92 protein-coding genes and 1 pseudogene are annotated in these 115343 nt (G+C 56.2%); 49 read left to right on the top strand and 44 right to left on the bottom strand.

All coding sequences use genetic code 11. The annotated features are described in order from the left end of the window. Positions 1 to 103: 103 nt before the first annotated feature. From Pla52o_RS21555 to Pla52o_RS21540, 4 genes are all read left to right on the top strand, one after another. On the top strand, positions 104 to 1300 hold the full coding sequence (locus Pla52o_RS21555; RefSeq protein ID WP_146596705.1) for a carboxypeptidase regulatory-like domain-containing protein: 1197 nt from the start codon (positions 104 to 106) through the stop codon (positions 1298 to 1300). Between the two features lie 670 nt (positions 1301 to 1970). After that, a complete protein-coding gene (locus tag Pla52o_RS21550; RefSeq protein WP_146596704.1) occupies positions 1971 to 3230 on the top strand; it encodes a beta-ketoacyl-[acyl-carrier-protein] synthase family protein in 1260 nt (419 codons plus the stop codon). Between the two features lie 57 nt (positions 3231 to 3287). Beyond that, positions 3288 to 3548, top strand: coding sequence for an acyl carrier protein (locus Pla52o_RS21545; RefSeq protein ID WP_008695476.1), 261 nt, complete (start codon positions 3288 to 3290; stop codon positions 3546 to 3548). Between the two features lie 83 nt (positions 3549 to 3631). Then, entirely contained in the window at positions 3632 to 5026 is a 1395-nt protein-coding gene (locus Pla52o_RS21540; RefSeq protein ID WP_146596703.1) for a phytoene desaturase family protein, read from the top strand. Positions 5027 to 5495: 469 nt separating this feature from the next. Here Pla52o_RS21540 and Pla52o_RS21535 read toward each other — a convergent pair whose 3' ends face one another. Together Pla52o_RS21535 and Pla52o_RS21530 are read right to left on the bottom strand one after the other, a co-directional pair. Next, positions 5496 to 7217, bottom strand: coding sequence for an integron integrase (locus Pla52o_RS21535; protein ID WP_231612541.1), 1722 nt, complete (start codon positions 7215 to 7217; stop codon positions 5496 to 5498). Positions 7218 to 7442: 225 nt separating this feature from the next. Beyond that, positions 7443 to 7703, bottom strand: coding sequence for a hypothetical protein (locus Pla52o_RS21530; RefSeq protein ID WP_146596702.1), 261 nt, complete (start codon positions 7701 to 7703; stop codon positions 7443 to 7445). Positions 7704 to 7956: 253 nt separating this feature from the next. Between Pla52o_RS21530 and Pla52o_RS21525 the strand changes: the two genes are divergently transcribed. The 19 genes from Pla52o_RS21525 to menC all read left to right on the top strand — a co-directional run bounded on the left by Pla52o_RS21525 (position 7957) and on the right by menC (position 27848). Beyond that, the gene (locus tag Pla52o_RS21525) at positions 7957 to 8160 is read left to right on the top strand and encodes a hypothetical protein (RefSeq protein ID WP_146596701.1); all 204 of its coding nucleotides are present in this window, start codon (positions 7957 to 7959) and stop codon (positions 8158 to 8160) included. A gap of 85 nt (positions 8161 to 8245) precedes the next feature. Next, entirely contained in the window at positions 8246 to 8692 is a 447-nt protein-coding gene (locus Pla52o_RS21520; protein WP_146596700.1) for an ankyrin repeat domain-containing protein, read from the top strand. A 128-nt stretch (positions 8693 to 8820) separates the two neighbouring features. Further along, positions 8821 to 9693 (top strand): WD40 repeat domain-containing protein, encoded by an 873-nt coding sequence (locus Pla52o_RS21515; protein WP_146596699.1) that lies wholly within the window; start codon positions 8821 to 8823, stop codon positions 9691 to 9693. A 105-nt stretch (positions 9694 to 9798) separates the two neighbouring features. Then, entirely contained in the window at positions 9799 to 10254 is a 456-nt protein-coding gene (locus Pla52o_RS27105; protein ID WP_197169188.1) for a DUF7336 domain-containing protein, read from the top strand. Positions 10255 to 10326: 72 nt separating this feature from the next. Further along, positions 10327 to 10689, top strand: coding sequence for a DUF7674 family protein (locus Pla52o_RS28020; protein WP_449289963.1), 363 nt, complete (start codon positions 10327 to 10329; stop codon positions 10687 to 10689). 163 nt (positions 10690 to 10852) lie between these two features. Then, the gene (locus Pla52o_RS21505; protein WP_146596698.1) at positions 10853 to 11263 is read left to right on the top strand and encodes a hypothetical protein; all 411 of its coding nucleotides are present in this window, start codon (positions 10853 to 10855) and stop codon (positions 11261 to 11263) included. Between the two features lie 140 nt (positions 11264 to 11403). Beyond that, complete coding sequence (locus Pla52o_RS21500; RefSeq protein ID WP_146596697.1) at positions 11404 to 11808, top strand: hypothetical protein; 405 nt, start codon at positions 11404 to 11406, stop codon at positions 11806 to 11808. A 117-nt stretch (positions 11809 to 11925) separates the two neighbouring features. Next, positions 11926 to 12777, top strand: coding sequence for a DUF1559 family PulG-like putative transporter (locus Pla52o_RS21495; RefSeq protein WP_197169417.1), 852 nt, complete (start codon positions 11926 to 11928; stop codon positions 12775 to 12777). Between the two features lie 816 nt (positions 12778 to 13593). Next, complete coding sequence (locus tag Pla52o_RS21485; RefSeq protein ID WP_146596694.1) at positions 13594 to 14100, top strand: hypothetical protein; 507 nt, start codon at positions 13594 to 13596, stop codon at positions 14098 to 14100. Positions 14101 to 14141: 41 nt separating this feature from the next. Further along, positions 14142 to 15242, top strand: a complete 1101-nt coding sequence (locus tag Pla52o_RS21480; RefSeq protein WP_146596693.1) for a hypothetical protein — start codon at positions 14142 to 14144, stop codon at positions 15240 to 15242. A 510-nt stretch (positions 15243 to 15752) separates the two neighbouring features. Next, positions 15753 to 17168 carry a group II intron reverse transcriptase/maturase gene (gene ltrA, locus Pla52o_RS21475; protein ID WP_146596692.1) on the top strand — a complete coding sequence of 472 codons (1416 nt, stop codon included), beginning with the start codon at positions 15753 to 15755 and terminating at the stop codon, positions 17166 to 17168. A gap of 374 nt (positions 17169 to 17542) precedes the next feature. Further along, on the top strand, positions 17543 to 18214 hold the full coding sequence (locus Pla52o_RS21470) for a hypothetical protein (RefSeq protein WP_146596691.1): 672 nt from the start codon (positions 17543 to 17545) through the stop codon (positions 18212 to 18214). 521 nt (positions 18215 to 18735) lie between these two features. After that, positions 18736 to 19044, top strand: a complete 309-nt coding sequence (locus tag Pla52o_RS27790; RefSeq protein WP_146596690.1) for a MotA/TolQ/ExbB proton channel family protein — start codon at positions 18736 to 18738, stop codon at positions 19042 to 19044. Positions 19045 to 19270: 226 nt separating this feature from the next. Further along, complete coding sequence (locus tag Pla52o_RS27100; protein WP_197169416.1) at positions 19271 to 19408, top strand: hypothetical protein; 138 nt, start codon at positions 19271 to 19273, stop codon at positions 19406 to 19408. 272 nt (positions 19409 to 19680) lie between these two features. Continuing rightward, entirely contained in the window at positions 19681 to 20211 is a 531-nt protein-coding gene (locus Pla52o_RS21455) for a tetratricopeptide repeat protein (protein WP_146596688.1), read from the top strand. Positions 20212 to 20345: 134 nt separating this feature from the next. Then, the gene (locus Pla52o_RS21450; protein WP_146596687.1) at positions 20346 to 20747 is read left to right on the top strand and encodes a hypothetical protein; all 402 of its coding nucleotides are present in this window, start codon (positions 20346 to 20348) and stop codon (positions 20745 to 20747) included. A gap of 3428 nt (positions 20748 to 24175) precedes the next feature. Next, a complete protein-coding gene (locus tag Pla52o_RS21445; RefSeq protein ID WP_231612540.1) occupies positions 24176 to 24358 on the top strand; it encodes a hypothetical protein in 183 nt (60 codons plus the stop codon). 488 nt (positions 24359 to 24846) lie between these two features. After that, positions 24847 to 26079, top strand: a complete 1233-nt coding sequence (locus Pla52o_RS21440; protein ID WP_146596685.1) for a glucuronyl esterase domain-containing protein — start codon at positions 24847 to 24849, stop codon at positions 26077 to 26079. A 641-nt stretch (positions 26080 to 26720) separates the two neighbouring features. Further along, entirely contained in the window at positions 26721 to 27848 is a 1128-nt protein-coding gene (gene menC, locus Pla52o_RS21435) for an o-succinylbenzoate synthase (RefSeq protein WP_146596684.1), read from the top strand. Positions 27849 to 27908: 60 nt separating this feature from the next. Here menC and Pla52o_RS21430 read toward each other — a convergent pair whose 3' ends face one another. Both Pla52o_RS21430 and Pla52o_RS21425 read right to left on the bottom strand, forming a co-directional pair. Then, positions 27909 to 29117, bottom strand: coding sequence for a DUF819 family protein (locus tag Pla52o_RS21430; RefSeq protein WP_197169415.1), 1209 nt, complete (start codon positions 29115 to 29117; stop codon positions 27909 to 27911). A gap of 20 nt (positions 29118 to 29137) precedes the next feature. Continuing rightward, entirely contained in the window at positions 29138 to 30310 is a 1173-nt protein-coding gene (locus Pla52o_RS21425; protein WP_146596682.1) for a M20/M25/M40 family metallo-hydrolase, read from the bottom strand. A gap of 308 nt (positions 30311 to 30618) precedes the next feature. On the opposite strand from Pla52o_RS21425, the gene Pla52o_RS21420 reads away from it, so the two are divergent. Beyond that, on the top strand, positions 30619 to 32097 hold the full coding sequence (locus Pla52o_RS21420) for a hypothetical protein (RefSeq protein ID WP_146596681.1): 1479 nt from the start codon (positions 30619 to 30621) through the stop codon (positions 32095 to 32097). A 230-nt stretch (positions 32098 to 32327) separates the two neighbouring features. Here the strand turns inward: Pla52o_RS21420 and Pla52o_RS21415 are convergent, their stop codons facing one another. From Pla52o_RS21415 to Pla52o_RS21405, 3 genes are all read right to left on the bottom strand, one after another. Beyond that, positions 32328 to 32633: a hypothetical protein gene (locus tag Pla52o_RS21415; RefSeq protein WP_146596680.1), complete on the bottom strand. Its 306-nt coding sequence runs from the start codon at positions 32631 to 32633 to the stop codon at positions 32328 to 32330. A 98-nt stretch (positions 32634 to 32731) separates the two neighbouring features. Further along, on the bottom strand, positions 32732 to 33610 hold the full coding sequence (locus Pla52o_RS21410) for a DUF1559 domain-containing protein (RefSeq protein ID WP_146596679.1): 879 nt from the start codon (positions 33608 to 33610) through the stop codon (positions 32732 to 32734). 187 nt (positions 33611 to 33797) lie between these two features. After that, entirely contained in the window at positions 33798 to 35063 is a 1266-nt protein-coding gene (locus tag Pla52o_RS21405; protein WP_146596678.1) for a hypothetical protein, read from the bottom strand. Positions 35064 to 35880: 817 nt separating this feature from the next. Here Pla52o_RS21405 and Pla52o_RS21400 point away from each other — a divergent pair. Continuing rightward, a complete protein-coding gene (locus Pla52o_RS21400; protein ID WP_197169414.1) occupies positions 35881 to 37110 on the top strand; it encodes a serine hydrolase domain-containing protein in 1230 nt (409 codons plus the stop codon). Positions 37111 to 37391: 281 nt separating this feature from the next. Here the strand turns inward: Pla52o_RS21400 and Pla52o_RS21395 are convergent, their stop codons facing one another. The 8 genes from Pla52o_RS21395 to Pla52o_RS21360 form a co-directional block, all read right to left on the bottom strand. Further along, a complete protein-coding gene (locus tag Pla52o_RS21395) occupies positions 37392 to 40112 on the bottom strand; it encodes a DUF11 domain-containing protein (protein ID WP_146596676.1) in 2721 nt (906 codons plus the stop codon). A 272-nt stretch (positions 40113 to 40384) separates the two neighbouring features. Further along, complete coding sequence (locus tag Pla52o_RS21390) at positions 40385 to 42442, bottom strand: hypothetical protein (protein WP_146596675.1); 2058 nt, start codon at positions 42440 to 42442, stop codon at positions 40385 to 40387. 303 nt (positions 42443 to 42745) lie between these two features. Then, entirely contained in the window at positions 42746 to 43090 is a 345-nt protein-coding gene (locus Pla52o_RS21385) for a rhodanese-like domain-containing protein (protein ID WP_146596674.1), read from the bottom strand. 59 nt (positions 43091 to 43149) lie between these two features. Then, positions 43150 to 44010, bottom strand: coding sequence for an ATP phosphoribosyltransferase (hisG, locus tag Pla52o_RS21380; protein ID WP_146596673.1), 861 nt, complete (start codon positions 44008 to 44010; stop codon positions 43150 to 43152). A gap of 35 nt (positions 44011 to 44045) precedes the next feature. Further along, entirely contained in the window at positions 44046 to 44402 is a 357-nt protein-coding gene (locus tag Pla52o_RS21375) for a phosphoribosyl-ATP diphosphatase (RefSeq protein WP_146596672.1), read from the bottom strand. Positions 44403 to 44593: 191 nt separating this feature from the next. After that, positions 44594 to 48142 carry a DUF7133 domain-containing protein gene (locus Pla52o_RS21370; protein WP_146596671.1) on the bottom strand — a complete coding sequence of 1183 codons (3549 nt, stop codon included), beginning with the start codon at positions 48140 to 48142 and terminating at the stop codon, positions 44594 to 44596. Between the two features lie 38 nt (positions 48143 to 48180). Then, complete coding sequence (locus Pla52o_RS21365) at positions 48181 to 50181, bottom strand: sialate O-acetylesterase (protein ID WP_146596670.1); 2001 nt, start codon at positions 50179 to 50181, stop codon at positions 48181 to 48183. A gap of 223 nt (positions 50182 to 50404) precedes the next feature. Continuing rightward, a complete protein-coding gene (locus Pla52o_RS21360; protein WP_146596669.1) occupies positions 50405 to 51703 on the bottom strand; it encodes a Gfo/Idh/MocA family protein in 1299 nt (432 codons plus the stop codon). A 222-nt stretch (positions 51704 to 51925) separates the two neighbouring features. Here Pla52o_RS21360 and Pla52o_RS21355 point away from each other — a divergent pair, with 222 nt between their 5' ends. Beyond that, a complete protein-coding gene (locus Pla52o_RS21355) occupies positions 51926 to 53161 on the top strand; it encodes a cofactor-independent phosphoglycerate mutase (RefSeq protein ID WP_146596668.1) in 1236 nt (411 codons plus the stop codon). A gap of 53 nt (positions 53162 to 53214) precedes the next feature. After that, on the top strand, positions 53215 to 55014 hold the full coding sequence (locus Pla52o_RS21350; RefSeq protein ID WP_146596667.1) for an aspartate kinase: 1800 nt from the start codon (positions 53215 to 53217) through the stop codon (positions 55012 to 55014). Positions 55015 to 55259: 245 nt separating this feature from the next. Here Pla52o_RS21350 and Pla52o_RS21345 read toward each other — a convergent pair whose 3' ends face one another. Continuing rightward, positions 55260 to 56171, bottom strand: a complete 912-nt coding sequence (locus Pla52o_RS21345) for a hypothetical protein (protein ID WP_197169413.1) — start codon at positions 56169 to 56171, stop codon at positions 55260 to 55262. Positions 56172 to 56750: 579 nt separating this feature from the next. Here Pla52o_RS21345 and Pla52o_RS27520 point away from each other — a divergent pair. From Pla52o_RS27520 to Pla52o_RS21330, 3 genes are all read left to right on the top strand, one after another. Then, positions 56751 to 57650, top strand: coding sequence for a hypothetical protein (locus tag Pla52o_RS27520; RefSeq protein ID WP_231612539.1), 900 nt, complete (start codon positions 56751 to 56753; stop codon positions 57648 to 57650). Between the two features lie 1718 nt (positions 57651 to 59368). Then, positions 59369 to 60427, top strand: a complete 1059-nt coding sequence (locus tag Pla52o_RS21335) for a DUF1559 family PulG-like putative transporter (protein WP_197169412.1) — start codon at positions 59369 to 59371, stop codon at positions 60425 to 60427. A 467-nt stretch (positions 60428 to 60894) separates the two neighbouring features. Continuing rightward, positions 60895 to 61317 carry a hypothetical protein gene (locus tag Pla52o_RS21330; protein WP_146596665.1) on the top strand — a complete coding sequence of 141 codons (423 nt, stop codon included), beginning with the start codon at positions 60895 to 60897 and terminating at the stop codon, positions 61315 to 61317. A 4-nt stretch (positions 61318 to 61321) separates the two neighbouring features. Here Pla52o_RS21330 and Pla52o_RS21325 read toward each other — a convergent pair whose 3' ends face one another. After that, positions 61322 to 61915: a DNA-3-methyladenine glycosylase I gene (locus Pla52o_RS21325; protein WP_231612538.1), complete on the bottom strand. Its 594-nt coding sequence runs from the start codon at positions 61913 to 61915 to the stop codon at positions 61322 to 61324. A gap of 79 nt (positions 61916 to 61994) precedes the next feature. After that, positions 61995 to 62828 (bottom strand): class I SAM-dependent methyltransferase, encoded by an 834-nt coding sequence (locus tag Pla52o_RS21320; protein ID WP_390620912.1) that lies wholly within the window; start codon positions 62826 to 62828, stop codon positions 61995 to 61997. A gap of 282 nt (positions 62829 to 63110) precedes the next feature. Between Pla52o_RS21320 and Pla52o_RS21315 the strand changes: the two genes are divergently transcribed. Then, positions 63111 to 64388, top strand: a complete 1278-nt coding sequence (locus tag Pla52o_RS21315) for an anti-sigma factor family protein (RefSeq protein WP_146596664.1) — start codon at positions 63111 to 63113, stop codon at positions 64386 to 64388. A 274-nt stretch (positions 64389 to 64662) separates the two neighbouring features. On the opposite strand, the gene Pla52o_RS21310 is transcribed toward Pla52o_RS21315, so the two are convergent. Then, complete coding sequence (locus tag Pla52o_RS21310) at positions 64663 to 65148, bottom strand: response regulator (protein WP_146596663.1); 486 nt, start codon at positions 65146 to 65148, stop codon at positions 64663 to 64665. A 176-nt stretch (positions 65149 to 65324) separates the two neighbouring features. Between Pla52o_RS21310 and lysS the strand changes: the two genes are divergently transcribed. Then, positions 65325 to 66920, top strand: a complete 1596-nt coding sequence (gene lysS / locus Pla52o_RS21305) for a lysine--tRNA ligase (RefSeq protein WP_146596662.1) — start codon at positions 65325 to 65327, stop codon at positions 66918 to 66920. A 168-nt stretch (positions 66921 to 67088) separates the two neighbouring features. Here lysS and Pla52o_RS21300 read toward each other — a convergent pair whose 3' ends face one another. The 3 genes from Pla52o_RS21300 to mch are packed head-to-tail and all read right to left on the bottom strand — an operon-like array spanning position 67089 to position 70740. Then, a complete protein-coding gene (locus Pla52o_RS21300; RefSeq protein ID WP_146596661.1) occupies positions 67089 to 68798 on the bottom strand; it encodes a fatty acid CoA ligase family protein in 1710 nt (569 codons plus the stop codon). Then, positions 68783 to 69796 carry an ATP-grasp domain-containing protein gene (locus tag Pla52o_RS21295; protein ID WP_146596660.1) on the bottom strand — a complete coding sequence of 338 codons (1014 nt, stop codon included), beginning with the start codon at positions 69794 to 69796 and terminating at the stop codon, positions 68783 to 68785. Before Pla52o_RS21295 ends, Pla52o_RS21300 begins: the two co-directional genes overlap by 16 nt. Then, positions 69793 to 70740 carry a methenyltetrahydromethanopterin cyclohydrolase gene (gene mch, locus Pla52o_RS21290; RefSeq protein ID WP_146596659.1) on the bottom strand — a complete coding sequence of 316 codons (948 nt, stop codon included), beginning with the start codon at positions 70738 to 70740 and terminating at the stop codon, positions 69793 to 69795. Before mch ends, Pla52o_RS21295 begins: the two co-directional genes overlap by 4 nt. A 184-nt stretch (positions 70741 to 70924) precedes the next feature. Between mch and def the strand changes: the two genes are divergently transcribed. After that, a complete protein-coding gene (def, locus tag Pla52o_RS21285) occupies positions 70925 to 71509 on the top strand; it encodes a peptide deformylase (RefSeq protein WP_146596658.1) in 585 nt (194 codons plus the stop codon). Further along, positions 71502 to 72461 (top strand): methionyl-tRNA formyltransferase, encoded by a 960-nt coding sequence (gene fmt / locus Pla52o_RS21280; RefSeq protein ID WP_146596657.1) that lies wholly within the window; start codon positions 71502 to 71504, stop codon positions 72459 to 72461. Before def ends, fmt begins: the two co-directional genes overlap by 8 nt. Before the next feature lie 260 nt (positions 72462 to 72721). On the opposite strand, the pseudogene Pla52o_RS21275 reads toward fmt, so the two are convergent. The 4 genes and pseudogenes from Pla52o_RS21275 to Pla52o_RS21260 form a co-directional block, all read right to left on the bottom strand. Beyond that, positions 72722 to 73651: pseudogene (locus Pla52o_RS21275) on the bottom strand (ISAzo13 family transposase); the annotation flags it as partial. Then, positions 73609 to 73929 carry a hypothetical protein gene (locus Pla52o_RS21270; protein ID WP_231612537.1) on the bottom strand — a complete coding sequence of 107 codons (321 nt, stop codon included), beginning with the start codon at positions 73927 to 73929 and terminating at the stop codon, positions 73609 to 73611. The pseudogene Pla52o_RS21275 and the gene Pla52o_RS21270, both read right to left, overlap by 43 nt. Positions 73930 to 74034: 105 nt before the next feature. Further along, positions 74035 to 74865 carry a glycerophosphodiester phosphodiesterase gene (locus Pla52o_RS21265; RefSeq protein WP_146596655.1) on the bottom strand — a complete coding sequence of 277 codons (831 nt, stop codon included), beginning with the start codon at positions 74863 to 74865 and terminating at the stop codon, positions 74035 to 74037. A 373-nt stretch (positions 74866 to 75238) separates the two neighbouring features. Further along, positions 75239 to 75442 (bottom strand): hypothetical protein, encoded by a 204-nt coding sequence (locus Pla52o_RS21260; protein WP_146596654.1) that lies wholly within the window; start codon positions 75440 to 75442, stop codon positions 75239 to 75241. Between the two features lie 240 nt (positions 75443 to 75682). Between Pla52o_RS21260 and Pla52o_RS21255 the strand changes: the two genes are divergently transcribed. Both Pla52o_RS21255 and coaD read left to right on the top strand, forming a co-directional pair. After that, entirely contained in the window at positions 75683 to 76861 is a 1179-nt protein-coding gene (locus Pla52o_RS21255) for an aminotransferase class V-fold PLP-dependent enzyme (protein ID WP_231612536.1), read from the top strand. 49 nt (positions 76862 to 76910) lie between these two features. Further along, entirely contained in the window at positions 76911 to 77408 is a 498-nt protein-coding gene (gene coaD, locus Pla52o_RS21250) for a pantetheine-phosphate adenylyltransferase (RefSeq protein ID WP_146596653.1), read from the top strand. A gap of 208 nt (positions 77409 to 77616) precedes the next feature. On the opposite strand, the gene Pla52o_RS21245 is transcribed toward coaD, so the two are convergent. The 3 genes from Pla52o_RS21245 to Pla52o_RS21235 all read right to left on the bottom strand — a co-directional run bounded on the left by Pla52o_RS21245 (position 77617) and on the right by Pla52o_RS21235 (position 78886). Beyond that, positions 77617 to 78129, bottom strand: coding sequence for a DUF4430 domain-containing protein (locus Pla52o_RS21245; protein ID WP_197169411.1), 513 nt, complete (start codon positions 78127 to 78129; stop codon positions 77617 to 77619). An 80-nt stretch (positions 78130 to 78209) separates the two neighbouring features. Continuing rightward, entirely contained in the window at positions 78210 to 78428 is a 219-nt protein-coding gene (locus Pla52o_RS21240; protein WP_146596651.1) for a hypothetical protein, read from the bottom strand. Between the two features lie 53 nt (positions 78429 to 78481). After that, the gene (locus Pla52o_RS21235) at positions 78482 to 78886 is read right to left on the bottom strand and encodes an HU family DNA-binding protein (RefSeq protein ID WP_146596650.1); all 405 of its coding nucleotides are present in this window, start codon (positions 78884 to 78886) and stop codon (positions 78482 to 78484) included. A gap of 441 nt (positions 78887 to 79327) precedes the next feature. Between Pla52o_RS21235 and Pla52o_RS21230 the strand changes: the two genes are divergently transcribed. The 5 genes from Pla52o_RS21230 (at position 79328) to Pla52o_RS21210 (ending at position 84406) form a co-directional block, all read left to right on the top strand. Then, complete coding sequence (locus Pla52o_RS21230) at positions 79328 to 80677, top strand: TlpA disulfide reductase family protein (protein WP_146596649.1); 1350 nt, start codon at positions 79328 to 79330, stop codon at positions 80675 to 80677. Between the two features lie 347 nt (positions 80678 to 81024). Continuing rightward, positions 81025 to 81630 (top strand): hypothetical protein, encoded by a 606-nt coding sequence (locus Pla52o_RS27095; RefSeq protein ID WP_197169432.1) that lies wholly within the window; start codon positions 81025 to 81027, stop codon positions 81628 to 81630. 31 nt (positions 81631 to 81661) lie between these two features. After that, the gene (locus Pla52o_RS21220; protein ID WP_146596648.1) at positions 81662 to 82195 is read left to right on the top strand and encodes a hypothetical protein; all 534 of its coding nucleotides are present in this window, start codon (positions 81662 to 81664) and stop codon (positions 82193 to 82195) included. Between the two features lie 103 nt (positions 82196 to 82298). Then, positions 82299 to 83495 (top strand): nucleoside monophosphate kinase, encoded by a 1197-nt coding sequence (locus tag Pla52o_RS21215; RefSeq protein ID WP_146596647.1) that lies wholly within the window; start codon positions 82299 to 82301, stop codon positions 83493 to 83495. Between the two features lie 47 nt (positions 83496 to 83542). After that, a complete protein-coding gene (locus Pla52o_RS21210) occupies positions 83543 to 84406 on the top strand; it encodes a polyphosphate kinase 2 family protein (RefSeq protein ID WP_146596646.1) in 864 nt (287 codons plus the stop codon). A gap of 734 nt (positions 84407 to 85140) precedes the next feature. On the opposite strand, the gene Pla52o_RS21205 is transcribed toward Pla52o_RS21210, so the two are convergent. The 10 genes from Pla52o_RS21205 to Pla52o_RS21160 all read right to left on the bottom strand — a co-directional run bounded on the left by Pla52o_RS21205 (position 85141) and on the right by Pla52o_RS21160 (position 98169). Next, positions 85141 to 86640 carry a hypothetical protein gene (locus Pla52o_RS21205; RefSeq protein WP_146596645.1) on the bottom strand — a complete coding sequence of 500 codons (1500 nt, stop codon included), beginning with the start codon at positions 86638 to 86640 and terminating at the stop codon, positions 85141 to 85143. Between the two features lie 87 nt (positions 86641 to 86727). Continuing rightward, a complete protein-coding gene (locus Pla52o_RS21200) occupies positions 86728 to 87321 on the bottom strand; it encodes a hypothetical protein (RefSeq protein WP_146596644.1) in 594 nt (197 codons plus the stop codon). A 269-nt stretch (positions 87322 to 87590) separates the two neighbouring features. Further along, complete coding sequence (locus tag Pla52o_RS21195) at positions 87591 to 88337, bottom strand: DUF4339 domain-containing protein (RefSeq protein ID WP_146596643.1); 747 nt, start codon at positions 88335 to 88337, stop codon at positions 87591 to 87593. 251 nt (positions 88338 to 88588) lie between these two features. After that, complete coding sequence (locus Pla52o_RS21190) at positions 88589 to 90673, bottom strand: hypothetical protein (protein ID WP_146596642.1); 2085 nt, start codon at positions 90671 to 90673, stop codon at positions 88589 to 88591. Position 90674: 1 nt separating this feature from the next. After that, positions 90675 to 91310, bottom strand: a complete 636-nt coding sequence (locus Pla52o_RS21185) for an RNA polymerase sigma factor (protein WP_231612535.1) — start codon at positions 91308 to 91310, stop codon at positions 90675 to 90677. A gap of 8 nt (positions 91311 to 91318) precedes the next feature. Then, positions 91319 to 92590: a DUF1501 domain-containing protein gene (locus Pla52o_RS21180; protein WP_231612534.1), complete on the bottom strand. Its 1272-nt coding sequence runs from the start codon at positions 92588 to 92590 to the stop codon at positions 91319 to 91321. Between the two features lie 164 nt (positions 92591 to 92754). After that, positions 92755 to 94365 carry a DUF1549 domain-containing protein gene (locus Pla52o_RS21175; protein ID WP_146596815.1) on the bottom strand — a complete coding sequence of 537 codons (1611 nt, stop codon included), beginning with the start codon at positions 94363 to 94365 and terminating at the stop codon, positions 92755 to 92757. A gap of 921 nt (positions 94366 to 95286) precedes the next feature. Then, a complete protein-coding gene (locus Pla52o_RS21170) occupies positions 95287 to 95874 on the bottom strand; it encodes a histidine phosphatase family protein (RefSeq protein WP_146596641.1) in 588 nt (195 codons plus the stop codon). After that, positions 95871 to 96578, bottom strand: a complete 708-nt coding sequence (rpe, locus tag Pla52o_RS21165; RefSeq protein WP_146596640.1) for a ribulose-phosphate 3-epimerase — start codon at positions 96576 to 96578, stop codon at positions 95871 to 95873. The genes Pla52o_RS21170 and rpe overlap by 4 nt, the downstream gene beginning before the upstream one ends. 583 nt (positions 96579 to 97161) lie before the next feature. After that, positions 97162 to 98169 carry an NAD-dependent epimerase/dehydratase family protein gene (locus Pla52o_RS21160; protein WP_146596639.1) on the bottom strand — a complete coding sequence of 336 codons (1008 nt, stop codon included), beginning with the start codon at positions 98167 to 98169 and terminating at the stop codon, positions 97162 to 97164. Positions 98170 to 98739: 570 nt separating this feature from the next. Between Pla52o_RS21160 and Pla52o_RS21155 the strand changes: the two genes are divergently transcribed. Further along, the gene (locus Pla52o_RS21155) at positions 98740 to 100212 is read left to right on the top strand and encodes a sulfatase family protein (protein WP_146596638.1); all 1473 of its coding nucleotides are present in this window, start codon (positions 98740 to 98742) and stop codon (positions 100210 to 100212) included. Between the two features lie 198 nt (positions 100213 to 100410). After that, positions 100411 to 102624, top strand: a complete 2214-nt coding sequence (recQ, locus tag Pla52o_RS21150) for a DNA helicase RecQ (RefSeq protein ID WP_146596637.1) — start codon at positions 100411 to 100413, stop codon at positions 102622 to 102624. 26 nt (positions 102625 to 102650) lie between these two features. Here the strand turns inward: recQ and Pla52o_RS21145 are convergent, their stop codons facing one another. The 3 genes from Pla52o_RS21145 to bioA all read right to left on the bottom strand — a co-directional run bounded on the left by Pla52o_RS21145 (position 102651) and on the right by bioA (position 105597). Beyond that, entirely contained in the window at positions 102651 to 103223 is a 573-nt protein-coding gene (locus Pla52o_RS21145) for a hypothetical protein (RefSeq protein WP_231612533.1), read from the bottom strand. Between the two features lie 288 nt (positions 103224 to 103511). Then, on the bottom strand, positions 103512 to 104102 hold the full coding sequence (locus Pla52o_RS21140) for a sigma-70 family RNA polymerase sigma factor (RefSeq protein WP_231612532.1): 591 nt from the start codon (positions 104100 to 104102) through the stop codon (positions 103512 to 103514). 64 nt (positions 104103 to 104166) lie between these two features. Next, positions 104167 to 105597: an adenosylmethionine--8-amino-7-oxononanoate transaminase gene (gene bioA / locus Pla52o_RS21135; RefSeq protein WP_146596635.1), complete on the bottom strand. Its 1431-nt coding sequence runs from the start codon at positions 105595 to 105597 to the stop codon at positions 104167 to 104169. Positions 105598 to 105740: 143 nt separating this feature from the next. Between bioA and ruvB the strand changes: the two genes are divergently transcribed. From ruvB to Pla52o_RS21120, 3 genes are all read left to right on the top strand, one after another. Then, positions 105741 to 106712, top strand: coding sequence for a Holliday junction branch migration DNA helicase RuvB (gene ruvB, locus Pla52o_RS21130; RefSeq protein WP_231612555.1), 972 nt, complete (start codon positions 105741 to 105743; stop codon positions 106710 to 106712). 176 nt (positions 106713 to 106888) lie between these two features. Next, positions 106889 to 107965 (top strand): tRNA preQ1(34) S-adenosylmethionine ribosyltransferase-isomerase QueA, encoded by a 1077-nt coding sequence (queA, locus tag Pla52o_RS21125; protein ID WP_146596633.1) that lies wholly within the window; start codon positions 106889 to 106891, stop codon positions 107963 to 107965. Positions 107966 to 108067: 102 nt separating this feature from the next. Continuing rightward, entirely contained in the window at positions 108068 to 108673 is a 606-nt protein-coding gene (locus Pla52o_RS21120; RefSeq protein WP_146596632.1) for a phosphoesterase, read from the top strand. A 228-nt stretch (positions 108674 to 108901) separates the two neighbouring features. On the opposite strand, the gene Pla52o_RS21115 is transcribed toward Pla52o_RS21120, so the two are convergent. Beyond that, complete coding sequence (locus Pla52o_RS21115) at positions 108902 to 109483, bottom strand: hypothetical protein (RefSeq protein WP_146596631.1); 582 nt, start codon at positions 109481 to 109483, stop codon at positions 108902 to 108904. A gap of 478 nt (positions 109484 to 109961) precedes the next feature. Between Pla52o_RS21115 and Pla52o_RS21110 the strand changes: the two genes are divergently transcribed. After that, the gene (locus Pla52o_RS21110; protein WP_146596630.1) at positions 109962 to 111974 is read left to right on the top strand and encodes a c-type cytochrome; all 2013 of its coding nucleotides are present in this window, start codon (positions 109962 to 109964) and stop codon (positions 111972 to 111974) included. Between the two features lie 119 nt (positions 111975 to 112093). On the opposite strand, the gene Pla52o_RS21105 is transcribed toward Pla52o_RS21110, so the two are convergent. Continuing rightward, entirely contained in the window at positions 112094 to 112585 is a 492-nt protein-coding gene (locus tag Pla52o_RS21105) for a DUF309 domain-containing protein (RefSeq protein WP_146596813.1), read from the bottom strand. 1137 nt (positions 112586 to 113722) lie between these two features. On the opposite strand from Pla52o_RS21105, the gene Pla52o_RS21100 reads away from it, so the two are divergent. Both Pla52o_RS21100 and Pla52o_RS21095 read left to right on the top strand, forming a co-directional pair. Beyond that, positions 113723 to 114652 (top strand): DUF1559 domain-containing protein, encoded by a 930-nt coding sequence (locus Pla52o_RS21100; RefSeq protein ID WP_146596629.1) that lies wholly within the window; start codon positions 113723 to 113725, stop codon positions 114650 to 114652. Positions 114653 to 114699: 47 nt separating this feature from the next. After that, a complete protein-coding gene (locus tag Pla52o_RS21095) occupies positions 114700 to 115152 on the top strand; it encodes a hypothetical protein (RefSeq protein ID WP_146596628.1) in 453 nt (150 codons plus the stop codon). Positions 115153 to 115343: the final 191 nt, after the last annotated feature.

Raw genomic sequence — 115343 nt, 5'->3', positions numbered from 1 at the left:
CTGGCGACTTATCTCGTTCCGGGGTGAGGATGCAGAAATATTCCGAGATGCGGGCAATTTCCTAACTCGCATCCAACACGGGGAGCCATCACGAGTGATTAAAATGAAAACTCAAATCTTATACGCATTTGCGGCAATCGCGACTTCCATCGGTGTCCACGCGGCCAACGCCCAATCAGCCCAAGCCCAATCAGCCCAAGCTCAATCAGCCCAAGCTCAATCGGGACTCCGCTTGCCGGTCGAAAATACCGTGGCGATGCAACGCGGCGGTCAGGTGCTTTTGCAACTCGACGTGCCCGCCGGCGAAAGCCGTCAACCGCTGTCCTATGCGACGGTCACGTTGGTGGACCGCAACGGCAGTGCACGTAAATTCCAAGCCGACCCGCAAGGCATCGTTCGCCTTACCGGGCTGTCCGCTCAACCTTACGCCGTGGTCGCGTCCAACGGGAACGTCTATGGTTCAACGTTGTTGTTTGTTCAACCGGAGGCCGACACCGCTGCACATGCTAGCCCCGCTCGGATGTCGCTCGCCCAAGTGAACCCCCAGAAGCTAATGCCTTGGATCGATCGCTTTACCAAGCAATTTTCCAATAAGCATGCCAGCCAACTCGGCGAGGTCTCCTCCCAGGTGGACGGCGACCTGGCGATAAAGGGAAGTCGAATTCAGCTTCAGGAAGGAGGGCTATTGAGCGGGCAACTTGTCTCGGTTTTGAAGCAAGATGGCCAGGACGTTTCGCACGCAGGAACGGAAGTGGTCTTGATGCAGAAAGGGATCGCAGTTGGCAGAGCTTATGCCGATGAGAAGGGCGAGTTCCAATTCAAAGGAGTTCGCAGCGGGCCGCACGGAATCGTTGCGGCGGGGCCCACCGGCTATGCCACGATCGCCTTCGAAGCCGTCAGCCCCGCTGGAGTTGCGGGCAAACGAGAGGCGGGCCATCACTTCGTTTCGGTGATGAACCGCGACACGTCCAATACCTTGCCCGTTGTGATGGTCCCTCCCGCGATGATTCCTGGAGTGGTCGATCCTTTCGGAGCAAGTGTGATGGCCGAACCCGTTCCTTCGGCTAACGGCAGCGAGCTGGCCGGATTTGGGCACCATGGTGGTGGCGGATTCGCTGGCGGCGGAAGTAGCGTCGGTGGTGGCGGTTCAGGATTCGGCGGCGGTGCTGGCGGTTCGGCAGGCGGCGGTGGTCTTGGCGGCATCGGTCTGCTTGGTGGAATCGGTGCGGCGATCGCAATCCCTCTCGCGACAGGTAACGACGAGAAACCAGGCTCGGTCGCATCGCCCTCAGGTTTCTAAAATTAGATTTGCTGTCAACCACACCGCTCTTGTGACTTTGACAACATGATTCGTTGACATCGAAAACCGACGTCACCCTGAAAAGGGGGCGTCGGTTTTTTCGTGCCCGGTTTGAGCCGCTTTAGGGGGCATTGCGGGGGACGTGCAATCAATGATGGACGCATCTTCCCGTAGTGTTTCCGTAGTGGATCTTGCTAAAGAGGTCCCACAGCTATCGGCATCACCACCCGCCGCGTCCGTCATGAAGTTACGTTAGCTCGTTATTCGCTGCAAATGATCACCCGAGGCGTAAGCGAGGGATCGGGTCTAGAGTGGTTTTCCCTCGTGTACGCGTCAGGTTTTGGAAATTTGGAAATTTGGAAATAACGCCACTGAAAAACGCTTTAGCGAGGGGGCTCCCACCGCACTCCGGTAGCAAACCGAACCCCTGCTTGGGTGTCATTCCGCCGGTCCTTTGCAATCTCGACAGCGGCTTTCCTCGAGAATCCGTGCTCCGTCGGCGATTCCGAGCCCCAAGCGAAATTGAGGGCGTTGCCAATTTTTATCGGAATTGTTAGCCTGCGACACTTGCTGAACCAACCAAATCAGCCGTTGCGTTGCCTGTTTTCGTACGGTTTTAAAAGCGGTTCCGCTTCCCCCATTTCAGTCACCCCCTTCGGCAGCTGCCTACGTGATTGCCCCGAATCGTGCATCTCAGCTTCCTGACGACCAGCGCATCGTCATTACCGGTATCGGCCTAACCGCTCCCAATGGGAACGATTGGACGACGTTCCGCCAATCGCTGTTGGAAAAGCGTAGCGGCGTTCAGCCCTACGAAATCCGCTATTTCGGCGAGACCCTGGCCGGGATTTGCGATTTCGATACCAAACGTTACCAGTCGAAAAAAGATGTCCGCCGCGGTACACGCGCCGGCAGCGTGGGCGTGTACGTCGCCAACGAAGCGATCGCCCATAGCGGTTTGGACTGGGAAAACGTCGACAAATCACGCGTCGGCATCTACGTCGGTGTGACCGAACACGGCAATGTCGAAACCGAAAACGAAATCTTTATCATCAAAGGTTTCGACTACGACACCAGTTGCTGGTCGCATCACCACAATCCGCGCACGGTCGCCAACAACCCCGCTGGCGAAATCTCGCTGAATCTTGGCGTGACGGGCCCCCATTACACGATCGGAGCCGCCTGTGCCGCCGGCAATGCGGGGCTGATCCAAGGCGCTCAGATGCTGCGGCTCAACGAGTGCGACATTGCGATTGCCGGTGGGACGAGCGAGAGCATTCACACGTTTGGCATCTTCGCCAGCTTTAATAGTCAAAACGCACTGGCCACGCACGAAGATCCCACCAAGGCGTCCCGCCCCTTTGACGTTGACCGCAACGGAATCGTCGTTGCCGAAGGCGGATGTTTGTACACGCTCGAGCGGCTCAGTGACGCCAAGGCTCGTGGAGCTGAGATTTACGGCGAGTTGGTTGGATACGCGATCAATACCGACGCGACCGACTTCGTTTTGCCCAACCCCGAGCGACAAGCTCAATGCGTCGAAATGGCGCTGAAGCGAGCCGGACTCGATGCCGAGCAGATCGACATCGTCAGCACGCATGCGACCGGCACGAGCAGCGGCGATGCCCAGGAATGCAAAGCGCTTCGCAGCGTTTTTGGGAACTGCAACACGGTTCGTTTTAACAATACGAAAAGCTATATTGGGCACGCGATGGGAGCCGCCGGTGCGCTCGAACTTGCCGGCAACTTATCCTCCTTCCGTGATCAAGTGGTTCACCCGACAATCAATGTCGATAAACTGGACCCGGATTGTGATCTTAAGGGACTCGTGATCAACGAGCCTCAAGAGGTCGCCCAGGTCGACTACGTGCTGAACAATTCCTTCGGCATGCTGGGGATCAACTCGGTCGTGATCATCGGTCGAGTTTAGTTCGCCCTCCCCGTTTCCAAAAATCTCTGTTTCCCGTTCCTCCAATCCAAAAAACAAATGACCCCTGCTGAAATCCGTGACGAGATCCTAGATATTCTCGAAGACATCTCGCCCGATGATGATCTCGAAAATCTTGATGATGCAAAGCCATTCCGCGAGCAGTTGGAATTGGACAGCATGGATTTCTTGGACATTGTGATGGAACTTCGCAAACGTCATCGCGTTCAAATTCCTGAGGAAGATTACGGGAACCTCGCCAGCATGAGCTCGACGGTTTCCTACCTCGAGCCCAAGATGAAAGACATCGTCAAGTCTTAGCTCGCTAAGACGCAAAGTCGCTCGCGGTCGTTTTGAATCGCATCCCCACGCCCACGTTATTCGCCAGCAGTTAAGTTCACCCTTTGTACGATACGATTATCATCGGCGCGGGAATGAGTGGGCTTGCCGCCGGCATTCGCCTGGCCCATTTCGACCAACGCGTCTGCATTCTCGAGCGGCACTACACCATCGGTGGACTCAACTCGTTCTACCGCATGGGCGGTCGTGATTACGATGTCGGGCTGCATGCGATGACGAATTTCGCACGCAAAGGCGACAAAAAAGGGCCGCTGGCAAAGTTGATTCGTCAACTGCGTTTTCGCTGGGATGATTTCAAGCTGGCCGAGCAAAACGGTTCGTCGATCCGCTTTCCCGGCATGTCGCTCGATTTCGATAACGATATCACTCAGCTCGAAAACGAGATCGCTGAAAAATTCCCAGGCCAAATCGATGGCTTTCGCTCGCTCTGTGGCTCGTTGTTGGATTACAGCGACATGGACGGCGGCGACCCGCTATTCATGCGGTCCGCACGCGAGGTGATGGCAACGCATTTGTCCGATCCGTTGTTGATCGACATGTTGCTTTGTCCCTTGATGTGGTACGGCAACGCCCGCGAAAACGACATGGACTTTGGCCAGTTCTGTATCATGTTCCGCGCCTGTTACTTGGAAGGCTTTGGGCGTCCCTTCAAAGGCGTGCGTCTGATCCTGAAGAACTTGGTCCGCAAGTTTCGCGGACTCGGGGGCGAGCTGAAACTACGCAGCGGTGTCTCGAAGATTCACGTCGATAACGGTCACGCCGTCGGTGTCGTGCTCGACGATGGCACGGTCATCGAAGGCAAGCGGATCTTGTCGTCCGCAGGCAATATCGAAACGTTGCGGATGTGCGACGACATCAGCGAAGTTGATGTCGCTCGCGCTGGCAAGTTGTCGTTCATCGAGTCGATTTCGGTGCTCGATAAACTGCCCAAAGACATCGGGTTTGATCGCACGATTGTGTTCTACAACGATAGCGAGCGGTTTCATTGGGAGCGTCCCGAAGATCGTTTGTGTGATGTGCGTACCGGTGTGATTTGTTCGCCGAACAATTACGTCTACGACGCCGAGGAAGGTGAGTTGCCCGAAGGGGTGATTCGGATCACGACGCTGGCCAACCATGATCATTGGTGTGCGCTGCCGGAGGCGAAGTACCGCGCCGAGAAAGTGATCCAGTACGATGCGGCGATTGAATCGGCGGTTCGTTTCATGCCCGATTTTCGCCGTCACGTCGTCGACACCGACGTCTTCACGCCCAAGACGATTCGCCGCTTCACATGGCACGACAACGGTGCCGTTTATGGCGCGCCGGACAAGCAGCTTGATGGCACAACTCATTTACCCAACGTCTTTTTGTGCGGCACCGATCAAGGTTTCGTCGGCATCGTCGGCGCGATCGTCAGCGGCATCAGCATGGCCAACCGCCACTGCTTGCAAGTCTAACCAGGTAGGCAGGAGTCTTTCGGTAGATTAGCCGTTTTGGCGTTAGCCACGGTTCAAGCGGTTCAACTGGTTCAACCGGGGCTAACGCCCAAGCGGCTAATGGGATTTCACCCAATCATTCCTGCCTCCCTGCTTAGCGTCTCTCAAAAAATGGGTGTGAGCGGTAGGGACGGTCCCACTGGCTAATCACAAGCGAGCCTGGTGACGCCGGATTTTCCCCAACCGCTCTTCAATCGGGGCCACCACAAAGCGACTGCGACTGACATCCCAAACCCCATCGGTGTGAGTGCCGCTCAAGCCGATCCGCTGGTCCCGGAATACTTCGCATCCTCCGATGCGTTTTCCCCTTCCCGCTGAACGGGCCAACTTGGATGACTTGCCGATTTTTGGTAGCGATCGCTGTGCTCGAACAGTTCCGTCTTCTCTTGAAAACATCGCTCACGGATCGGGTACCGCTGCAACGGAACCCTCAGCTCGCCGCGCGGCGCCACCACCTCAACCGTTTTCGGAGTGACCCTGTCGCTGTCGGTGGCGCTGGATAAGGTGGCGCTGCATAAGGTGGCGCTGGGTCGCCTACGCCTCTGGCCACCTTCGGGTCTGGGGCTGCTTGACGCTTCTGCCGCGAGCGATCTTGGGGCGACGAGAGTGCACGCATCAATGCCGCCACCTGGTGATCAACCTCGGCGTGCTCGGAAATCACACCATGCTCCTGATTCGCTCGTTCCGATACCAATCGTTCAACTGCCACGCCTTCGCCACGGGCGTCTTCCTGCACCGAGCCTCGTGTGTTTGCAGCGACCGCTTCATGGTTCGCTGAAATCGTTTGACGATTCGAGCTCATCCGGTCCAGTGGGCTAACCAGCTTCACATCCACGCGGTTGAGCGAGTGCAAGTAGATGCGAGTCGTCTTGATATCGGCGTGGCCCAACAACTCCTGGATGGTGCAGATGTCGGTCCCCTCACGCAACAGATGTGTGGCAAAGCTATGGCGAAACACATGCGAACTGACGTGCTTGTGGATCTCCGCCTGTTGAACGGCCGCACGCAAGTTTGCCGGGAACGTATCTTTGTGCAAATGATGTCGTCGCAGTACACGTGATCGTGGGTCGCGTGACAAACGGTGAGACGCAAATAAAAACTGCCACTTCAATTCGCGTGCGGCACCCGGATACTTACGCTCCAGTGCCTTCGGTAAACATACCGACGCTTGCCCCTGTTCTAAATCGTGTTCATGCAGCACCCGACGAGACTCCATCCAATTCCGAATGTCCGGCACGACGCTGGCCGGCATCGGCACGATCCGACTCTTCCCTCCCTTGGAATCGTGCACTTCGATCACCATCCGGTCAAAATCAAAATCCTTCATCCGCAGCCGCATCGCCTCACTGATCCGCATCCCACAACCATAGAGTAGCTTTGCGATCAATAAATGAACGCCACGCAAGTGCGCAAAAATCTGCTCAATCTCATCAACGCTCAACACGGTAGGAATTTGCTTCCCCTTGTTCGAGCGAATCGCATTGACTTCGCCCAGTTCGCGTTTCAATACATGCTGAAAGAGGTACAAGAGAGCGTAAAACGCTCGGTTCTGAGTCGAAGCGGCCACATTCCCATCCACTGCCAAATCCGTCAAATGAGCCTGCACGTCGGCAGCGCCAATCGTGGAAAAATTCGCTTGACACTTCAGCCCTCGATCACGCATGAATGCCCGGACGTTCGACACGTACGCTCTTTCCGTCTCGAGACCATCCTGACGCGACCGTATGGCACGCCGCATATTCTGAATCACGTCCGGCTCGCTCGGATCGATATGGCCGATGACGTCCTCGATCTCCTCGCCCGCTTCTTCACCCGATCCCCTCGATCTCGCTGCGTTGACCTTCTCTGCCCGAGCGAGTTCTTCAAGCTTCACTCGAATGAATGTCAGATCATCAAACGGTGATGACTGGACATAGCGACGATAGCAGATCAGGGATTGGATGATTTTGAGGCGTTTCCAAGCTGGCGTCTTGCGCCGCAGGTGGTCGCGGAGGAAGGCAATCACCTCGTCCGGCGTGAATTCCCAGGTCGCCTGGGGCTTGCGACCATGGAACCGGGCGAGATTCTCGAACCAAATCTTCGCCCACTTGTCACGCGTCTGGTGCCACTCGCTTCTGGACCACGTCGTTCCAGACTGACTCATCCCTGCCATGGAATCGTCCTTTGCAATCATCCGACTCGGCAACGAGAAACTCGCCGCGTCGATCGTAGGGATCAGATTCCGTCCCAGTAGCCCGTGGTCTCCCAGCGAAGACCACCGCCCTCTCCCGCAGCCATTATCAATGCAAGCAGATCGGCGTTTTCAGGAGTTCTAAGCGTCCTTCCCGCCGTTGCACATCGCCGCAGCACACTCTTGAAAATTCTTGGCACGCCAGCATTACAGGTCAATGCCTCCGCTGGAGCTTTCGTCAGAAAAAGGGGGTTGTGATTTTGCTTGACGCAAGCATTGAGAGTCCTCATACTCGGCGGACGCCCAACCGGCGATAACACTCCCTCGCACCGGTGATAACGTTCCACGTGTCACCGAGGGAGCCGAAGGTCCAACCGGCGATAACAACCCCAGGATCAGCTTATCACCCCCGCAACCGGCGATAATTACCTCGTTCTGTTGACAGTAGATGCGTAAAATAATTCTCATCTTTGGATGCATCTTCGCTGCCATCTGTTTCGATTTCGTGATGGTGGTCGTGTCACCGTTGCTGCCTACGCAAGCTCGAGGTTTCATTGGCGAATGGGGCATGACGGCTTCGTGGACTATAATTCCTGCAGCGTTTGTGCTTACTCCTCCAAAGCAGAACGCAACGCGAAACTGGCCGCTACGTCTCTTTCTCGCTACCGTGATCTCATGGTACGCGACGCTTGTTTTCCGATTGCGATTAAATTTGCCTGCTATGCGTGAACTTGCGCACGAGCGTGGTGACTACATGTATGATGGCGTTGGAATGAATGCTGCACTCCTGGTGACCGGTTGGATCCCACCGTTGATCGTCACCGTCGTGTTGATCGGAATATACTCGATGATTACGCTTCGTTCCGGCGTGACGGACGATGGTGCTGGCCATTCTGGAACGGCAGACGAAGCAACAGAACCATGACATGCACGGGAGAACGGCTTGCGCGGTTTTCGAAGTGGAAAGTCATTTGTCCGTCCCCCGTGATGTCTAGCGTTCCACCATTAAAATGACCATCCCAGACGACATCGAATCTGACATCTCCCAAGCAATCGAATTGGACGATGCGAACGCACTGCGCCAAACGATTGAGTCATCCAATCTCATCGGTCACGAAGATCTTGGCGCTTGGCTGACCTTAGCCGCAAACCTGGGAAGTCTTAATGCGATGCACGTCCTTCTCGACTCCGATGCCAATGTGCTCTGGAAGAACGAAGGCGGCGAGACCGCGTTCAGCTTCGCTTGCGTCTGCGACCAATTCGATGCCGCGCGATTACTACACAAGCACGGTGCTGATATCAACAGTGTCGATTCGAGTGGCGGAACTCCGTTGGATTGGGCTGTTTGTCATGCACGCCCAGCCTTCCGCGAATGGCTGAAGAGTGTCGGTGGTAATCGTAACAGCGACCACGAAGAATGGCCCTGGCCGCCGAGAACCCACAATTGCGACACCTGATACAATGCCCCGTTCCGCTGCAAAGAAGGTGGAACCATGGGTTGGACGCGGAGGCCTCGAAAACGTTTTTGGGCAGTGGTTGCTCATCCGCTCGGCCCCGGTCAACCCTGCCGTTATCCGAATCAAGAATGGCTTTTTCACGCGACGTCATCTCTTCTCGAAACCTCGTCGCGACGCTTGACGGTGACAATGTCGTGCGCATCTACGAGCTGGAGACTTTACAGAAGATCGCTACGTTTTCTGTGGAAACTGATTTCGGTGGGTCACGGCTTGCTTTGGCACCAGATGGCAAGATGATTGCGGCCGGAGAATACGGGACTGGTCGTTTAACGCTGCATCGTTCAGACGGGACGAAGGCCTGGGAACGCGAAGCTCTGGACGAGCTTCAGTCGGTTCGTTTTTCTCTCGATTCCCAAACCGTGTATTGTTCACACCATCGAGGCCTCGTCTCAGCGTTCGATGTGAATACCGGCCAGCTGAGTCGCTTTGGCTGGTTTCGCAAACACCTAGTCGGCCTCAAAAAACTCTACGAAAGCCCGCACGATGATTTGTCCGTCCATGATCGCATGGAACGACCCTTGCAATTTGCGACCAGTAAACTCGATCCAATTTGTGATGTTGATCGCAAATCATTCGCAGTACTTGATGTAGCATTCGCTCCCGAGTTTGTTTGTGTTTCTGAAAGTGGTGCGCCAATCTCCTGTTACCACGCGAATGGAACACCTGTTTGGGAAGCTCATCACTCTAAGGGAGTCCATGCGTTGCGGTTGGCGTACGATGAAGAACGAAAGCTCTTTCTCGCAATTACATGGCCATTCGAAACAGGCGGTGCACAGAGCTTGCTTACGATTCAGCCAACGTCTGGCGATATCGTTGATTGTTTTTCGTTCACGACAGATTATACGCACTACTTCGCCGGCAATGGCGCGTATGTGGTCAATGTGGCCGGGGACGTTTATTCGAGTGTGAACTTGGAATCGGTTGGTCGACTTGAGCCGTAATCGTTTGCGGATAACAATGCGATTCACACGGAGCCGCCGGTCGCGCGGTTTGCTAGTGGAGAGCGTGTCTCCGGCGGCCCGGTGATCGCCGCCGTTCTGCCAATCATGACCAAAGTATTCGTACTTCAGCACGAGCATGAAATTTGCGGTCGCGAGCACGCCAAATTCATCGGAGTGTACGCGACGAATGACGATGCGGAAGACGCTATCGTTAGACTGCGTATGCAACCAGGTTTCCGCGACTGGCCTGATGGGTTCTCGATTGGTGAATACGAACTTGGGGTTGATCACTGGGTTGAGGGATTCATTACGGCCGTAAATATACTGATTCCTTCTCGAACGAGTGCCGGAGAGTACTACACCGCTGGTTCGGTTTGGTACCCTGGGGATGTTTACGAGATTACCGACATTGACGCTCCTCAACGAGCCAAGTTTGACGTCGGCGATTTCGTGCGATGCATCGAAAAAGCTGTGCCTGAAATTGGCGATCGCGTGCTTGTGGCCTACGAGGCTGTCGAGGAAAAGGCAGAACCAAGGGATGCACGTGAGTCGCCGAGTTGAGTTTATTGAAGTGGTTGATCGTTCGCGGCGACCACGTGATCCCAAACGTTCCACCACGAAGCGTGATGCACGATGACGTTTCGCACTTCATTCCTTGAATGGTCCCTTGAGCAGTTTCCAGAGCTTTCGCTCGACTTCGAAGGCGAGTCCGCAAAGACTCGTTTACACTTTGCATTCGTCGCGTTTCGAAAGCACACCCAAACAGCAATTGACCACCACGATCAAGCACGGGTGCTCGAGTTTTTTGAAATGGCCGACCGAGTCCTAACTTGCGGCTATCCTGACATGCGATCACTTTTCCACGTCAAGTTCGTCGAAGACCTGCACTTCCACGATGAACGGACTCTGCGTTCGTGGGCACTTCAGTTCCTTACGCCTGCGCTCAAGCGTGATCGCGCCCGTTCGATTTCCGGTTTGCCTGGGAGCTCAACGTGATATACTCGTTAACCAACGGCCGTCGTCGTAAAGCTGCTGGGACTGCCGTCCACAAATGGGTGGAACCATGACATGCACGGGAGGACGGCTTGCGCGGTTTTTGAAGTGGAAGATCTTTCGTCCGTCCCCCGTGATGTCTACCGTTCCCCTACCGAAGTACTGAATGGCAACGCAACGCGATGAGTTTGACCCACCGCAAGAATTGCTGACGGCGGTGGTCACTCAGATCGCGATTCCGGTTTTGACTGACATTGCCAGCGAAATTGGCGTGGATTGTGTGGCATCGGTCAAGGTTTGCGTTCGCGATGATCGTACACACCAGTTCAATGTCGTTGGGACAACTGTTTCAACGAGCCCAGTTGACGAAAACACAGAGGTCCGGCTTCGGTTCCGTAAGACTTATCGTGATGACCGCATTCTGTTCGCCATGGACACTCAGCACGCTGACGCATGGCGTGACTCGGGTTTCTCAGGCGTCTGGATTCATGGCGACATCGTTATCGACAACACTGGCACGACGTGTAGGATTCGCGACAAAACAATTTGCTACAATCAGGGATGGCACAACTGGTAAAATTTCTGGTTGACCAAGATTCGGGGAACCATGAAATGCACTGGAGAACGGGTGGTCCGTTTTTTGGTTTGCTTGCAAGTCGTCCGCCCGTTCCCCGTGATTTCTAACGTTCGCCGACTGAGATGCTTGGATGTTGACCTATGGGTTACGACCTACACATCACCCGAAAAGAAAATTGGTGCGACGGGCACGGTCCCGAAATAACCGAGGCGGAGTGGCGACATTTGATCGACAATGATCCCGAACTGGAACTCGACACCGAAACTCGCTGCGTAATGACGGATGGTGAGTACGTATTTGCCGCTTGGAACGGCGAGCCTGGAGTGCTCGGATACTATTCCGGTGAGATCACTTCAAAACATCCCAACGACGCTCTGGTCGACAAGATGGTTGCAATTGCCGACCTGCTTGGTGCTAATGTCCAAGGAGACGATGGGGAACGATATCCAGATGCAATGAAATCGCAGTCGGTTTCGAAGAAGCCATTTTGGAAGAGACTATTCGGAAGCGGCGAACCAGACGATGCACGTGAGTCGCCGAGTTGAGTTTGTTGGAGTGGTTGATCGTTCGCGGCGACCACGTGATCGTTAACGTTCGCCTACACAAGGAACACTATGATGCCTCGACTCACGTTTCTCCCAGTAGCTGCGTTGCTCATTGCAATGCATACATCAGCTTTCGGTCAGCTAATAGGCGATACAGCAGTGGAAACGGAATCGCTACCGGCGGAATGGGCCCAACTTGATGAGGAAGAAATGGGCGAGATCACTCGCAACCATTTGCGGGGACTCGTGCGTGCGATGCACAAGTACCACGATGAAAAGGGTTCACTCCCGCCTGCTGTGATCCCAAACGAAGAATTGCCCCCAGAAAAACGCCTCAGCGGATTCGTCTTGTTGCTCCCGTACCTGGACGCGCGGGATTTTTCGAGCGGCGGTGAACTGGGAAATCGGTTTTTCGACGACGAGATCGCACGTGCTGCCAAGACGCTTTACGACTCAATTGATCGATCGAAGGCATGGGATGATCCGGCCAACCTGGAGGCGGCCCGGTCAGTCGTCCCGGCATTCTTGGCCCCTGGCATCAAGCCAATCCGCAGTGAGGACGGGTACGCGTTAGCGCACTTTGCTTTTGTCCGGGGCGCTCTCGGGAAGGACAATGGTGCATTTACAAATGCGGCCGGGATCACGATCAAAGACATCACTGACGGCACCGACTCAACACTGGCATTGGGCCAGGTGGACACCGCGTTAGGCCCCTGGATCGCTGCGGGACCAGCAACGTCGCGGCATGTTTATCATCCGTCAGTGGAAAACGATGCGTTATCCTTTGGCGGGCCTTATAAAGGAGGCGCTTACTTCGTCAACGTCGACAGCTTTGCCTATTTTTTGAACACGCTTAAGACGAAGCCAGAGGACTACCACGCACTCGCGACACGATCCGGAAGAGAAATCAATCTCATGTCGAAGGTCTCCCGCTCGACGACGGCGCGTGAACAGAACACCGATCGTTGATCGGTTTGCTCATGGCTCGTAGCCCACGAGGCGAACCAAGCGATGCACCCAAGTCGCGGAGTCGTCATTTTTGACAATGGAAAATCAACCGTCGCGACCGGCTGATCGCCCACGTTATCCGACCTAAATCCACATGACGAAACGGAAACGCTTGACGAAGGTCGTCGTTGTGGCAACGGTTGTCACATTGCTTGGCATTGTTGGATGGCACACCCTACGAGCGATCACCGCGTTTATGTTTCTGTCTGCGTTAGGCGAACTGTCCGACGAGGGGCCACTTTTTGGCCTCGAACACCGATCTGTAGAGACGATTGGTCAGTTTACCGACTCGGACGCGGAATCGAACTACAACTTCGTCGCGAACGGCACCGGGATCTCATTCCCCGATGGCACTGTGTTGGACCAGCACGATGATTCGTGGGGACAGGTTTCCTGCTGCTTCCAACTTCCGACCGATGCAATACTCCCGATGATCCCGTCCGATCGCTTTGGCGAGCCCTTGCTGACTTCCGAAGAAACTACGACTTTCCCAGACCTCAGTGAGGCAAACCGAAAAGTTCCTGCATTGACGAAAAGGTACGACACGACAAGCCTTATCAATTCGCATTCTGTAACATTGTACGTGCATCCAGGTTCAAATAGAGTCTGGGTCGCTCATCGCTATCCGTCTCCAATGGACTAGCTGTGCGGATAACCATCGGCTGCAACGGAGCGGCGGTGGTCACCGTGATTTCAATGGTCGAATCTTTCGCCGCCGCCCGCTGAACCGTAACGTTACGCCGACTGAATCAGAAGCGTAGCTACACGACTTTTAGAATGGCAAAGCTCAATAGCACAAACCGACTGCTCGTTGTGTGGAGCGTGATCGCTCCGATCGTCGCGTTTCTAGGCGGAGCGTACTTCTTCAGCGGACATGGAAAGCCTGATTTGACCGGAACATGGGTCAACCGCTTCGACCCGAAGAAGTGCGAAACTCGACTTCACTTCTCGCCAGATGGTTCGTTCACGAAACGAGAGATTTTACGAGGACGTTACAACGCGCCAGACCGTGAGACCGTATATACAGGCAGCTACCACTTCCAAGACGGAAAGAGATACGGAGACATTCTCTTTCTCTCGTTGCATTCGGCTGTCGCGAAAGAAAACAACGAAATTGTCGACACTCGACCTGAGGCTTCAAGTTGGTCAGCCGCTTGCAAATACGGGTGGACATCACAGGGTCATTTGCTGCTCACGCCGGCGTACGGCAGGAATACTGGCATGATGAAACGATTTGACTTCCTTCCGCCCACCCTTGAATTCTACACTTCGGAAGATCGGTGAATTCACAGCGACGGCGAACCATGCGATGATGCGGAGCGGCGGTGGTTGTCGCCCTCGCAACAGCTGAGTCTCTCGCCGCCGCCCGCATATCGCTGACGTTCGCCAATACCCATCACGTTATCGCCGTTTCCGACTTCATTTTGCCTCAAGACTCAGGGAGACCACAGATGTTACAACGCTTCGTCCTCATCGCTTTTCTTGCCGTGGGAGGATCGCGAACATTCGCGCAAGATGAATTTCAGACCGTCGATTCGCCGTTCGCGCAAGAAGGTCCCAAAGCCGTTTACATTAACGATCAAGGGTCGTACTTTTTGGGAAATAGGAAAGGGGCAGCGATTTATAGCTACGCCAACAAAACGTATTGGTCCGAACTTAAGTTCGTGCGGTCTGCTGGCCTTCGTGCGACCGACAACAGCGGATTCACAGAGCAAGGCTTCATATACAAGGACAAGGAGGACCCAACGTCTTTCTTCTTTGGAGCATCCTCGTTCAATACAGTGGATGGGCGAACTCGCTGGCGTTTGTATATATCAGGGGACGGCCAGACGTTTACAGGGGTGAAGACGTATTCCGGGACAGTTCGCTCTGAGCCAACGCAGGAGTCTGTTACGGATTTCTTGGCTTCTCTTCAGGGCGCGAGTGACCGCGACAGCTCAAGTGGTGCAAGGTTCCCGCTTACCACCGATACCGTCACCGATCATGACGGACAAACGACGGCATATGTGCACGCAAAGGCAAGTCGCAGATCACAGGATGGGTTGGTTGAGCTTTTTGTACGTGTCAAAAAGGCAGGCCTCAATGGAAGTGGTTACGCGTACGGCCAAGTAGTATTGTTGGACGATACACAAAACACTCTTTTCAAATCGGACATTCTCAATGTGCATCGGGGTGCCAATGCAGATCCACTTAACAATCCGGGCGTCGCACGAGGTAAGACTGACGGGAGCTTCACAGTACCATTGGACGTCATCAATCGAACTCGCCACCTCGCGATTGTTGCAAAGGCAAGCAATAATTCCGGCTTGCCGCGAGACATCGATGAATTCACAGCCTCGTTGAATAAGATTCGTGATGCACTAGAAGCTGGTCGTGGGGTCGCAGAAGAAGCGATAAAGATTTACCTGATCGCGAGCGGGGGGTAGCTCGGCGAACAATCGCGTGCACGTGCGGACTGGCAAGGTCTGCTTGACTAGCGGGTGTGAATCCCGCCTGGGTAAACGCTAGCCACGTGCCCGGTATCGAGTGTTGCAGCGGCTGTATAAGACCTTGGGTCGAAGTCAGTCGTTGAAGCGTACACAGAAAGGTAGTGAGGATGAAGCGATCGTAGGTGGCCCTGCGACGTTGAATGGAATTAGCCCCGAAATTTTGTACCTGTTGGATCCTGCCCAAGGTTTGTTCACACCTGAAGGCAACATCGTTTGCAGCGCTTATGGCAAGTTGCAAAGGAAGACCCGGGGTCGGCGGCCCATTCGCACTACACACCATGTTAAGCAGGCAACCAGTGAGACCCTGATGTTCTTGCTCGCTCGGCGACATCCAGTCGCAAGCGACCGAGTATGTCTTAGGAGTGGAATAAGCGACGAAGACAAATGACATTCAGGGAGTCGGATGACCGAATAGTACCGCAGAAGCTTGGTGCCCAATCAAGTGGAATGAAGCTGGGTAATGCTGGTGAAGGGAAGGCGGTCAGGCCAACACGCGTTGAAGACTCCGAATCGCCCACACTCAGTGGTGGGAGTTCGGTTCTGGATCGTCTTAGACGCATCGCCGAAAGAGCGACATCGCATCCCGATGAGGTTTTCAATAACCTCTTCTCGCTGCTCAATTACGAGCTGCTGTGGTATGCGTTTCGCCGACTGAAACGAGGGAAAGTGCCGGGGGTGGATGGCCGCACTGTGGAGGATTACGAGGAGGATCTAAAGAGCAATCTGCTGAACCTTCTGGAACGTCTCCATGACGGAAGCTATCGACCCAATCCCAGTCTGCGAGTGAACATCCCCAAAGGGAATGGGAAGAGTCGCCCGCTGGGGATCGCCTGTGTGGAAGACAAGCTCGTTCAGCGAGCGGTCGTCATGGTTCTGGAACGGATTTACGAAGTCGACTTTTATGACACTTCGTATGGCTTCCGTCCCAAGCGATCATGTCACCAGGCACTTGCGGTACTCGGTCGAACGATCGCCACAGAGAAAGTGAACTGGGTCAGCGACGCCGACATTGAAGGCTTCTTCGATAACGTGTCGCACGACCAGCTACTAGAGTTGCTGCAGATTCGCATCAGCGATCCGAAGCTGCTCGAACTAGTTCGCCGCTTCCTGAAGGCAGGAGTTCTGATCGAAGGCAAACAGGAAGCAACCGATGAGGGCGTCCCGCAAGGGGCTAGCCTCTCTCCGCTGCTAGCAAACGTCTACTTGCATTACGTTCTGGATCAGTGGTTCGAACGTGATGTGAAACCGCGTATGCGTGGCTATGCGTCCCTAATCAGGTATGCAGATGATTTCATCTGCTGCTTTGAATTTGAATTGGATGCACGGAGATACCAAGCGGTGTTGCCAAAACGTCTTGCTCGGTTCTCGTTATCGGTCGCTGAGGATAAGACAAAGCTGCTTCGCTTCGGCCGTCTCGCCCGCCGGGACTCCACCCGGTATGACGAAGGGGGCCCAGGAGCTTTCGACTTCCTCGGATTCACTCACTACTGTGGGCGCAGTCGCGCCGGGAAATTCAAGCTGAAACGGAAGACCTCTGGGAAGAAGTATCGTCAGAAAGTGGTTGAATTGCGTAAATGGTTTCGTAGTCAGCTAGATACACCGATCGGTGAGATGTGGCAGACGTTGAACGCGAAGCTCCGCGGTCACTATCAGTATTATGGAGTCAATGACAATTGGCCGATGCTGATGGCATACCGCAACCGAGCCCGCGTGATGGTCAAACGCCACTTGAGCCGCCGGAGTCAGAGCAGCTATGTGAACTGGACGCATCTTGATCGCCTATGCGACCGTCATCCATTAGCGAATCCACGCCGCTTGACCGACCTGATTGCCCTGTCGCGTACAAAGTGGAGTGCCGTGTGAGAGGTGTTGGCTGGGAGCCGGATGCTAGAAAGTGGCACGTCCGGATCTGAGAGGGGCCGAGGGTCAATGCGGCACGGTTAGAATCTTGTGACACCATAACGGGAAACCAGTGGCAAACAGGGAACACAAACACTAACCTAAACCAAAGAGACCTCGGTCTACGCGCCCGGAGCGGCGTCAATGCGTTTTCTCACATTTAGTTTTGCTCTCGCCGCCCGGTGACGGCGGTCGTTCGTTGGATGAAGCGAAAACCTCGATACTTGCGCCTTGCACTCGACCAAATCACGCCTCTTCCATAGGACACTTTATTCGGGGGCAATGATTTGACGAATTCCGAACACGACCGGGGCCTGCTTGACCATCATGGAAACCCCATGACGAAGCCGGAGCGGTCATGGTTTCGACGGATAGAATGGACCAAAGTTGCGACTTGGTTCACTTTCTTTTACGTGTTCGTCGTCAAGGGAGATGAACTCGTCTCACTAGCTGACCGTTGGTTTTTCGCCTCAAAAGGCCTTGGCATTTCAGAGTTCACCCATGAGTCATTCGTCAATCCGCCTTCCCCTTTCTACCCTCCTGATCGTGATGCGGCACACTATGATCCGGCCAAGAATACAGATCGCGTGGAAATCGGGGTCAAGTTATTAAACAACACAAACCATACAATTCTTGTGGAACGAGCCGAGTTCGAATTCGTAGCGGAAGGAAACGTGCCGGAGGGCAGCATTCAAACGGCAAAGCTCGAAACCAGCGGGGAGTACGTCATTTCCGTTCCGGACTTGCAACCTAGCGAAAAGGCAACGCGATACGTCAAAACCCCACATGTGCTGAAACCAAATGACGCCGACTATTTTGTTGTTTCGCTGGTTTGGCCTCGCCACGTAGACATATCAGGAACTTACACTATCGCAACGCAACTCGTTACTTCCGATGGGAGACATGCTCTTGAACCATTCACGGTTCCTGTGCTGTCAGATCGTGTACTGACTCACGAACAATCCACCACGTTCGAACAAGGTGGGGCCGTCGTGATACCGTCTCCCTAGCGACAAGAACCAACGAGCCAAGGGTTGCAACGGAGGCCGCGAGCTGACGTTTTCGAAGTGGGGAATCGCTCGCGCGGCCCCGCTAACCCAAACGTTCTGGCAACGAAGAAATCGTACTCGTACTCAGGCGCAGCCGGTACTCGTGCTCCTACTCGAATCCGCGGCAACGAGCGGACGGCGTGTGCCGCCGAGTCGACAGTCGACGCAAACGGTCTTCTCGTTTCATCGTCCGAACCGAGTACGAGTACCGCTTCGCTGAGTACGAGCATGACGGTGCGCTCGATGAAGGATGCGCGGTCAATCTGGTGCGCTCGAAGTTGCGCAGTCCATGATGCGGTGGTATGCTGATGGGGGACGAGACCGGTTCGGATTTGCCGAATCGGTCCCTGCCGCGAAAGCCAGAACCACGACATGCACGCGAGGACGGCTTGCGGCAATTGCTCCCATGGTCAACCAACCCTCCGTCCCCCGTGATGTCAACCGTTCTGTCGCGAATACAACAATTGGACTGACACCGTCGAATGGACGACAATCCCTATACGCCCGGTTCTATTTCCAGCAAGCCAAAGACTCGCGCATCGCGCCGCTGGCTTTGGGCGGGATTCACCTCACTTGCGTTGGCGACACTTTGCATTATCGCGACTGTCATTGGAATGATCTGGTCCTTCGACGCGGTCGCGAATTCATCAACCGCTCCAAAACCATCTGATTTGGCCACCGGCATTAGCAACGCCATGATCCCATCCATAGGGGCCATGCCGCTTGCGCTTCTTGGTGTCGCACTGCTCGTTGTCGGATTCATTCGTCGCGAACCAATCGACTCTAAGTGAAGATGACGTTTCGAAGTCTAATATGCTACAATCAAAACGTCCAATTCATGTATTCCGGGCAACGCTCTACTGCACCAAGTGCACTTTGGCGTCAGTTATGTCCATCCCGGAAAAGCGACAGAACCAGGTGTTGCACGCGAGCGGGCGGCAACGTCGGTTGTAAAATCAATGTCCCACGCACCCGCCGCGTGAACTTTGTCGTTCCCCGACTGGCGATGATGATCTGATGTCAATCGTGTCGGCGATTCAACCGGCCAGCATGCGTGATGGAACCGCCGCTAGTTTTCCAGCGTTTCTTGTTGAGGCAAGCGTCAACTCGCTGTCGCAAATGCATACGTGGTTGAACAAATGGCAAAATGATTAGGTGGCAAAATGATTGACGCGAGCTGATTTATCATTTTGCCTCACATCATTTTGCCTGCAAATTTCTTCTTTGTTTTTGCGGTAATCAACGGATTTGCCGGCGGTCGTTGCGCTAGCTATGATTGGAGCAACGTCAACCGTCGTGGTTAGCGACATCCCACTACCGCAAACCGGGGGAACATGCGATGGTGACGGAACGGCGGCATCGTTTTTCCAAAATGGTTCAATCACCGTTCGCCGCCCGCATATCGCTACCGTTCTGCTACTGAATTGATGCGAGACTTTGAAACCTGGGAAGACATCTGCGACTTTCGCGAACGCCGTGACTACGAAGGTCTCGTCGCGTATTGTCAAGACGATGTTAGGCGATATCCAGACGATCTCTACGCGGCGGAACGATTGGCACACGCCTACGTGCTGAACGGAAACTACGAAAGGGCGATCGAGTTTGGTGCAAGAATGCACCACGATTATCCAGAGATTTCATGTTTTCAACATCACATTCTGGATGCACTCTTCGCGATCGGGAAATCCGAGAATGATTTCGACTGGGTGATCCGCCCGACGATCATTCGATTGGACAACAATGTCGCCGACCGGTGCTATGAGTTTCTTCGACCGAAACATAAGCCGCGACACCTTGCCGACCTTCAATTCGGGATTTGGCACGACGATTATTTTGCATTCACAGACGAAGAGATGCTTAGATACTTGCGGGATGATCCGCGATTTGTAATCGTGGGTAATAGCCCCGTAACTGCGGAGATCACCGTCGCGCGACGCCGGAAGAGCAGGACAACGTGATGCACCGAAGTCCTCGAATTGATCTTGGGCAATGGATGCCCAACTCTCCGTGCCCCGTGATGTCCGCCGTTCTTGCAAGGAATCGTACTCGTGCTCAGGGCGTAGCCCGGTACTCGTGCTCGAAACCGGCGCGGATGAACACGCAGGGCGTCACCGTCCAGGACGATGTGGCGGCGCAAGCGATGCTGCACCGAATGGTTGTGGTGTTGCTCTGGATCGCGATGGAATCTGATGGCGCCGTTGATCCTGAGGCGGGGTTCCCAGCTGCATTCGAGTACGAGTACCGCTTCGCTGAGTACGAGTACGAAATCAGGGCGGTCCGCAAACTCCAGGGACACTTTCAGTACTACAATGACAATTGGGAGATGCTGGTGAAGTTCCGAGAGGCGGCACGAAAGTTAGGTCTTCGTTGGATGCGTCGTAGTCAGAAGGGTCGAAATCTCAGTTGGGAAGCTTACGGCCTTTATCTCGAGCGACACCCGTTGCCGAATCCGGGACAGATTACGGACTTGATCGCGATGGGGAGTGTGAAGTGATGCCAGGTGAGAGGTGTTGGTTGGGAGTCGGATGCGTTAACGGCGCCCTGTATCAATCAAATAGGCGGTTCTGAGACAATTCGGTGATCAATTTGGACAAGGACCAAATATGGTGACACCACAAGGAGAAATCCGTGGCAAACCGTGAACACAAAGCGTATCCTAACATCCGAGAGATCCCGTTCTACTCGCCCGGGGCGGGCGAGCTATACGTTTTACTAATGGAAGATCGCTCGCGCCACCCGCTCAACCGTGACGACGATCCGACCAACAACTCCAACCTCTGACGCTTCCCTGATGGAATCTCCGCGAAATACGAATGGCGTTCAATTACTGTGGTCTGCATTCTTGCTGACAGTGTCGCTTGTTGGATTTAGCTTTCCCTGGACCACACGTTTCTACCTAGCTCCGTTCGGATACCCGGCGTTTGCCCCCTGGTTGTTCATCCCGCTCTTTCTCGCTTCTTTTCACATATTCGTTCGCTGCTCTGCCGTTGAACTTGGCTGGTTGGTACCGCGTAGTTGGGGCAAGGTAGTGCACCCAATCTTGCTCTATTTGCTCGTTTGTTTACTTCTACCTGCTCCTCCCTCAACCAGACTTGGGCTGGGTTTTGCAATCGCTGTTGCCGCTGCCTGCATCGTGTGGGCAGCGTATGCATTGCGAACCGAAAAGAATTCACGACGCATCATACCCGAAAAGTAAAACGGGTAACCATAGCGATGCACTGGAACGGCAAAGTCACGTTTTCGACAAGTTGAGATCTTATCGTCGCAGCCCCGTAAACGGTGTCGTTTGTCCACAATCGCGTGTTTTCAGGCGTACTCGCTGTCGATTGCTTGAAACGGTTTCTGAGATTAGTGTTCATTAGTGCCGATTAGCGGTTCGTGTTTCCGTAGTCTTTAAGCTGCGTGATGAACGCAAGGATTTGCACCCGAACTTGGTCCGCCAAAATTCCTCAGGCCTCGGTTTCCTGAGATTCGTGTTTGATGTCACCGTTTGATGGGTGCGCGGTCGAATTGAACAGGAGGTCGCAGAGCAAACGGAGACGATGGTCAATTCTGCTCTGTTCTCTCTGTTCCCTCCTGTTGGATCATTTTTTCCTGCGGCGAATGGTCCTTGCTTGAACGTGCGCGGACCAATGTTGCGTTGCCGATCGAACGTTGGTGTCGATTTGGTGTGCACTTGTTCTGATGGTGGCTCGTCCGCTCGGACCGTGTGATAACCGCCGTTCCCGCTGTCCATTGCTTGGAACGAGGACTGAGATTAGTGTTCATTAGTGCCGATTAGCGGTTCGTGTTTCCGGATGTTTTGCACCACTAATGAACACTGATAATCACTAATGGTTGCTCTCGAACTTAGCCCATCTGAATTCATCAGGCCTCGGTATCCTGGGATTCCGACTTTGAAGTCACCGTTTGATGGGGGCGCGGTCGGATTGCACAGGAGGTCGCAGAGTAAACGGAGGCGATGATCAATTCTGCTCTGTTCTCTCTGTTCCCTCCTGTTGGATCATTTTTTCTTGCGGCGAACGGTCCTTGCTTGAACGTGCGCGGACCAATGTTGTGTTGCCGATCGATCGTTGGTGTCCATTTGGTGTGCACTTGTTCTGATGGTGGCTCGTCCGCTCGGACCGGGTGATAACCGCCGTTCCCGCTGTCCATTGCTTGGAACGGGGGCTGAGATTAGTGTTCATTAGTGCCGACTAGCGGTTCGTGTTTCCGGATGTTTTGCACCACGAATGAACACTGATAATCACTAATGGTTGCGTTCGGACTTGGCCAATCTGAATTCATCAGGCCGCTGTTTGCTGGGATTCGACTTTGAAGTCACCGTTTGATTGGTGCGTGGTCGGATTGAACAGGAGGTCGTAGAGTAAACGGAGGCACTGGACCGCTCTGCTCCGTTTCCTCCGTTATCTCCTGTTTGTTCTTTTCTGCTCACGGCGAACAGTTCACGTTCAGACTTGCAAGGACGAATGTTGCGCTGGCCAATGAACTCAGGTGGCAGTTGGTGCAATTGGATGGGCGCGGTCGGATTGAACAGGAGGTCGTAGAGTGAACGGAGACACTGGACCGCTCTGCTCTGTTTCCTCCGTTATCTCCTGTTTGTTCTTTTTGCTTACGGCTGACAGTTCACGTTCAGACGTGCAAGGACGCATGTTGCGCTGGCCAATGATCTCAGGTATCATTTGGTGCAATTGGATGTGGCGTGGTCGGATTGAACAGGAGGTCGCAGAGTGAACGGAGACACTGGACCGCTCTGCTCTGTTTCCTCCGTTATCTCCTGTTTTTTTATTTCTGCTTACGGCTGACAGTTCACGTTCAGACGTGCAAGGACGCATGTTGCGCTGGCCAATGATCTCAGGTATCAGTTGGTGCAATTGGATGGGACGCGGTTGGATTGAACAGGAGGTCGCAGAGTGAACGGAGGCACTGGACCGCTCTGCTCCGTTATTTCCTGTTTGTTCATTTCTGCTCACGGCTGACAGTTCACGTTCAGACGTGCAAGGACGAATGTTGCGCTGGCCAATGAACTCAGGTATCAGTTGGTGCAATTGGATGGGCGCGGTCGGATTGAACAGGAGGTCGCAGAGTAAACGGAGACACTGGACCGCTCTGCTCCGTTTCCTCCGTTATCTCCTGTTTTTTTATTTCTGCTTACGGCCGACAGTTCACGTTCAGACGTGCAAGGACGCATGTTGCGCTGGCCAATGATCTCCGGTGGCATTTGGTGCAATTGGATGGGGCGCGGTTGGATTGAACAGGAGGTCTCAGAGTGAACGGAGACACTGGACCGTTCTGCTCTGTTTCCTCCGTTATCTCCTGTTTGTTCATTTCTGCTCACGGCGAACAGTTCACGTTCAGACTTGCAAGGACGAATGTTGCGCTGGCCAGTGATCTCAGGTATCATTTGGTGCAATTGGATGGGGCGCGGTTGGATTGAACAGGAGGTCGCAGAGTAAACGGAGACACTGGACCGCTCTGCTCTGTTTCCTCCGTTTTCTCCTGTTTATTCATTTCTGCTCAGGGCGGACAGCTCACGTTCAGACGTGCAAGGACGAATGTTGCGCTGGCCAATGATCTCAGGTATCATTTGGTGCAAGTGGATGGGGGCGTGGTCGATCCGGCCAGCAAGACAAGCCAACGCCTGCCGGTTTCCGCCGCTCGCTGATCATTATCGTTCTGTTACTAAGACACATGCTCATTCTCTAGCCCAATCGGATTGCTCGCGATGCCCTCACAATCGACGCCGGAGTTCGTCCCCTAATCGGAACGTGGATATCAGATAGGGACCGCACCGTAGAGCACCTTTGCGAAAGCCAGAAGGAAACACTTGGACAGCTTTTTGGCAAGTTGAAGGTGACCTATACAGAGTCTACATACACGACTGAGCTAGACGGTAATCATGAAACAATACCGTACACCGTGATGGGTACTGACTTGCACTGCGTTGTGATTCGCGATGATTCAAAGCCGGCCCCGGACATGGCGATGTTCGAATTGTCGACCTTCACCGAGATACAATTTGACAGCCCTGACTCGTACTGGATCATCACCGCCATCGGTGGATTCACCGAATACTTTCGGCGGGTTCCTGTAACGGGAATCTGACGGCCACGAAGAGCAGAGCAACGCGGGTGCACCCGAGTGTGGTCGGGTGAGGCGCTCGACCGCCAGTGATTGTCGGTTTACCCTCGCGGCACATGGCGGTATCGAATGCTCGTTGGCTGGAATCGCGTTATACTGGTGATCCCGTTGACGATCGTGTAGTGGGCGATCGAGTACCTGTCTTGACCGGGATTTGCTCCGTGAGTGTCGGTTGATCTGCGCATGGATCCTAGACCGGCGGGTTGGCTTCGCCATTATACTGGCTCCGCTACTTTACCGCCTCCGCTACGGCCACCCTTACCCGCTGGCCACCGGACGATCTCCCGCAGGAATGAATGGGGGCTACTTCGGTCTGAACGTTATTTTGTTCGCCATTGGCTGCTATCCTGTGACTAATGAGCCTAACCCAATCAAGATCGACGCGAGTTCTGCGGATGAGCACGACTCGTCGAGAATGGCACAGCCGAAAAATTAAAAAGGACGAGTCAATCATGCTTCGTATTGCGATGGTAGCAATTCTATTTGCGGTCGGTTCTTCGGTATCGGTAGCAAAACCACCAGCGGACACCAACTACGACGAGACAAAAGTTCCCTCCTACGAACTACCAAACGCATTGATTGACAACGCGGGTCAGTCGGTTGGGCGAGACGAATGGGTAGCCCATCGACGAGGGGAAGTACTGCGGATGTTCGAGGATTCGGTCTATGGGAAAACACCCAGTCGAAAATTGGCGGTCAAGTATGAAGTGGTTGAGACTGATTCCAACGCTCTTGACGGGCGTGCCACACGCAAACAAATTGCCGCATTCTTTGGCGATGACCCGTATCGTCTCGACATCTTGATGTACATCCCGAACCAAGCGACGGGGCCGGTTGCTGGATTCGTCGGCTTGAATTTCAACGGCAATCATACGATCCATGCTGACTCGGAAATCATCCAGCGAGGCACGGCAAAGGCTCGCGGCTCATCCGCAAGTCGTTGGCAATTGGAAAAAATTATCGATCATGGCTACGCACTTGTGACGGTTCATCGCGATCAGGTTGATCCAGACAATTATCGCAATGATTTCACTGACGGCATTCACCCCTTGTTCTATGACGAGGGGCAAACGAAACCCGAACCGACCGAGTGGGGTTCCATCGGTGCCTGGGCTTGGAGTTTGTCGCGAGTGCTCGACTATTTGGAAACGGATGGACAGGTCGATGCGTCGCGAATCGCAGTGATCGGTCATTCAAGACTGGGTAAAGCAGCTCTTTGGGCGGGGGCACAGGACACGCGATTCGCCATGGTGATCAGCAATGATTCCGGTTGTGGCGGAGCGGCACTGTACCGGCGTTGCTATGGTGAACGGATTCACCACATGATCAAACCGGTCGGCTATTGGTTCTGTACCAATCATCAACAGTACCAACACCGAGAACACGCCCTGCCGGTGGATCAGCATATGCTGATGGCACTCGTCGCGCCCCGACCGCTCTACGTTGCCAGTGCTACGAACGACGGTTGGGCTGATCCCAAAGGCGAGTACCTTGCCGCGAAGCATGCGGGTCCGGTCTATGAGCTCTTTGATAAACCTGCTTTGTCGCAAAGCCAACCGCCTGTACCCGATCAACCGATTCATACGACAATTGGGTATCACCTGCGGACAGGAGATCATGGTATCACAGCCTACGATTGGGAGCAGTATCTCAAGTTCGCTGACCCGTATTTGAGCAAACCGTGATGGGGGTTTCTGCTCTTGGTCGCACGTATCAAGAGCAGACGAAGTCGTGAATACGGAATGAAGAAATCAAAGAAGTCGGACCCAATACGGTTGGGCACGAAATTTACGCGACGATTTCCACCCGACTTTGCCAGGCGGTCTGCGTCAGCGATGATCTAGGCAGAAGGTCTCCAACAAGCCAGCACTCTCAAAGAGGTTCCGAAAAAGTTCGGTGTGGGGCGGCCATCGCTCGGATCCCAGTTCGAATCGGTGAGCATCGTTGACCGTGAACCGCTTAAAAAGATCGCTGCAACATTGGCCACCGAAGTTCCATCGGCGGATCCGTCTCGATTCGATGTCGTCGGTCATCCACTCACTGCGGTCGATGGCTCTCGGATACGCACCCACTTCGAAACACTTCGCGGCGTTCCTGAACGCATGGATGCGACACCGGCTAAACCCAAAGGCAAGGATGACGAAAGGTCGGTGTTGGCGTCAGGGCTTCCTCGTATCTTGCTTCGCCCTCGCATATCCGCCATGATTGGTGGCAAAATCGAAAATCGTCGCGACGCATGCGAGACACGCATGCGAAGAACTTGCCTGTGGTTGTGTAAGGTTCAGGGCGGAACGGTAACACCAAAGAACGAAATGGGACTGTGTGTATGTCAAAGGGTTTTAAGTTTGATCGTTTGGTGGCACGGCGGGTGCAAATTCCGCTGAAGTCGCCGTTTCGGATCAGCGTGGGCGAAGTGACCATGAAGGACTTCGTGGTGCTCGAAGCCCAATGCGGCCCGTGGGTCGGATGGGGAGAGGCGGCCGTTGACGGCGTGCCCTTCTACACCACCGAGACTTCGGAAACGGCCCTTTCGATCGGCCGCACCGTGTTGGCCCCACTGATGCGATCCCGCGCGTGGAGCGATCCGGAGGAATGGGTCGAAGCGATGGAAGGGATCCGCGGCCACTCCTTTGCCAAGGCGGCGTTTGAGTCGGTGCTGTGGGATGTTTTGGGACAGAGTCGGGGAAGCTCGGTGGCGCACCTGCTGGCGGACGATCCTAGCGAGTCACAGCCGTGGGTCCAGGTTGGGCCGAGTATCGGGATCAAGGGAACGCCCGAGAGTTTGGTCGAGACGATCGCTCAAGAACTTGCCAAGGGATATCGCCGCATCAAGATCAAGGTTTGTCCGGGACAGGACGTGGAATACATCGAGGCTGCCCGAGCTGCCTATCCCGACGTGGAGATGATGGTCGATGCCAACTCGGCGTACCAGCCGCATGATATCGAGCATCTGGCGAGCTGGGATCGCTTCGGGCTGATGATGATCGAGCAGCCGTTGGATCACGACGATCTATGGTTCCACCGCGAACTCTGCCGCAGGATGAAAACGCCGATCTGCCTCGACGAGAGCATTCAAACTCCGCACCTGACCCGCTGTGCACTGGAGATGAAGGCGGCCGATATTGTCAATATCAAGGTCGGGCGGGTCGGAGGATTGGTCGATTCGAAACGGGTTCACGATCTCTGTCGCAAGGCCGGGACGCCGGTGTGGATCGGGTCGCGGTTGGGCAGTGGGATTGCCGAAGCGGGGCGGCTTGCGGCGGCGTCGCTACCCGGCGCCACGTACCCATCAGATGTCGGTGCCGGATTGGCCTATCTGACCGATGACATTGTGGACGACTGGTTCGAGGTTCGCGATGGCTGTGAGGTCAAGGTGCCGGACGGACCGGGGTTGGGAATCCGGGTGAATCGAGACAAGCTTGAAAAGTACAGCGTGGAAACGTACGAGTGGTGAGCGTCGAGGAGCGATCCTGGGCTGTTCAAAGGCGTTGTTTTTGAGCAGCTCCGAGCGATCCTAACCGAGCAAAAACAGGCCGAGGTAAACGCCGAGGTAGGTGCCGATGGCATAGCCTAGCGATCCCAGCAGAACTCCAAGCGGGATCAATTCGGGGGCGCGGAGTGCGCCGGCGGCGGCCGGAGCACTCGCCGCTCCACCAATTGCCGCAATCGAGACGATGGTGCACGTCGCTAGGTCGACCTTCAAGAGCCGCGCGGACAACAACAGCACGAACACGTGCACGGCAATGACCACGGTGGGCATCAGCAATAGGGCTGGCGCGTTTAGCAGGCTGCCGCTCAGCGAAGCCTGGGCCCCGATGATCCCCAGTAGGAAATAGAGCGACGCTTCGCCGAACGTGGACAAGTTGCCGAGCCGTCTGACGCCCGCAAATCGCACCTTCGGCGCCACCGCTCCCAGCAGGATGGCGAACGTCGTCAGGAAGATCACCATGGGGATGAAGACCAAGCCGCGAACCCATTGCTCGAGCACGATTGAGGCTAGGTAGACGATCGTAAAGGCGAGGAAACCGTTGATATAGTCTTCCAGTTTTGGGGCCGCGGACGATTGAACTTCGTCTGCGGCAGCCATCGCGGGCGCGTCGTTGCGGTCCTCCACGCCGATCCAGCGTTCGAGCAGCGGACGCAGCGGCGAGTTATCCAGGGCGAGTAGTGCGCCTAGGTATAGCGTGTACATGATCACCATGGCGGGAAAGGCGGTGGCGCTGAGCGAGCCGGGAACGTCGATCGCCTCACTCACGGCGGCCCAGTTCATCGAGCCTCCCGAATAGGCCGCCGTCGTGCAGCCGGCGACCATCGCGGACGACTCGGTCCCGATCAACGGAGCGCAGATCGCGTGGGCCAGAATCGCGCCGGTCGCAGTGCCCAGACAGCCGATCACAAACAGCAACAAAATCCGGGTGGCAAGGGATCGCAGGATCTGTCCGAGATCGATCGCCAACACCATGAAGAAAATGGCCATGTACAGCGCGGTGGACTGCAAAGGTTTGTACAGCGGGTAGCTGTCCGGGATGATCCCCAGGCTGGAGAGGATCATCGGCACCAGGAAGAGAAAGGGGACGAAGGTGACCTTGCGGATCACGGGGATGCGGGGGATCACCTGCATCAACACCGCTGGACAGGCCAGAAAGATTGCGATCAGGCAAAGTGAAGTCGCAAGCGGATCGCCGCTGAAGAGCGATTCCACAACCGTGGGTTGGTCTGTCACGTTGTCTCTCATCCCGGGTTCTAGAGTTTCTGCAAGAGCAAGAGTAACTGGGTCATCCCGGTTCCCAGCCCATCGGTCTCGATGTATTCGTCGAGGCGGTGGAGATGGAAGCCGCGCGCCAATCCGACGCAAACGGCTGGACATCCCGAGGACAACGGGATGTTAGCGTCTGTCGAGGCGGGGCTGGTGTCGATTTCGTCGGCATCGAATCCCGCTTCGCTCAGGGCGTCGAGGGCGCAGGCGACCAGAGGATGCTCCGCCGGTAAGCTGCCCGCGGGCCGTCGGCCGATGACTTCCCAATTGACGTCGGCGCCGTCGGGGGCGAACGCGCCGCGAATACGCTCAACCTGGGCGACCAGTTCGGCGAGGGCGTCGGGATCGTCCGAGCGAAGATCCAATTCCAAGTGGGCCGACTCGGCGATCGTGTTAATCGAAGCGCCTCCCTGAATCACGCCGACGTTGAAGGTGGTCTTCGGTTGGCGGGGCACGCGCAACTCGGTGAGTTGTTTGGCGAGATCGACGAGCACGTGGATGGCGCTCGGTTGTCCGAAGTCGAACCAGCTGTGTCCGCCGCCGGTGCGGACCGAAATGCGGTAGCGAAGCGAGCCGACGCCGCGGAAGCAGACGCGGCCGAGGAACCCGCCCTCCAAGGCGATCCAGGCGGCGGGAGAAGGACCGAAGCGGCGCATCACTTCGCGGGCTCCGCGAAGATCGCCTTGCCCCTCTTCGCAGACGTTGGCGACCAACCAGCAATCGCGAGCGAGGGTGATGCCGGCTTCGCGCAGCACGCGGGGCAGCTCGATCAGCGCGGCGACCGCCAACGAGTTATCGCCGATGCCGGGGCCGGAAATCCGGCCCAGGGTGCGCCGCACCGAGAGATCGGTCCCGGCGGGGAAGACCGTGTCGAGATGCGCGGTGATCAGAAGGCATTTTTCGTCGCTGGGAATCTCGCCGCCGCTGGGAATCTCGCCGCCGCTGGGAATCTCGCCGCCGCTGGGATTCCCGCCGCCGCCGGGAATCCGACCGTAGACATTGTGCATGTCGTCCATGGTGACGTCGGCGAGTCCGGCTTGGGAAAACGCGTCTTGGACAAACCGAGCCCGCTCAAGTTCATCGAACGTGGGCGCGGGTACCTGTTGAACGGCAATGGCCGTTTCGAGCAATCGATTTACCGTTTCCTCAGAGATCGTCATCAGAGAATTGCTTCCGGGAGGAGCGCGTGCGCGGCAAGGTGGGCGGGAGGGATAAAGGGAGGGCGAGGTACGCGGCGATGTTACCTGCCCCTTACGAGTGAGTCAATTACGGCGGTAAGGTGGCCACACGCTGTCGATCGATCGATTACACTTGTTACCTGCCGCGGCAAGTTAACGAGGGGTGCTGCAGAATTCCGAGTCGGTTCCCCTTCGCCTTGGCTGCCCTCCGCCACGGACGCGGTGCGCTCAGCTCACCGTCCCGCCTGATTAATTTCACCACCCTGCCTGTATTCATTAAGGAACGCATCATGATCAAGAATCATCCGCCCTTCCACCGCCGTACCCTTCACGGGCGATTCTCCGGTGTGGCGGTCTGTCTAGCCGCTTTTTTGTGTTGCCACACGCCCGGACTCAAGGCGGCCGATTTGATGGTCGGTTCCGCCGTCACCAGCATCACGCCCGATGAACCCGTCGCTCTCTCCGGTCAGTTTCATACGCGGATCGCAACGAAAGTGGAGAGCCCCGTCACGGCGAATGTGCTCGTGCTAGAGTCACGCGATGGCGACACGTCGCTGGATTTGGCCATCATGGTCTCCTGCGACTTGGTGGTCATCCGCGAGGACGTCCAAACGCGAATCAGGAATGGGGTTGCCAAAAAGTTGCCTGAAATCGATGTGCAAAAATTGTTTGTCAACGCGACCCACACTCACACAGCACCGGTGATGGTCGAAGGCAAATACGTGCTACCGGACGAGGGCGAGATTCAACCGGCCGAGTATGTTGAGTTTTTGGTGGAGCGGGTCAGCGACGCGGTTGTCGAGGCCTGGACCGAACGCAAGCCCGCCGGCGTCAGCTGGGCGCTCGGGCACGCAGTGGTGGCCCGCAACCGCCGAGCGGTCTACGCCGACGGTTCGGCTGCGATGTATGGCCGCACCAACAAGCCCGAGTTCCGCGGCATCGAGGGCTACGAGGACCACGACATTGACGTCCTCAGTTTTTGGGATGCGGAGAAGAAACCGATTGCGATGGCCGTCGATGTGGCCTGTCCTGCGCAGGAGGTGGAAGGCCGAAAGGCCGTCAACGCCGACTTCTGGCACGAGACTCGGAATTTGCTGCGGAAGCGTTACGGACAAGAACTTGACGTGCTGGGTTGGTGCGGGGCGGCTGGCGACCAATCGCCGCACCTGATGCTCAACCGGGCAGCAGAAGCCAGAATGCTCAAGCTCCGCGGTCTCACGCGACTCGAAGAAATCGCCAGACGAATCGACGTGGCTGTGGGCGACGCCAACGACGTGGCTCAAGGCGACATTCGCACCGACGTCAAACTAACGCACCTGGTAAAAACGTTCAAACTTCCTGTTTGGATGGTCACGGAGGAGCAGAACGCGGCAGCCCAAGCGGAGATTGATCGACTCTCGAAGGACCCCGCCAATTATCGCAGGGTAAAGTGGCAAAAGAAAGTTACCGACCGCTATGAACAGCAGCAGGAAGGCGACGTGTACGAGCGAGAATTTCACGTCATCCGACTGGGCGACATCGCTATCTGCACCAACCCTTTTGAGCTGTTCACCGATTACGGCATCCAGATCAAGGCGCGCAGCAAGGCCGAACAGACGTTCGTGATCCAATTGACCGGCAACGATTCGGGGACCTACCTGCCGACGGTCCGAGCGGTCGAAGGAGGCAGCTACAGCGCGATTGCGGCGAGTTGTCCAGTCGGCCCTAAGGGCGGTCAGGCGCTGGTCGATCAAACCGTTGCCGCGATCAACTCTCTGTGGGAAGAGTAGAGCTTCGATGGGAGTTTGGATGCTTCGTCTGGGGCGAGGTGACGACGGTCATCGTCCCAGGCAAGTCGCAAATCACGAATGTCACGCATGACGTGCGATACGTTTAACCCCATTTTAAATCTAGTTCGGCTTACACAATCGCACGCGGGTGAGACAACGCCAGGTTTCGATTTCGCCAAAGGCGGTGGCTGGCTTAAACGATGCCAGCCCCGCCGCGTGTCGATGCCAATCTAGTGGTTGCTGGACGCCAAGCGTTTGGTGACGCGTGACGCAACTTGCTTGGCGAGTTGCTTGACTTTGGCCTGGTTGTCAATCGCAGGCCACTGTTGGATGTGAGCGGCTTCATCCATCATGCCGGCTTCCTCTAGGCCCATCGTTAGTGCCGTTAATACGTCGTCTTCGTACTGGCCGGTGTTCGCAACTTGCTCCAGTGTAGAGACAAGGTTCCCTTTCGTGACCGGCGAGGGTAATTGGACTCCTTCTTGTGTGTTGCATCCAATTGCGAGCGTTAGTAAGCATAAGCAGATCAATCGCATTGCATATATCCTATTGAGGTTGTGGTGTAGTGATGCAGTGGTCGATCCCCGCGTCGAGGTGGACGACCGCATCGTGAAAGTGGAATGAGAATGGCGGACTAAAACTCGCCCAAGACGTTACCGTCAGAGATGGCGCCCAAGAATCCATATGTTTGCAGTTCGATGTTTTCGCTGATCAACCGCACCGAGCCATCGCCCAGCAAGAATTGGGCGCCGCCAGGATGGGCGCTGGTCAAATTCCAATTGCCCGCGGTGCCGTTGATCGAGTAATACGCCGACGCATTGACGATCGCATTGTTGTGATGGTATTCGCTTGCGGTAGTGCCGCCGATCCAAATCGTCCCCTTCTTGACGAACCCGCGGGACGGTTCGTTGATGGTGCTCCGTTCCCCGAGCATCACGATATTGCTCAAGCCATCGGTCATATCGCGAAATTTCACGAAGGAGTTGTCGTAGAAGGTGCCATTGGCACCGCCGGACGCAATGTAGTGACGGCCTCCGATACCGGTGTAATTCGACTTGGCGTAGCCGTGAACGTTCTCGTTGATGCCGTCCGATGGATCCGAGGGACAGATGAAGGCGGGCAGAACGGTTTTGCCGTAGGGTTGCGGTACATTGGACGTCCCCGTGGTCATCTCGGGAATCGTGTACCAGGGCACAGCGAAAGCACCGGCACTTTTCATGCCATCGAAAATGGCGGACTGTTCGAAGAACGGCAAGATGTGAGCTCCCCAGCCCAAGCGATTTTGGTTCGACGCGTTATCGATCCAGCCTGGCGGCAGCGATTGAAACGTATCGTGATAGTTGTGCATTGCCAGACCCAGTTGCTTCAAGTTGTTGCTGCACTGCATCCGTCGAGCCGCTTCGCGAGCCGCCTGGACCGCTGGTAAAAGCAGCCCCACCAAGACGCCGATAATGGCAATCACCACTAGCAGCTCGACAAGGGTAAACGCAGATTTCGGTGAACGTCGTTTCATGGTTTCTCTCAAAAAGGGTGAAGGTTTTTTAATGGGAATGGGAGTGGTTTGTGACCTGCGAGCGGTTCACGTTATCGCTTGCAAAGTCAATGGCCGCCCAGGGCAGGCCAAAACGCTGAAGAGTGCGTAAGCAGCTTCAGAGAACGTCAGCTCTTTTCGCTGCGATCGGCCGCGCTGCGACTTGGGGCTACGTCAGCTGGATGGCTTGGGTGAACATGCGATCTTCGCCGTCGATCGCGTCGGCCTCGACGCGTAGAAAGACATGTTGGGCGGAGAGTGCTTTGCCCTCGGGTAGCGTCCACGAAAGCGAGTTGCCGGTTTGTTCGTGAATCACTCCATTGGCCGAGATGACGCGCAGCTTGCTGGGGGCTGAGAGCTCCACGGTTAACTTGCTGCCGGTGAATTGAAATTGTTTCAGTTGCAAGGTGCCGTCGAGTGAACTGTAAAAGTTACCGTTGCGATACGCTCGTAAACATGCTGCGGGCATCTCGTTGGGCGGTGTCGCATCGTCAATCAACAACACATTGCGGCCTTGAAAGGCAGGGTCGGAGTTGGCTGCGTGATCGGAAACGGCAAATCCATAGCATCGTCGTCCTGTGGCCAAGACGGCGTCCCATTCGGCCAGCGACCATCCTTTTCCATTGAGGAAATCCGCCGTGTGGTTCCAGATTTCGATTCCCAAAACTCGGGGGTCGAAGTCCAGGAATTCAGCTATCTTCACAGCCGACATGCCGCTCCACGTCGGATGATTGATGGTGATACCGCCACCGGTTTGGAACTGTAACGCATCGATCATTCGCTCGAAGGCTTCACGCCACGGCAGTCCTGTTCCCATGGCGTAGCCATGCCGATTCAAGAAGTAGTAACCGCGAACGTCGAACGTGCCGCTAGCGAATTGTGATCCGACGGCGTTGAAATGACCGTTGCTGTCGGTCATCGAATGGTGTTCTGCATTGGGGCATAAAATCACATCGCTGGGGATCTGAGTAAAGCACGGACCCCCGACTTCAAACGGCATGCTGTCTTGTCGTTTTTGGGAAAGTTTATCGAACCAACCGTTCTCGGGATCGCGGATGATGTCGTTCCAGGCAAACTCGCGCCGAACGTAGCCTTCATTCGCAACCGTGCCGAAGTCTTGCCCCACTTTAAACTGGCCAATTCGTTCGGTTGGTGTGCAAGGTGCCGAGGGGTAATAGTTTGAAATTGCCAAGTGTGTGAGGCCTCGTCGACAGAGCAAGTCGAGCGATTTTTGCGAACGGCAATGAGCGTGCGAAACCGAGCCGACATGGCGACAATGATCCCAGGTGACTTCAGCATAGGGTTGATGGTCGCGTGATAGCGTGTCGCTACTCCAAACGGACGCATGTTGAAAAAGGCCGATACTCGAAGTTGCAGCCGTCGAAAGAAAACGTCTTCGTGACGCAGAGAAATTTGCGGTAGGATTCATGAGCATGGAAATCAATGCGAGGGATTTGCAGTCGGGATGCTGGTAGGGCGTCGGTTGTAGCACGGTCGATTGCGAATCGACAACAATGCCAACCCCGTGCCGCAGAAAATACGCGTTTACTTAACCGTGCCTTCGCAAAGTTCATCAATCACACTCGAGCGAAGTCCAACCACGATCCTGATGACCGGCTGGCTGCCCGCAATCGTCGGATCTTTCCGTTGCTTGTTGTAAGGGCAATGAACCTTGCGTTACCCGACGCGAGTGGGACATTGGCTATCCTGTATGCACGACCGAGCGACCGAAGCCGAATAGGGTGACAGCCGCAAGGTGTCGAGTTCTCACTTAGGGGCACGCCAAAATGAAATCGAGTGCAGCGGAGGATGGCACGCCATTCAAGCATGGCCGTTCCACTGACGAGCGGTGCTGATAGGCGATCCCATCGCTCGTTAGTCGTGAGGATGAATCTGAGTTGGCACGTTGCCTTGGTGTGCCTCTGCTGAAGGCCGAGTCACATTCGCAGTGGATCCGGTAGACATGAGGATTTGTGGAGGATGTCGCCTCTTCGTTCGGAAACGATTCGGTTCATGTTTGCCATTGTTGCTGGTTTTTTAGGTCGTTGGGACTTACGAGCCCCCTGCCCTACATGCCTCCATTTCGCTTCGTTATCAAGGGTTTTGCATGAGATTTCTGCGTGCCGACGACTTGCGTGTTGAGGTGACGGCAAATGGGAAGGATAGGGACAGAGCGTACTTGGATCTGCGTTAGGAGCGGATTACGCTGGGGGTTTCCAATTCGTTTGCAATGTTACGAAGTCGGGTGTGGTATGAAGGTGGCGAGTTACTTTGCTGTCGTGCTGTGTGCTTTATCGGTGACATCGATCCCGTTGCTAGCCGACGATGTTGCGGCCCCGAAAACCCAGCCCGGCGTCCTTCGCTCTCAAGATCGCGACATGCTACGTAAACATTTAGACGACAGCGTGTTGCGTGGTGAAGTGCCTGGTGGCGCTCTGTTACTAATGCACGACGGCGAAACTCTGTTTAAAGAAGGCTTCGGGTTTCGGCATATTAAAGATGCTAAGGTCTTTACGGCGGAAACCCCGTTTCGTGTCGCCTCCATTTCCAAGCCCATCATTGCGACGCTGGTCGTCAAGCTTGCCGCCCAGGGGCGATTGGACCTAGATCGCCCGGTCGATTCGTATTTGCCCGAGATGAGTGAGTTGTTGCTAGAGTCGGACGCGGCTCCAACGAACGTGCCCAGTCTGCGTCAGTGTCTCAACCATACCGCTGGGTTTCGTTCCGATTATGACGAGGGCGGTCGTCCCTGGGTTAGGCTCCAACGTCATGGGTTGACGTTAGCGGATGTGGTTGCTCAGGAAGTCAAGATGCCGATGCGGATGAATCCCGGCAAAAAATTTGCTTACAGCGGGATTGGATATGATATCGCGGGACGGATCATCGAGTTATCGACTGGCACCCTACTGGAAACCGCGATTCAAACGGAGTTGTTCGAGCCACTTGGAATGGCACATTCGACTTACTATCCCGACGAACAGACCGTCGAACAAATGGCTCATTTCTATTGGCGATGGCGGTCCGACGGAAAGTTTCGACGCAGGTTGAATCAAACTCCCATTCCTCCTGGGAAATACGTTTCCGTTGGCGGCGGTATTGTTTCGACACTGGATGATTTGAGCAAGTTTTTGCGGTTGCATCAGAATCACGGTGTCCATGATGGCAAGCAATTCATTCCTCGCGATGCGATCGAAGCGATGTATCGAGGGGATCAACCGGGCGCGTTTTATGGACTCGGTTTTGCGCTTCGATCCGCAGGCAGCGACGGGCTCGCCGACGAGATCTCTCACTCCGGATCGAGCGGCACGCTGATGTGGTTGGATCGACGTCAGAGGAACATTGGAGTGCTGGCGACTCAGCATCGGTTCAGTGATGGCAAGCAGATGCCAGAGTCCGAAAAGCAAATTCCGGCCGATTCACCAAACTGGCTAGCGACAATCAAAAAGGATGTTTTAGACCCGATCATGGATCGGCTTGAATAGTCGGCCCTCCGCGATCGTTCCTTACAACGCTCTCTAAGTAAGAGGGTGTTTTCCTTTTTGTGTTTCCGCGAGGACGTGAAATGCTGCGGAATGCTACGACGGGGCAAAACGCGTTGAGCAACTTGCTCCGCTGTCCCGCCCCGCTCCGCTGTGCCGTCCCGCACTGCCGTCCCGCACCGCTGTCCCGCTTCGTTGGCGACGTGATGCCGGTGGAAAACGAAAACAGCCCCCGGGTTACGGGGGCTGTGATTGGGTTGCCGGTGTTCGCAGGGCCAGGTGAATTAGCGGTCTGCGTAGACCATTGTGCTTTCTTCTTTGGTGACGGGGACCGCCGATTGATCGCTGGTCACGATCGCCTTGACGATGTGAGTGCCTTCGGCGACGCCGCGGACTCGAACGCGATAAACCAATTCGCCGTTCGATGCGAGCACGGGTTTAGGAGCAAAGAACAAACCCCCGCGACCGTCTTCCTGGGCATCGCCATCGGAAGCGATGCGCTCGATTCCAGCCGGCAATTGCAGCTGGACACGAACGTTGCTGTCATCGCGGGAACCACTGTTTTTCACGCGGATTTCGTAGATTGATTCGCTGCCCACTTCGATGGGGTCCGCTGAATCGCTGATTTGGAAGGTCAACTCGGCGAGCGAGTCCACGGCGACCGCACTTTCGCTTTTTGCGATCACGCCTAGATCGGCGCGGGCATCTAAACTGATCTTGCGATTTCCTTCTTCGACGGGAAGCAGCGTCAAGGGAACTTGACCACGTCCACCCTTGGGAAGACTTTCGAGGTACCAAGACACGGTGTGTTGCGTGGGGTCGTACTGGCCTTCGAAGTCGGTGCTCACGAAGGTGAACCCACGATCCAATTGAGCTTTGATCTCGACATTGGTGGCGTCGGCGGTTCCGCCGTTGACGATCTCAAGCTGGAAGGTCGCAGGACGTTCGAGGAAACGACGCGCTGGACCGGCGAGTGCGATTTGTAGCTCGGGTGCGACGATTTCAACGTTGACGGTGTGTTCGGTGGTTAATCCATCATCGGCAACAAGGCGAATGGTGTTTTGAATCTTGCCCGGAGCAACCGCTCGCATGCGGAGCACTTGTTGGCGAGTTTCGCCCGGAGCCAAATCACCTAGCAAGTTGTCGAGTTGTTTACCCTTGGGGTGTTCGAGTCCATCGGGAACATCTTCTTGAACGACCACGCCGGTGGCGGATCCGGTCCCAGGGTTGGAGACTTCGACTTCGATTTCAAGTTGTTGTCCGATCAAGACCTGCTCGGGAGCACGTTGGACGACACGCAGTTCTGGGCGCGTGCTGATCGTACGCACCGAAGCGGCGGCCTCGAATGTGACGCGAGCGACACTGCCTAGTTCGCCTTCTTGCTCGGGAACCAATTGCATCGTCACGGTGCGTTCATCACCGGCGGGCATGGGGCCGAGATTCCAAACTAAGATTTCGCCTTGTTGTTCCGGCAGCGGCGAAGCGTCCACCAATCGCATTCCCTGAGGAACTCGGTCGTGAATTTGAACGTCCAATGCTTCCACCGAACCAACGTTTTGGACATGGATGACAAACGAAGCTGGTTTGCCAACTTTGACTTCACTCGGAGCGCGTTTTTGGATCACGATGCTGGGCGATTGGACGCCTTCGAGATGGCGGTCGCCTGGCGAAGCGAGCGTCGTGTTTGGATTGACACGTACGGGCTGTGCCGCGATGGGGTCGTCAAATTGTTGGGGAGCCGCCTTGGGCACGCGTTGGTCGGTGCCCATCATTCCCGGTTGCGAGGTTCGCGAAGCGATCCGCTCGTTTGCGACAGGGTTGCCTGCAAACGAATCGTTGCCACCGTAGGTCTGTGGCGACTCGGCTGGATAATTTGTGGCTGGGTAATTCGTGGCTGGACTATTGGCAGCAGGAGAGGACGCCGTCGTTGGCATCGCGTTCATGTCGGCCGCAGGCATCGCGGTAGCGGGGCCGTATTCGTTTTGGCCATACGCAGGCGGTTGCTCCATGTTCGCGGTCGCTTGCGGAGCGGGCGATTGGGCCGCGAAGTTGGGTTGTGCGAAATCATTCTGGGCAGCGTTATCGGCGACGGGGGCGTCGTGGTTGGCCGCCACGTCGGCGCCACTGCCGCGAAGCATGTTGCTGGGCTCGCCAGAAAAATTGCTGGGTTCGCCGGAAAAACTGCTGGGCCCGCCAGCAGCGTCGGTCGGAGCCGCAAAGGTTTGTGGGCCCGCAGTCGACGGAGGCATCGCAGCGGTGGGCAATCCCATCGTGGCGACGGAACCATTGTTCAGGGTGTCATTGTTTCGGGTGTCATTGTTCGCGGCGTCCGCTGCGACGTTACCTGAATCGGGCGATTCCATGGGAGCGGCGGCGGAGAACGCAGGGCCGGAGGGCAAGCCGATGCCCGCATTCTCAGGCGTTTGCATTTGGGTGGGGGCTGCCGCTGGAGATGCAGCGACGTTGGGATCAAATCCGGGAGGGGTGAAGCCGCCGGGATCGAAGCTTGGAGCGTCACGTTGGGGAGCCTCCGTTCCGGCTCCAGGCTCAGGATTGGTTTGCGGGTCAGCGCCAGCGAAGCCGTCGCCTTGGATACCAGCAGCATCAAAGGAGGGAGTGTCAACCGGAGCGGCACCGAGTGAGGCGGGGAGTGGCATCGATTCGGGAGCGGCTGCGGCCGGTTCGGTGTACTGTACCTGTGCGACGCCACCACTCGCGTTGGCTTGAGACGAATGGATCGGTTCGGCGTTGCTTAGGGAACCGCTGGGCATGCGCGCCAACAAACTGCTGGGGCCTGCCGCCCCGCTGTTGTCAGCGTATTCTTGATTCGCGTCGGCCTCGATTCCCACCAGAGGCGCAGGAAGCTGGCTGGGCATGCTCGATGCCGACAAGGTCCAGTCCGATTCGTGTCGGTCACTGCGGTCTTTTTGGGCTTGGGCTGCGGCGAGTGCACCGAGCAAAATCGTAACAGCACCAGCGGCAAGTCGTACGCCAAACGGTTTCATGGGTCGCAATCCTTCGCGAGAAATCTAGCCAATCCTATGGCCTAGTACGTATCGTTAGCAAATCTAACGAGGCGAGCGAAAGATCAAACTCGAAAATGACGCGAGAATTTCAGCTGCGGAAGGCTGGCGAGTCTCATGAGCCGAAGTTTCACTTGCGTAGCTACGCTCGCCAGAGCGTGGACGGTTTGGCGTCCAGTGCGAATCACCACCCTCGGGCGAAGCTCGTTACCCAGAAAAGCTTCGTAGCGTTGGGCGGGAGGATCGCGATGGGATTAAACGACCGGCGCGCCTGTGTTTTGGCTCATCCGTTTTGCTGCGACCAATTCATGGAATTGGTGACGCAGGTTTTTGAGCCAGACGACCAGGTAAAGATTGCCGGCCATGGAAATCAGAAACAGCATGTTGAACAGAGACTGTGCCGCAAACGACTTGGGGGTGCTCTGTGATTTCAGGTAGGCCTCACGCTCAGCGGCCAATGCGGCGTCACGGGCGTCATAGCGACGATCCTGGTCGGATGGCGAGCGAGTGTTGTCAGGATTCATGCCGTTTTGCGACGCTAAAACGGGGGCGTTCGGCATCCCAGCAAAATTGCCTGGGTTTCCTTGCGATCCATTGGAACCATTGGGATTCGTTCCGTAATTCATGGGTTCGCGTGGCGAAGGTGTCGCGGTTGCCGGAGTCTGTTCTGCGAGCCGAGGGTTAGGGGCGACGGGGGCGTTTTGATTGGGAAGAAGACGGCCGAAGCGATCAAGCAATCGCCCTTCACGGTCGATGTAGCGACCGTAGGCGTCGACGCTCCAAGCGCCCGGCGGCATTCCGGCATCGTTGGGCGAAACTCGGGGGTCTCCATTTGCGATCGCCGACGTTGCGGCTGCGTCAAAATTAGAGGCCTGCGTCAAATTGCGGTCGTTTGGATTACGGTCCAACGGCCGGTTGTTTTGCTCCGCTGCGTTGTAGGGACTGGCGGTTCCTTGAGCGAACGGGCTGGAGGCGGGAGCCGAAGGAGGCAAATTTGATTGAGCGCGTGCAGCTTGGTCACGCTGGTATTGGGCGCGTTCGAATTGTTCTTTTTCGTATTGCTGCCGCTGCTGGTACGCTTGCAGATCATTGCTGGCGGTGTCGTTGCTATTGGGGCGCGACGGGTTCAAGGCTTCGGGGGGTCTGCCGAACGTCGAGGAGGTTCCCAGCCCCATGTTAGAGCTCGTGCCGGTCGCGGGGTTGGTTACCATGCGTGGTTGGGTGGCTTGCGCCGCAGGGCTGCGAGGGTCGACGGCGGATCGCGAATTGGCCGCAGAGCTGCTAATTGGATCGGTGGTTGGCATTGGGGACGAGATGCCTTGGGGACGCAGGTTGGGATCGTTCAAATCACGCCAATCTTTGTCACGGCCTCCTGCCATCGGATCGGTGGAGGGGGCTGCTGCCACATTGCGGTTCGTCGTTCCCGCGGCGCTGGAGCCGGTGAATGAGGGGACGTCAAAATTGCCGGAACGTGGATTGGCGGTCGTGGCTGCGGCATTCGGCTGGCCGTTGCCGGCGGCCGCAGCGCTGGCACCTCCGACGTTAAAGCCGTTGCGCAATGCGTCGTTAGCGCGATCGGCCAACCCCGAAGCGGACTCTTGGACACCTTGGCCAGCGCGATTGATCGCAGTATCGATTTCGTTTCTGGTTTGGTTGCCCAACGCTTGGACGGCGGTCGTGAGGCCGTCGCGTGCGCTGGCTGCCGCATTTTCAGCAGCCTCTTGAAGTGATTGCGGTTGAAGTGATTGCGGCAACGCGGAATTGGGGAAATTGAACCCAGGCCCCGCCGCGGAATTGCTCGCGTCGGGCTTCATCATCGACTCGGCCTGCGCGCCAATTCCTGTAGGGCTTCCGGCCAACTTGGTCGAAGGGGCGCTGAGTCCCGGAATCGGCTGCGCCGGCGAACGCTCGGTCATCTGCGGAATGGGAATCGGATTTTGGTCGTTGGCGTCAAACGCAGTCGGTTCGCGAGATTGCGTCTCAACGATCCCCGAGCGAGAACCGTCGTTTGCCGCCATGCGGGAGCCGCGGCCCGCAGCGCCTGGAGCAACGGGGACTTCGTGACGAAGTTGAGCGACGTGGGGAGGCGTTTCGCGAGGCAAAGGTTGGTTGCCCACTCGGATCACGACGCGACTGACATGCCCCTGAACCTGAGGGTCAATCACGCTGCTGATCTCGCCCGTTTCCTGCAAACGATCGACTTGTTCGGCGGGAACTTGAATGATGTATTCGACGCCGCCACCGCCATCGGGTTGCCAGCCGTAGGTGACGCCGATTGCCGCGAATAGCAGTAGCACGGGGACTCCGCCCATTGCTTCAATCCTTGAACAAGTGCAAAAAAACAACCGCCATTGGCCCTGTCTTCGTTCCCTGACTGAATCCGAATAACGATTCAATTCATCGCGGGCAAGACCACATCAACGTGACGAGTGCTGGCGATGATAACGCCCGATGCCCTGGTCGGTAAAGAGACATTTATTGGGCAATTCAGACTGTCTTTGGCAGTCTCGGCAAACAAGGCGAAATAGGCGGCGGGGCGAGTGGGCCGTGATTTCGCAGTGGAATTGCAAGCAAATCACGCGAGTGAATGACATTGCGGCGCTCGGGACGAGCGTTTAGTAACGGTCGACGGTCGGATCGACGGTCTGGCTCCAAAGGTCAATGCCGCCGTCCATGTTTTGTACCTTTGTAAAACCGCGACCGCGTAATCCCTGGGTCACTTGCAGGCTACGGCCACCGTGATGGCAATGGACGACAATCAAGCGGTCTTTGTGTTCGTCGAGTTCTTGCACGCGCGATCCAATTTCACTCATTGGTATCAGCGTGCTGCCGGTGATCTTTGCGACCGCGTACTCGTTTTCCTCACGAACGTCGAGCAGCAAAAAATCGTCGCCTCGTTGAAGCATTTCTGAAACCGAGGAGACGTCGATTTGGATGGGAAGTTCGTTGGATTCAGACATGAGAAGCGAGGGGAAGCAGGAGTGAGGAGTCAGTAAAGTGGCGAATGGGGCTTCGCCGACTACAGTCGGCAATTGGACAACGTCGTTTCAAAGATCGCCGATGCACCGAGCTTCTCGAGCTGCTCCATGGAATCGATGATTTGTTTTCGCTGAACCATCACTCGGACGCTGCACCAATCCTGGTCTTCGAGCGCGTTGATGGTGGGTGATTTAAAGCCAGGCGTGATTTTTTCTGCTTCAGCCAACTTCAGGCGAGGAATATTGTATTCCAACAGCGAGTAGTCTCGCGCGATCACGACTCCTTCGAGTCGCCGCACGACGCGGTCGGCGGTTTGCTTGTCGCGGCATTGGTCGTTTTGGATCAAGACGGTTTCGTAGGAGCCAATTTCATCAAGGATACGAAGTCGATTTGCAGCCAGCGTGCTGCCGGTTTCAACCAAGTCGACGATTGCATCGGCAACGCCAAGTTGGATCATCACTTCCACACTGCCGGTCAACGAGACCAGATGAGCCTTGGCACCAAAACCGGCCAAGTAGCGTTGGGTGATTTCCGGAAAGCTGGTGGCGATTCGCGTGCCATCGAGATCGGCAGCGGAGGTCACGGGGGAGTCTTCAGGAACGCAGACGGCAAGTCGACAGCGTCCCACTCCTAATTTCATCCGCAATTGGACATCGCCACCCGCTTCATCGACCAAGTCGCTGCCGGTGATTCCCATGTCGATGGCTCCTTCGGCGCAGAGCGTCGGAATGTCATCGGTGCGCAGGAAGATCAAATCGATCGGTAATCCACTCACGCGTGCGAAGAGTCCGCGAGATTGGCGACGAAACTGGAGTCCGGCTTGGCCGAGCAAATCGCCTGCGATTTCGCTGAGCCGACCCTTGCTGGGCAATCCGATTCGGAGGTTATTTTCCGTTTCCAATGGAATCTGCTTTCTTGTGCAATCTAGGTTTGGTTTTACTCGGCTTTTGAGCCACTGTTTTTGCCTCGGCTGGCTTTTTCGACAAGCCCCGATGTTCCTTCACGCCGTCCGAGTTCGTTGGCCACTTCGCTCAAATCGACCCCTTTCCACGCCAGTAAGACCATCGCGTGGTAGATCAAATCGCCCGCTTCGTAGACAAAATGCTCGCGTCCAGCGTCTCCCTCTTCGCTGGCCGCTTCGATCATTTCCTCGGCTTCTTCGCGGATTTTTTTGCCAATTTTCTCAGCCCCCCCATCCAACAGTTTCGTGGTGTACGAGCCTGCGGGCCGATTTTTGGCGCGTTCTTGCAGCGTTTGCATCAAACGGACGAGCGGATCAAGCGAATCAGACATGGGGGGATCAAATGGGATGAGGGGACGGGCCGTGATGGGAACGGGCCGTGATAGGGAACAGCCGATAGGGGCCGGGCCAAAACAAACGAGCACGCGATACAAAAACCAGGCCAAGGCCTAGCCTATTGTCCCGGCACCAATTGGCAACCGGACAGCGGTAATGCAGGCCTCGTTTTGCCCTAAATATCGCCTCATTCGCCCGTTTGCAACGTCGTAGGTTGCTGAGTCAGCAAGTAGGCTATGACATCCTGGATTTGCTGAATCGTCATCGTTTCCGAGAAATTCGCTGGCATCAGCGACTCGGTCGAATGTTGACGCTGTTCAATCTCGTCGATTGCCAGCGAGAATTCCTGGCCGGTTTGGTCCGCCAACACCACCCGATCGCCCTCCTCACGCCGCAGTAAACCGGTGAGAATATTGCCATTGAGCGTCAGGATTTGCGTCATTCGGAACGCCACATCGACGTTCCGATTCGGATCGATCACGTCTTCGAGCAAGCGATCGATGCCTCGGTTTCCGACGCCATCAAGCTGCGGCCCCACGACGCCCCCCTGGCCTGCGATCTGGTGACACGTGGCACAATGTTGCTTGAATACGACTTCACCCTCGGCGGCTCGGGGGGGCGAAGCATGGTGTCGCATTCGTTCACGCAATTCGGCGAGCCGCTGAGTCGTTTGGGCGTCTTCACGTGGTAAGTCGCGTGTGATCTCGGCGACTCGTGTCTTTTGCTCCGGCGTTGCGTTGCGCTGAATCAATTCGGAAATTCGACCGTCAAGCAGCAATCGAGGTGACCCCTTGCCCTGCGAAATGCGGCTTAACAGCAAGTCAATTCCGAACGACGTTCGAGTGAGCCCCGCCGTGATCACTCGCTGAAGTTCATACGGAGACGTTTCCAGACCACGAGCGAGTGCGTGCTGTGCCGCTTCGTTATCGAGATTCGCCAGCGTTTCCGATGCGGCCACATGAAGCTCGTTCGCTTCGTCGTTCGCAGTCAAAATCCCAAATAGGATCGGGACGATCGATGCCGCGTCGCTCACACGCAACGAGCTGGTCATCGCTCGTTTGCGGATTTGAGGCGGCTGATTCACATCGCCCAGTAGCGATGCAATCAAGCGACCATGTTCGCTCAGTTTAAACTCGCCCACGAGTTCGATGATTCGGTCACTCGAGTTGTCCTCGGCGATGGTCACGACCGCGGGGCTGATTCGGCCGACCGCGATCCAAGCGTAGGCATCGGCTTGATGCGCATCGACAATTTCGATGACCGCGGTGTGACCGGCGTGTTGTGACAAATCCCAGGTGTACCGCACGGCAACATCGCTGCGCGGTGGCGTTTGTTCCGCAAGGGGCTGGCCCGATTCAAGATCGACTAATCGGATCAAGTTCTTTGGACTCTCTGGCGAACCGGGGGCACCGTTGTGGCCAGCCATCCAAAATTGAATTTGTCTTGGAACGATAAACGCCCGACTTCGCAAGATTCCCGTTAAGGTTTCGCCTGCGCTGATGCTGTCCCAAAACAAAGCTTGCGAATTCCCGTCCGCCGAATTTCGCTGGCGAATTCCCCACGGAGATTCTGACGCTGCGATCCCCGGAACTTGGTGATTGGCCCACTGGGCGGGTTGGGACGTAAGTTGGCTAAGCAATTTCGGCGCAAGCTCGGACATCCAAGTGCGGAGCGATGCGGATTGCTCAACTGCAGAACCCTTGTTCTGCATTCCTTTGGCTATTTTCGAAAGGATCTCGAATTGGGAGTGGGTATCGTCCGCGAATCGCCGCGTTACGATCGAGATCATCCTTGCGATTTGGGCGTCGGATCCGTGGTTGCCGATTTGTACCGCGATTCGATCAACCGATGTTTCCCAATCGGTTGTGGTTTCTAGCAGGCTTAGGCTTAGATCGGCGGCGACTGTTCCGTCGGTCACCGCCGATACCTCCGTCAACCGCTCGCGAAGATCACCCTCAATCGATTCCAGCGTTAACCCGGTGACGACCGATTCGCTGAGCAGATGATCGCGCAGCGAGAGCCGCAGCGTGTGAATGAGATGGGTGTCTTCGTTAGGTGTCGTTGCCCACGTTTTTAGTATCGGTTGGACGTTATCGCTGGAGGGATGTCGCCCCAATGCATCGACGGCCGCACGTTGCACAAATGCGTCTCTGTCGTGCAATGCGTTTAGCACTAATGACGATTCGGTTGTGGTCCAGCTATTTCGCTCGGCCAGCATTTTTAACAAGTGGGTTCGTACGATCGCGGCGGGATCGTTGGCAAGTCGTTTAAGTAATTCATCGTCAAGAGATCCCGTTCGCTCAAGCACCCACAAACCATGAGCCCGCGCGGTTGCCATTTCGCTCGACGCAACCGCATCGCGGACCAGACGGAGCGATTCTTCGTTAGGGCTATCGACCAAATAGTGGGTGGCTAGCGTTCGTACTTGCAAGTTCGGATCGGACAATCGATCGACAAGCTCGTGGGGGGACAATTGCGTCAGATCCGTTGGGCTCAATTCGACTGGCGACTTGGCGTCGCCTTGATAAACGACTCGCCAAACCCGTCCATGCGTGCGATCACGATCGGGATGATCCAGCGGGGCTTCGTAATGTCCAATCACCAAATTGCAAAAGTCGGCGATGTACAATGCTCCGTCGGGGCCCACCATCGCATCGACGGGACGAAACCAAGGATCATCGCTGGTGATGAAGTCGGGCTGCGTCTGGCACAGCAGGGTAGAGCCAAACGGCTTTAGTGCGTCGCGATGCACCCGTCCCGTCACGGGGTTGCAGATAAATAGATTGTTGCGGTATTCCTCGGGGAAATGCTCTGCGGCGTAAAACGCGGGGCCGCAAATTCCCGTCGATCCATGTAGATGATCGATCATCGTGGGGCCGTATCCAATCGGCGGCGGTGTGCCACCGAATTGCGGATACGTGGCACCTCGTAGCAGTTGATAGACCGGCTTGGAGTGGCAGTCGGAATTAAATAAGTTCCCCCAGGGATCGAACGTCATTCCAAACGGATTGACTTGGCCCTGGGTCAGCAGTTCAAAGTGCGATCCATCCTCGCGAAATCGGTACGTATTCCCCGAATGTAGTCTCACTACATTCCCGTTGGTGTCCGTAATTTCACTGTGGTTTGAAAAACCGTGACAACCATAAACCCAGCCATCCAATCCTCGGGTGAAGGAGCTTGCGTTGCCATGGACATCGATGTTCCCAAAACGCGTGTACCGGGTCGTTTTCACATCCGCTTGTCCATCGTGATCGTGATCGATGACGTGAAAGATCGAAGGAATGGCGTAGACGAGAGCCTCGTCGCCGTCGCCGAGCGGAACGTTGCCGATCGGAATGTTTAGCCCACTGGCAAAGTGAGTGATCCGCTTGGCTGCGCCTCGGGGGCCGATTTCGACGACGGTCAATCGATCGCGTGGCGGGTTTTCGCCACCACCGGAAAATTGCCCGCGGTTCGGTTCGACTCCCTCGCTTTTTGCGGGATAGGGATATTCGATGGAATGCGTCAACCACAGCCGCCCTCGCGCATCGAAATTCAAGTTCATCGGCTGGCCGATGTCGGGATCACTCAGCACCAATTGAATTTCAAAACCGTCGGGCAAATGAAACATGTTCACCTGCTCGTTGGTCGCCCGGGGCGTGGGTTGCGCCATTGCGATCGAATTCGACGCGATCGCAATGGCAATCACACCGCAGATCCCTACGAAAACACGAAACGAGTAAAGCATTGACTTCATCCCTTCACGTTCGAGAACCCTGCGATGAAAAAAACGGTCTATTTCGCTTGGTAGACTTCGACTTCGCTGGTGAAAGCGTACGCGTTGCTGTAGCCGCCCGCCAAGGGAGCGTGATGGTCCTGGAAGGTCAGACGCACGTATTTCGCTTCGGTGTCGTCAAACGACGCGACCGCCCGCTCGGCTTTGCCTTGTCCAAACGAATGCGATCCCACCTCCTGAAACGTCTTCCCATCGTGACTAACCGAAATCGCCACGGTTTTGGTTGAACCCACATCGGGAACACCAAAGCGAACAAGATTGATCGGTTGAGGTTTTTTCAAGTCGATGGTGACCGACTTGGGGAACTCTTCGCTTTTACCTGTGGCAAAACATTCAGGGCTACGGTTGCCCCAAACTCCATCGGTCAACCCCGTGTTCCAACCCGAAACGTTCGGGTCACTCGATTCCCAAGTGCATCCCAGTGCAACGTTGTCACCGAGTGAAGGGTCGATGGGCCAATGCGTGTGAAACGAGCATGCGGGCAACCCGTCTTTGTCCATCAAATTGGGCATTGCCAGTTTGTTCCAACCAAACCGCACCGCTTTGGGTTCGGGCACATTCGCCGATTGAACGACGATTTGATTGCCGTCGATCGTCGCGGTCGCTGGGTGAAAGTTTCCGTCGATGCCGGCAATCTCGAAATCGGTCAACGGTTTGCGGCCACGCGACGCGAGTCCCGAATCGGCATGGTTGAATGTCACGCGGATCGTCGCGCCGTCGACTTTGTGGTTTTCATAAAGGGGACCGCTCGGGTCGATGCCCACTTGATCGTACGTATCGGCCAACGCCCACAGCGACAATCGTCGCGCGACTTCCTTTTTGTGTTGCGGGTGGATGTCTTTGAGTTCGGCAATGTCGGTAATCACCGACATCCCGGTGTGGGGAATCTTCATGCATTCACGCTGAGCAACCCAAAAACGGGCCAGCATCTCAGGATCCTCATCGCTATATTGATAGGGTGCGATTTGCACGAAGTAGAATGGCAACTCAGGCTGTTTGAACGCATTTCGCCATGAGGCGAGCAACGCTTTTTTCTTATCGACATAACCCAATCCATCCTTGCGATTCGCTTCACCCTGGTACCAAATCGCTCCACGAATCGCCATCGGTACCAGCGGATGGATCATTGCGTTGTAGAGCGTCGTCGGGGTGGCGGCGGATTTTGTCAACGTTGCCGGTTGGGTTGGCAGCGGGGGGGCTGCTTGATTATGGTCAAGCGCACTGCTTAGCGACTCGGTCCACTGCTGGACTTGTTGTAAATGAGCTTCCTGGGATTTGCGGTACGCTGGTGTTCCGGGGGTTTGCGAGCGAATGCGATCGGCTTCACTCTTCAGTGTGGGCACCGCTTCGACCCCCTCCACACTGGTCCATGGCTCGATCCGTGTTCCGCCCCAAGCACTTTGGATCATGCCCACGGGGACGCCAAGTTCCTCGTGCAATCGCAAGCCAAAGTAGTAGCCAATCGCCGAAAAACTGGCTGATGTTTCAGGAGAGCTCCGCGTCCAGTTCGCTTCGACATGGTCTTGCGGCGTCAGTGCGGTGGTCAGCGGGACGGCGAACAGACGTAGGTTGGGATGAGTCGAGTTAGGAATGTCGGCTTTGGAATCCGGCTTCCTTTGCATTTCCCATTCCATGTTCGATTGACCCGACGCCAACCAAACTTCGCCGACCAACACGTCGGTTAGCTCAACGCGGCGTTGTTCTTTATTGGGTTGTTCTTTATTGGACTGGACGATCAACGATTGAGGTTCAGCATTGGCCTTCATCGAATCCAGTTCGATGATCCACTTGCCGTTCTTATCCGCCGTGGTGGTTTGGGTTTGGTTTGCAAACTTGACGGTGATCGATTCGCCAGCGTCTGCGACGCCCCATACCGGGACACTTTGTTCTCGTTGCAGCACCATGTGATCTGAGAACACCGATGCGAGCCTGAGGTCCGCTGCGGAGAGCAGCGGGGTGGGGAGGAGCAGGAATAGAATGAAGGTGAGGGTTTGTTTCATGATGATTGTGGGAGAGTGGGAGAGTGGGAGAGTGGGTCCGGCTTAGTGAAATCACAACCGAAGCGTAAACGAGGGAAAGTGGATATTGATTCGGTCCCTCGCTGACGCGTCGGGTTCAGATGATGATTGCTCCGCGTTGTACCCGGTGCCTTGCGGCCCAGAGTTGACGGTTGCGTTTTGCATTTCGATCTTGGTGGCTGGTTGGAAGCCTAGCCCCATGGGCTTAGGCGATTTCCCAGCCTTTGCGGTAGGCGGTTTGGATCAGTGATTGAGCCTTGGTGTTGTTGCCGGCGGACAGCGTTTTGGCGTTCCAATCGAATCCGCCCGTACGGTAGGCAACATTGCCAAGCAATACCGTCTCGGCCATCGGGCCGGAGTAATCGAAGTTGCAGGTCGCTGCGTCGCCGCCCTTGCACGCGGCGATCCACTCGTTGTAGAAACCCGGCGAGTCGGGCACTGATTTCTCAGGCCGTTTGAAATCGGCGAATTTCTCTTCAGGCAGCAACTCGTGTTTGTCAAATCCGGATAACAACATTCCGTCATCGCCAATGAACAGCGTGTTATGGCCTTTGCCAGAGATCCCACGCTGGGCAAGCACCTCGGGCGTGCCGTGGTACCAATGCAGATCCAAGGGACTGTTTTGATTCGTTTGGTCAAAGCGATAGGTGACGTGCATCGATTTGGGCGTTCGCTCGGCGTCCACCTCAGGACCGCTGGCGTCGATGTGACTCGGGTATCGCAGCCCCAATGACCAATACGGGATGTCCAGGATATGGCAGCCCCAGTTGCCGGTTTCGCCAGTTCCGTAGTCCCACCAGAAACGCCATCCATAGGGACAGAAGGAGGGGTGGTAGGGACGTTTTTCTGCGGGACCTACCCAAAGTTCGTAATCGAGCCCCGCAGGGACGGGGGGAGTGTCCTCGGGAATCGCTGGCATGCCGCGGCTGCCGCCGATCCAGCAGTGCACCTCGTTGACCTTGCCAATCGCGCCGCTTTGAATCAGCTCGACGACGCGGTGCATGTTGGGCATCGCGTGGCGTTGATTTCCTAATTGAGTCGCAAGCTTGTTTTCGCGAGCATAGTCGGTCAGCGTGCGGGTTTCCCAAACGTCGTGGGCCAGCGGTTTTTCCAGATAGGTGTGCAGTCCCAACTGCATCGACGCATAAGCGATATGAAAGTGCGTGTGATCGGGCGTGCTGATCACGACGCCATCGAGATCCTTGCCGAGCTTGTCGAGCATTTTGCGATAGTCGGTAAAACGCTCCGGCGACGCGTATTTTTTGAACGAACCCGCCGCTCGGCTCTCGTCGACATCGACCATTGCGACCAAATTCTGAGAGCTGACGCCATTCACATTGGCGGTACCCCGGCCGCCGACGCCGATGCAGGCGAGGTTCAATTTTTCATTAGGGCTTTCGGCCGCGGAGATGCGGCGCGGCAAGGCACCGTGATAAAAGGCCATCCCGGCGGCAGCAGCGGTTGTGGTTTTAAGGGCGTCGCGCCGAGAGATTTGTGATTTCATGACTAGCCTTGGTGGGAAGGAGGGAATATCGACGGGGGGGGAATCGCAGCGAAGGAATATGCAATCGGGAACCGCGTGTTCGCAGGAACCCCCCGGTCTACAAGCGGCCTAGTTTAACAGAATGATCCAGCAAACACCCCCTTTCGCTTCCAGGGGGACTAATGGAAACTGCCCCATTCTCGTTTGTTTTTATTGTAATTCCGCGTGGGCGGAGGATTCGCCATGAAATATGTGATCATTATTCCTGACGGCTGTGCGGACGAACCCATCGAAGCGCTCGGTGGCCGCACTCCCCTGCAAGCCGCCCATTTGCCCGCACTGGATCGCTTGGCATCGCAAGGCTCGTTGGCGCTGGCTAACAATACGCCGGCGCATTTGCCCGCCGGCAGCGAGGTCGCCAACCTCTGTTTGCTCGGCTACGACCCCGATGTCTATTTCACCGGGCGTGCCCCCTTAGAAGCCGCCGCGCAAGGCATCACGCTGGGCGAACATGATTGGGCGGTGCGCTGCAATTTGGTCACGATCGAAGACCAAACGATGGTCGACTTTACCGCCGATCACATTTCCAGCGAAGAAGGGGCGGAGTTGCTGCGTGCGGCCCAGGCCGAATTGTTAGCCAAAGCCGCCGCCGCGGGCGATGTGATGGCGTCACGGTTTGAATTTGTGCCGGGCGTCAGTTATCGAAATCTGTTGATTTATCGAGGCGACGCCTCCACTCCGGCTCCCTTTTCCAGTGACACTCGATCGCAAGCCCCGCATGATTTGACCGATTTGTCGGTGGCGAACGATTTTCCACGCGGCCCGGGCAGCGAATGGTTGGTTCGTTTGATGAGTGAATCCGAGGAGCTGTTTGCCTCGCATCCGGTCAACCAAAAACGGATCGCCGAGGGCAAACGCCCGGCGACCCATCTGTGGTTGTGGGGACTCGGTGGTGCACCACAATTGCCAAGTTTTCACCAGCGTTACGGCATCAACGGAGCGATGATTACCGCCGTTGATTTGTTGCGTGGCATTGCTGCTCTAGTGGGTTGGCCGCGAATCGAGGTCGCCGGCGCCACCGGATATCTGGACACCGATTATGAAGCCAAGGGGCGCGCGGCGGTCGAAGCTTTGGAACAGTATGACGTCGTTTGCGTTCACATCGAAGCGCCCGATGAAGCTTCGCATGAAGGACGCCACGATGAAAAAATCAAGGCGCTGCAAAGCATCGACAAATCGATTGTGGCCCCGCTGTGCGAAGCCCTGGCCAAGCATGGAGATTACCGGATCTTGGTGACTCCCGATCATCCAACCTTCTGTAGCACCAAGAAACACACGCACGGGATGGTTCCGCTGTTGATGGCGGGGACCGGAATCGATGCCGATTCACAGACCAGCTATGACGAGATTACAGCGGAGGCGAGTGGCCGCCGATTCGATCACGGTTGGGATCTGATGGACGCGTTTATTAAGCTCTAAAGCCCTTTGGCATTTCTCTGTTTCCTTCACCCTTTTAACTTCACCTGCTTCCCATGTCACTGATCGTTCAAAAGTTTGGCGGTACCAGCGTCGCTGATGTCGAAAAGATCCGCGCCGCGGCACGCAAAGCCATTCGTGCCCAGCAACAAGGTCATCGCGTGGTGATGGTCGTTAGCGCGATGGGCAAGAATACGGACGTGCTGTTAAAGCTGGCCAGCGATGTCAGTCCCAATCCCCCAGCGCGTGAAATGGACATGCTGGTCAGCACGGGGGAACAGGTCAGCGTCGCCTTGGTGGCGATGGCGATCGATGCCCTGGGCTCCAAGGCCGTCAGTTTGACGGGAGGCCAGATCGGCATGAAAACCGACGATAGCTTCAGCAAAGCACGCATCCAATCGATTTCCACCGAGCGGATCGAGCGTTTGTTGGACGAAGGAAACATCGTCGTCGCCGCCGGTTTTCAAGGCATTGATGATGATTTGAATATCACCACGCTGGGACGCGGTGGTAGCGATACGACCGCCGTCGCATTGGCCTCGGTGCTCGGCGCCGATGCCTGTGAGATCTACACCGATGTCGATGGCGTTTACACCACCGACCCGCGATTGTTGCCCGAGGCGCGTCGTGTCGATGTGATTAGCTACGATGAAATGCTCGAGCTCGCCAGTCTCGGGTCGGGCGTGATGCACAATCGCAGTATCGAGTTTGCCAAGAAATTTAATGTTCCAATCCACGTCCGCAGCAGTTTTTCGGACATGCAAGGGACCATGATTGTGACCGAAACCGAATCGCAAACCGCGTCGGTTTGCGGAGCGGCGATGACCCCCAACGAAGCCCGGGTCACCGTGCTCGGTGTCCCCGACGTGCCCGGGAAAAGTCTGCAGATCTTCTCGGCCATTGCGGCCCAAAAGATCGCCGTCGATATGGTGGTCCAAGACATCGGGTTGCAGGGACGTGCGGACATCTCCTTTACCGTTCGCGAAGAGGATCTGCAAACCACGCTCAAGACACTGAAGGAAGTGTTGCCCGAGGTCGGTGCTCACGCGGTCACTTATGACGACCAAGTCTCCAAGGTCTCGGTGGTTGGAGGCAATATGGCCAAGCAAACCAACGTGGCATCGACCATGTTTCGAGCGCTGGCCGATGCGAATGTCAATATTCAGATGATCACGACCAGCGAAATCAAGATTTCGACCCTCGTGCCCCGTTCCCAGGCCGATGCGGCTCTGCGAGCCGTCCATCACGCGTTCACGCTGCATGAAAAGCCCGAAGACGCAAAATCGTGGGACCAAATTCGCTCCGAACGTGGTAATCGCGCCGATGTCGATGCATTGATCAGTCGCTTGCAAGCGGACGTGCTCGAGGCGCTGACGTTGACGGGAATTTCCCTCACCAAGTCACAAGCGCGTGTGACGTTGCACGGCGTTCCCGATAAGCCAGGAATTGCCGCGGACATCTTCGAGACGATCGGCGAGGCCGGCGTCTTTGTCGACATGATCGTGCAAGGTTATGACGGGGAAGATGGTTCGACGAGCATAAGCTTTACCATCCACCAAGATGCGATCGAACGTAGTTTGGAGGTCACCCATCAAGTTTGTAAGAAACACGGGATGCGCGATTTCCAAAGCGGTACCGATATTTCCAAGATTACCGTCAGCGGGATTGGGCTGCGTAGCCACACGCAAGTGGGAACGATTCTGTTCAAGCAGCTGGCCGATCTGGGCATTAATATCGAGATGATCGGAACGAGTGAGTTGCAGGTCAATGCGGTCGTTGCGACCGAAAAGGTGGAAGCGGCGACCGAGCGACTCAAGAAAGCGTTCGCGGCTTCCTTGGAGTCCGCAGCGGGATAACGCGGGGCCGCTAAAAAATCGAGCGGTTAAAACGGTGATTGGATAATCATTTTCAGGCTGTTTTGGTTCCCGCTCCATTCGCCGTCGAGCTAACAAACCTTCGCGTTTAGCGAACACGATGCCACGAAAAAACCGGCTTCCGATTGATTCAATCGTAAGCCGGTTTTTGTTTGTCTTGCCCGGGAGCAAACGCGTGCGAAAACGAACGTGTTTCCCAGGCGGGGAATTCAGCCGAAGCGAGCCGCTTAGTTGAAGATGCCGAACAAGCGATTCAGCAAACCGCAGTGCTTCGGAGCTGGGGTGCAGCAAGTCGGAGCTGGCTCGCAACAAAGCACAACGGGCTCGCAGCAAGTGGGGGCAACTTCGCAACCGCAGGCATCAACAATCACTTCGTGGCTGTGTTCGATCACAGCACCCTCGGCGACGACGCTTCCACAGCAAGCCGAACCTTCAATAACAACAGGAGCGACTTCGCCGTGCGATTCAACAATCGCTTCGGGAGCGACAGGAGCGACTTCCTCGACCATGGCTTCAGGTGCGGGTGCGGGTGCTGGAGCTGGAGCGGGAGCGGGAGTCACAACCGGAGTCGCAGCGGCAGCAGCCTTTTCAGCTTCGATCTTTGCAGCGGCCTTGGCAGCCGATTCTTTCATTGCAGCTTCTTTTGCAGCGGCAGCCTTCTTCGCAGCGGCTTCCTTGGCGGCAGCTTCTTTAGCGGCAGCTTCCTTTTTCGCAGCGGCTTCTTTCATCGCGGCTTCCTTAGCAGCCGCTTCTTTTGCAGCGGCAGCCTTCTTCGCAGCAGCTTCTTTAGCAGCCGCTTCTTTCTTAGCAGCGGCTTCCTTCATTTCTGCGGCTTTCTTAGCAGCAGCTTTCTTGGCAGCGGCTTCTTTGGCAGCAGCTTCTTTAGCAGCAGCTTCTTTAGCAGCAGCTTCTTTGGCAGCAGCTTCTTTAGCAGCGGCTTCTTTAGCAGCAGCTTCTTTGGCAGCGGATTCTTTAGCAGCAGCTTCTTTAGCAGCAGCTTCTTTAGCAGCAGCTTCGTCTGCTTTCGGGGCTTCCTTTTCGGTTGCGACTTCCGCTGCTTTTTCAGCGGTCGCGTCTTGAGCAACACCGTGCTGGATCGGTGCAACCAACAACGTGGAGGCGGTCGCGGCAATAAGCATCGAGTACAAGGTTGACTTACGTTTCATCGGTAGCAGAGTCCTTCTTAGGAGTGGTATCTGGGAGGGGGGGTACGGAAATCAGGGAGGAGGGTTGATCCTCCTTGGTCGCAATTGCACCAGTGACAACGCCGCGGATGAATTGGTTTCTCTCGAGGCGAGCGGGTTGGGCGTGCTAAAGCCCCTTTCCATTAACGGTTTTAACCATTCATGCGAAAGGTCTTGGTGGGGCACTCATTGCGAACTCACTGCATCCTAGTTGCCAGCTTGATAATGCCAACCGATTCGGCGTCTCTCTGCCACAATCCGCCCGAAAAAGTGGCGAATTTTCCGATTATTCCAGCAAAATCGGAGAGACCCGCAGAAATTGCCTAAGCAGGACGAATTCATCATGGTTGTTCTTCGGTTTCTGCTTGGTGCACTGTCGCGAAGTGATTACGATAAGGAGCGTCTGTTCGGCAACAAATCGCTCGTACTTCCTGGGGAATCAGAGGTTTACTCTGTGGGCGGTACGGTCCGGTTCGCCTCATTTGTCGAACAACACGACCCTTGTCAACCACTTATTTTCCAAGAGGCGAATCGATGAACAGGAACCTTAGCGTGATTGAATTCTCTCGTTGTCGAAATTTACTGGCTCTGCCAACCTGCTTGTTGATGTTGTCCGTCCTCAATGGAACTGCCTCTCGCGGTGGCGAAGTCCCGGCTGGGGGCGATGTCGCCAACGCGGAAATGTTCGCTGCGATGGAAGCGGGACAGATCGAAGTTAAATTCATCCCCATCAATGCGACCAAGGCTAATGTGCTGGTCAAAAATTTGACCGATAAACCCCTCAACATCCAAATGCCAGCCGCGTTCGCTGGGGTGCCTGTGCTTGCCCAGTTTGGTGGCGGCATGGGTGGCATGGGCGGCGGCATGGGTGGCATGGGCGGCGGCATGGGCGGTATGGGCGGCGGCATGGGCGGCATGGGTGGCGGTCAAGCCATGGGCGGCGGCATGGGTGGTATGGGCGGCGGCATGGGCGGCATGGGCGGCGGCGGTATGGGTGGCGGCGGCATGGGTGGCATGGGCGGCTTCCAACGCATCGCTCCCGAACGAGTTAAAAAAATATCGGTCGTCACCGTTTGCCTCGAGCATGGCAAGCCGGACCCTAATCCTAAAATGGCTTACAAGATCGTTCCGCTGGAGCAGTTCACCACGAGCCCGAACGTGCGCATGGTTTGCGAAACGCTAGGAAATGGCATGATTACGCAAAACACCGCCCAAGCGGTAGCTTGGCACTTGATGGATAACATGTCGTGGGCCGAGCTGGCTCAAAAGAATCGGGTGGAGAGCAAGTACACTGGAACGCTGCGTTGGTTCTCGCCGATCGAATTGAAGACCGCGATGCTCGTGGTTCATGAAATCGATCGCATCGTTCGCACCTCGGACGACTATGCGAAACAGAGCGAGTCGGGTAGCTCCCTCGCGGATGATGCGAGCTAATCGCTCGCCCTGAACGTGATGCTTTCCAACACCGCAACGCAAGACACTCATCCTGTCTTGCGTTTTTTTATGCGCGGGTGAAACGCAACTCTCCCGGCGGCAGCATGCGACTCGCCTGGCGGCAGCCGTGCGGGCCGTCTCTCCATCGATCACGATGATCGGTTGCCACTGGATTGCTTCGTCCTAAGGTTCGCCCTGAAGAGGTGTGTCTACTTTTCGGGTCACGCGGCTAAGCATGTAGGCAGGAGTCGTTCGGCAAATTAGCCGTTTTGGCGTGAGTGCTTTGTCACAGCTAAAAAGTAGGGTTTGACCGTTGTGGACGAGGCAACGAGTCCCTGGGATTCGTGGTAGGTAAGGGACTCGTCGCCTCCTGTTGTAGAATCCTTGGTGATGGATCTCCGACCACCTTCGGGGGCGACGTTTAGGTTTTGATCTGTTTCCGGCGGTTTTCGCTTCGCTCGACCGCCGGCTAATGTCTGCGGACGCCTCCGGCGTAATCGTATTTGCGGGTCATCAACCGCTCGTCGCCTGGTCCACTACCCTAACCTCGGGCTGTAACAAAACACGAGCCACGGTTCCTACGTTCAACCGGGGCTAGCGTCCAAGCGGCTAATGGGATTTCGCCCAATCATTCCTGCCTGCCTGCTTAGTGCTTCATCCCGATTAACACCTTGGGTTGGACGTCGCGGAAGTCGTCAAGACTGGCGTTGCATTTGCCGAGCAATCCGAAGCTCTTGACGAGTTCGGTTACCCTAAATTCAATTCGGGATGAAGCACTACTCTGGTCGCAGCGGATCTACGCAGCGTCGAGTCATCGGAAGCAAACCGCGCCGCGGCAAGGTCGGACGCATGGGTTAGTGCCCGCCCGGCCGCCCGACCGCCCGGTTGGTCCGACCGGCGGACTGGCTCGTTGGCTCGTTGACGCGGATTGTCCCGTGGTTGCAGGTTGCCCGTCACAGCGATGGGGTGGGGGCGCCGAGAGAACGCATGGGGTGGAACGGGGCTGCCGCGATCGCCGGCAACAACCGAGGGGGCTGATGATGCCGCAGCCGATCACCTCCTCTTTTTTGCCGCTGAGTGGAGTCTCGTTACCACCGAGCGGGGAGGTGGCTGATGGTTGTTGGACAGTTTGGAAACGACAACCAGCCTGTCCAGATGCGTTTCATAACGATCCATTTTTGGAAGCGATAAAAGGGGATGGACGACTCCGTGAACGGGGGGCGTTTCAGCTCGTCGCAGCGGGGACGCCGAGCCCGCAAAAATCGCGGCGGAGTGGCAATTTGTGGGTGTAAATGCTGACCTCGGAGATCACCCCATTCAATTGCCTGGGTTCAAGGCCGATGCTGACGGGGGCAGCCGGAACCGCCGGGAAATGGGGATGTCCGTGGGCTGAGTGGAACTTTCCGCTCACCGGCTTGTTCTAAGTCCTTGACTGCGGAAAACGGCTGAATAATATCTCACGCGCGAAGCCTTCGCTCTTGCTTGTGGTGAGGCAGTACGGGGACAGCCAATAGGGGGACAGTTGTCGTTGCATGCCACACGCCGGATGACGATTCGGTTCGAGAGTTCCGAGAGTTCTACGCCCCCTTCGGGGCAGCGACGCGTGGCAATCGCACTCCTGGTTTGCTCCTGAGATGTTGCGAGGATCACCGCAGTATTCAGTTCTTTTATTTTCTTCCTATTTGATTTGAGGGGCGGTTCCTATGAACCTTATGTGTTTGAGACAACGTAACCGTGCTGGCTTCACGCTGGTTGAATTGCTCGTCGTGATTGCGATCATTGGAGTGCTGGTGGGCCTTCTGTTGCCGGCGGTGCAGGCCGCTCGGGAAGCCGCACGGCGGATGCAATGTTCCAACAACCTGAAGCAACTGGGCTTGGCCGCCCATAACTTCGAGAGCGCTTTCCGATATTTTCCCCCCACCCAACACACCAAGGTTTTCACGGAAACCAACGGGACAAAGGTGACGAAAACTTCGGAAGCTCCCTTCCAGGTGTACATGATGCCGTACTTTGAACAGGGCAGTAAGTACGATCTGTTCAACTTGGATTACAACACCAACAGCGACACGCCGATCCATACAAGCATTCCCGCGTTGACGGGAGCCAATGCGGCGGCGCGAGCGATGGACGTGCCTACCTTTTTGTGTCCGTCGGAAGTCTCGTCGATCAATTATTACGGGGCGGGCCGACAGAGCTATCAAGGTTGCATTGGGGGGGCCAACTACCGCGGTGGTATCGCGGACTTGGATGGCATTTTCGCCAAACCCTATCCCTCCGCTGGTGAAGTCATGAAAGGCCCCAAGATGTCGGAGATCATCGACGGGACAAGCAATACCGCATTGTTCGCCGAAGTGATGCTATCCACCTTGGCCTTCAACGCCACGACGACGGACAATACGACGATGTTCTTTTCGGGCACGCCCACCACAGCGGAGCTTCGTGACGGTCGCAATTATCCGCAATGCCTCAGTGGTGGCGGGACAGCGATTCGTTATGCCGGTCAGCAATATTATCGCGCGATCAGTTTTAATGTCGTGTACAGCCACACGCTGCCAATCAATTGGAATCGCCGCAACCAGGATGCGACGAAACAGCGATACAACTGCGGTGGAACTGGATACACGACTTTGCACAAGGCGGCATCGAGCTACCATCCCGGCGGCGCCCTGGTCTGTCGGGCCGATGGTTCGGTGACGATGTACACGGACAGCATCGATTTTGCGACTTGGCAAGCGATTGGCAGCCGCGCCGGTGCGGAAGTCATCGAGGTCAACTAAATCGCTTGACGAACATCCGCTTGCACCCAAGTCGCTCGCAATGCCCTGCCCACGTAAACGCGTGGGCGGGGATGCGTGAGTGTCCACACGATGTTTGGTTTTCGGTCCGCTGTTCGGCGCGGCCGGAGCCGCACGCTCCGGTCCACGTCTCACGCCACCGAAGTTGCGTGATAGCCGTTTTTCCAAGGAAATCCCAACCCAAACCTCAGCGAGAGGCCGCGTCACAAGTGAGCTTCCCTCGCTTGCGTTTCGGGTTATGAACGCGGTTATGAACGCGGATGCCGCGAGTGGTGAAAAATTCGCGATTGTAAAAATCTGGCTTCGCCCACTGAATCGTCTGGGCAGCGAATCGTCTGGGCAGCGAATCGTCGCTGAGACACGAATCCCTTGTGCGTCCAATCCCTTATGCGTCCGACAAGGTTGGCGACCCATTCGCCAATCGACACTCTTTATTGGTGAATCGTTTTATGAAAAATTTAAGACTGTTAAGTTTGGTCGGTTTGAGCGTGGTGGTGTTGAGTTTTGTACCGGGGTGTTCGTCGGAGTCCGCCACCGACGGCGGCACTGCGGGGACGCCGGAGGCGCGCGACGGTTTGCTCGATTTGGCTAACTTGCTCAACGCGGTTCAGGAGGAAGGCCGACCCTTGCCCAAAAAAACAGCTGATTTCGCTCAGCATGACGTGGCATTCCCAGCGGCCGGCGCGTTGATTCAGAACGGAACCATCGTCTATTTTCCGGGGGCTAGCATCGATGCCTCTGCGGCCACGACCGCAATCGTGGCGATGCAAGCCGACGCCGACAAAAGCGGCGGCTGGGTGCTGCTTAGCACCGGTGAAGTCAAGGATTTGGGAGCCCAGGAGATCGCCGCCCTGCCACGTGCGGGCTCGTAACCGGCTAAGCGGTGTAGCGGTGGCAACCTTGCAAATGGTCGTTCACCAATCCCATCGATTGCATGAAGGCATAACATGTCGTTGGGCCAACGAAACTCCATCCACGTCGTTTCAGATCCTTGCTCATCGCGCTCGATTCAGCGCTGGTGGCTGCCACGTCCGCACGTGATCGTTTTGCCGCCGAATGCGGGGGGGCGAATCGCCAAACGTAGTTGGACAGCGACCCAAATTCGTTGCTCAGTTCGATGGCGCGGTTGGCATTGTTGATCGTCGATTCAATCTTGCCGCGATGCCGCACAATCCCTGCATTGAGCATCAGTTTGTCGACATGATGTGGCTTGAAGTTTGCCACCCGCTTGAAGTCGAATGCGGCAAACGCTTCGCGAAAGGCGTCTCGCTTTCGTAGGATCGTCAACCAGCTAAGCCCAGCTTGGAATCCTTCGAGACAGATTTTTTCAAACAACCGGACGTCGTCGGTGACCGGAACTCCCCATTCGTTGTCATGATACGCCACGTACATCGGATCGCTTCCGCACCACCAACATCGCATCACGCCATCGTCGCCGCGCAACAACGATTCGGATGAAGTTGATTTCACAGGCGACAAGGATTTGGGATTTGGTTCTGACACGCGAAGAGACTTTCGTCGATGGGAGGTTCGGGTGCGGAGAGGGAGCTTACTGAGGAATCCACAATTTGCTCGCGGCGGTCTGCGGCGTGTCGTTGCTTGAGGATTGCCGGCGGGCTTTGATGCGAACATAGGGCGCAACGAATTGAGCTCGATGGGCAAATGTGCCCACTGCGGCATCGCGTTTCGCATGCACCGGTTCGACGAGATCTTCGATTGAAAATCCGGCGCGGCACATTCCGCCGACGATTTGTTCCCAGCGGTGTAGGAACTCGACCGCTCCGGTTTCTCGTAACCGCCCTGCCGCCGCCGAGGCCGATTTCGGAGGCGGTACCGGAGTGTCGCGGTAATAGGGATGCAGCAGCCGGTACGTACCATCGGCAACGGTATCGGTGCTCGTTTGCAGACTGGTCGGGGTTTTATGTTGGCTGATGTACAGTCCTCCCGGTCGCAGCACGCGGGCCACCTGCGCAAAAACGGTCGAGATTTTTGGGACGTAACAAGTGCTGACGGGCTGGGTGACGAGATCAAATTCAGCGACGTTTAGCATCGACAGGTCATCCATTGACGTTTCAATGATCCGCAAGGATAGATTGCGTTCGGCAGCCACGTTTCGGTCCAATTCGAGCATCGCTCGACTCAAATCGACGACCGTCACCGTGGCTCCCGCTGCGGCATAGAGTGAACTTTGTCGACCGCCACCGGCGGCAAGGCACAACACCCGCAGCCCTTTGATCGAGTTGCCGAGCCAGCCTGACGGGTCGATCGTCGCCATCGGATTGGCCAATTCGCTGTCTTTTGCGGGTTGGCACAACGGATTGCCCGCGTCGGCCATGGCATCGTAAACGCGGCGGTTGGTGCGAAGAATCTCGTCGTTTTGCATCGTTAGGGGGTCGCAAAGGTGGCGGTGGGGCGTGGGAGAGCTGAGAATAAGGGCAGCGAGCCTCGTTCGCGGAGGACGCGACGAGCTGGGGGAGTGGACAAGAGCCCCCGCTCAGCTTGGCGGTTGGGGTTGCGAGGGAGGTGGTGTTACGTGCACTAGAGGTGTCGTTTTGCTAGGTTTTTGGCACCCCAAGGGGAACTTTGCTTGCCCGCGGAGCATCGGATCGGATATGGAAAGCCAGGAAGACTTTCAAAGCCCGCTAAGATTTACGGTCAAAGAATTATGTCTGTACCCAAAGATATCCTCGATTCACTGCTGAGCGCGTACATGGACGACGCGCTGAGTGCGGATGAACGCACTCGTGTCGAACAGATGCTGCGTGAAGATGCCAGCGTCGCCAGTGAACTCGAGCAATTAAAACAAATTCGTCAAACGTTGCAACAGATCCGAAATCAGGATCGCGACGTAAAGTTGCCTGCAAATTTCGCCCAATCGGTGATTGAAGCCACGGTCGCTCGCGGACGCGCCGAAGGTTTGAGTGACGATCATCCGGTCATGCGATTGTCGGAGCAACCCAGTCCGATGGTCACGCGTCCGCGGGCTTCGGTGTGGCGCGTGGTGGCCCCGTTGGCCGCCATCGCAGCCTCGTTGGCACTCGCCTTTTTCGCCACTCGTCCTGATCCCCAAGGGGACCCCGTTGCCGCAGTGGACCCCGCTCGCGATCGGATGGCTGAATTGGCCACTGATCCGGCGGTCGCAGCGCGAGACGCGACCCCAGGCGATGCCGTGTCCATCGATCCGACAACGCTTCACGAAACGCCGCGCTTCGCCGCTTCCCAAACGGATCCGACGATGGATGCGCCGGTGGCTTCGGCACGTCGAGAAGCACCCGCCGCGATCGAGTCCGTGGCTGAGGCCAGGGGGAGCAATGACGCCGAGATGAAGGTCGCCATGGGCCCCGCCGTTTCGCCGCCAACGTCCGCGCTGAAATCGGTCGAGCCATCTCCGCCGCCAGCCGATGTGGTTGCGATTAAAGCGGTGTTGGTACTCGAGGTTCACCGCACGATGGATGGACGCAATACCCATGCCGTCGAGACGGCGATGGAAGCGACTGGGATTGATTCGGCCAGTCGCAAATCGATCGATGAAAACGTGGTTCGCTTTGCCAAGCAGGGCAGTGCCGACGAGGTGGCTGCAAACTCCGCCAGCGTCTTGTACTTGGAAGCCCCGGCGAAACGATTGGACCAATTCATCTTGCGTTTGATCGCCGATGAACAAGGGATCGAATCGGTCAGTATGACGATTGCAAACGATCCTCCGTTGGTAGGCATGATTCAATCGCTTCGTGAAGTCGATCCCACCACCGTAAAGCATTCCACGTCGTGGCAGCTTGATGCGGGTGCAAACGGAACAAGTGCCTTGGCGAGTCATCTAAGTGATCGCGCGTATGTGCGGTTAGACCGTTCGACAGCGTCGATGGCCGTCACCGCTAGCGGGGATGATGCGTCGGCATCCACCGCGTCGGACATTGTCGGACGAGTTTTGATGATTGTCCGCTGATGATTGTCCGTTAAAGAGCGGTGGTCGGAAGTGCCGTGACCTGCTGTGTTCGCTTACCGGGCAAGACGACTACCGGGCAATGACGACTACCGGGCAATGACAACGTTCACGCGTGGGAGTCGATCACAGCTTCCGCTTTCTTTGAGTCCGTCGCGCCATCGAAATCATAACCCGACGCGTCAGCCAGGGACCGAGTGAAGAGTGATATTCCCTGGGTTGCCCTTCGGGTTAGGAAATATCCGGCCTAGCTCAAAGCGGCCAGGAAGGAGCCTCGCTAGAGCGTGACCCATCCCAATCGGCTTGGTTTGCTGCCACGTCGTCGGTGGGCCGAGACCAGCGAGGGCATCCAAAGCAGGTGATCGACCACCGCTAACAATGAATTGGGGTCAACCGGTTTGAACAGGCATCGCGTCGGCACCTGCATCACTTCGGCCTTCTTTTCCAGACCTGCCCAGCGACTTTCGGCCACCATCACGACCGAGAGTTGTTCATAGCCCTGGATCGTTCGCATTCGATCGATCGCTTCCAAGACCGCGGCGGCGTCATCGGCCACGTCCCAGAGCACCAAATCTTGGGTTCCCATTTGCAGGGCTTCGAGCGCCGAATCAGCCGTGCGGGCACAAATGCAGTCGTAGCCCTGAGAGTGCATGACTCCCGCCGTGGCGATCAACGAGAGGGGGCTCGGGTCCACCACGACGATCGACGCTTGTTTTTGACGCGTTTGCGACGGCAAGTCGTGGCGAAAATCGGGTCCGTGCATGGGTGTCCGTTAAGTATGGAGTAGCGGATTGTCGAACTTAGCAATACCGAGATTACCCCTTGCGAATCAAGATCGCTCTCATGGTTGCGTAAAACTCGATTCGTACCGACAATTCTCGACAAGTCGATCGCTTTCGATGGCCATCCCTCATTTGACCTGACCCCGTTGAACCCCTGATGAATCAAACACCCGATCCCTCACAAAACGCTTCCGGCGAAGACGGCACTGACCCCCGCGTGGCTCGCCGAAATAAACTGAATCAGCTGATCGAGCGTGGTATCGATCCCTACGGCAGCCGATTTGACGATCGTTTGTTGGTTTCCAAATGCCGTGAACTCGCCGGCGACGTCAAATTTGTGACCAAGGACGGCAAAACGCTGGAGTTGCCCGACTTCGACGCGGGGGACGTGGATTACCGTCAATGGAAAACCGACAACGGCCCTGGGGAAGAAGTGGGGCCGAAGGTCCGCGTCGCCGGCCGGATCATGTTGGCGCGGCCGACCGGCAAGTTGATCTTTCTCAACTTGAAGGACTGGTCGGGAAATATCCAAATCTTTATTGGCAAGAATCAAGTCGGCGAAGAGGATTTTGAGCTGGCCAAATTGTTCGACTTGGGTGACTTGGTGGGGGCCGAAGGACGACTCGGCCGGACCAACACGGGTGAGTTGACAGTGTTTGCCGAAAAACTGTTCTTCTTGACCAAAATGCTCGAGCCAGCACCTGAAAAGCACGCTGGTTTGACCAACCCCGATCTGCGTCAACGGATGCGATACGCCGACCTCGCCTTCAACGACGGCGTGATCGAGACGTTCATGAACCGTACTAAGATCATCAAGTCGATTCGCCAAACGTTGGATCAGGACGGGTTTTGCGAAGTCGAAGGCCCCACGTTGCACACGATCCCAGGCGGAGCGGCGGCGCGTCCCTTCATGACGCATCACAATGCCCTCGATATGAAACTCTACATGCGGATCGCGCTAGAGTTACATCTCAAACGACTGATGGTCGGGGGCATGGAACGCGTCTACGAAATGGGGCGAGTTTACCGCAATGAAGGACTCAGCCCACGCCACAACCCTGAGTTTACGATGATCGAGCTGTACCAGGCGTACGGCGATTACGAAACGATGATGGATTTGACCGAGCGTTTGATCGCCGATGCGATTCGAGCCACCGGCGGCAATTTCCAACGCGAATTCAATGGCAGCATGGTCGACTTTACGCCGCCCTTCCAACGCGCCACCTATGCCGAGTTGTTCCAACGTGCGACCGGAATCGATCCCGGCGACGACGATGGCGTCATCGCGTATGCGAAGAAGCTAAAGTTGACCACCGAGGGCAAGCACCCGGATGTGATCCGCAACGAGATCTTCGAAGAGAAGGTCGAGGACTCGCTCGATGGCCCGATCTTTGTCATCGACTATCCGGCCAGTATTTGTCCATTGACCAAACGCAAACGGGATCAACCCGAGATCGCCGAACGCTTTGAATTGTTTGTGTTGGGGATGGAGGTTGCCAACGCTTACACGGAGTTGAACGATCCCGATTTGCAGCAAGAGTTGTTCGAGACTCAATTGCAAGGTCAGCAAGAAGAGGATTCGATGGCGAAGATGGACCACGATTTTGTTCGTGCACTTCGCTATGCGATGCCGCCCGCCGGCGGACTCGGAATCGGCATCGACCGCTTGGTGATGTTGCTAACCGGGCAACGATCGATTCGCGACGTGATCTTGTTTCCCGTGCTCCGTCCTGAGACGAACGAACCGTCGTAGCAAAAGTCGCTTCGGCCACAGCCAACTTTACCTCCCCGAAACTTGTTTTGGGGGAGGTGAAGAGTGAGCGTTTAGCAAGCTCGGCGTGGGGTCTTGGGAGTGTTCGAAACGGAGCGTGCAAGTTCAGGGTCACCTGCCCTCCCCGGCCGCGACCCGCGACCGACCCTCTCACTCCCGGGAGGGTTGAATCCTTGTTTCGGTTCGCAATTCCTCAGCTAACCGCTCGCGGAAAATCTTGCTGTTGTGCCGGATGTCGACTGGCAGCGGTGTACGGCGAATGATGATCTCTTCGATCCGCCGTGTGATTGGATTGCGGGCGGCTAATTCCAACAACTCCTTTTGCAGACTTTGGGCATCGGCGATCGGCTTGCCATTGTTTTGGCGGCATTCGATCGTCTCGATCATCACGACCGGTGTTTGATTGGGTCGGTCACCGCGGCCGACTAGCGCCGAGCGATAGACGCGTGGGTGCGTGTTGAAGATCGCTTCACAGGGGATTGTGAATAGTGGGCGATTGGCCGTTTCGATGCGGTGCGTTTTGCGTCCGCAAAACCAAAAGCGATCGCGCGCGTCCAAGTAGCCGACATCGCCCATGCGATGCCAAACCCGTTCGCCATCTTGGATTTTGTGCATCGGGTTCTGGTCCGCCCGAACGACGTACTCGGTTGTTACCATCGGGCCGGAGACCATCAATTCGCCGATTTTTCCTTGCGGCAGTTCCTCGCTTTGATCGATGTGGGTCATCGGGCCATCGTCAATCTTGATGATGCGCCACTGGACTCCCTCGAAACGAGTTCCCACGCAAACGCCTTTGCCCTTGGCCGCCGCCGGCCCCGTTTCGGCAATCACCTCACGCGATTCGATCGAGGCGATCGGCAGCGCTTCGGTGGCTCCGTAAGGGGTGACGATATTGACTTCGGGGTCGAGCAGTCCGCGGAGCTTTTGCAGTGTTTCCGCAGGCACGGGCGCTCCGGCCGACAGCACTCGGCGGAGCGTCGGAAAGGGTTGTTTGACTTGATTCGCTTCACACCAACGGACGACGGTATTCCAAAGTGCCGGGGAGCCAAATGCTTGATCGACCTCCCATTGGTTGGCCGCTTCGATCAAACGTTGGGGATTCACATCGGCCGGACGCGTGGGGTCCATGTCGGGAATGATCGTGGTCACGCCCATCACCGCATCAAACAAACCGAACAGCGGAAAACAGGCCAAGTCACGCGAGCCGCGATGGATATCGTACCGCTCTCGAATGCGATCGATTTGAGCATGAAAGGTACCGTGCGTGTAGAGCACGCCCTTGGGCGGTCCGGTGCTGCCGGTGGTGAAAATGATCGCGGCGGCATCGCTACGCTGGACACGAGGCAGGATATCCTCGTTGGCTTCCCTACCCGAGTTCACCACTTGCTCAAGCGTTTGCCCGCCCCACAGCCATCGTTTCCCAACGGTGACGTTCCACTTCGCTTGCGGGAACCGACGACGCAGTACGCTGCGAATCATCTGCGCCTTGGGGATGCCGACAAAGCCATCGGGTTGTGACTCACTCAAGCATTTCACTAAGTGTTTGCGCCCGATGCCTGGGTCGATCAAGATCGCGACCACCCCCGCCTTGAGCAATCCGAAAACGATTTCGATGAACGGGGCACCGAACGGAACCAGCATCGCCAAACGCATGCCTGGTTTGACGCCCCACTCGATCAAGCCGCGAGCAATTTCGTCACTGCGGCGATCAAGGTTTTCAAAGGTGGTCAGATTATATTCGCGCATTCCATCGGAACGCGGCGGACCGCTGGGCTCGGCGATTGCGATTCCGCCGGGCGACAACGTGCGGATGATTCGCAGTCTCGACGCGACGTTGCCATCGTTCACTTGCTGGGGCATGACGTAGTCTCGCATTGGGAAAGCGGAGTTTGGACTTCGCGTAAATTCGGATCAACCGGTTCAGAGTGACAACCATGAAGCAGCGTTTGGATTACCAACGAAGCGATGTTCGGAGTGCAAACTTGTTGCATCCCTTTCCACCCCGGGACCGCGTTCACTTCGAGCAATCGCGGGGGGGCGTCCGCGCAATCGATCAAATCCACCGAGGCGAACGTCAATCCCATCGATGTGGTGATTCGTTTGGCCATCGCGACCTGTTCGGCGGTTGGCTGGATCGCGGTGGTCGTGGCTCCGTGAGCATGATTGGTGCGGAAATCGAATGCGTTTTCGCGGCGTGCGGCGATGACATGCTCGCCGATCACCAACAACCGCGTGTCACGCCCTCCCGGACGAACAAACGCTTGTAAGTAAAGTACGGCATCGAGTTGTTGCAAGGTCGAGAACGTGGTCCAGGCGAGTTGCGGATCTTGGATCCGCATCACTCCACGTCCTTCGCCCCCAAAGATCGGCTTGACGACACAATCGCCACCGAGTCGCTCGAACGCCGCCATCGCTTCGGGGCGAGATTGAACCACGATCGTCTCAGGGACCGGATAACCGAGTCGGCGAAGATGAGTGAGGGTCGCAAATTTATCGATCGCGATTTCCATCCCCCGTGGCGAATTGATCACCGGAATCGGAGCAGCGTTTGCGATCGTATCGCCGGCCGCCGCGTGCAACACCGCCAAACGAAAGGTGATCTTCTCCAGCGATCCGGCTGGCATCGTGCGAGCCAACACGGCATCAAAGCCAGCCAGCGGGGACGCATCGGCGGAGAATCCATCCACCCCCAAGTCGACTCCGTCGGTGGCCGAGGGCGACGTCAAATGGACCGCTGCGAACAACGATTCATAATCGCTAAAGTGCAGCGTGCAACCGAGCGAATCGGCAGCCGCACGCAATTGATTCGCATGCCAACCTTGACCGCATCCCAGCACGAGAATGCGTTTGTCGCTCATGATAGAAACGATCGGCGGAGCACATCGGTCGCGATTTGCCCGTGGTTCCACGTCCGACCGCTGCGCAGATTATGGATCGTCACCACCGCGGGACTGAATAACATCGGGTCGACCTTGTAAAAGTCGTAGTCGTATTGTTTGAACGTGGTCGCAAACGGTTGGCCGTAGTCCGCCGAAGTGTTGCTGGGGACATTCGCGGCGACCGCCGCAACTTGCTCGTCCTCGCAATCGACCCATAGCGTGACCGTGCTTCCGTAGAGCACCGCGTCGTTGGTGCGTCCGATTCCGGCGACCGTGTCGCCCGGTTTGGCTACTGGGGGCAACGGAGCATGCCCGGTCGCCGAAACGATCGAGCGAACTTCAAATTCGAGTTCGTGCAATTGATGCATCGCCGTCTCGATGGCACGAGCAACCACTTGAACGCTGCCCGCGATGGAGGTGCTCGGGGCGATGGCCAATTGGACTCGGTTTGTCGCCACGCCGCACTGGTCGGCAATCAAGCCAATCACGTCGGCGCCGGGCAGTTGGTCGGATTCGAGCACCCCCACGACCGTTTCGGCCGTTTCGGTGAGCTGCAACTCGATCAGAGCTTGCTCGCGTCCTCGAGCGGCTCGCATCGGCCCGCTGCCCATGGCAAAGTATTCGTCGGTTTGCACTGGCCAGCCAGCGTATTGGGCTGCCAAGCAGGCACGTAGCGGGGCGTCGCTGCGGACAAAGACCGCATTGTTGCTAACCAGCACGCTCGGGTCGCAGGGAGTGATCGAAATCTCGGCCAAGTCGGCCATGCACAATCGCGCCAGACTGATCCCGGCTCGCAGCGATCCCGGAGTCTTGATTCCGGCGTCCAAGAGGGTCGCACCGGCAATCTTCGAAACCTGGCATCGCTGAGCATCAGGATCACTGGCAAGGCGAGTGAAAAATTCGCTGGTTCGTTGGTTTAACATCGCCAAATGGTCACCCAATCCAGCGGATTTGTCTAGTCGGCGTGTCTCGGGAGCCACGCATCGCGGACGGCAATGTCCCCTGCCCAAAAGCCCTCTTTTCGATCATGCTTTGAGTAGTACTCCGGCCCAAAAACGAGAGATTCAAAACGCTCTTTCCCCTTCGCGTCCACCCCCGCATTTGCTCATGTCACTTCGCATCATCCCCTATCCGCACCCCACTTTGCGTGTTCGCAGCGCTCCCATTCGACGTGTCGACCAGGCGCTAAAGGATTTGGCCGACGAGATGCTTGAGCTCATGTACAGTGCTCAAGGCGTCGGGTTAGCTGCCAACCAAGTCGATCTGCCGCTACGCATGTTCGTCGCCAATCCTTCGGGAGTCAAAGGCGAAGGCGAAGAGTTGGTGCTGATCAATCCTGAGTTACAGATGCCTCGCGGCAACGAATCCGAGCAAGAGGGATGTTTAAGTTTGCCGGGCATCTTCGGTCAAGTGAAACGTCCCAAAGCGATCCGCTTGAGCGCCTATGACATCCAGGGCAACTCGATCGAACGCAATGTGGATGGCTTTTTAGCTCGCGTCCTGCAGCATGAAAACGATCATCTCGACGGGGTGTTGTTTTTTGATCGCATGAACGATGAAGGGCGTCGCGAGTTCGCGGGGCCGTTGGAGGAACTTGAAACCGATTTCCGGTCCAAGCAATCCGCCGGTGCGATTCCCTCGGATGCAGACTTGTTGGCTCGCTTGGACCACTGGAGAGAGCGATATGCCTAGTGCAACCCCGCTACGAATCATCGCCATGGGCACCGGCCCCTTTGCCGTCCCTTCGTTTCAAGCCTTGTTCGCCGAGGGACACGAAATGGCGTTGGTGGTAACACGCCCCCAACCACCCGTGAAAAGCCGTAAAGGCCCACCGCCATCGCCGGTGCGGCAATGGGCGATCGAGAATGAATTCGAATTGTTTGATCCTCCCAGCATCAATGACGCGGAGGCCGTCGCCCGTTTGCAAGTGGTGAATGCCGACTTGTTGGTGGTTTGTGATTACGGCCAAATTTTGAAACCTGCTGCGTTGGCGACGGCGCCCCTAGGCGGTATCAATTTGCACGGATCGTTGTTGCCAGCCTATCGTGGTGCGGCTCCGGTGCAACGGTCGTTGCTCAGCGGTGATGCGATCACCGGCGTTACGGTGATTCATATGACACCGAGGCTCGATGGAGGGCCGATCGTGACGACACGACAAACGCTGATCCAAGACAACGAAACCGCTGGGGAGCTCGAAGATCGGCTTTCACAGCTCGGCGTCGATGCGACCCTCGAGGCGGTCCAGAAGCTGGCGACTTGGGATCGCACCAGCGAGCTGGGCGCCCCGCAAGATCCCGCCAAAGTGACTCGCGCCGCACGGCTTTCCAAGGCCGAAGCCGAAATCAATTGGGACCAGACCGCACGCATGATCGATTGCCATGTTCGCGGCATGCAACCATGGCCGATCGCCTACTTTTTCGTTTCTGTGGTCGGAAAGGACGAACCGATCCGTGTTGCGGTCAAGCAAGTTCAGTCGCTGGGCGAGGTTGCCGATGCGGTGACGCCAGGAACGATTTTGGTCGACGAGGAAGGGTTCAAAGTCGCAGCGCAAGACAAGTGGGTGCAAATTTCTCGTTTGCAGCCCGCCGGAAAGCGAGAAATGGCGGCCGCAGAGTTTTTACGTGGACATCAACCCAAAACTTGACGTAGCTGCGTTCGCAAGAACGCGGTCCACCGCAAGAGCGACACGAGCTACATCAAATTAAAATGCAATTAGGGTTTGACCGTAGTGGACGAGGCCACGAGTCCCTGTGGTTGCCCACATGTGTGGGACTCGTGGCCTCGTCCACTACCCTATGAATTCACCTTTGACAAAACACGAAGCAGGGATGCAGGTGTCAGTGCACTCCGTAAACAGCAGTCTCCTTCGGCTTGCCGTTAAGGCACTGTTCGGAAATAACTTCGTCATTTGCTGACTGGAAATACGTAATTGTATTTGCCTAGGATTTCATCACGAATCGTCGCTTCACATTGTCGAAAAACTATGCTCGCTTTGCACCCGGATTGGTAGACTTTGCGAGCCAGTTCGGCAACTACGGAAAGACCGGTTGTCGTTGTCACTTCTGAAAATAATAGTTGCATCCACTCGATCGATTCACAGAACCGACCGCGCAGAGCACGGCTTAGATGGCAGAACAGCCAATGGTCAATTGGGTTGTATTTTGAGCAGTACGGAGGCAGGTGTGCCACACGGATTGGAATCTGCAATCGATTGGCGAGCCAAGTCAATCGCTCTCGGAATAGAGTCACTCTGTAGCCGTTGCTGCCTCCGCAATCGGCCAGTACCAACATTCCACCTACGCCGTCATAGGACTGCCGCCCGAGGCGATACCACCAACGCCGAATCGCATCGACAGCCAGTTCGCCGGTGTCGCTGCCAGTGGCAAGATAAACAAAAGCTTCGTTGCGAACGGTATCGTAAACGCCGTAGGGAATCGCTTTGCCTTCGGAGTAAGAGCCGAAGTCATGGTCAAACGCTTGCAGTTGACCGTCGGTCCAAGCTCGCCCGTCATGGGCGTAGCGTCCCAGCAACTCCTTCTTTTTCGTGTCAATACTGATGATCGGCCAGCCTTTGGCTATATACTCGGCACGAAGTTTCGCGAGTTTTTCAAACTGCGGTTGCCGATCTTTGCTGTGTCCCAGCGGCATTTGCTTTCGGGCCTTGCGACGCCCCAGCCGAAGGGATTCACGGAGTATGACGTCGAGCGTGCTTGCGGAAACCTTAAAGCCTCGTCCGAGCAATCGCTCAGCGAGTCGACGTAGCGGCAATGCCGTCCAGATCGTGCCGACGCTCACCGGCGATCCTGCAGTTTCGGTTTGAAGTTCATCGCGAACGGCATCGACGAGCCCTGGTTTTGAGCAGCTAGCATTGCGGCGACCGCCCCCCTTTTTCGAATGCGAGACTCGGCCGCATCCGCAGGGAGATTTTCGACATCCGCTCTACCCTGCCGGATCGTGTCGGGATGGCAACCGAACAATCCAGCCAAGTAAGTCACCCCGCCGTGTCCAAGTTTGGCAGCTTCAACTGCCGCGTACCGCCGCCGATCTTTCTCGCTCAAGGAATCAAAAAAATGACGCATTTGCAATTCAACGTCTTTTGCATAGCCTTCCATTGAAAACCTCCGTAAATTGAGTCTTTCAACATGATAGCCGATTCCACGAAGTTATTTCCGAACAGTGCCTAAACGAGTGTTGCCAAATGACTTCTACCCACCTGTTTAACGTGATGCCACCGGTTCTAACGCATCACGGATCATGGCCGGGCGATCGGTCGTGATTCCGAATGCGCCTAACGATGCAAAGAACTTAGCATCCGTAGCCGAATTGATCGTCCAGACATGAAATTCATCGCATTCGTTTTGTTTCAGTGAGTCGATGAAATCGGCATTGATCACGCGGGTTTGACCCTGCATTCCGACACCATCGGCACCAGATCGTTTGACGACTTTGCTGATATGATCCGCCGTCGGACTCCACGCTTGGGTGTCCTTGTTTTGTTTAAATCCGGTTAACCAGTGTGCTTTGACTTCGGGAAGCAAACGCTTGCAATCGGCGATCACGTGTTCATCAAAGCAGATGATCAGCAGTTTGATTTTCGAGTGGTCGAGTCGATCGAGTTCCGTTTTTAGATGCGGAACCAGTTTGCGATCGCTTTTGATCTCGATGACAAAGGTGCGGCCCTCGGGAACCGTTTGCAATACTTCGGCAAAGGTAGGGATTCGTTCACTGTCCCATTTCGGATCTTTCCACTGCCCTGCATCGAGTTTGCGAAGTTCCGCTAACGTCGAGTCTTCGACACGCAGGTTGGCGCCGGTGGTGCGTTTTGTGTCGCGGTCGTGAATGCAGACGATTTTCGCATCGCGGGTGAGGTAGAAGTCGCCTTCGATTCCATCAGCATTCTGATCCCAGGCGAGTTGAAATGCTGCCAATGTGTTTTCAGGCGCGTCGTATGAGGCTCCGCGGTGTCCGACGATCATTTGAGAAATCGCCAGGTTAGATACGGAGAACGAGACAAGTAATGCGAAAAACGGGATCAGACGCGACGGCATGGTGAGGGGCCTCTCATCGGGTGAGCAAGGTATCAGTTGGAATCGACGCTGTATCTTAACGAATCGAGTTGAACGTTTTGTGAAGGTTTCGCTTGGTTTCCGTCTGCCTTGACGGAATGCTCGCAACCGCCGTGAATTGCGAGCATGAGGCCCCGGGGGACCCAGTCATTGATTGCGATCATACGCGGGGCACGCTACCACCGCGGGGGGCGTTGCCAGCAAACCGATTTGGCATGGCTACGGTATGGGGGCGTCGTAGGCCGGGCACGCTACGGAATGGGGGGAAGCACGCCACCGTCGCATGAGAATTCGCGCAGGCGTGGACATTGACCCCAAGGGCTTGAGGGGGCAGCGGTTTTCAGCTCAGGAAGCCTTATCGCTGTTCGCGATAGGTCGTCCAACTCAAATAGATCATGATGCCGCCGATGACGATGAACGTGAAGTCCATCAACATGCTAGCGGATCGCAAAGGTGCGACTTCATGCATTCCTATCAGACCCATTACGGCATCGGCAAGGAACAGAACTAGGATCAGGATCGAGGCCACAAGGCTGATCAAGCAGAGAGCCTTGGGCATCAATAACCTCGTGAATGGAGCATAGAGAAGAGGGTTCTAGAGAACGGGGGTCGGGGGATGCGAATCAAAGTATAGTTGCTCTTCGCCATGTTCCCCAGACCTATGCCTACTAGCTAAATTAACGTTTGCGAAATGAAAAAATCTTCTCTGCAGGTTAATCGGAGGATAGGGACTGTGGCGACAGAAAATGAAGGAACTAAGGGAAGAATTTTGAACTCTCCGTGTGAATTGGAGGATTCGATGACTTCACAATGGCGCCAGGCAATCCTAGCGGATCCTTGGGCGTGGTGGCGAAGTCAGATGCCGATTACCGAAAAATGGGCCTATTTTGACCATGCTGCGGTCGGTCCGCTCAGTCTTGCGGCCTTTGAGACGATGTCAGGGTTCCTGGATCAGGCGTCCAAGCTGGGGGATACCGTGTGGCCGTCTTGGGCCGCCCGGAAAGAAAAGTTGAGGCAGGACACGGCAAAATTACTGAATTGCACCCCTGCGGAGATCGGTTTAGTTCCCAATACGTCGACCGGCATCAATTGGGTTGCCGAGGGTTGGGCGTGGCAACCGGGGGACAATATTGTGGTCCCCGCAGGGGAATTTCCCAGCAATTTGTTCCCTTGGTTGAATCAGCAGGCACGAGGGGTTGAGGTTCGCGTTGTCCCTCGCCGGGCTGCGGACGAAGTCGGTGTCGGCGATCTGATGGACGCAGCCGACGCGTCGACACGGATGGTTGCGGCCAGCTGGGTTGGTTACGCCAGTGGGTTTCGGCTTGATGTGGCGGAGCTGGTCGAAGCGGCACATCGGCGTGGAATCCTCGTCTTTCTGGATGCGATTCAGGGGCTTGGGATGTTCCCGTTGGACCTCCAAAAGGTGCCCGTCGATTTTCTAGCGGCCGATGGGCATAAGTGGTTGCTTGGCCCCGAAGGTGCGGGGGTTGCCATGATCCGCTCCGAGCATTTAGACAAAATCCGGGTGGGCAACGTGGGCTGGGGGAGCGTCAAAAATTCGTACAATTACAATGACCCCAAGCTTGACCTTCGCGACGAAGCGGCCCGTTTTGAAGCGGGGTCGGCAAACATGGTCGGGCTCGGTGGATTGTCGGCGAGCTTGGAAATGTTCTTGGCCGTGAATGAGTGTCATGGCGAATCGGCAATCGGCGATCGCGTGGTCGCCTTGGCCACTCAACTCGATGGAATGCTCCGTCAATTGGGAGCGACCACTTCGTTGGCGGTCGATCCCAAGCATCGTAGCGGGATCGTTAATTTTTCGCTCCGCGGAGTCGAGCCGGCACAAATTCGCAGTCGAGGACTCGACGAGCATGTCGTGCTGAGTTGTCGCGGAAGCGGAGTTCGCGCGAGTGTTCACGCCTACAACAACGAAGACGATCTCCAGCGTTTGGTCGCGGTGGCACGGTCCTTTTGTTGACATCCCTTCAGTTGAAATTATCGAGTTAAAACCACGGAAATTGGATCTGATGCCACAACCCCATACCGCCGTCTACACGGGATCGTTTGACCCCGTCACCTTGGGCCATCTACACGTGATCGAGCGCGCCGCGCGTTTGTTTGACAAGCTGATCATCGGAATCGGTGTGAATGCCGACAAAAAACCGCTGTTTGAACCTCACGAGCGAGTCGCTTTGCTGGAAACGGTGACTCACGATTTTCCTAATGTGAGTGTCAAAGTCTTCAGCGGTCTGGCGGTTGACTTTGTCCGTAGCGTGGATGCCAATATCATGGTCCGAGGCATCCGACCGCTGACCGATACGGCAGGGGAATTCACCATGATGATGGCAAACCATCAGTTGGATCCCGGTATCGAAACCGTGTTTTTGATGGCGGATGAGCGGTTTGCTCATATCAGCAGCTCGCTGTTGAAGCAGATCGCATCGCTCAGTGACGATGATGAGCAGCTCGCCAAGTTTGTTCCCCTCAAAATCATTGCTGAATTGAGAGGCAAGCTGCGATCCTAAGCCGGTGTGATTGGCGGGCGCGGCGAAGTTGGCGGGCGCGGCGAAACTCGCCTAGGCAGCGTGTTGGCCCGTGCGCCGGACTAGCCCGTGCGCCAAACTAGCCTGTGCGCCAAACTAGCCTGTGCGCCAAGCTGGCCTGTGCGCCAAACTACGGCGCCGTGAACCGCACTGCGCGCTACGTACGCAAGCTGACGCTGCGTGTGGGGAATTACTGTTTTTCGTAGGATCCGAAAGTCCATGTGATCGTCCCCGAAGTGGTCAAGGTGGTGCTGCCAATGCCTTGTTCGGCGTGAGCACCATCGATCTTGTACGTCCACCCTTCGGATCCACTGGTCGAAACCCCGTCAATTTCGTTGACAAAGGCGGTTACCCCCGATCCGGTGATCTCGACGGGCACCTCATCGATCGAACGCATCAATGCTTCGACGGTCTCGCCTGACTTGACACCCGAGAGGGTGAATTCGTGTTTCGAGTTTGGAGCTTGAATCACCACCACGATGTCAATGGCTTTGCCGTCGGCCAACCTCGCATCCGAGACACTTTGGGAGGTGTCGGTGGCGTTTGATCCCGGCGCATTCGAGTCCGCAGCGTTTGGGGCCGAAGCATTCGGACGGCAACCCGCCAGCGATAGTCCCAGGACGGCAAACACAATCAAAGGATTCGCGACCCGGAACCGAGGCCGCGTTGTCATCGGCGCCGAAATCAACGACCGAAGTGTCATCGGCCCGGGTGTCCACTGTTTTTTGTTAATCGGTGTCATACCTAGCGATGATAGCGAGGCAGCCGACCAAGCAAAAGGGATTACATAATTCCGCCGTGCGTTCGGATCGGAGTCATATGGCTTGGCGAATCGAGGAACCAGAAGCGTTCCCATTCATCGACGAGCGAACGCAAGTCTTCGGAAGTGTACAGCAATTGTTGTACACGGCGTTCTGGCCGAGCGGAGTAGATCGGCACAAAGCAGCCGACCGTGGTGGTCAAAACTACAGCCAGCACGGTGAGTTGCAAGATTCGTCGCATCGAACGTTCCTCCATGAACGGTCTAAGTCAGATTGGGTGTGCGTGATATTGGGTTAACCTTCGCCCCATTTGCCGCTCGGGGCATCTGGTTTGGGGGTCGGGTCGATATGAGCCTGGGAAGCTCTGGCTTGTGCTAAATCGTCGGTTTGAGTGGTTTCTGGCTTCGGTGCTTCGGACTCATCCAGATTGTGGACTTTGGTTTCCATGTACTTTCCTGGCTTGAACGTCACAACGTGTTTGCTAGGAACTTCGACTTGTTGTCCGGTTCGTGGGTTGCGGGCCTTGCGAGCGGCTCGTGGTTTGACTTCGAAAACCCCAAAGTTTCGAAGCTCAATCCGCCGTTCTCGTACCAAGCAATCGACGATCGCGTCAAATGTCTTCTGTACAATTTCCTTCGTCTGCTGTTGAGTCAGTCCTACCTCTTCCGAGATCGCTCGCACGATGTCTTTCTTGGTCACACGTGACTCCCTGCGATAACGATCGCCATTAAGGCAATCGCTCTAAACCCTTTGCTAGTTTCAACTTAAACGCTTTTGGAGTCTAGGTCCTGATTGGCACGCCGTCAAGCTAGTCCGGCGTGAATCTTCGCAAAGGGCTCAACTCACAGTTTGCTACTCAAGCATCTTCGGTCGTTAAAGCCGTCATTCTTGAACCAAACGGCATAATCCGCATAAAAGGATCGAAATTGCCTTCGCGGGTCAGACTCGTACAAGATTCTCGTATTGCCGGGCTCCTTGGAAATGCCCAACGTGCTGGCCAGCGATCGTCCCGCCGATCTCGATCCGCCTATCTCGATCCGTCTGTCTCGATCCGTCTGTCTCGAGCTGGGGGGACCGCTATAATTGCCTACGACAACTGTCCTCTCTCCTGCCTCACTTCTCAAGCTGACGAACACATCCATGAAGCGATTCATTTTTCGGGCCGTTGCTGTCTCCTTGGCCATTCCCGTTGCGATCACGTCCCCCCTGTGGGCTCAGTCTGCCCAACCGACCGGCGGCTCAACCAATCCGCAAATAACCAAGGTGGAGGCAAGCCGCCAAGGTGACGGGCAGCCCGAACAGAAAAACGAAGCCGAAAAGAATAGCGAAGCGGAAAAGGATGCCACAACGCGGGAGGAGGCCGAGCAAGCGATCGAGCCGTTGACGATCGGTTCGGTGGCGCCCGAGCTGGACATCATGCACTGGATTCATGACGGGGACGGTGCCTTTGATCCCGTCTCGAAGTTCGAGAACAACAAGGTCTATGTCGTTGAATTTTGGGCGACATGGTGCGGTCCCTGTATCGCCGCAATGCCTCACATCGTCGCGTTGCAAAAGGAGTACGCGGACCGCGATGTTCAAATCATCAGCGTTAGCAGCGAGCCGATGGCGACGATTGAAGCCTTTCTCAAACGCGAGGTGCCTGGAGCCAAAGAGGGCGATGATGCGCCCCAAACGTATCAGGAGCTGACGAGCAGTTATTGCTTGACGACCGATCCTGACCGCTCTACCTCGAAATCCTATATGGAAGCGTCTGGCCAGAATGGCATTCCTTGCGCCTTCCTAGTTGGCAAGAGCGGGAAAATTGAGTGGATCGGGCATCCCATGTCGATTGATGAGCCGTTGGCAAAGGTCGTCAATGACGATTGGGATCGCGATGCGTTTGCCGAAAAGTTCAAAGAGGATCAACATGCGGACATGGTTTTTCAGGCATTTGTCAAAGCGATGCGGAGCAAGGAAACGGACAAGGCGTTGCAGATCCTGGACGATTACATCGCCACCGGGAAATTGGCGCCACGCGTCTCACAAATGCAGATGGTCAAGTTACAAGTGCTGGCTGGCGAAGAGTCGCGAAGCGATGAATTGAAGGCCTATGTCGCGAGTCTGTTGAAGGACGAATCGCTTGGTTTTGAGGCCATCAATCGGCTGGCTTGGACCATCGCGAGGTACGCTGAAGCCGGCAAAATTACTGACAAAGATACGGTTCGTGCCGCACTGAAAAAGACGCAAGCGATTGTCGATGACACGGGCGCATCGAAACCGTTTGTGATGGACACCATTGCTCATTTGCAACAGGCCCTCGGTGACCGAGCGGCGGCGATTGCAACCCAGACCGCGGCGGTCGAACTTGCCGAAGAAGGACGCAAGGACCGTTTGCAACGTTATCTTGATGAATTGCTCGAAGCGCAAGAGGCCGCAGCGCAAGAGGCCGCAGCGAACGACGCAGCCGAAGCCAAGGATAAGGCGGAAGGGAAAGATCAGTCGGAATAGCCCGCCCGCTTGGTTTGAACCTTTGCCCTATTGCTCGCGTTCCAACGGCCAACGCGTCGAGTGGTGAATGATTGTCGAGTCGTGAATGATTATTGCCGCAATCGGTTTCACAGCCCGACGCGTCAGCGAGGGACCCACCGTGGAGGGCTGCGTGCTTCGGTCCTTCGTTTGCGCGTCGGGTTGCAATTTGCTGGGAAAAGATGCAACCGTGCAACTTCAAAGCTTGTTGTCATGATGTGAACCGATCGCACTCGGGACACGTACTAACGGATTGGTCGAATCAAGCGTAAAATCAAATCCGGTTCCCTCCCAAATCACTCGTTTTAAGCTCACAATAAGGTGTATCCATGAGACTCTTCGGCAAATTTTCGGTTGCAATGGCCGCCGTCGGTTACTTCGCGTTCGTTTCGGGGTGTAGTAAGCCTGAGGTGCCGCCAGCCGCTCCGGTGGAAGTTGTCGCTGATGACCATGGGCATGACGATGATCACGGGCATAGCCACGACGAGGGTGGTCACGATCATGGGCACGATCATGGCGATGCAAAGATGATCGATGCCAAAGAGGCTGGGCTTGATGCTGGCGCGCTAGTCCATCTTGACGAGGTGGCGGTGCCGAAAAATTACAGTGATGCTGTCGCGATGCTCGCGGGGATGCGAGATAAGATTCGTGACGGCTTTGCCGCGGGGAATGTCGAGGAAGCTGATGGGCCTTTGCACGAAGTCGGCCATCTACTCGAAGGGATTGAAACGCTCGTCGAGGCGTCAGCGATGTCGGAGGATCAAAAATCGCAGGCCATGAAAGCGATTGAGACTTTGTTCGATTCGTTCGGCGAGGTTGACGCGCGTGTCCATGATGCCAAGGGCGAGGCTGGCAAGGAGTACACCGAGGTCGCCAAATCGGTGGACGCGGCGGTGAAAACCCTGTCGGATTTGGCCGACGCTGCGAAGAAATAGTACCGTAATGATTCAAACTTGGATTCGATCGATGACCTCCACCACCAACGCCACCACATTTCTGACGGCAATCCTGGGCCTAGCCCTGGTGGGCTGTGGCGATCCAACGTCGTCCACCGTCGACACCGTGTCGTCCTCCTATTTGCTGGCCATCGAGCCAGAGGGAGCGATCACACCAACGGCGTTTAAGGAAGCGGTGACCTCCGAGGGGGGCGCGGCGGCGGCGGCCGGTGGAGTCGTGCTGGCGGGAAAGATTGATGCCGGCGATTTGGATCCGTTTGAGAAGGGCAAGGCAACCTTTGTGTTGTCCGAACTTCCGGATGCCGAACACGCTGCCGGTGATCCCGATCACGCGAACAATTGTCCATTTTGTAAGCGAAAATTAAAAAATGCCCCCAAGGTGGTGGTTCGCTTTGTGGATCCGTCGGGGGCATTGATCGCCCAGGATGCGCAGGCGATGCTGGGGGTTAAGAAAGGGGATTCGGTGGTGGTCAAAGGGGTGGCTGAGTATCAAGAGCCGATCAACATGATCCAAATCAATGCCGAATCAATTTATCGGCGTTAGCGACGATTCGCTGGGTGGGGCCGTGACCGCTTCGGCAAACTAGTTATCCTAGGGCGTTGATCCTCTCCCCCCTTCCTCGCTGAATCGAACTGTGAGTCCTTCCTTGTCTGAAACACCCGAACCTAAGACCAAGCCAGCCGACTTGGAAGTAAAGGATGCCCAGTTAATTTTTAACTCGGTATGGAGACGCCTCGAAGCCGATTACGGCCGCGAAAACTTGCACTTTCCCCGAGAGCTAATCTTGTTAGGTGGGGCTCCTGGGGCGGGCAAGGGAACGAACTCGGATTTTATTTGCAAGGTCCGCGACATCACCTCCAAGCCGATCGTCGTCAGCCAATTGCTGAGCAGCCCTGAGGCGGAAGATATCAAGGCACGCGGTGGCATGGTGGGAGATCGTGAGGTCGTGAGCATCTTGTTCCGTGAGCTCTTGAAGCCGGAGCATCGAACCGGGGCGATCCTCGATGGGTATCCGCGTACCCAGGTCCAAGTCGAGTGTTTGAAGATGCTTCACGATGAAATGAAGACGATGCGGCGTGAGTTCGCCGAGACCCCGATGTCGGCTCATTTCAGACAGCCCCACTTTCATATCATGGTGTTGTTTGTCGAAGAGTCCGAGAGTATCGAACGGCAACTGCAGCGTGGGCGTCAAGTACTTGCGCATAACGAAGAGGTTCGCCGCACCGGCATTGGGACGATGTGGGAAGAGCGGCCGACCGATTTTGATGTCGAGTTGGCGCGAAACCGATATCGCGTTTTCAAAGAGCAGACGTACGATGCACTGGTCTCGTTGAAGCAGATTTTCCACTTTCACTTTATCAACGCTCAGGCACCTCTTGATGTGGTGCAAGAGAATATTTTGCGAGAGTTGGAGTATCAAAGTTCGCTTGAGCTCGATCCGCGGACCTTTAATGCTCTGAACCATATTCCGGTGGCGAGCGATATCGTGATGCACGCGCGTCGCGATTTGGTCAGCCGTTTGGATGGTTATGAAATCGAGCACAGTGAATTGTTTCACCGAGTGATCGAGTTTATCGAAGTCAAGATGATGCCGATTGTGTTGCGTCATGCCATTTCAGGCTACTGCTGCATCAACTCCGAAGACCCGGTGCTCGAGAGTTCGTTGGCATTGAAGATGTTGATTGACGTGTTTTCCGAGCGGGGTTTTCATGCCAGCGTCGACTTGCAACGCGATGAAATTCCCGTCCGCTTTGATCTGAAAACCGGCGAAGTCCATTGTCGCCAGAAAAAGGTCTATCGCGTCGCGATTCGCTTCAAAGGCTCGGAAATCCGGCGAGGTTAGCCGCGAGATTGCATTGGCCCTGGTTTCTACGAGAGAGGAAAGGCAACATGGATTTTGTTAGCAAGCACATCGTTGAGCCAGGTCAATCCGTCAAACTGAAGTCGCTCGAAACGGAGCCCCAGGGACCCTTTGAATCAAAAGCGGAGGCGCGTGCGTTTACCGATCAAATGGTCGGCAAGCTGTGTGAGCTTCAGTACCGTTTGCACGTCGAGGGGCGGCAGTCGTTGTTGGTCATCTTGCAGGCCCCTGATGCAGCCGGCAAAGATGGGGTGATTCGAAAAGTGCTCGGCCGCATGAATACGCAAGGCGTTCGCACCTATCCCTTCAAGGTGCCGACGGAGATCGAGCGAGCTCACGATTTCTTGTGGCGTGTTCATCAATGCACGCCCGGTGCTGGCCAGATCTCAATCTTTAATCGCTCCCACTACGAAGATGTGTTGGTCGTCCGAGTCGAGGACTTGGTCCCCAAGAGCGTGTGGAGCAAACGCTACGAGATGATTAACCAATTCGAAGCATTGTTGGCTGAGCGTGGTACCCGCATCCTAAAGTTCTATTTGCACATCAGTTCGGGGGAGCAACTCGAGCGATTCAAGGAGCGTTTGGACGTCCCTGCGAAGCATTGGAAGCTAAATCTGAGTGACTATCGCGCACGCGAGAAAGGGGCCAAGTATCGCGAGGCGTATGAGGATGCATTTCGCAAATGCAGCACCAAGGATGCTCCCTGGTTTGTGATCCCGGCTGACAAGAAATGGTACCGCGATGCAGCGGTCTCCGCGATTGTTTGCGAGACGCTGAAGGAGATGGATCCGCAATTGCCGAAGGTCGATATCGACCTCGCAGAGGTTCGCCGTGCCTATGAGCATGAAAAGGCAGAGCTACAACGCGAATTGAAGGGGCAAGGTAAGTCTTGACCCTGTAGCGTCCCGTGCCATATCGCCGAGAGTGGCGTCCTGTGTTGCAGGACGCGGGGGGCAAGCCAGAATGAAGTGGCCAGCCATGGTGACGGAAGTGCCATCGCGACGGACGAAGGCGTCCGTCGGTTTATCAGGGGAATGACCAAGTTCACAGAGCACCTTAATGCACGGTTCCACCTGTCATCCACGCCATCCGCGTTAATTATTTTTTGCGGTGACGAATCTTCGCTCGCATGCGGCGTTTCTTACGGCCTACTTTTCGTCGTCCTTTGCCCGTTCGTTTCGTACCCACCTAGTTCGTTCTCCAATGAGATTGGGGTTGGAATGGGAAGCCGATTCCAACGCACTTTTCGTTAAGATTTAAGTTTAATCACGTCGCCGCGGGCCACAGCCTACCAAAACGAAACGAAAACACCAAGCCCCAGCGGCTTGGACTGACGCCGTGAAACGCTTTTCTGAGGGTAATTTCGCCAGCGATGGGGCGAATCGTATCGATCATCCACATGATCGTGGCGAATGCATTACGTCTAATGCCATCATCAACCCGTCCTTTAGCTATCAAACGCCATGGAAGTGGCTGTTTCTGTCTTCGTTCTGTGCCGCTATTGACGTTGTTCCCGCACATCACATTCCCCGCGCCTCACCACAACCCGACCCGTCAGCGAGGGAATGAATCAAGTACAGACTTTTGTGTCGGCGTCCGCACGAGCCGCTGCAAGATGAGAGGACGCCTAAGTGAAGTTAGGGTCGTTATCGCGGCCGTATACCGCCAACACCGATTCAAACGTCTCAGCCTTGATTTTGAATTCCGGTTCCGAGTCGGTGTAGCGATTGCAATGATCGACCAGCACTCGATACAGGAAGCGAAATAAATGACGCGGTACCCGAAGCGATTGGTACGCCGAGAGCATGCGTTGGTAGCTGACGTCGTCCTCGAATAGGTCTTTGGGCTCCGGGGTTTGATTGTCTGCTGCACAGGCGATCATCCGGGCGCGAGCGAGATCGTAGAGGGCTTCGCCAGTCCACTGGAACGCGGGGATGACATTTTGTTTATCCAACCGTGCTCGCTCGTGGAATTCACGCGTTTCGCGTTCAATTTCGCGATGCAATTCTTGAGGCAACATCATTTTGAAGCCCATGCCGGGATGCTTCAGCAATTTGTTGTCGAGCATTGGCCAGACGAAACGCTGCATCAATTCCGGTTTGCCACCGGTCAGGTGGGGTTCGTCCACGCGGTCCATCAGCACAATGATTCCGGTGTAGCCAAGACGACGCAAAATACCTTGGAATTTGTGCAGCAATTCGTAGCGGTCATCGGTGCGATCGTAGCGTGGCAGGGGCTGGCTAGCCAATTCCACCGCCGGGATGCTTTGCAGAACCTTGCGCATCGAGCTGGTTTCGCGTTTCCCGACCCGCATATGCTTGTGCATCCCCAGTGCCGCAAATTGGCATTTGCTCATGCGAATCCAGTGCGGAAGCCAACCGATGACCAACATTAGCGGCAACAACCACAGCGAGGTCAAATCGCGTCCGCCCTCGGCAAGGGTGGACGGTGGGAAAAACCAAGCCACAAACATCACGCTAAGCACCGACCAAGCGATCGCCCCGATCCAGGTGGTTTTGGAAGCCAAGTTTCCGAATTTGAGGTGCTTTCGAAGCGAGTTCCAACGCGCCAAAAAAGAGGAATCGGTTGATTGGTCATAGCAAGCCGCCAACAACAGCAGATCGCGAGCCGAAGTGCGATCAAGCGAGCGTATCGAGGCATCGTCAATCGCGTCGGTGCGAATGTTGTCATTCACTCCAAGCATGCGATCGACGAGATCGGTCACTCCGATGCACAAGATCGAATCGACGTGATCCCATAGTCGCCATGCGTCGAGTACCTTTTCGGGTTTCTTGCTCACGCGGCGACTGAGTCGTTCGCTGAAGTGATCCAGGAAGGGATTGAAGTCATCGTAATGAATCACGTACACGCGGCGATCTGGATTCTCCAGGTTGTAACGCGTCAAATGGCGATCGATTTGTAACCGCATCGCTGTTTTTCCGGACCCTTTGGGGCCAAAGATGATCGAGGTCGACGGTTCGCTCGGGTCACCGTACACCTTGTCCCAGATGGGATGGTACGCATTGCTGATGCAATGTTCTTTAAAGACCGGGTCGGTTTGAGCATCTTCCTCGGCAAACGGATTGCGGAGGATTCCATGGTGCTCAAGAAAGAGGTGGATGTTCATCGAGTGTGCAGCGTACAAAAAGGACAGGGGTCGATGGCGTCGTCGCGATGCGTGCAACGCGACGACGTTCACGCTCACAGGGCGTGCTTACTTGTTGATGCTCTTGATCATCTGCACAAAGGCAGCGCGGTTTTCGCTGACGACTTCGGCCGGACCGACCATTTTGACGAAGTACTTGCGGCCTTCGGGATGGACGATGATCGCACCGGTCATGGCATAGTTTTCGCGTTCAACCGTTTTGCCACCGAAGAAAGGACCGCCCCCCATGCGCTCTTGAAACTTGCCGCTGACATCGACGATGTGCACGTTCCACTTGCCCACCTTCATTTCTTCGGACTTCTGAGCGTCGGCAGCACCGCCACTAAATTGGCCTTTCCAACGGCCGATATTTGCCTGGATGTCGCCGCCGGCGGCCATGAACGTCACCCGTGCGGTCGCTTTTTCGTTCTCCGTTGATTTGGCCACGAATTCGTGCTCGATAATGCCCGATTGCGGTTTCGTCGCTTGGAATTGCGACGGAACCTTCAGCTCCCCTTCTCCAAACACGTCAACGGTCTTGGCTTCGGCGTTCGCGTTTTCTGCGTCTGCCACTTCGGCGGCGTTCGCAACCACCATGCTTGACGTGGTCGCAGTCAAAATCATCGCGAGACCAAAGGTGCAAAAACGGTTCAGCATCATCATCGTGTTAGCTCCAGGGGAGGTGTGGTGGAGGGTGAGACATCATGCGGAGGGAACCGGTTGGCTTCCCCACAAGCCGAATCGATACGCCCGCGTTCGAATTCCGCTATCCGCTACTGTAGTACATCAAACCATCAACGGATATCGGTCCCGTCATGTAACGGCATGGCGAAGGCAATTGTCGTTCCGATTGCAGAGGTTTTTGCGGCAATTTCTGCTCCGAACCTAGGGGAATTGACGATTGGCTGGATCGACGCCCCTGTCGTGACCCACTAGCGGCCTGCTACCGCTAATAGCGCCGCGACCAATCCGATTGCAACCAGCGAAAGTACCGTGATTGTTGCCGCTCGTTGTAGAAAACGCTTCCGCTGGATCGCTCCGATAGGAAGGTTTCCATAAACCTTTCCCGGAGATTCCGTCGGGGTGCTCGAAGGGGCCATTCTCGGCTCCGATCCGTTGGCTTCAACGGCGTGGTTTCGAGGCTCGATGCTCAGCGGCGAAGCATTGCGGTGGGTCAATTGCGGCAGAACTTCAATGGCTTCACGCCACTCCGCCCATCCATCTCGCCATACCAGTGCCGTCGCTGCGACGCGTCCTTCGGTTATCCACTCCCGAAAAATATCTTCGCCCGCCGGACCGTATTGGCCGCCACTTGGCGGCCGAACATACCAAGTCGATTCGCCGTCAAAAATGGAGTTGGGAGAACTTGCTTTGGAAACGTTCGGACTTGATGCGGCAAGCGGCACCTCCGCAGCGATATCGTCGCTCGAGGAATCGTCAACGGAGCGGCCTGAATCGGAGCGGCCTGAATCGGAGCGAGACTCGGGCTGCGGAGCACCCGATTGCGATTGCGCGGCAGTCGGTGTCAGCCGCGTTTCAACCGGAAACGAGGCTAAGGCGTCTTCTAACGGGATGCGGAATCGCGATGAACACGCTGGGCAGACGCCACGTTTGCCCGCGAGTTCACTCTTGATATTGAGTTTCTTGTTGCAAACATGGCAGGCGAACCGGATGCCCATGTCAGTCCTAGACCTTTGCAAGAATAGAGGGAAAGAATCACGCGGTCACGTGGACCGCGGACGCTCTATCATACTCAAACTTGCAAAGTCGCGTGGCCTGGGCTCCGCTGTGTTTGGTTCACAAGCCTCGGGGTTTAGTTCGCCAGCCTCGGGGGATCAAATGCACACCAAACGCGGCCCTGCAAATGCATTGGCACCGTTGCGACAACGCTTTCTCATCTCCTCGCCGACCGTCCTGAGTCATCGCTCTGTTAGGGATGAATCATCCACCAAACGCGGTGCAAGATCAGTGCCGGAGCCGTCTCCTCAGCCACCATCTGGTCCACCACCTTGCTGACCGATTCGGGGACACGCTCGAGCGGCACGAGGTAGGCAAGGTGGTCCACTTTCCCCTCGAGGTTGTCGATCAGGGTCAGCCACTGGACGGGAGGGCCTGCTGCTTTTGCTGGAAATTGTTCAATCGCAATCTCAGTCTGGGCGGCGACCGCGTCACCCTTGCCCTTGGATCCCGGGGCCATGGATCCCGGGGCCTTGGAGCTTGGGTTTGGATTTTGCGAATCGAGCGTTTGGGCCAACAGCATGGTGCCCTTGCGAATCGCATCGAGGCTAACGCCGATCGACTGGCTCGCAAACTGAACTCGCTTGGCAACCGGTAACGCGACATGCTCTGGGGCGGCCGCTGCGAATGCACCAACTAACATATTTCCAAGGTCGATCTCAGCTTGGCTCGACATCGCAATCTGCTCAGCACGAAGCGAAAGGGGGATCGACCGCCGTGTGGTGGACGCGGAAACGACCAATGCCAAGGAGCGTCCAAGGTTGAAGCGTGACTGGATCAAATCATCGACCAAGCGTTGCTCAAGCGACCCCAGCGATTCGGTATGGGGTGGCGTCGTCATGTCGACAACCGATCCTCGCAAGGGGCGTCCATGGATCATTCGCCATAGCGAGTTCACAACACCGCGAGCGAGTTCGCGAGATCCCAGCACGCGTTGTGACCATTGTTTCAAGTCACGCGCCGCGGTATCGCCTGTGCCCGCAATCCAGCTTGCCGGGATGCTCGCTTCGACCACCTTTTGACGCCCATCGAGGGTTTCGTAAAACACAAGTTCATCCGAGGTTCGCTCGGGCGAGATGAATTGAGATTTCGCCTTTTTCGGATCGACGCTGCGCTCCAATAGTCCCGTGAACGCCCAGTACTCGCTTTGCGTGCCTCGGCTGTCAATCACCGAATCATGGCATTTAATGCAGCGCAGGTCCACGTTCATCGTTAGCGATGCCAAGCGGCGCGCCAGCGGATGGATGCCATCACTCGCGTTCGCTAAATACCAGGGCGATGAGTTGTCGCTCTCGCCGCTGATCCAATCGGCCAATGTTTCGTCAAACGGTTGATTGGAACGAAAACTGTTAGCCAATTCGTTAACGAGCCGTGATTGTTGCTCGGCTTCGAGATCGCGGATCCCGCCTTCGGTCACGACCGACATGAATTGCTTGGCAACGGCATTGGCGACCGCGGGATCGGTAAGGAAAGATTGGAACGATTCGGCGGAGTCAATTGCCGTATCCGGAACCGAGGCTCCCAGCACGTTGGAAAGCCGCTCGGTGATCTCGGCCATGCTCGCTTCCTGAGTGGCTTGAATGCCAATCGATGACCAATAGTTCTGCAAATTGGTGTCGATTTGCTTGGCGACAAGCGTTAATGCCTTGAGCTCTTCGCGGAGAGGCGGGGGAGTTACACCCTCGGTTGTCGGGCGATCGGCTCGGTCGACTTTTGAAAGGCCGTCATTTTTTGAAAGGGCTGAAGCCTCCGGGAACGGGGGTTCCGAAGGCGCTTCCATGGCTAAGGGGATGCCTTTGAGCGGTTTGGGGGCGGATCGCTCTTGCGGATTCGGCTGGTTAGGGAGCGGTGTTGAGCTGTCTTGGGCCAGCTTCGTGTCGCTTGCTGCATTGCTGGGTTGGGCCGACGGCGGGGCGACGCTTGGTGATGTGGTGGCGATGGTCTGAGCCGCCGGAGTGTCCAAATCACGCCCCAGCCATATCAACATCAATACCGTTGCTGCGATCGCGGCAAAGCCAACGGCAAATTTCCAGAAGACCACGGTTTCGCTTTTGCCGGCCGTCCTGTGGTGTCGGTTTGAGCCCACTTCCACGTGGACGTGATCGCACACATTGCTTGAACCGGAGTCCCAAGGGGGCACCGCTCCCTCGGGTTGCAGCGGCGTTTCTTGCAATCGTGCGAGGATTTGCTGAGACAAATCGGGAGCCGGTTGGCCGTGCAGTTCCGCCAACAGTGCGTCGAGCGCTTGCTCTTCGTTAGGAGTGATGTTGTGGCTCATATTAGATGTTTTTTGCGTGCAGCTTTTCCTCGATACAGTCGCGAAGCTGCTGCTTGGCTCGTTGCATTAAATTCCGCGCTCCGTGATCGGAGATACCCAAGGCCGCCCCAATGTCGACACGACTGATCTCATCCCTAAAACGCATCTGCAGTGCCGCTTGTGCTCGTTCGGTTAGCAGTTCCATGCAATTTTTTAGTGCATCGATTGCACGATCGCCCGTCAAATCCTTGCCTGCCCATCGATTCCAGATTTCGTCAAGTATGGCGGGTTCGGCGACGGTTTGCACGCGGCTTTGTTTTCGATGTCGTGAGACGAGCAGATTGTAGGCCGTTCGGCGAAGGTAGCCTGCTGTTGCCGCATCGTTGTGTTGGATGAAACCCTCTTGATTCAAAACCCGTAAAAACGTCTCTTGAGTCAAGTCGTCTGCGGTGGCGTTATCGCAACCGAGCATTCGCAGGTAACGCCAAACACCGCGTTGATGTCGCGTGATCAATTCCGCCGGAGTGAGGTTGGTCATCGGATCGCCGACGCGGAGAGCCGCTTCGTGATGATGCGCCCCTTGCTCCACATCGCTGCGACGATTCGCATTCGAGGTAGAGTGAGTTTGTTTGCGTTGCGATCCAGACGACTTTGGCACTTCGTCGATTACACGAGCTCGCGAATGATCTTGCCACCACCGGCAATCTTCATGGGACGCCCATTCTTGCTGGTAAATGTCTTATCAGTCGAAATTCCGAGTCCCTTCACCACGGTTGTCATCAAGTCTTCGGCGCTGAACGGTTCGGTTTCCACCGCCGCTCCGTCGCTGCTCGTCGCTCCGACCGCCAAGCCGCCCTTGATGTCGGCACCGCCGACGACACAGGACCAGGCGCGTGCAAAGTGATCGCGGCCCGCGCCGGCGTTGATGTTTGGGGTGCGGCCGAATTCGCCCATCCACATCACCACGGTGTCTTGCAACAATCCACGTTGCTCGAGGTCCTCGACCAAGGCACTCATCGCTTTATCCAAAATGGGCAGCTTGTTGTCTTTGAGCGTTGTGTGGAGATCGGCATGGTTGTCCCACCCCCCTAAGTTGACTTCGATGAAGGGGACTCCCACTTCGACCAAGCGACGAGCTAACAAACATCCTTGTCCAAAGCCATTGGTGCCGTAGCGCTCCTTCACCTCTTCGGGTTCTTCGGTCACCTTGAACGCCTTCATCTGATCGCTGCTCATCAAATCAAACGTCTTCTTCAGCACTTTAGAATGCTCGCTGGCGGGCAAGTCCCGGGTGCGTTTAGCGAAGTCCTGTTCGATCATATTCAACGCCGCCATCCGCTGCATCAAGCGGGAGTTCTCCATGCTCATTTCGAGGTTGCGAACGCGTCCGTTGCTGGTGACCGAGAACGGCGACCACGCCATCCCCAAGAAACCAGGTCCCGTGCTCGCGCCGCCAATGGAAACGAACGGTGGGATCTCCAACTCGGGGCGTTGATCCATCAATTCATGCGACAACACCGAACCGTAACTGGGGTGTTCGATGTTGGGGTTGGGAACATAGCCGGTGTGCATGTAGTAACGACCACGCTCGTGATCCGCTTCACGCGTCGACATGCTGCGGACGACCGACATGTGTTTCATCTGTTGAGCCATCAAGGGCATGTGCTCACAAATCTGCATGTCGCCGGTCGTCGAGATCGGGCGAAACGGTCCGCCATTACTCGCCGCTGGCTTCATATCCCACATGTCAATCGTCGACGGGCCGCCCCCCATCCAGAGCATGATCGCGGAGCGTCGCTTCTTTTTCAGCTCGTCGACGTTTGCATAAATCGAACTGCCCATCGTGAACGAGGCGGCCGCCGCAGCGGACGAGCCGGCGAGATGGCTCATGAAGTGACGCCGAGTCATTCCGCTGGGAGTGTGCCAAAGGTTATTCATCTCAGAGGTGCCTTTCAAAAGCCTTAAATTACTAGCCGGTAACTTTGCGGTGGTGAAGCGAAGAGTGGCTCGATGCCCTCTTCGCGGTGGATCAATTGCGTTTCACATGGGGCAATGTCGTTGCCCCTGGCCCTGGACGGAGGTGTGCCCAAGGCGTCTCAGGGTTAGTGCTGCAAGATAAATTCATTGGTGTTCAGGAGCGCCCACCACATGTCTTGCAGCATTTCTTTTTCATCGCCCTTACGTGCCGCCATCAATTTGCTGGCGATCATCAATTCGTCTCGGGTGGGCCGACGTGCAACGCCAGCCATGAACAGTTCCGTCAAACGGTCTCGTGGTGAGCGGCCGCTCTGGGAAAGTCGATCCAAGAAGCTACCCGGCTTGATGCTCGTTGCATTTTTGACCAAGTCGCCGTTGAACATCATTAGTGCTTGAGGGATCGAGCCGTTGAAGGTCGTAGCTTCGTCCCCTTCGTCGGTTCCGAACGCGATCACAAATTGCTGCATCCAAACTCGACGCTGTTGCTCTTGTTCTTCATAGCTGCCGCCACCGCTCGCATTGGTGGAGTAGACCAGCGATTGGTAGAGTTGCTCGGCACTCATTTGGCGAAGATAAAAACGCGAGAACTTGGGCATCTCGCCAATCGAAGGGTCATCGATCTCGTTGGCCGGCCCCAGAACCGCTTTGAGGTTGTAGGGGCGGCTGAGCGTGATCCAAGTGATCAATTGTTTGATGTCGTAACTGTGCTTGCGGAATTCTTTGCCCAGGTCCTCCAGCAGTGCTGGATGGGATGCGGGGTTATGAGGTCCGAGATCATCGATCGGTTTGGTGAATCCAAAGCCCATGAAGTGGGACCAAATCCGGTTGGCCGCCATCTTGTCCAAAAACTCGCTTTCCATCATCAAGCGTCCCAGCTCTTGCCGTCGATTCACCTCGCTAACGTAACCGCTCTTTGCGATTTCCGTTCCATCGGTGAAGACGGGATAGGCGACCTTCGTCAAGCCATTGCGAAGCTCGTAGAAAATCAACGCATCGCTTGCATCACCCGCTTCTCCCGCGAAGTCTTCATTGACGAGTTCTGCGTGGTCGATGTCTCGCGTGCCACTGACGAACCGTCGCAGCGATCGTGTTTGGCGAAAGAAAGAATTGAACTCCCAGAACTTTTGCTGCTTCCACTGATTGAATGGATGGTTATGGCACTGAGTGCATTGCACTTGTTGACCAAGAAAAATGCGTGACGTGCTGCTGGTCGCTAGCACGCCATTATCATCGTTGACCTTGTCGGCTAAGAAGTTGACCGCCCCATTGAATTTGTCGCTGCCCGGTTTGGTTGTTCCTTCGGCGGTGACAAGTTCGTAGACGATCGTGTTGTAAGGTTTGTTCATGGCAAACGCATCACGAAGATACTTTTGCATCCCATCGCGGCTGGTCATCGAACGCCGATCCGTACCACCGGAGCGCCCAATCAAAACATTCGTCCAAATCGTGCCCCAGTGATTCGCGTACTCCTCGGTGTACTTGTCGTCGTATAGCAACAACTCGACTAACTCGGCTCGCTTGTTGCTTCCCTTGCTGTCCAAAAATGCGTGCAGCTCTTCGAGCGTTGGAATGCGGCCAATCACGTCCAAGTAGATCCGGCGGCACCAAGTTGCATCGTCCACTTCCGGAGCAGGACGAATTTCGTAATCACGCCAACCCTGCTCGATCGCATCGTTGATCAACGCGACCTGGCTCGGAACGCCATCGTCAGCAAACGCGTCGCGGGGCGTCACCATCAACAAGCCTGTTGCGGTAGCAAACAGAACTATCGCGATGGACAGCTTCGTTGTTCGGGTTGGCTGGGTTCGGGTCGGCTGAGTATCGAGCTTCATTGCAAAGTTTCCGGCAAACATGAGGAATCGCTGACACCTGAGGCGATTGCGTCTGCACCTCCTCCAATCTCAATGTTGACATTCAAATTCGAAGGATGGGCGAACTAATCGCGATTCAGATTGCTGCGGGGCATTCTGTCTCGGATCCGCCGCAATCGTGGATCGCTTTGAAATGAACGAGACTGGAGCCCCCTCCTTCCTTGCTTCGGCAGAAGGGGGCGAGCCAAAGGGTGCATTTCCAAGGGCGTCATTATTGGAACGGCGAGCTGGATTAAATGTACTCGAATCCGTTGCTCATTCCCTATTCTATTAGGGACTTTGCTGTCACACCAAGCTGGAAACACCCTGGGACGCCCGAGAGTCATGAAAAGGGGCTGTTTTCTAACGGAATTGCCGCCTGTCACCACTGGAAACGGGCTTCGCAAGGGGGAGCGACAGCGTTCACGCTCGCCCACCGGGGGGCGTTTGACGCTAAATCAGCCACCGAGGGCTGTAAATTGCCGAGGGCTGCAATTTGCCGGGGGCTGCAAAAAAAAAGAGGGGCGCCGCGGAGCGAAATCTCGCCACTCCGGGGGGATCACCCGGTCCGCAAGCGTTAGACGTTCCGCAATGGCCATTTTTACGAAAGAAATCACACATCGATGCCAACGCGAGCGACCGGATGACGTCGCCCGTTGTCAGAAAGCCCGTCGCCGTTGTCAGGAAGCCCGGCGCCGTAAGAGAGCTCGGCGCCGTGAGAAAGCCCGGCACCGTGATACAGCCCGGCGCCGCGCGCCCGGCTGTATCCCTGCCGTGTCCCGGTCGCCGATCCGCTTCGCAGCGGAGTTAAGGAATCTCGGATTCCACCAAATTCCAGTTGCCTGAATCGGTCTGTGATTGCCACAGATTGGGGAGTCGTTCACCGTTGAGCAAACTTTGGATGATCGTCGCCAAGGGGTCGGGGGCGACAATCGCGACAATCTCATCTCGGCTTTTCTTGGCCGCTTTGCGAACCGCCTTGGTGACCCTCAAGCGAGCCGCACGGATCGTTTCGCCACCCGGAGGGCAGATGTCATCTGGGGATTCGAGTCCCGTGCGGTAGACGCGAGGTTGGTTTCGACGAACCTCTTCGATCAATTTGCCGTGCCACAAACCGTGATCGAGGTTACGGAACACATCCACCACTTTGACGCGGATGTCGCGTCCCTTGGCCAAACGCGCCGCCGTTTCACGAGCTGATTCACAGGGGGCGGTGTAGATCGTTTTGAAGCGAACGTCGGCAAGTTCCGCGGCGAGCTGGTTGGCTTGCACCACCCCGCGATCGCTCATCGGCATGTCGAGGGACCCTTTGATCCGCTGTTCGTCATCGAATTTGGTTGCACCAGGGCGAATCACTAGGACTCGCGACATCACCGGCACTCGAAGGGTGATCATGATTTCGCTCCTTCGCCATTGCCGGCCGCAGCGATCAAGCCATCAAGTTCGGCGATCGCGACGCCATAGTCGTCCGCGCGGAAGATTCCCGATCCGACCACAAACAAATCACATCCTGCGGCTCGCGCCGGTCCAATCGTTTCCGCGTTGATGCCGCCATCGATTTCTAACAACAGGTCGGGATGACGCTGTCGCAAGAGCTTCAGCTTGTCCAACGCTACCGGATTGAATGACTGGCCACCAAAGCCTGCATTCACGCTCATCACCAGCACCATGTCGACATCGTCGAGGCACGGTTCCAGTTCCGTCAACGGGGTATCGGGGTTGAGAGCAACGCCAACGCCAACGCCAAGCTGCTTGAGTTCACGTGCCGTGTGTGCCGCATCCTCCACCGCTTCGACGTGAAAGGTCAGCATATCAGCGCCCGCCTCGACCATCGGCCGGGCGTACTTCAACGGATCGCTGATCATCAAGTGCACATCAAGCGGCAAATCGGTGTGACGCCGCAGGCCCTCAACAATCGGCATGCCATAGCTCAGATTCGGGACGAAATGACCATCCATTACATCTAAGTGCAATACCTTGGTTCCTGCCTCCGCCAATCTCGCGACTTCGGTTCTCAGGTCACCAAAGTCACAAATCAGCAGGCTCGGCAAGACCGACGGGGCTGCGTCTCGGATCGCATCGAGCTTCGCTCGGGACATTCACTTTTCTCGCAAACGTGTCAGGGTTCGACACCGCCTACCATCGGCGGTCCTTTCTTTCGATTCCCCTTCACATCGTACCGCGAAGGGAACCGTGGATGCCCATTCCGCCAAGATCGGCTTCATGACCACGTCGAATTGATCGCACAGATTGATCGTGAGTACCTCGACTTGTCAATTCGATCAATCTGGGGGCGACCGCCCAAAAGGAGGGGTTTTGGCAATGTGCGGTCTGCAGTTACCGCATAATATCGGGCATTTAGCCTGTTAAGGTTAGATTCGATGCCATTAAAAGTTTGGGAAATCGAGTTTCAGTAGAAGCGGTCGTGGCGATTATCCGCTCCTTTTCACCCTCTCTCGGCGTCTTGACACCACGCGTGCTAGCAAATTGTATTTCATCTCCGGCCGTGAACGGGAGCGGCTTCCGGTTCGCAAAATGCCGTGAATTACCGTGCCAGGCGAAGAAAATGCGGGCTCAGAGCCGCTTGGAAACCGTCTTCGGACGCACGGGATCAGGGCCGGGAATCCCCATCCGAATCGCGGGGAATCGTGAAAACACGCCTGTTTTTGCTCTGCGACTCGGTCACGCGGGAATGCGTTGGCGACTCATGTGATGCGACTGGATCCACATCGTGGCGTCGTCAAGCGTCTCACCCAAGTGGCGCGTTGTGTAATCGAGTTCGGTCTTCGCACGCGAGCTGTCATACCAATGAAACATACGGCTCATTTCAACAATGGCACTGTTTAGATCGCCGCTTTCCTTGCCCGAAACGAGCGAAAATGCATCGCCAAGTTTTCCCGCAATCCAAAGTCCGGCGGGGCCGGTCGGCATCAGCGGGGCGCGAGACTTCATGCGTTTGGCAATCTCGGTCCACAGTTGGAAATAGGTCACGTTTTCACCCGCCAGAATGAATTGACGGCCCTGGTCGCCGCCCCGCTCGATCGCGGCGATCGTTCCCGCGGCGACGTCACGCGAATCGCAGAGGCTGCAGCCACCCGGAGGGGCCAGCGGTCGCCAGGAGCGTCCCACCTCGATCAACATTCGCCCGCTGCTCGGTTTCCAATCCCAAGGGCCGAGCATGAAGCCCGGGTGTACGATCGTCGCGCGCAAGCCCTGTTCGACTTGCGCGAGGACCTCGCCCACGCCGGCCCGTTTGCTTTGCACATAGCTGCAGGGAACTTGGCGGTTCTCGGCGGTGATCGGGGTGGCTTCATTCGCCGGATGGGCCCGTGATCCAATGGCGAGCGTATCGACGGTGCCGACATGGACCAATTTGCGGTCGTAGCGGCGACACGCCTGGGCGATCGCCGCCGTGCCATCACGGTTGACTTGCATCGACTCTCGCAGCCGCGTCCAACCCAGGTGGATCAGACCCGCGGAATGGATCACCGCATCGCTCTCGGCCACTCCCCGTTGGATCGCGTCGACATCGGACAGGTCGCCACGCAGAAAATGGGTGCTCAATCCGTCAAACAGACGGAGATCGGGGACGTCACGCACCAAGGCAACCGTCTCGTGTCCAGCGGCTTCTAACTGCCGCAGCACTGTATTACCAAGCAAACCGGTTCCGCCAGTCACAAAGACACGCATCGTTTAGGTTCCTTTGTCGATTTGGGTGGGCAAAGTGAAAGTGCTCGGGGCGGTGCTCCCTTGGTAACGCCCCTTCCACCTCGATTTTACTCTTTCTATACCTATCGGCAGGAAATCCGATCACCTGCAACGGCTTAGCCCGGACTGCTAAAAGTTTAGGCTTGACGAGGTCTCGCGGTCACGCTGGACCCACGTTTCTCGGCCATAGCGAGCCGGTCGCGTGCAAGGACTCGGGGCACCTCGGGGTGTCTGCGTCTTCGTAACACGCACTTCGTCAACACACACTTCGTCGCAAACCGCCCGGTTGCCGGTTGAACGCGTGGTTGAACGCGCGATGGGTTACGACGGAAGGGGTGGGGTTACAACGGAAGGGACGCCCCTTGGCGTTGCTCGCTTCGCGATGGGCTGCCTCGTGTCCCAGTCTCGTGTCCCAGTCTCGTTTTGGGGGCCCGAAGGGTGGCCTGGATCGGCTGCGCTCCCGCGATGCGGTATCATACCCACTACTGCACCAGCGGAATGGGCGATCTAAATCAACCTTCCTTTGTAAAACGTTTCAATTTGGTTTTGGCTATGCGATTGCTTCTTTGTTTATGCTTCGCTGTGGTTTTGTTGCCATGGTGTCACCGATGCCACGCGGCGGAGCGTCCCAATATCGTCTTTATTCTGAGCGACGATCATCGTTTTGATTTCATGGGGTGCGTTGAATCCTGTCCCGATTTTTTGACGACGCCGAATCTGGACCGCATGGCGAACGAGGGTGCCCACTTTCGCAATGCGTTTGTGACGACCTCGTTGTGTTCGCCCAGCCGCGCCTCGATTTTGACGGGACGCTACATGCACCATCATCGTGTGGTCGACAACCAACGCCCGATCCCGGTGGGCACGGAATTTTTTCCGCAGCATATGCAGCGAGGCGGTTATACCACTGCGTTTGTAGGGAAGTGGCACATGGGACACGATGATGACGCGCCGCGGCCAGGATTTGATTTCTGGGCCAGCTTTCCTGGGCAAGGGGTGTATAGCGATCCCACACTCAATATCAACGGCCGGCGAGAATCGTTTGAAGGTTACACCACCGACATTTTGACCGACGTCGCTCTGGATTGGCTAGAACAAGATCGCTCCGAGGACAATCCCTTCTTGCTGTACCTGTCCTATAAAGCCGTCCACTATCCGTTTCAGCCGAGTCCACGTCACGCTCAGCGTTACCAAGACCAAGCGATCGATTATCCCGAAACGATGGCCAACACGCAGCGCAACTACCAAACCCAGCCACGCTGGGTGTTGGACCGTCGCTACAGCATTCACGGGATCGATCACATGGAAACCGGAGCCTTTGATAAGGATCCCGTGCCCGATTTTGATCAGCTGTTTCACAATTACTGCGAGACGGTTCATGGCTTGGACGAGAACATCGGTCGCGTATTAAAGGCGTTGGAAGACGCTGGAGCGATGGACAATACGATCGTGATTTACATGGGCGACAACGGTTTCCATTTAGGCGAGCACGGTTTCTATGACAAACGGGATGCGTTTGAAACGTCGATCCGTGTCCCCATGTTGGCCCTTGCCCCTGGTCGCATTCCGGCTGGCACCAAGATCGATCAATTGGTCCAAAACATTGACATCGCCCCGACCGTATTGGACGTGTGTGGCATTGAACGCACCGAGGAAATGAAGTTTGACGGTCGCTCGATGCAGCCCTTGTGGCAACCTCGCGGCGAATCGGCTCCGTCATGGCGCGATCATATTTTGTACGAGTACCACTGGGAATGGAATTTCCCGGCGACACCGACGACGTTGGCGATCCGCACCGACCGCTACAAATACGTCTATTATCACGGCGTTTGGGATCGCGACAGTTTTTACGATTTGCAAACCGACCCGGTTGAACGTCACAACTTGATTGATGTGCCGGCGTACCAGGAGCAGATCGAATCGTTGCGAAACCAACTGTTCACGGAATTGGCCGAGAGCGGTGGCTTGAATCTGCCCATTCGCACCCCCGCCGGCGAGCGTCTCGATCAACGCAAGCGTCCTTAATTGCTGACATGCGCTCGGGCCCCGCCTTCTCCGCAGCAGAGGTTGCCAGTGGGGGGAAGCGTTTGCACGGTTTTGCAATCGTGCGGTTTTGCGCTAGGATTGTGAACATGGGGGCTTCATCGCCGATGGCGGTGGATGCGGTTCACGGCGGACGGAGTGACGTTTTCAATAACAGCGATTCGAACAAGGAAAGAAACGATGACGAAGGATGCATCCCCTGCCAATGCCATGGTTGCGGTTCACCAGGTTTTGCAGGAGGTGTGGGGATACGATTCGTTTCGACCGCTCCAGGAAGCTTCGATCCGCGCGGTGTTGGATCGCCGTGATAGTTTGACGGTACTGCCGACCGGAGGCGGGAAATCGCTCTGCTTCCAAGCCCCCTCGCTGTGTATCGATGGCATGGCGGTCGTCGTTTCGCCACTGATTTCTTTGATGAAGGACCAAGTCGATGCGCTGCGAGCTTGCGGCGTGAATGCGGCGTTCATCAACAGTTCGTTGACTCAACAGGAAAAACGCACCGTCGCCGATCAAATCCGTGCTGGCCAGATCAAAATGCTGTATGTCGCACCGGAGCGTTTGCTTTCCAACCGCATGCTCGAATTTCTGCAGCAAACCCCGATCTCGTTTTTTGCCATCGACGAAGCTCACTGTATCAGCAATTGGGGGCACGATTTTCGGCCCGAGTATCGCGGGCTGCGAATTCTAAAAGAGTGGTTCCCGGCCGCCGCGGTGCATGCGTACACGGCAACCGCTTCGCAGCCGGTGCGCGACGACATCCTCAGCCAACTCGAGCTCCGTAACGCCGAGGTGCTGGTGGGCGATTTCGATCGTCCCAATTTGACCTATCGCATGTTGCGCGCTAACCGGCGTTTGCAACAAGTGCTCGATGTGATCGGGCGGCATCGTGGAGAATCGGGCATCGTCTATTGCATTAGTCGCAAAGAGGTGGAGCGAACCGCCGCGGCGCTGAATCAAATGGGGACGGTCGCCCTGCCCTACCACGCGGGCATGAGCGATGATGAGCGAAAAAACAACCAAGACGCCTTCATTAAGGACGCCTGTGATGTGATCGTGGCTACGGTCGCGTTCGGAATGGGGATCGATAAGTCGAATGTGCGGTTTGTGGTCCATGCCGGGATGCCGAAATCGATCGAGCATTACCAACAAGAAAGTGGCCGAGCCGGTCGCGATGGTTTGGAATCAGAGTGTGTTTTGATTTACTCCGGCGGCGATGTCGTGACTTGGAAAAAAATCATGCAAGGGGACTCGCAAGCGGCGAGCGGCGGTGCCATCGAATCGCTCGAGGCGATCAATCAACTGTGTTGCAGCCCGGTGTGCCGTCATAAGGCGTTAGTGGAGCATTTCGGTCAGCCTTACACGCACGAAAATTGTGGTGGTTGCGATGTCTGTTTAGATGAAATCGCCTTAGTCGAGGACCCGATCACCTTGAGCCAGAAGATTTTGTCGTGCGTGTTGCGAGTGCAAGAGCGATTCGGAGCGGCGCACACTGCAAAGGTCCTCGTCGGTTCATCGGAGCAGCGCATCCTACAATTGGGACATGACAAACTAAGCACCTACGGTTTGTTGTCCGGCGACGGGTTGGACGCCGTGCGGATGTGGATCGATCAATTGGCCCAACAAGGGTATCTGCGACGCACGGGGGAATACCAAGTTTTGTCGCTTTCCGATTCGGGACGGCGGTTACTACACCGCGACGGAGATCCGCGGTTAAGCGTTCCCGGTCAAAAGAAAAGCTCGCGAAGAAATTCGCCCTCGGTCGACTCGTGGGAGGGTGTCGATCGTGGGTTGTTCGAAGCGTTGCGGACGATACGCAGTGGGATCGCATCCGAAAAAAATGTTCCCGCGTATGTTGTGTTTGGCGATGCAACGCTGCGTGAATTGGCTCGCGTTCGCCCGGCAACCCTCGAGCAACTTGCCAAAATCAAAGGCGTTGGTGAACGGAAACTTGCCGACTTTGGCGAGCTCTTTCTCGAGCCCATTCTCGCGTATTGTCAAAACCACCATCTCGAAACGGATGTGAAAACGGCTCCTGCGCCGGCAGCGGAAGCCACTGCGCCGCGAGCGGTTTTGCCCAACGGAAATTCGATGGCCGCGTTCGATCATTTTCGCCGGGGCGAGTCGCTCGAAGAGGTCGCGGAGAAATTGGGACGAGCGGTCTCGACCGTCGCCGGCTATCTGCAAGACTTTTTGCGCCACGAGAAAATTGCCGATCCCACGCCTTGGGTGGATGAGCCAACACGTGATTCCATCCTCGAGAATCTGCATCTGCTCGAAGAGGGGCGGATGAAACCGATGTATGAATTTTTCGCAGGCAAGATCTCCTACGATTCGATTCGCATCGTGTTGGCATGTCACCGCAACGCCCAATCGGCAAGCGAATCACCTGCGTGATGATGCGAAACACCCTCACGCGATTCTTATTCCCGTCGTTGCAGCCGCAATTGGTTCCGTCCGTCGTACGTCAGCAGGAGTGCTCCGTCGGCGGCAAAGTGGTCGAAGACAGCAGCAAAATATCCCTGCTCGCCAGGCCATGGAAAGGCAAAGATCAAATCAAATTCGTCAATTGATTTTCCCAGGGCGTCATAGGCACTCGGACTGTCGATATCGACGTTTTCAAAGTCTTGGATCACAGATTCGATCACCGAACGATCGTCAGGCAAAAAACTGCCTTCGACAAATTCAGCATCGATGTCGAAGTCTTCGGCGAGCCGGCGAGATTGATCAATCAAGTCACGCTCGACCTCGATACCGACCGCGTCCATGCCTTCGATCGCCGCCAACATCGTGACGACGCCAAATCCACTGCCCCATTCCAGGAAGGAGTCGCCGCAAGGGATGCGGTTTTCGACTAACCACTGGATCGCGGCCCCGACCAATTCAAAATCGGAAACGACAAAGTTGCGAATCGTGTCGCGGCGATTTTTGGTAAACGCATCCACTCGCTCGTTCGCTTCTTCGATCAATTCGAGATGATCGTCAGGATGCGACACGTCATTGAAGTTAGGTAGGGGAACGTTCTTTAGCATTGGGGCGTTTTAACATGGGGGATGCGACTAGAGCATTTTAAAAAATGAAGTGGGATTCAAACCGTAGCTGCGTTCGCCAGAACGCGGTCCACCGTCTGGTAGAGGGTAACCGCATCAAAATTAAAACCGCGTTTAGGAACGCGGTTGCTGAGAATAAAGTTCGCCCGCAGTGGCGGTTTGGCTGGGGCGGCCGGACGCAGCGGGGATTAAACGGGGACGCCGTCTCCATCGGCCGCTCGCACGGACGTTTCGCTAATCGCCCAGTTGTTCGCGAAGTGCCTTCATACCGCGGTGCAACAGTCCCGCGATCGCACCGCTGGATTTCTCCATTTCGGTTGCCACTTCGCTCAACTTCATGCCTTCGAGGTAATGCAGTCGAACCGCTTCGCGTTGTGCGTCGGGCAATTGCTCAATCGCGATCGCAATCCGCACCACGTTTTCACCCATGGCGACGTTTTGGCTGGGCGTAGGGCCTTGGCCGGCCAATAAACCTTCGAGCCTCAGCGAGGATTGGGCCAGTTGTTGTTGCATTGATTGTTCACGCCGAACATCACGTTTGTCGCGACGAAAATCACGGTCGAGATGGCAAAGGTGGCGGGCCAGGATTTGCCGTAACCAGCCACGGAATTCGGCTTCGCCCGAACCCCGGAATTGATCCAACCCCTGGACCGCCTGCAACATCGTTTGCTGGACAATATCCGAGACGCCAATCTTCGCTTGCAATGCCCGCCGCATTTGGACGCGAGCGAGCATCCGCAGGTAGGGTTCATAACATGCGATCACCGCCGGATCGGACGTATCGATCGGCGCGTTGTCGGACGAATCCGATGGGGCTGGCATCATGGAACCTCGTTTCGATGGGGCGATTGTTTTCGTAACCCGAACTGCGTCGTGTCACCACGGCGGGTTACCCCAACTCCGCAAGCACTTCCTCGATCGCCCGCGACACCGTGGATCCCAGAAATTGCAGTTCCTCGTCATTGGCAACCAATGGCGGTATCATCACGACCACGTCCCCCAGCGGGCGTACCCAGGCACCCAGTTCGGTCGCCCTTTCACAGACTTTGCGTCCCAGCAATCGTTCGCTCGGGAACGGCGTTTTGCTGTCGCGATCCTCGACCAATTCAATGCCGACCATCAATCCACGACCGCGCATATCGCCAACGTGAGGATGGTTGGCGATGCGGTCCAAGCTCGATCGCAATACCTCTGCCTTGCGATCGATCGATGCGACCAATTGAGTTTCGGCGAACAGATCGAGTGAAGCGATTGCGGCCGCCGCCGCAAGCGGATTGCCGCCGAAGGTGTGTCCATGGTACAGCTGCTTCCGCTCGGATGAATCGCCTAGAAACGCTTCGTAAACGTGCGGCCGTGCAACGGTGGCGGCCATCGGTAAGTAACCTCCGGTGATCCCTTTGCCCAGGCACAGGATGTCGGGGGTGACCCCTTCGTGATCGCAAGCGAACATCCGTCCGGTGCGTCCGAAGCCGGTCGCGACTTCATCGACAATCATCAAGACTTCGTATCGGTCACACAGCTCTCGGACGCGGGCGAGCAAGCCAGCGGGGTGAGTGATCAAGCCCGCCGCCCCTTGCACGAGCGGTTCCATCACGACCGCAGCGAGTTCGCCGTGGTGCTGTTTCAACAGCGTCTCGATCTCGTCGGCGTAGTGGTCACAGGCCGTTTCGGGACGGACGCCCTCGGGCAACCGGTAGCTGCATGGCAGCGGGCCACGCACGGGGGTGAACACGATCGGAGCGAACAATTGGTGAAAGTACTTAATGCCGCCGAGCGAAACCGCGCCAGTCGTGTCGCCGTGATAGGCCGAGGACAGCGCGAGGTAGCGGGTTTTCGGCGAAGGGGACGTGGCGCCCGTGGCCGCAGCGCGTTGGTGCCAATATTGGAGCGCCATTTTCAACGCGGCCTCGACGCCGGAGGATCCGTCGCTGCTAAAGAAGACATGGCTCAGATCGCCGGGGGTGATCGCGACCAATCGCTCCGCCAGCAGATCGGTGATGTCGGCCGACATGCCGAGCGTCGTGATATGGGCGACGCGATCGAGTTGCTCGCGGATCGCGGCGTTCATTTTGGGGTGACGATGACCGTGGACATTGCACCACAGGCTGGCGACGCCATCGAACAACCGCTGACCCGTCGTGGTGGTTAGCCAGCAGCCCTCGGCGGTGGCGATGGCGATTTGATCCGAATCGGCCATCTGAGTGAATCCGTGCCAATGATGATGTTGGCGGGCGGATGAGGGGGGGATGGCGGATTTTTCCGCTGCGTTGTCCTGGTGAGATGCCGTTGAGGTTGGTTTGTCAGTGATTTGTGAGGTCATCGCAATCGTCGAAAGAATTTGCGGTACGCCAAACCGCGGGGAATCGTTAAAGTAGGAGGGCTAAGTCAACCAAGGGAGTGTAATGCATGGCCAGAGAAGCAGTCTACCAACAATCCGAGCCTGAATCGGAAACCGAAGCGTTGATGCCGAAAGAGCAGGACAATTCGTTACGTCCCCGGCGGATGGACGAAATGGTCGGCCAACAGGATGTCATCGAACGGTTGAAGATCGCCATCGATGCGGCTCAAGGACGCGGCGAGCCGCTCGGCCATATCTTGTTTGATGGCCCACCCGGACTGGGAAAAACCACCTTTGCGACCGTGATTCCGGCCGAAATGGGGGTTTCGGTCGAGATGGCCAATGGGGCGGGATTGCGTGCCCCGAAGGATCTGTTGCCCTATTTAACGAACCTCTCCGAAGGAGCGGTGTTGTTTATCGATGAAATTCATCGCATCCCCAAAGCGGTCGAAGAGTATCTGTATACCGCGATGGAAGATTTTCGCATCGACATCATTCTCGGTGAAGGGGTCAGCGCGCGGACGTTGAACTACGAACTGCGTCCGTTCACCTTGATCGGCGCGACCACGCGAGCGGGGATGTTGAGCGCACCACTACGCGATCGTTTCCAAATCCGCGAGCATCTCGGTTGGTACACTCCCACCGAATTGTGCGAGATCGTGCAGCGGAATTCGAAAAAGTTGAAAATTGTGATCGATGATGGCTCTGCCGGTGTGATCGCCGCGCGAAGCCGCAGCACTCCGCGACTGGCCAACAATCGCTTGCTCTGGGTTCGCGATTACGCGCAAAGCAAAGCCCAAGGCAAGGTCGATGCCCAGGTCACCACCGCGGCGCTTGATATGATCGGGATCGACACCCTCGGTCTGGATAAACAGGATCGCGGTTATCTCGATACGTTGATGCGAGTTTTCTTGGGCGGCCCTGCGGGTCTCGAAGCGATCGCCCACACCATGAACGTCAGCAGCGATACGTTGGAAGACGAAGTCGAGCCGTTCCTGCTCCGCAGCGAAATGATCGTGCGGACGCGCCGAGGCCGCATGGCGACCCATAAGGGATTCGAGCATATGAAGGTCAAACGTCCTGACGCTAGTGTTTGACAGGCTTTGTCCAAACTCAACTTTAGGGTAGTGGACCAGGCCACCCGTGTTGCAGGCTGTGGTCCGGCGCCAAGGATCACGGAGCGATCCGCGACACTCATCTCGCCTGTCACGCCCTGGACGCTTCCAACCCTGGGGGCTGGCGCGCACGCTCCTGTGAAACTACACTGTCCGCAATGAGCGACATTGAACAATACGACTACGATCTCCCCCGCGAGCGAATTGCCCAAGAGCCCTTGGCGACCCGCAGCGATGCGCGATTGATGCTGGTCGATCGCAAGGCCGGCACGATCGATCATTACCACGTCCGTGACCTTCCCGAATTGCTGCATGCCGACGATACGTTGGTGTTGAATAATACGCGGGTGGTCCCAGCCAAATTGGTCGGCTATCGCGCCGAAACAAGTGGTCAATGGCAGGGACTTTTCCTGCGGGCCGATCCCGCCACGGGCGTTTGGGAAGTGCTGACCAAGACGCGGGGCAAGCTCCGCCCGGGCGAGGCGATTACGATCAAGGATCGCGAAGGGCGTCCCAGCATGCAATTGGTGGTCGTCTCACGCACCGACGATGGACATTTGCTTGTCACCCCCAGGTTGCCAGGCCGCGATGAAGCGGATTGGCCGGGCGAGCCAGCGGATTGGCTCGAGCGCTACGGTCGGATCCCGTTGCCCCCCTACATCCGCGACGGCCAAATGGTCGATTCCGATGTGAAAAACTATCAAACGGTCTTCGCCGAGCATCGCGGCAGTGTCGCCGCTCCCACGGCGGGATTGCACTTCACCGACAAGCTGCTCGATTACATTCGCGCCGGCGGGACCGATATTCAAGAGGTCACGTTGCATGTCGGCATCGGGACGTTTCGTCCGATCGCCGTGGATCATCTTGACCAGCATGTGATGCACAGCGAATGGGGGCAAATCGAAGCTCCGGCGGTGGAGGCGATTCGCACGCGTCGCGCGCACGGACGCTGCATCGCGGTCGGCACCACCAGCGTGCGTGTGCTGGAAAGCGCTGCCCAAAATCCCGAGGGAAAATTGCAACCTTGGAGCGGAGCAACCGAGTTGTTCATTAAACCGCCTTACGACTTCAAAGTCGTCGATGGATTGATGACCAATTTTCATTTACCACGAAGCAGTTTGCTGGTCTTGGTCAGCGCGTTTGCCGGACGCGAATTGATCATGAAGGCGTATCAAACCGCCATCGAAAATGAATATCGATTCTTTAGCTACGGCGACACGATGTTGATCGTTTAAGGTGGTTGGTCGTCCCAAGGCGACGATCGAATCTCGGTCACGCTTGAATGGATCGTGGTCCAGCGCTACTTTTCCCTGCTCTCTCCCCCACAACTTATTCTTATGTCTAGCGAAGAACATATCTTGGTCATCCCCGAATCGGTGATTGCATCGATCGGAGTCATCGACGGCTTTGAAGCGAATGTGGATCGTTTCCTGAAGCCCATCTTGGCGAGCGACCAGCTTTCGTTTCAACCGCGCACGCCGATGGAAACGGATCCCAGCTTCAAGCAATTGATTCCCTACGTGTTGCTCCAGTGGACCGAGCCCGACGGGACCACGAAATTATTTACGTACACACGTGGCGGAGGTGGCGGCGAGACGCGTTTGCATGCCAAACGTAGCGTCGGGATCGGCGGGCACATCAGCCGCGAAGATGCTGCCGATGGAGCCGATCCGTATGCAACCGGCATGCACCGCGAAATCGCCGAGGAAATTCACTTGGGAGCCGGCTATCAAGAAACTCAAGAAGGCTTGATCTACGATCCGTCGAACGAAGTGGGCAAGGTTCACTTAGGAGTCGTTCATCGCTTTGTGTTGGATTCGCCCGAGGTCCACAGCAACGAAGCGGATTTAGCCGAAGGTGGTTTTGTCAGCGTCGAAGAGCTGAAAGCCGACATCGAGCAACTCGAAACCTGGAGCCAACTAGCGATCAAAGCGCTCTATTAGAGCATGTTGACAAATGACGTGGGATTCATCCTGTGGCTGCGTTCGCCAGAACGCGGTCCAACGCCTAGCGACACGAGCTACATCAAATTTAGGAATGCTCTAAGCCCCGCGTCATTCAATCCCCAGAGGCCTAAGCTTCCTGCAGTAGATTCGTGGTAAACAAAAAAAACGACGGCGGTGAAAACCGTCGTCGTTTATTTTTTTGCTGCAACTTGAAACTCGAGAATCTTACTCGAGAATCTTGCCGAGGTTTCCGATCACTGCGTCGATGTCCAATTTCTTGGCATTGGCGACCGAGTAGTTCGCTTTCACGTTGCCTTCGTTCGCCATCACGATTGTGACGTCAGCCTTAGGGTTGATGCCGTAGTTGTCAGGACCGTTGGCGTTTTCGTTAGGAACGACAAAAGGAATGCTTTTCGCTTTGGTGGTCGAAGCAAACTTCTTTGCCATTTCCGAAGCGTCGTCTTTGTCTTCGTTGAGGACGTTGACGAACACGGTTAGTTTCGAATCAGCGTTGGCGCCAATGGCGGCATCCAGCTTCGAGACCAATTCAGTCACCTTCGGGTCGTTGCTACGAGTGAATACCATGACCTGTGGCTTGGAGCCGTTGCGGCAGCGATAGCAAAGGTTTTTGCCTTCGGCAACGCCGTCTTCTTCTGCACCCGCACACTTGGTGACGTAGAACGGTCCCACGTTTTCTCCAGGTTGCAATCCACTCTTCATTGCACCTTTCTGCGCTGGCTTATCGGCCATCGCCGTGGTTGCAGACACGAGGGCCAGAGCCATACCGAGCACGAAAAAGTTCTTCATTCCAAATCCTCTACTAAGGGGCGTTGTTACCATGCACACTCGGCATGGTTCACGAATTGTAGATCGTTAACATCAACGTTGACGTTTTGTATTACTGTTCCAGCAATGACGTTTAGGGGGAATCGTCCGCCACGAAAAAATAAGTTTTTTCAGCGTCTTATCCTTCTTGAATCTTGGCCCACGATTCTCGCATGTTAGGAGCATGGGATCGGAAAGGCAACGATTCGAATCAGAGTAAGGCCGGCGCAGCGGTTTCCAGGCGGGGGCGATTGGGTGGGTCTAACGCGGTGTCGAGATTGCGATATTATAGCGAGCGGAAATTGGTAGCGGGGGGAAGATTCTGTTGGACATTCTACAGATTAGGCAAAATGACAAGCCGCAGGGATCGAGTTCCGGTATTCTGGTTCACAGCAGCCTTTCCCGAAAATTCATCGTTTCGCCGGTCATTTGACAGGCCGTTTACAAACAGGATGCATCAATGGTGAGCACTTCCGGAACGACGCTTCGCCCCTTTTATCAGAGCCTCTGCGTTGCTTTTCCTGCCCTAGCCAGGGGCATGTTCTCGGGTTTGAGATTCGGCATCGTTGCCGCTTCACTTTTCTTGCTTTCGGTTGTCACTTGGGCTGACTCGCCCAAAACGGCGGTGGTTCGTGCGGAAGTCGACCGCTCTCCGGTCGATTTGGCCATCAATCCCCAGGGCGTTTGGCCAGCCGGCCGCTGGATTGTCACCGCTAACGAAACCTCGGGCACCGTTTCCCTGCTTTCGACCCAATCGAACTCGGTGGTCGATGAGGTGGTTTGTGGAGATCACCCGTCGGATGTCATCTTTTCAGCCGATGGAGCGTATTTTGTAGTGACGTGTGCTTGGTCGGGCGAGTTGGTCGTCTACTCGCTCCAAGCGAGCAGCGGTCCCCAGCCAAAAAGCTCCCAGCAAGAGAAAACTGCCGAGCAAAGTCATTCGGCGCCATCGGCAGCCGCCTCGGTTTCGCCGGCGAAAGCTTCGGGGGCCAAAATCCAGGAGGTCGCTCGGATCCCGCTCGGTTTCCAGCCCTGTGGCGTCACCCTTTCGCCAGATGCTCAAACAGCGTACGTAGGGCTGGTGGCCTCCGGTGAAGTGGTGGAGGTTGACCTCCTCGCTGGCAAGATCAAACGACGTATCGAAGTCGGTCCATGGCCCAAGCACCTCGCGCTCTCGGGCGATGGAAAAACGTTAGCCGTGGGCTGCGGCGGGAATGGAAAAATTGTCGTGATCGATACTGAACCGTTCGAGGTGCAATATGACGAGCCGCTCGTTGGCGGCATCAACCTGGGGCACATGGTCGTATCACGCGACGGGACGTACGTCTACTTTCCCTGGATGGTTTATCGTTCCAATCCGATCACCGTTGGCAACATTAAACTCGGCTGGGTTTTAGCTAATCGTCTGGGGCGGGTGCGTCTAGACGGCCCCGCCTATCGGGAAGCGATTTCATTAGACGTTCCCGAGTTGGCGATCGGGGATGCGCATGGCATTGCGATCACATCGGATGAAAAACAGGTGCTTGTCACTGCGGGCGGAACCCATGAATTGTTGTTGTATCGGTTGCCCGATCTGCCGTTCATCGGTGCGGGAGGGCCCGGCGATTTGATTGAACGAGAACTGCAATACGACCGCGAGCGTTTTGATCGGATTCCCCTTGGCGGCCGACCGTTGGGGATTCAGGTCGGCAAAGGTGATCGTTTCGCCTATGTTGCCAATTATTTAAACAATTCAGTCCAGGTCATCGACTTGGTTGAACGCAAGTTGGTGCGTGAGATTGATTTGGGAGGGGCGTCGGAGAGGTCCCTCGCTCGCGAAGGCATGGCACTCTTTTATGATGCGACGCGCAGTTTGGACCAATGGTATAGTTGTCACTCGTGTCATCAAGATGGCGGCTCGAATGCGCAGCCGATGGATACCAGGAACGATGGCACCGAGTTGACGGTCAAGACGGTGTTGCCATTGTTTGGTGTCGAGAAGACGAAGCCTTGGACGTGGCACGGTTGGCAACAGAGTCTCGACGATGCGATCGAAACGTCATTCACTTCGACGATGATCGGCAAGGCGGCGACACCCCATGAAACGAAGGCGGTGCGAGCCTATCTCGAATCGCTGCAGTTGCCGCCCAATCCCTACGTTGGGCCTGAGGGGGAATTGTCTCCGTCAGCCGCCCGTGGTCGCAGTGTCTTTTTGAGCAGCAAGGCCGCTTGTGCCGATTGCCATCACGGCCCTGAATTAACAGACAACCAAGTTCACGATGTTGGGCTCGGTTCGAAGGGGGATTTTTATCATGGGTTTAATACCCCTTCGCTAAAAGGACTGTATCGAAAGGCACGCTGGCTGCATAACGGACGCGCAAAATCACTGCACCGCGTGGTCACCGATTTGCACAGTCCGGAAAAGGTCAACGGCACCGCAGCGTTGTCGGAGCAAGAGGCCGCCGATTTGATTGAGTATTTGAAGACCTTGTAGCCAGCAGAAACGTTGCAATCAGGGAAGCGTTGCTCGCCATCTGGCGGGCCGCTTTGGGCCATTGCCGGGCGCAGGGCTGCATTCGTTGTTGCGGAGTATCCGCCGATGGCGGTGGCCCGTTAATGCAGCGGTTCGTCGGTAAAGTGAGGTTCCAACACGAAGGAGAAAACACGGCGGACGTCGCATGCAGTCATGTCGACGATGGCGTCGGCGTTTTCGAAGCAGAGGCGACTTTGTTGTGCAAGCCACTGCGGCGCGAGGCCCAGGTCGTTTGGGGTTGGGAATGTTCGGTCGTCAGCCGCGATTTGGAAGAGTTCTGCGGCACGCTGCGCGTGGCGTCGGACGCCTTGACTTTGACCTTGTCTCGCCTTCACTGCGGCGGCGGCAAGTTTGATGAGTCCCTTTAGGAAATCGGCTTGGGGGCCCCTTCGGCCTGCCAAAATCCATAGCCGCTCCCAAGCCTCATGGGATTCCCAGTAGTAGCCGTGGTTGAACAAGTCGACGGCCCAGCGATGCGATTGCCGGATCGCGGCGACGTCGGCCGGGGCGACATCATCGGCATCGTCACCACAGCGATGTCCGGACGGGTCCGAGATTGGATGCGGATGCATGCCAGGCACGAACGCGTACGGCGGAAAAAAGCGTGTGGTCAATCGCGGGGGTGGCGGGGGCGGCATCCGTTCGCTCATCGATTTTGGGGACGCGTTGGAGCACCAACGTTAGCCCAGTTTAATCCATGACGTAACCACTTTAAAAACATGCCCGAAGACCGTCGAAAAAAACGCGGCTAGCGCAATTTGAAAAATGACGTAGGTTCGATCCCGTATCTGCGTTCGCGCAGAACGCGGTCCACCGTGCGGCGACGGTAGCTACATCCAAATTAAAACTGTTCTAGCCCCTGGTCATTCCTAGCCGCAAGTGTCAGCGAGGTACGCGGAGGAAGAAAGGTACTGTTCTGGAAATCTTTCTGTCGTCACGCGGTCGGATAAAACGCGGAGAATGCAGAGGTGCGGAGAATCGCGGTGCAGAGGTGACGGTCGTTGGCTCCGCGTCCTTCGCTGCTCCGCGTTTCAAATTGTTCATTCGAAAAAAACGCGGCTAGCGCAATTTGAAAAATGACGTAGGTTCGATCCCGTATCTGCGTTCGCGCAGAACGCGGTCCACCGTGCGGCGACGGTAGCTACATCCAAATTAAAACTGTCCTAGCCCCTGGTCATTCCTAGCCGCAAGTGTCAGCGAGGCACGCGGAGGAAGAAAGGTACTGTTCTGGAAATCTTTCTGTCGTCACGCGGTCGGATAAAACGCGGAGAATGCAGAGGTGCGGAGAATCGCGGTGCAGAGGTGACGGTCGTCGGCTCCGCGTCCTTCGCTGCTTCGCGTTTCAGGCTTTCGTTCCCCAGCACGCGCAGCGGGGGCGGGCTCGTGGGCCGATTCCAAGTGGGGTGGAGTTGGCGCCATCGCAAAAACTGGCGTACCACCAGCAACACGAGTTGTTGCAGGATTTGCTTGACAACTGCCATTGCGACGGATACGGTACGATGATCCCTGTGGGACTGGTTGGCTATAGTCCTGTAGAGGCTGTGCGGGGGTAAGCAGGAAGGCGTCCCCGGAGGATCGCAAATTGCCATCAGCATGATAGTGGTAACGTGTTGATTTTGAGTGCTTGCGCCTGTGATAAGGAAGGCGTAGTGGGTCGTGGTCGCACGTTGTTACGGAACTCAACACCGACGTGAAATAAAGGGGAGTCGATGAGTCGTACAAGCATTGAACGCACGAAACGGACCTGGCGGAATCCTGGATTTACTCTGGTCGAGTTGCTTGTGGTGATCGCCATCATCGGTGTCCTCGTTGGCCTGCTATTGCCGGCCGTGCAATCGGCACGCGAAGCGGCGCGGCGGATGCAGTGCTCCAATAACCTCAAGCAATTGGGGCTGGCGCTGCACACCTATCACGACACGCTCGGGTCCTTCCCGCCGGGGCATACCCTGAGCCGCGTCAATCTCAGCGACGGTTTCACATGGCCCATTTTCCTTTGGCCCTACATCGAGCAAGGCGCGCTGTATGACCAACTCAATTTCAGTTCAAACTTCGGCGGTTGCTACGGGTGGAACGAGCCGATCATGGAGACGGCATTAGCGGCCTTCCAGTGCCCGTCGGGCGGTGAGAGTGAATTTGGGCATCCCTGCCGCGTCCGTAACAGCTATGTCTGCAACACGGGAATCGGACATCTAAAGAAGGAGCTGCAGCCGAGTCAGCAACCGGGTGTCTTCATGCAGAACAGGGGGCTGAAGATTCGCGACATTACCGATGGGACAACAAACACGATTGGCATTTCGGAAATCATCAAGCTGAGCGGCTATGATTACCGCGGCGCATGGAGCTACACCGAAGGTAGTCATTATCAGCACGATCGCACGCCGAACACACGGATTCCGGACGAAGTCCGTAACGGCATGTGTACCACCGCAGACGCGAACCATCCCGAGGCGCCATGTATTGGAACGTACAATAATCACGCCACCCGAAACATCCTCCTTTCGGCGCGGAGTCGTCATCCCGGCGGTGTGCAGGTGTTGCTGATGGACGGCGCGACGCGTTTTATCAGTGAATCGGTCAACCTGCAGACGTGGCAGGCGCTGGGAACGACGGCCGGCTACGAGGTGGTCGGTGAGTTCTGAGTGATTCGTGTTTGTTCGTGTCTTGAATCTCATGAGAGGATGCCCCAATGGTGGCTGGAATTCGAAGTTGCCTCGTCTCGTTGCTGCTGGCCCCGTTGCTAGTCGTGACCATCGGCTGTGGCGGTGGTGACGGGCTCAACCGGGCAGAGGTGCGTGGCAAGGTGAGCTTTGAGGGGGCCCCCGTCGAGTCTGGTTCGATCGCGTTCATTCCGGTTGAGGGAACGCAGGCGCCGTCGACCGGAGGCGCAATCAACCAGGGCGAGTACCACCTCGCCCGCGCGGTGGGCCCGGTCGTCGGGGAATATCGCGTGGAGATACGGGCAACGCGGAAAACGGGGCGGCAGGTTGCTGCAGGCGAGGTCGCCCGCGATCCGACCGCCATGATCGATGAGATCGAGGCGTTCATCCCCGAAAAATATAACAACCGCAGCGATCTCACCGCTGAGATCCAACCCGACAAGAACGAGATCCATTTCGATCTCCTCGGCGCTTCCCAGTAAGTTTGTTTTGCTAAGCAGGTAGGCAGGAGTCTTTCGGTAGATTAGCCGTTTTGGCGTTAGCCCCGGTTCAAGCGGTTCAACCGGGGCTAACGCCCAATGGCACTCACTTTGACGTTGGGTCTTCTGGATCGTTGGGTTTACTTTTCTTTTTTCGTTTCTGGAAGTGGGTGGTTTTGGGGCGGCGGACGTAT

Origin of the sequence: Novipirellula galeiformis (assembly GCF_007860095.1) — a bacterium.
GTDB lineage: Bacteria > Planctomycetota > Planctomycetia > Pirellulales > Pirellulaceae > Novipirellula > Novipirellula galeiformis.
This window is presented reverse-complemented; position numbering and strand designations above follow the sequence as displayed.

What these genes read in the sequence shown, in the direction of transcription:
- Pla52o_RS21330 (WP_146596665.1), top strand. Translation starts at nt 60,895, where the DNA reads ATGAAAAATTTAAGACTGTTAAGTTTGGTCGGTTTGAGCGTGGTGGTG.
- Pla52o_RS21220 (WP_146596648.1), top strand. Translation starts at nt 81,662, where the DNA reads ATGACCTCCACCACCAACGCCACCACATTTCTGACGGCAATCCTGGGC.
- Pla52o_RS21120 (WP_146596632.1), top strand. Translation starts at nt 108,068, where the DNA reads ATGTCTAGCGAAGAACATATCTTGGTCATCCCCGAATCGGTGATTGCA.
- rpe (WP_146596640.1), bottom strand. Translation starts at nt 96,578, where the DNA reads ATGTCCCGAGCGAAGCTCGATGCGATCCGAGACGCAGCCCCGTCGGTC.
- Pla52o_RS21360 (WP_146596669.1), bottom strand. Translation starts at nt 51,703, where the DNA reads ATGAAATCACAAATCTCTCGGCGCGACGCCCTTAAAACCACAACCGCT.
- Pla52o_RS21505 (WP_146596698.1), top strand. Translation starts at nt 10,853, where the DNA reads ATGGCAACGCAACGCGATGAGTTTGACCCACCGCAAGAATTGCTGACG.
- mch (WP_146596659.1), bottom strand. Translation starts at nt 70,740, where the DNA reads ATGTTAAACCAACGAACCAGCGAATTTTTCACTCGCCTTGCCAGTGAT.
- Pla52o_RS28020 (WP_449289963.1), top strand. Translation starts at nt 10,327, where the DNA reads ATGACGTTTCGCACTTCATTCCTTGAATGGTCCCTTGAGCAGTTTCCA.
- menC (WP_146596684.1), top strand. Translation starts at nt 26,721, where the DNA reads ATGTCAAAGGGTTTTAAGTTTGATCGTTTGGTGGCACGGCGGGTGCAA.
- Pla52o_RS21555 (WP_146596705.1), top strand. Translation starts at nt 104, where the DNA reads ATGAAAACTCAAATCTTATACGCATTTGCGGCAATCGCGACTTCCATC.
- Pla52o_RS21395 (WP_146596676.1), bottom strand. Translation starts at nt 40,112, where the DNA reads ATGAAACCGTTTGGCGTACGACTTGCCGCTGGTGCTGTTACGATTTTG.
- Pla52o_RS21530 (WP_146596702.1), bottom strand. Translation starts at nt 7,703, where the DNA reads ATGAGAATTATTTTACGCATCTACTGTCAACAGAACGAGGTAATTATC.
- Pla52o_RS21230 (WP_146596649.1), top strand. Translation starts at nt 79,328, where the DNA reads ATGAAGCGATTCATTTTTCGGGCCGTTGCTGTCTCCTTGGCCATTCCC.
- Pla52o_RS21455 (WP_146596688.1), top strand. Translation starts at nt 19,681, where the DNA reads ATGCGAGACTTTGAAACCTGGGAAGACATCTGCGACTTTCGCGAACGC.
- Pla52o_RS21485 (WP_146596694.1), top strand. Translation starts at nt 13,594, where the DNA reads ATGGCAAAGCTCAATAGCACAAACCGACTGCTCGTTGTGTGGAGCGTG.
- Pla52o_RS21535 (WP_231612541.1), bottom strand. Translation starts at nt 7,217, where the DNA reads ATGGCAGGGATGAGTCAGTCTGGAACGACGTGGTCCAGAAGCGAGTGG.
- def (WP_146596658.1), top strand. Translation starts at nt 70,925, where the DNA reads ATGTCACTTCGCATCATCCCCTATCCGCACCCCACTTTGCGTGTTCGC.
- Pla52o_RS21270 (WP_231612537.1), bottom strand. Translation starts at nt 73,929, where the DNA reads ATGGAAGGCTATGCAAAAGACGTTGAATTGCAAATGCGTCATTTTTTT.
- Pla52o_RS21400 (WP_197169414.1), top strand. Translation starts at nt 35,881, where the DNA reads ATGAAGGTGGCGAGTTACTTTGCTGTCGTGCTGTGTGCTTTATCGGTG.
- Pla52o_RS21390 (WP_146596675.1), bottom strand. Translation starts at nt 42,442, where the DNA reads ATGGGCGGAGTCCCCGTGCTACTGCTATTCGCGGCAATCGGCGTCACC.
- Pla52o_RS21105 (WP_146596813.1), bottom strand. Translation starts at nt 112,585, where the DNA reads ATGCATCCGCATCCAATCTCGGACCCGTCCGGACATCGCTGTGGTGAC.
- Pla52o_RS21300 (WP_146596661.1), bottom strand. Translation starts at nt 68,798, where the DNA reads ATGCCCCAGCAAGTGAACGATGGCAACGTCGCGTCGAGACTGCGAATC.
- Pla52o_RS21425 (WP_146596682.1), bottom strand. Translation starts at nt 30,310, where the DNA reads ATGACGATCTCTGAGGAAACGGTAAATCGATTGCTCGAAACGGCCATT.
- Pla52o_RS21115 (WP_146596631.1), bottom strand. Translation starts at nt 109,483, where the DNA reads ATGAAGAACTTTTTCGTGCTCGGTATGGCTCTGGCCCTCGTGTCTGCA.
- Pla52o_RS21520 (WP_146596700.1), top strand. Translation starts at nt 8,246, where the DNA reads ATGACCATCCCAGACGACATCGAATCTGACATCTCCCAAGCAATCGAA.
- Pla52o_RS21500 (WP_146596697.1), top strand. Translation starts at nt 11,404, where the DNA reads ATGGGTTACGACCTACACATCACCCGAAAAGAAAATTGGTGCGACGGG.
- Pla52o_RS21515 (WP_146596699.1), top strand. Translation starts at nt 8,821, where the DNA reads ATGGCTTTTTCACGCGACGTCATCTCTTCTCGAAACCTCGTCGCGACG.
- Pla52o_RS21265 (WP_146596655.1), bottom strand. Translation starts at nt 74,865, where the DNA reads ATGCCGTCGCGTCTGATCCCGTTTTTCGCATTACTTGTCTCGTTCTCC.
- Pla52o_RS21110 (WP_146596630.1), top strand. Translation starts at nt 109,962, where the DNA reads ATGGTGAGCACTTCCGGAACGACGCTTCGCCCCTTTTATCAGAGCCTC.
- ruvB (WP_231612555.1), top strand. Translation starts at nt 105,741, where the DNA reads ATGCCGAAAGAGCAGGACAATTCGTTACGTCCCCGGCGGATGGACGAA.
- Pla52o_RS21440 (WP_146596685.1), top strand. Translation starts at nt 24,847, where the DNA reads ATGCTTCGTATTGCGATGGTAGCAATTCTATTTGCGGTCGGTTCTTCG.
- Pla52o_RS21415 (WP_146596680.1), bottom strand. Translation starts at nt 32,633, where the DNA reads ATGCGATTGATCTGCTTATGCTTACTAACGCTCGCAATTGGATGCAAC.
- Pla52o_RS21095 (WP_146596628.1), top strand. Translation starts at nt 114,700, where the DNA reads ATGGTGGCTGGAATTCGAAGTTGCCTCGTCTCGTTGCTGCTGGCCCCG.
- Pla52o_RS21545 (WP_008695476.1), top strand. Translation starts at nt 3,288, where the DNA reads ATGACCCCTGCTGAAATCCGTGACGAGATCCTAGATATTCTCGAAGAC.
- Pla52o_RS27095 (WP_197169432.1), top strand. Translation starts at nt 81,025, where the DNA reads ATGAGACTCTTCGGCAAATTTTCGGTTGCAATGGCCGCCGTCGGTTAC.
- Pla52o_RS21210 (WP_146596646.1), top strand. Translation starts at nt 83,543, where the DNA reads ATGGATTTTGTTAGCAAGCACATCGTTGAGCCAGGTCAATCCGTCAAA.
- Pla52o_RS27520 (WP_231612539.1), top strand. Translation starts at nt 56,751, where the DNA reads ATGAACAGGAACCTTAGCGTGATTGAATTCTCTCGTTGTCGAAATTTA.
- recQ (WP_146596637.1), top strand. Translation starts at nt 100,411, where the DNA reads ATGACGAAGGATGCATCCCCTGCCAATGCCATGGTTGCGGTTCACCAG.
- Pla52o_RS21350 (WP_146596667.1), top strand. Translation starts at nt 53,215, where the DNA reads ATGTCACTGATCGTTCAAAAGTTTGGCGGTACCAGCGTCGCTGATGTC.
- Pla52o_RS21320 (WP_390620912.1), bottom strand. Translation starts at nt 62,828, where the DNA reads ATGCAAAACGACGAGATTCTTCGCACCAACCGCCGCGTTTACGATGCC.
- Pla52o_RS21420 (WP_146596681.1), top strand. Translation starts at nt 30,619, where the DNA reads ATGATCAAGAATCATCCGCCCTTCCACCGCCGTACCCTTCACGGGCGA.
- Pla52o_RS21495 (WP_197169417.1), top strand. Translation starts at nt 11,926, where the DNA reads ATGCATACATCAGCTTTCGGTCAGCTAATAGGCGATACAGCAGTGGAA.
- Pla52o_RS27105 (WP_197169188.1), top strand. Translation starts at nt 9,799, where the DNA reads ATGACCAAAGTATTCGTACTTCAGCACGAGCATGAAATTTGCGGTCGC.
- Pla52o_RS21375 (WP_146596672.1), bottom strand. Translation starts at nt 44,402, where the DNA reads ATGTCTGATTCGCTTGATCCGCTCGTCCGTTTGATGCAAACGCTGCAA.
- Pla52o_RS21365 (WP_146596670.1), bottom strand. Translation starts at nt 50,181, where the DNA reads ATGAAACAAACCCTCACCTTCATTCTATTCCTGCTCCTCCCCACCCCG.
- lysS (WP_146596662.1), top strand. Translation starts at nt 65,325, where the DNA reads ATGAATCAAACACCCGATCCCTCACAAAACGCTTCCGGCGAAGACGGC.
- Pla52o_RS27790 (WP_146596690.1), top strand. Translation starts at nt 18,736, where the DNA reads ATGGACGACAATCCCTATACGCCCGGTTCTATTTCCAGCAAGCCAAAG.
- Pla52o_RS21170 (WP_146596641.1), bottom strand. Translation starts at nt 95,874, where the DNA reads ATGATCACCCTTCGAGTGCCGGTGATGTCGCGAGTCCTAGTGATTCGC.
- Pla52o_RS21470 (WP_146596691.1), top strand. Translation starts at nt 17,543, where the DNA reads ATGACGAAGCCGGAGCGGTCATGGTTTCGACGGATAGAATGGACCAAA.
- Pla52o_RS21155 (WP_146596638.1), top strand. Translation starts at nt 98,740, where the DNA reads ATGCGATTGCTTCTTTGTTTATGCTTCGCTGTGGTTTTGTTGCCATGG.
- Pla52o_RS21175 (WP_146596815.1), bottom strand. Translation starts at nt 94,365, where the DNA reads ATGGTGACGCCCCGCGACGCGTTTGCTGACGATGGCGTTCCGAGCCAG.
- Pla52o_RS21385 (WP_146596674.1), bottom strand. Translation starts at nt 43,090, where the DNA reads ATGTCTGAATCCAACGAACTTCCCATCCAAATCGACGTCTCCTCGGTT.
- Pla52o_RS21100 (WP_146596629.1), top strand. Translation starts at nt 113,723, where the DNA reads ATGAGTCGTACAAGCATTGAACGCACGAAACGGACCTGGCGGAATCCT.
- Pla52o_RS27100 (WP_197169416.1), top strand. Translation starts at nt 19,271, where the DNA reads ATGTCAATCGTGTCGGCGATTCAACCGGCCAGCATGCGTGATGGAACC.
- Pla52o_RS21160 (WP_146596639.1), bottom strand. Translation starts at nt 98,169, where the DNA reads ATGCGTGTCTTTGTGACTGGCGGAACCGGTTTGCTTGGTAATACAGTG.
- Pla52o_RS21450 (WP_146596687.1), top strand. Translation starts at nt 20,346, where the DNA reads ATGAACACGCAGGGCGTCACCGTCCAGGACGATGTGGCGGCGCAAGCG.
- Pla52o_RS21405 (WP_146596678.1), bottom strand. Translation starts at nt 35,063, where the DNA reads ATGCTCATGAATCCTACCGCAAATTTCTCTGCGTCACGAAGACGTTTT.
- Pla52o_RS21140 (WP_231612532.1), bottom strand. Translation starts at nt 104,102, where the DNA reads ATGATGCCAGCCCCATCGGATTCGTCCGACAACGCGCCGATCGATACG.
- Pla52o_RS21205 (WP_146596645.1), bottom strand. Translation starts at nt 86,640, where the DNA reads ATGAACATCCACCTCTTTCTTGAGCACCATGGAATCCTCCGCAATCCG.
- bioA (WP_146596635.1), bottom strand. Translation starts at nt 105,597, where the DNA reads ATGACCTCACAAATCACTGACAAACCAACCTCAACGGCATCTCACCAG.
- Pla52o_RS21345 (WP_197169413.1), bottom strand. Translation starts at nt 56,171, where the DNA reads ATGCTTATTGCCGCGACCGCCTCCACGTTGTTGGTTGCACCGATCCAG.
- Pla52o_RS21240 (WP_146596651.1), bottom strand. Translation starts at nt 78,428, where the DNA reads ATGCGACGAATCTTGCAACTCACCGTGCTGGCTGTAGTTTTGACCACC.
- Pla52o_RS21315 (WP_146596664.1), top strand. Translation starts at nt 63,111, where the DNA reads ATGTCTGTACCCAAAGATATCCTCGATTCACTGCTGAGCGCGTACATG.
- Pla52o_RS21260 (WP_146596654.1), bottom strand. Translation starts at nt 75,442, where the DNA reads ATGCCCAAGGCTCTCTGCTTGATCAGCCTTGTGGCCTCGATCCTGATC.
- Pla52o_RS21310 (WP_146596663.1), bottom strand. Translation starts at nt 65,148, where the DNA reads ATGCACGGACCCGATTTTCGCCACGACTTGCCGTCGCAAACGCGTCAA.
- Pla52o_RS21245 (WP_197169411.1), bottom strand. Translation starts at nt 78,129, where the DNA reads ATGACACTTCGGTCGTTGATTTCGGCGCCGATGACAACGCGGCCTCGG.
- coaD (WP_146596653.1), top strand. Translation starts at nt 76,911, where the DNA reads ATGCCACAACCCCATACCGCCGTCTACACGGGATCGTTTGACCCCGTC.
- Pla52o_RS21525 (WP_146596701.1), top strand. Translation starts at nt 7,957, where the DNA reads ATGCGTGAACTTGCGCACGAGCGTGGTGACTACATGTATGATGGCGTT.
- ltrA (WP_146596692.1), top strand. Translation starts at nt 15,753, where the DNA reads ATGAAGCTGGGTAATGCTGGTGAAGGGAAGGCGGTCAGGCCAACACGC.
- Pla52o_RS21180 (WP_231612534.1), bottom strand. Translation starts at nt 92,590, where the DNA reads ATGAATAACCTTTGGCACACTCCCAGCGGAATGACTCGGCGTCACTTC.
- Pla52o_RS21410 (WP_146596679.1), bottom strand. Translation starts at nt 33,610, where the DNA reads ATGAAACGACGTTCACCGAAATCTGCGTTTACCCTTGTCGAGCTGCTA.
- Pla52o_RS21190 (WP_146596642.1), bottom strand. Translation starts at nt 90,673, where the DNA reads ATGAGCCACAACATCACTCCTAACGAAGAGCAAGCGCTCGACGCACTG.
- Pla52o_RS21295 (WP_146596660.1), bottom strand. Translation starts at nt 69,796, where the DNA reads ATGAGCGACAAACGCATTCTCGTGCTGGGATGCGGTCAAGGTTGGCAT.
- Pla52o_RS21370 (WP_146596671.1), bottom strand. Translation starts at nt 48,142, where the DNA reads ATGAAGTCAATGCTTTACTCGTTTCGTGTTTTCGTAGGGATCTGCGGT.
- fmt (WP_146596657.1), top strand. Translation starts at nt 71,502, where the DNA reads ATGCCTAGTGCAACCCCGCTACGAATCATCGCCATGGGCACCGGCCCC.
- Pla52o_RS21445 (WP_231612540.1), top strand. Translation starts at nt 24,176, where the DNA reads ATGGGTACTGACTTGCACTGCGTTGTGATTCGCGATGATTCAAAGCCG.
- Pla52o_RS21200 (WP_146596644.1), bottom strand. Translation starts at nt 87,321, where the DNA reads ATGATGATGCTGAACCGTTTTTGCACCTTTGGTCTCGCGATGATTTTG.
- queA (WP_146596633.1), top strand. Translation starts at nt 106,889, where the DNA reads ATGAGCGACATTGAACAATACGACTACGATCTCCCCCGCGAGCGAATT.
- Pla52o_RS21255 (WP_231612536.1), top strand. Translation starts at nt 75,683, where the DNA reads ATGACTTCACAATGGCGCCAGGCAATCCTAGCGGATCCTTGGGCGTGG.
- Pla52o_RS21355 (WP_146596668.1), top strand. Translation starts at nt 51,926, where the DNA reads ATGAAATATGTGATCATTATTCCTGACGGCTGTGCGGACGAACCCATC.
- Pla52o_RS21195 (WP_146596643.1), bottom strand. Translation starts at nt 88,337, where the DNA reads ATGGGCATCCGGTTCGCCTGCCATGTTTGCAACAAGAAACTCAATATC.